Source organism: Leptospira kobayashii (assembly GCF_003114835.2).
In the GTDB taxonomy this organism is placed as follows: domain Bacteria; phylum Spirochaetota; class Leptospiria; order Leptospirales; family Leptospiraceae; genus Leptospira_A; species Leptospira_A kobayashii.
This window is the reverse complement of sequence record NZ_AP025028.1, coordinates 3,807,512-3,922,854: the sequence shown is the minus strand read 5'-3', so window position 1 is coordinate 3,922,854 and position 115,343 is coordinate 3,807,512. Positions and strand designations below refer to the sequence as shown.

The window sequence follows — 115,343 nt, the reverse complement described above, 5'->3', positions numbered from 1 at the left end:
CCGGTTGATCAAAACAAGGAAACATTTTGTTCGCGTGGAATGCTTCGAATTGAGAATAGATATAAGTTTCCTTGTCATCCGGATCAACAAACTTGTGTAATCCGTTTCCGGTTCTGGAATAAGGAGTTTCAAATTCGATTGAAACGACGTTTTCGCCTAAAACGATTTCATCCGCTGGAAGAAAAAAGAAACCTTCCTTTTTCAAAATGGAATCCGTAACCGATTTCGAATTTAAAACTACATTTATCAGCTTACCCGAAAAATAATCGACTCTCAGATTTTCTTTCTCTTTGGCTATAAAACGGATCTCTACATTCCCGGTAAAAGTATCCTGTTTGGGTAGATTGATATTCAGTTTATAAGAAACACTTTCAACGATCTCGGATCTTAATTGAGCATCTCTTTGCGTTAGATGGTATAAATCCGATTGACTTGAGCATGAGATCGCCAAAAGGACAAAACTAGATCCAATTAATTTAAGTAACGTACTGAATTTCATGATTCCATTCCTTTTTCTTACGGTTGAAAATTTCGATATAAAATAGCCCAATCCGGATCTTTTCTTTTTTTCCAATCCGGTTCTGAAAAGTATTTTCCACCAATTGACTTCAAAATCAATTCCATATACTCTTCTCCTGGATCAAAGTCTTTTGCATTTAGGAAAATGGAACCGCCCCATTTTTTCTTAGCTTGGGTGTGGCTAAAGATGCCTGAAAAAGAAGCAATATCTTCGTTGGTAATCGGGATTTTGTATTTTTTACAAAGTTCCGTCACAAGTAATTTTATCTTTTCCAACTGATCCGGCTGAGCAAGAAGTTCCGCCGTATCCAAAGCGACGATTTCGATTTGAATGCAGTTGTCATTGGTTCCCGTCGCAGCTGCGGCGCGGTCTTCCAAAACATCCACCAACTGGTAAGCTTTTCCGTCTTTATCCACCATAATTGATGCGGTTAGATTTCGATTTTCCAAAGTTTTTAAGGACCGGAAATAATCGGGGATCGCAGTATAATGCAAAACGATGCAAGTAGGATTGATTTTTCCCCTGTGCGTATAACGAACTCTATATGATTCCAATGGAAAACCGGACTCGTCTTTTTCCAAACTGGGAATGGCGGTCTTTGTCGCCTTCGTAATTCCCCTTCCGTTGGTAGGATGAAAGGATTCCTGTAGCTTTTGTTTGCTTTCTTTTTTCAAAGACCAACCGGACTCGAAACGATCCACCCAATTGTCTTCCTCGAAGAATTGGCCACCCAGATTTTTGAGAATGGTTTGCATCGCCAATTCCCCGCCACATGCGGAAAAATCTACAAAACCTCCGAATCTCCTCTTTGTTTGGTTATGCGAAAAGATCCCTTTTTTGGTGATTACATCCTGGTTCGTTTTAGGAATATCCAATTCTTCAGAAAGAGTATCGATTACCGAACTAAGTTTTGTTAGTTGAATTTGGTTGGCCAAAAGAGATTCTTGTGTACCTTCATAGGCGATATGAATGCTTTCCTTGTCGATTCCGGGTGCAGCGGTGAAAATTTTGGTTAGGAAGAAAGGATCAGCATAAACTTTTCCCGACTTATCAACTAACAGATGAATCATGAACCCGTTTTCAATGGAAAGTTTGAGGTAATCCGATGGGTTCTTTCTGTCCGTGGAATGCAGAATGAGTGCGGTCACATCATTCGGAGTTCTGGGAGTGAATTCTATTTTTTCCAGAACCTTTTCCTGGGGGACGATCGTGGAAAAAGGCAAGAGATCCCTTTGAAATGATTCGGGAATCGATCTTTTGTTTCGAAAAACCGCGCATGCTTCAAAGAAAATAAGGAAAATGAGTGATATTTTTAAGAAATTATGCCATACTACTCGGAAAAATAAAGAACTTCGGGGGAAAGACTTGGAACCCTTTACACTTTCTAGGAATCGTTTTTTTAAATTTACGCTCAAATGTTTTGCCTTAACCGCAGTTTCTTTAAAAGGGATCAATTGTGGAGCGGGACTTCCCTTACCCTCTTTACGCGGAATCTCAGAGGAAGAATATCACAATTTCCGGTCTTTGCAAGAGGTCTTCCTGCAGGACTGTCCCATTGCCAATTTTGATTTAGGTCTTGCCTTAGACAATTACGTTTATGGTCATCCTTATCCGATTGATACCGAAAGCGTTATACAACTGTTAGCTAGCGTTCCTTCTTCCGTACTTGCCGCAATTTTTTTGGATTTTTCCTTCACTCCGTTGGTGAAACTTCCTCCGAAAGAAAGACTCGAACGTCTGATTGCTTGGAAAACATCCTCTCTGGGACTGAAACGAGGCGTTTATCTGATTCTCAGACAGACTTCCTTTTTTCTATTAAGCTCTGATAAAGAGTATCAAAAATTTGTCGGCTATCTCTAGTAAGGCGGTTTAATTATAATGGGCATTCCTTTACATAACGAAAAAATCATTACACCAAAAAAACATGCACAAATCATCAAAGACAATCAGATCAAAAACGGAAAGTGGAGTTTAACTGCAGACGTAGTAGTGATCGGTTCCGGGGCAGGTGGAGCAGTCGCAGCAGCGGAACTTGCCAAGAGCGGTTGGAAAGTGGTACTGATCGAAGAAGGTGGTTACTTCACACCGGCACAATTCAATTCGGATGAATTTCTTTCTCAATCTAGACTTTATCGGGACGCTGGATTCATCATCGCGGAAGAACAAACCATCTCTATTTTGCAAGGACGTTCCATCGGGGGATCTACTACAGTCAATTGGCAGACCTCCCTTTATCCTCCCGAGTATGTTACAAGCGAATGGGAAAATCGTTTCGGTTGGAAAGGTTATTCCAGAGAAGATATGGATCCATACATCAATGAAGTTCACACCCGGCTTGGTGTACATGATGTTCCGGACAATCTGATCAATGCGAATAATAACGTATTACGGGTAGGGGGAAAAAAATTAGGCCTCAAACCTCTCGTTCTTAAAAACAATAATAACGGATGTATCGGTTTGGGCAGATGTGGACTGGGATGTCCGATTAACGCAAAACAGTCGGCTTTTCTCACTTGGATTCCCGATGCTATAGAACACGGCGCTACGGTAGTTTCCAATATGAGAGCCGTAAAAATCAAAGACGGATCGGTCAAGACCGTGATTGCCGAATTTACAGTCGATCCTTATCAAAAGTCGCCTTCGGAAATCATTGAGTCTATGGAAATCAAAGCTCCGGTTGTGATTGTAAGTGCCGGTGCCATTGAAGGTCCCGCTTTATTGCAGAGAAGCGGAATCGGAAACGATTGGGTGGGCCGGAATTTAAAAGTCCATCCTACTTCCACTATTTTCGGAAAATTCAATTCCGATATCAAAATGTTCCAGGGTCCTCCGCAATCCATTGTGATCAAAGACGGTCACAACCAAAACGGAACAGGTTACGGATATTGGTTGGAAGCGGCACCTTACCGACCGACTCTTGCTTCTTCCCTTGTGCCATTTTACGGAAAACAACAATTCGATGTGATGAAGGATTATAACAAGTACAATGCGGGAATCGTTCTGGTTCGGGATGGAGCCGATGGAGAAGCGAACGCGAAAGTAGAATGGAGTTTCGGGCGTAGAAAGGTTTATTTTGAACTAACACCTACGGACGGGCAGAATATGTTACGCGGTCTGAAATCGCTTGCGGAAATCACCGCTGCAGCCGGTGCAACGGAACTTGTTTTTCCTTTCACACGATTTACAGAGCCAGTTAAAGTTGATTCCAAAACCAATTTCGATTGGGTATTGAAAGAAAGTATCCGATCGGGGGATTTGAGCGTGGGTTCGGCTCATCCACATGGTTCCATTCAGTCGGCAAAGGAAGAAACCTTGGGCGCCGTAGATTTAAATTTGGAAATTTATGGTCATAAAAACATCTTTGTCATGGATGCTTCCGTATATCCCACAGGTCTTTCGGTGAATCCGCAGATCACTACAATGAGTATTGTATTGCGAGCCTCTCGCAATTTGGCGAAGCAAAAAGAAGAAAGAACAAAGGTCTAATTTTTTTAAAAATTCCCTTTCATTCCCATGAGTTTCATACATACTGGACTTGTGGGAAAATTTATTTCCTTAATTCTAAGTCTATCCTTCGCCTTTGGTATTCTTGCTAGTGAAGACGCCGTTCTGAAAGAAGCAAAACAGGCGTTCTCCAGAAAAGCATATTCGGAAGCGATCAAAAAGTTTTCAAAATATTCCGACCTCCATCCTTCGGAAGGGGTTGGAAATATGTACATGGGTTATATATATGAATATAAAAAAGATTATCCCAAGTCGATTCAGAACTTTAGAAAAGCCGCCGAACTCAATTTAGATAAAGACCAAAGAAAAACAGTTCTGCTCAAGTTGGCTTTATTCTTCAATTATCATCAGGATTGGAACCTTGCAGCTACTTACTCTTCCCGTTACTTGAAATATGATTCCAAAAACGAAGAGATGCAAAAAATTTACAACCGTGCTGTCGGCAACCGGGGCAATCCAGGTTCAAACACAAGTTATGTGCATGTCATCAAGCCGCAAGAAACCAAAAAAGATGATAAAGTAAAAGACGACCGCCAGGATAAAAAGGACAATTCCAAACAACAGTCTCAAAATTCTTTGGAAGATGGTTCCGAAGCTCAAAAATCGAGCGCCGATTTGGAAAAATCGGTCGCAGCCAATCCTAACAACGAAGAGTTGCGTTGGGAATACTCTCTGGCTTTATTTGATGAAAAAAAATACGATCTGGCCGAAGAAAATATAAAAATACTTTTAGAAAAAGATCCTTCCCGCACCCGCTATCATTATAAAATGGGGATCGTAAAACTTCGTAAAGACGATCCTAAAGCCGCAATCGAATCTTTCGAAAAAGCGAGAAAAAACCCTTTCTCAAAAGAAACCAATGTATTTTTCTATTATGTTTATTTGAACGAAGGACTTGCTTATCAAAAACTAAATCAATTGGAGCAGGCTGAGGAATCTTACAAAGCAGCCTTCAAACAGGTTCAGAAAGATCCTCCTTTGCTTGGTTTGGCAAGATTGAATCATCAAAAATCGGAATGGGTTGCTTGCAGCGAACATGCTGATAATGCGGTTGCCATTGCGGGACAAACGGAATCTCATATGTTCCGTTTTGTCTGTTTGGGAGAACTGGGAAAGTCCGGTTCAAAATTTCAAAATAGTTTTGATAAATACCATCAGTTTTTAGAATCCAATTTTCCTGACCCGAAAAAATCACCTGACAAGTATAAGGTTGGATTCCTCAGATTGGCGCGTCATTTGACGACTTTGGGAAAAGAGGCCAATGCGGAAAAATATTTTGCGTCTTTGGAAAATGAAGCGGATGTAAATACGACAAGAGAGTATTTGTTTTACCGCGGCAAAAACTTGTTTTACTTGGGGAAGTCGGATGATGCGATCCCTCTTTTACAAAAAGTTCCGAGTTCTTCCGCCGCCTACTTTTTGTTAGCTAGAATCTATGCCAAGAAAGGTGATTTGAATTCCACAAAATCGAATCTGAAACTTGCGGGTGGATTGAAAGATGAGTATTGGTCAATGGCGAATACGGAAGCTGATTTTGCCGAATTTCGAAAAGATCCTAAATTCGTTCAATTTATAAATAGAAAAGGTTCGGATGATGTGGCTCCGAAAGAGCCACCTGCGGGAAATTCGAAATCTACTCCTCTTCCTTCTGTTCCTTTGCAGTCGAAGAACCCTTAAATAAGTCGGATCTTAATTTTCTAAATGTATCAATCGAAATCTGGCCCGGAGCCTTCGGCGTACCGAGCGTAATATAAGTATAAGACGATTTGAAATAATCACCAAACACGCGTGATAAGATTCCCGTTTCACCCATACAAATTCCTATCATAGTATTTGTTTTGGAAAGAATTTTGATATCATTCATAAATTCTGCGGTTTCTTCAATGTCTTCCGGAGTGATTGCAAATTTAAAAACGGGATTTTTCTTTTTTACCGGCTTTGCATTTTGAATGAAATCTCTCATTTCTTTTGCATAGATTGATTTTTTAAAGGAATGATAAGAATATATAATTCTGAAATTGAGTTGATCATAGTTTCGGAAGATAGTATCATCCCGGTTAAGCTCGATATCCAGATAGTTCGAATTATCATTAAAATCTTTCAGGATACCTTCCACATCTTCAGGAAATAATTTCACATAAGATTTCACGCTACTGTCTTCGGCACGTCGGTATGTAAAAAGGGCTGGTAAGCCGAGAGACTTGATCTTTTTTTTCATCTCTTTCTGGATATAATTTCTGGAAAACAAATCCAAACGAATTTCAAGTACATCAATATCTTTTGTGTCTTTCTTTTGAAGATGGCGAATATCATCTTCTCCAAGAGTGGCAACGATCTTAAACGATTCTGGCATTTTTATAATCCTTTTTGCAATAAGTCATGTAGAGAAACCATACCTACGAATTTTTTATCTTTTGTAACTACGGGAGCAACGGATATGGGGCGTTCCCTATTTTCCATTTTTGTCAAAACATCATAAGCTTTTTCTTCCGGTGAAAAGTAAGAAGGAGAAACATTCATCATTTCCTTGGCTGTAACACCTTCGGTCAATTTTTTATTGGTAAGTGCTTTTCTGATATCAAAGTCGGTGATCAGGCCGAGTAAGATCCCTTCGGAGTCGACTACACCTGTTGCACCCAGACCTTTACGAGTGATCTCTTTCAGGATTTCATCCAATCCTGCATGTTCGGTAACGAATGCGTTTTTATCGTCTTTGCGCATAACGTCCGATATATGTAGTGAAAGTCTTTTTCCCAATCTTCCGGCAGGATGGTATAGTGCAAAATCGTCGGCTTGAAAGTTTTTCAATTCCATCAGTGCCATTGCTATTGCATCACCTAGCATAAGTGCAATGGTAGTCGAAGAAGTAGGGGCTAGTTCCAGCGGACAGGCTTCCCGTAAAATAGGGGTAAGGATCAGAATATCGGAAAGTTCCGCGAGTTTGGATTTGGGATTTGCCGTAATGCCTACTACTTTTGCACCTAGGTTTTTCAAAGTGGGTAAAATATAATTTAATTCTTCCGACTCACCGCTTTTTCCAATGGCGAGAACCACGTCGCCTTTTCCTACAACGCCCGAATCTCCGTGAGCCGCATCAGTCGGATGTAAGAATATGGCAGCTGTTCCGGTGGAAGACATTGTGTGGGAAATTTTTTGTGCAATATCTCCCGATTTACCCACGCCGGTAACTACAACTTTTCCTTTGCTATTTAAAATCAGCTCTACGCATTCGGAAATGCGTTCGTCCAGGTTGTCTCTAAAATGTTGGATGGAGGCAATCTCATCGTCGAGCGCACGTTCTACGATCTTCAATATATTTTTCAATGTTCCGTTTCCTCCCATGAAATTTTGTCAATACTCATCTCTGCAATGATTGCTTGGTCTATGCTCGGAAACCGAAGGATCAGAGTGACATCATTTTTTCTTTTTATGATTTCCATCTTTCTGCCGGCAAAAGGTCCTTCCGTAATTTTTACTATTTTGCCAGGCTGAAGCGCTTCGTTTTTTATTACTTCGGTCTGTGCACCGTAATTTTCCACAAGATCTTTTAATTTTTCCATCTCTTCTTCTTCCAATACGGCAGGGACTCCTTTGGCAAAAACGAAATGGTGGGCACCAGGGAGTTGGAGGACGGTTACTTTATCTTTCCAAAAAATGATATTTACAAAAATATAAGATTTGAGTCGGGGAGTTTCGATGATTTTGAATCGATCACTCCATTTTTTCCTTTCTTTGATCAGAGGAAGGTAGTGATCTATTTTGTATTTTTTAAATAAACGAGATAGGCTTTTTTCCGCACGGGGGTTTGTGTATAAGGCAAACCATTGTTTTTGAGTATTGAGGGGATCATTCTCTTGCATGGATGCGAAACCGAATTGGAAGAGTAATTTCTTTCCCCTTTGAAAAATTGAATTTCCAACCTTGGATTTGGTTGCGAAATTGTTGGTCGAAGACGCTATAGCGACACGGAACCAGCACACCCACCTTCTCAACTGACCCATTTTCTGCAACAGTTACTCGGAAACTACAATCATCTTCCAGGCGTTGCTCCAAAGCAAGGGCAGGATAACTGAGAGAATTTCGAAACCTGTTTACTTCTTCTTCGGGGTCGATCGTTCCTTCCAAATCCGCATTTGATTGATTTTGACTGGAAAGAGAACCGCTCCCTGCGGAATAAGGGCTGGGAACCAAGAGTCGAATCGTATTACCTTTAGTTAGGTGGATTTCTTCCGTATCCTTGTTTTGCCAAAACTTTCCGAAAAGAACGATAAAAAGAATTCCATGTAATACGGCGGAAAGAATCCAGAAATATAGGAAGCTTTTGGTTCTAAAGAATACGGTTTGGTCAGCTGACATAAGTCCCGAAAATTGATCCACTTGTAGAGGAAAAACTTTATGGATAGATTGCAAACCTGATTTTAAATGACAGCATATGCCTTCCACTTGGGGAAAGATTTTTAAAGTATCCACTTATGGAGAATCTCACGGTGTTTCCGTCGGAGTTGTTGTAGAGGGAGTGCCTGCCGGTCTTCCTTTTCCGGAAGAAGAGATTCAAAAAGATTTAACACGCAGAAGACCGGGTCAAAACGACCTTACGACTCCTCGTGATGAAGAAGACAGAGTTGTCGTGGAATCCGGGGTTTTTCAGGGAAAAACGACAGGAAGCCCGATTCTCTTAAAAGTTAATAATAAAAATACAATCGGTAGTGATTACGATGAAATGGCTCATGTCTTTCGACCGTCTCACGCGGATTATACGTATTCCGAAAAATACGGCCATCGTGCCCATGTAGGCGGAGGAAGGTCTTCCGTTCGGGAAACCATCGGACGGGTTGCAGCGGCCGGACTTGCGAGGGTGATCCTGGAACGCGAACTTGGAATTCAAACGGTAGCTTGGGTGGATTCCGTTGGAGAAATCGACTCGCTGATTTCAGAATCGGAATATCCGGTTTCGCGCGATTTCGTTGATCAATTTCCAACCCGGTGTCCTAAAAAAACAACCAATGACGAGATGGAAGCTCTGATCCGTAAATTGAGAGACGAAGGGGATTCCGTCGGTGGAACAGTTAAGGCGATTGTTAGAAATCTTCCCCCCGGTCTCGGTGATCCCGTTTATGATAAGTTAGATGCCGATTTGGCAAAAGCCTTATTGTCCATATCCGCTTGCAAAGGTTTTGAAGTCGGATCCGGGTTCGGAGGAACCCGCCAAACCGGAAGCATTCATAATGATGAATTTTATATAGAAGAAAAAACCGGTAAGGTCAAAACCAGAACCAATAATTCCGGAGGTATCCAAGGTGGTATTTCCAACGGAATGGATCTTGTTATACGGGCAGCTTTCAAGCCTACTTCTACAATTAAAAAAGAACAGAAAACTGTTGACGATAAAAACAAAGAGACTATCTTAAAAGCGAAGGGCAGACACGACCCTTGCGTACTTCCCCGAGCCATACCGATTGTTGAAGCCGTCATTAATTTAGTGTTAGTGGATGCTTATTTTTATCAGCGAGCATTGCAACCTAAGTGGTTTTTAAAATATGCAAATTTAGATTCTATCCCAAATCAGTAAGGAAATCATGAAAAAGGTTTATAAAGTTCTACTTGCCGAAGACGATGATAGTTCCGCAAAATTACTCATTCATACCTTGGAAAGATACAATTTCCAAGTGGTCCATGTAACAGATGGCATGGCGGGACTTACCAAGATCCGCAGCCAGACATTCGATTTGGTGATCAGCGATATTATGATGCCTTATTTGGACGGGTTATCTTTTGTTGAAAAGGGAAAAGATTATTTAAAAACCACTCCTGTGATTATGCTTACCTCCGTTGGGGAAAAAGATCAAATTGTTCGTGCGGCACAAAGTAGAGTGAGTGCCTATCTTCTAAAACCTGTCACAACCGGGTCTCTTATGGAAAAAATTCAATCCGTTCTGATGCTTGGACCGGAGATGATCATAGACAAAAAGACGATTCCTTTCATGATCAAGATCTCCGAATTATCCATATCGGAAATTCTGATCGAGCTGACCGGAGTTCCTTCCAGAAAAGCAAATGATGAAATTTATGAAAAATTCCATCATTATCTGGCAGGCAGAAGTAGTTTTACTAATTTGAGAATCAATATCAATACGGACTTTTTTTATGAAACCTCAGCTCTGCAAGTTTTGGATGATCTGATCGGAAAAATAGTAAAAAGCACAAACATTCGAACCAATTCCGTGTTCATCGATTCGGATTATTTTGCGGAAACGGTAATCGATCTGGCAAAATACTCCTACTTACATGCAACCAACATTATTTCCAAATGAAGGTTTGACAGAATAACAAAGCTCCGTTCTAATATAGAAGGGGGCTCATTCTTTGGTAAAAATAAAGATCGATGGCGTCGAATTTGAAGTCGACGAAAAGAAAAACCTAATTGATGCCGCAAAAGAAGTCGGCGTAGATATCCCTTATTTTTGTTATCATCCCGCTCTATCCGTCGTTGGTATGTGCCGTATGTGTTTGATTGAGATTGAAGGTGTTCCTCGTCTCCAAGCCGCTTGTAATACTCCCGTAAAAGAAAATATGGGAATCATCACGAAGTCGGATCGTGTGAAAGAAGCTCGCGCCGGCACCATGGAATTTCTTCTCGCAAATCACCCGTTAGACTGTCCTGTCTGCGATAAAGCGGGAGAATGTCGTTTGCAAGACAATGCGTTCGGTTCCGGCCAAGGCCATTCCCGTTTTGAATTTCAAAAACGAAATGTTCCTCAGGAAGAGATCGGAAGTAATCTCATCATCAATCACAATCGTTGCATCGTTTGTTACAGATGCGTTCGTTTTGAAGAAGAAAAAGTCGGAGAATCCAACCTCGGTTTGTTTGAAAGAGGAAATGATTCTTTGATAGGTCTTGCCAATAACGAGCCGATCAATCACAACTTTCAAGGTGCACTTGCCGATATTTGTCCCGTAGGCGCACTACTCAATAATAAGACTTTATTCAAATCCAGAGTATGGTGGTACAAATCCCATTCTTCCGTATGCCACGGATGTTCCACCGGTTGTAATGTAACAACGAATGTACGAGACAATAAAATGTATCGTTATATGGTGAAGGAAAATCATGAAAAAAACATGTTCTTTCTTTGCGATAAAGGTCGTTTTGATTTGGATTGGATGAATGAAAACAGATTGTTTTCCTATATGGAAAACGGAACTCCATCCACTTCTATCAATGTGATTCCAAAAATTGCAAATGCACTGCGTTCTACTAACGGGGTTGCAGTGATCGGTGGAGCCCATGAATCCAACGAAAATCTTGCTCGTATTAAATCCGCTCTCACCGAACTTTCAAAGGAATTGAGTAAACCGATTCAATTTGAAGTGAGAGTAACGGAACCTCAGTACAAAGAAACCGAACAAGTTGACTTTTTGTTAACCAAAGATTATCATCCGAATACAAGAGGGGCTTTGGATTTGGAAATTTCCACTCCTCAAGGTCTTACCGGAATCGTTTCCGATATTTTATCCGGTGCCATTGACTTGGTATTCGTTTTGAAAGAAGAAATACCTTCGTCTATTTTAGGTAAGGCGACGATCGTTCAACTGGATACGAATATCACTTCCTCCGCAAAGGCGGCAAACTTCGCCGCTCCGATCAAACTTTTTGCGGACGAAGCGGGAAGTTTCACAAATAAAAATGGTTTGAAACAGGATTTCGAAAAATCCATGGAAGCTCCGAAAGGGCTTCCGTCTTCAGCGGAATTTTTCGAGAAAGTTTTATCTGAAATTCGTAAGAAAGAGGAGGCACTCCTTGGCAACCGTTAATGTAGTCAATGTAGCAAAACGCCACCAATTCTCTTGGTATGAGCAGTTTTATTTTTGGTCGATCGGAAAAGGTCTGTGGATCACTCTCAAACATTTCGTGAAAGTGGCTTTCTTTAACAGACAAAAGACGATCGAATATCCTGAGAAAAAAAGACAATATTCATCGCGTTTTCGGGGAATGCATTCCATGAAACGGGATGAACAGGGTCGGGAAAGATGTACTGCTTGTTTTTGCTGTATGTGGATCTGTCCTGCCAATGCAATCCTGATCCAGGCCGCTGAAGTTCCCGCCGACAGACAACATCTTCATCCGGAAGACAAATACGCGCAAAAGTTTGAAATCAATCTATTGCGTTGCATCTTCTGCGGGTTATGTGAAGAGGCTTGTCCTAAAGGTGCGATTTACCTGGACGGAACAGGTGAGATGGCTGCTGACAACCGTGAAGATCTCATTTTAACCAAAGAGAGAATGATGGAAAAAGCAGGCGGTCCTATTCTCGGTCAGAGAAATTAATCGTTTCGAAAATAAAATCAGTGTCGGGAAAAAGTAAAATATCCAAAGAGAAAATTTATTTTTTCCTGATCCTTTTCTCCATATTCAATTTCACTCATCTTCTTTTTAACCAACATCTTTTTGCGGAAGGGACAACGATTGTAGAAGATGAGGAAGACGAAAAACGTCTTATGGAGAATCACGCGGTAGAAAAACTTCGATTCGGATTGGCCAACCACATTCATTATTACAAAATCAAAAAAACAAAAAATACCGTCGTAGAACAACGGTCAGGTCGTAAGCGATTGTATGATCATAATTTGTTATTACGCGCTCTTTTTCGTGACAAGCTGATTCATAAAAAATACGGATCCCTCGGTTCTTTGTTCGAAGGTGCTACGTTTATTGATTTCGGAAGTGCAATTCTTTATGAGGAAGGCGCAGTTACTGTTCGTGATTTGTATGAAGACACATTACTCCAAGACCACCTGAGTAAAATCGTTGCGACCGACATCAATGATACCGAATACGATCATACCCGTTATATAGAAATTCATATCAAAGAAAGAGAGCCGTTTCCTTTTGCGTTCAATGAAATTCCCGTTTTGATCGATGACCCGGAATACATTCGTATCCTGACAAAAATCTATGCGAAGAGCGAATTCTCTCCGATCATCTTCCGTTCTACCAATTCCGGTCCCGATCTTTTTTATACGGTTGAGGAAATGAAGGATCATTTCTTATCCATACTGACTGCAAATCCGAACAGAAACATTCTCTACTTCTTCAATCGTTTCATCTTCTTCCGATCAGCTTGCGCCACTCAATTCCAGTTGATCGGAACCATTGATGAAAGGATCGGAGTGAATCATAGTTTCAGCGCCTGGCGTTATGTAGATTGGAACAAACGAAGTTTGGAAGAAGCATTTCGTCCCAATCTAAGATACATTCGCCTTGTGGACGAATCGAGACTTTCGGTGGCGGATCGTTTGGATGCTTCCTTTCTGAACCAAAGCTGTTTTCTATCCAAAACTTTGCGTTTTTACGGGAACAAAATTAAGAAATCTATTACAAAATCATGATTTTTTGTATTCAATACAACCGAACTCTGTACGTTTTTACTAAGTCCATCCCAGAGAGAGGTTAACCAATGGGTAACGCCTATATTATCGATGCAGTCAGAACTCCTAGAGGAAAAGGGAAAAAAAGGGGAACTTTAGCCAGTGTCCACCCCCAAGAACTTTCTGCTGCTACTTTGAAAGCCATTCAAGAACGAAATGGTATTGATCCTAAAACTGTTGAAGAAGTCGTAATGGGATGTGTGTCCCAAGTAGCCGATCAGGCAGCATGTATTGCTCGTTATGCGGTAATGGCCGCACATTGGCCGAAAGAAGTTCCAGGTTATACTGTAAACCGTTTCTGCGGATCAGGATTGCAAGCTGTGAATAACATTGCGAACCACGTTGCTTCCGGAGCAATGGAGCTCGGTGTTGGCGGTGGTGTTGAATCCATGAGCCGTGTAAAAATGGGCGATGATATGATTGGCCGTGATTTTAATGTGGGCAATGATAAAATTGCACAACACTATAATTTGGTTCCGCAAGGAATTTCCGCTGATTTGATCGCTACGAAATATGATATTTCCAGAGAAGAAGCGGATCGTTTTGCCGAATCTTCCCAAATCAAAGCTCATAATGCGATTCAAAACGGATATTTTAAAAAATCAATCGTTCCGATCAAATTAGATGATGGAACTATTGTTACTGAAGAAGAAAATCCTCGTATTGAATCAAACTATGCATTCCTTTCCGGTCTCGGTCCGGTTTTCAAAACTATCGGTGAACAAGAATTAGATGCAATTGCACTTCGTTCTTATCCTGAAATCAAAAAGATCAATCATATTCACACTCTTGGAAACTCATCCGGAATCGTGGATGGAGCTGCTTCTCTTTTGATCGCAAATGATGACGGATTGAAAAAATACGGTTTGAAACCAAGAGCAAAAATTCTTGCTACTGTTTCCACCGGTGAAGACCCTACGATCATGTTAACAGGTCCTGTTTCTGCTTCTCAAAAAGCGTTGAAGATGGCGGGACTTTCCGTAAAAGACATCGACCTTTGGGAAATCAATGAAGCATTCGCTTCTGTAGTTCTTTACGCTAAAAAAACATTGGGAATTGATGAAGCAAAGATCAATGTAAACGGCGGAGCGATGGCACTTGGTCATCCACTCGGAGCAACCGGAGCAATCCTTGCAGGAACTGTTCTGGATGAACTTGAAAGAAGAGATCTTAGATACGGATTAATTACTCTTTGTATCGGTGGCGGTATGGGAATCGCTACAATCATAGAAAGATTAAAAAATTAATTACTATCTATCCAGGTTAGTCATTCGCTAACCTGGATTTTAGCTCTCTTTAAAATCAATGGATCAATCATGACAATAGCTTCCGGACTAGAAGGAATTCAGTGCAAAGACTGTGGATTTAGGGTAATCGAATTATCCATTTCCTGCCCAAGTTGCGGTAGTGATCGCATTGAACCTGTTCTTCTAAAAGAAACCGGCACTATTTATACATTCACAATTGTTCATATTGGGTTCGGTCATATGGCGGAACGCGCTCCTTATGTTTTGGCAATTATCAAAACGGATGATGATTTAAAACTCACAACCATTCTGGAAGATCTTTCCGATTTTGATTCCGTGGCGATCGGCAAAAAGGTAAGATACAAAAGAACCGATGAAAAAATCGGCCCTATCTTTCAACTGGCTTAAGGCTTGCGAAAGTCGAATCACAAGCAAAGTTCATCGTAAATATAATTACAACTTTTCCTATTAATAGTATTTTTTATAAGCTCTTTGACTGGTTTGCATCCGAATTATAAATTCCGAGTAAAACCTCACTTTTTTTCTTCCGGTGAAATGAAATTCCGATATTCTTGTTATATAGAATAAGTGAATTTATCAATAAATTTACTCGTTTCCCGCTATGACTCCGACCTTAGTATTGTACAAGCGATTATGTCGTTTTAGTAAGAGATTTATTTTTACATCTTCTTTGTTCTGTTTGGCGACTTGTGCTCCGAGTTTGGATCAATCCACTTTGGATATGGTTTCACAGTTGCAGTTTTTACAATGCTCTGTGGGTCAAACTTCAGCTTGTAGAACCAAAACAAACCTATCCGTTGTTTCCATTGAACCTCAAGATAAAGCAGTTCAGGTTAGCACGAATGTATCCATTCGAATCAGTTTTAGCGAAAAGATTTTATCGGAATCCATCACCGTACAGTCTTCTTCGGGAGCTTGCAATCAATCCATTCAAATAGGGGATTCCGGTTTTGAGAATTGTATAGGATTGAGTCTAGTATCTAACACGGATCAGACGATTATTGTTAAACCGATTGTTGCTTTGGATATGAACCGGATTTACAAAGTCAAAGTAAAAAACACGATCCTTTCCGGCAGTGGTTCAAGGCTGGCTGCAGATTATTTACAGGAAACCGGTTTTAAAACAGCAACGACATCGGCCGGAGACTCGACACCTCCTACAATCGGAGGTGTATTGAGTTTTTCGGGAGTTACTGCAACCGGTGTGACAGTAGACTGGCCGGCTTCCGCTGATGATTCCACGGCAACTGCAAACTTGGAATATAAATTGGTAAAAGACGACACATCTGTTTCCAATATAAATACGATTTCACTCGCAAATTCCAAATCGGGTTCCGATTTGATTTTGAATTGGACGACAAATGTACTGAGTCAATCAGTCACATCTCTTTCCGCTTCAACAAGTTATCATTTTACGGTTTTAGTAAGGGATTCTTCCGGAAATATTTCCCAGTATACACCTGCCACACAGACGACTTCAGCTTTACCTGATACGACTGCACCGACTACAGGCACTGCTATTTCTTTCAATTCAGTACTACCGATGAAACTCACCGTGCAATGGGGTGTAGGAACCGATGCGGTAACACCTGCAAGTGGGTTGGAATATAAATTGGTAAAGGACAACTCTTCCGCTTCTAATATCAATACGATTGCATTGGCAAATGCCAAATCGGGAGCGGATTTACTGATGAATTGGTCTGCAAATGTCCTCTCAAAGACTGTAACCGGCCTCACTGCTTCGACCGCATATTATTTTGCCGTCTTGGTTCGGGATGCGGCAGGCAATATGAGTTTATATTCTCCTACTTCGCAAGTAACAGCGGTTCCGGATGTTACACCTCCTTTGTTTTCGGGAGTAACGGCTGTTACTGACGGCGGCTCGGGAAGTTTAACGGTGTCATGGGCTCAAGGGACTGATTTGGTTTCCGCTCAAGCAGATTTGGTGTATGAAATTTGTTATTCTACGGCCCCCGGTGTATGTACCGGAGGTTTTACTGCCAATGGGGGTACAACTTCCGCCGGAGTTTCCGGATGGATCATCAGCGGCTTGGTTGATGGAACCTATTACGTTGTGGTCCGTTGCAAAGATGAATCAGGAAACATTAGCACCGGTTTAGTGGAAATGTCTGGAGCTGCTTCCGGTTGTCCCGGCCCCACTCCTTGTTCTTAAGTGCAAACAATCTTATCATTTATCAATTTCCGAAAATTATCGCTTCGTTGGGAAATAGATGCAAGAACCCATCGTCTAAATCCTGTTTTAAGTAAGCAGGTCTTGGAGCCGTGCTAAATAATATATTTTTCAAATTCCATTTTCTAGGATAAGAAACTTCTGCATCTTGGTTGCTGAAGTTGAGAAAAATATAGGTTTCTTCCTTTCCTTCTTTTCGCTTATAGAAAAGAACATTCTTATCTTTACTCAAATGGATTTTTAAATTTCCCTTTCGAAGTGATTTGCGTTCTTTTCTGATGGATATGAGTTTTTTATAAGTGTAAAACAAAGAAGATTTATCTTCTTTCTGAACTTCCACATTCACTTCACTGGATTTTGCATAGATAGGCAACCAAGGTTTGCCAGTGGTGAATCCCGATTTTTCCGAACTGTCCCAAGCCATAGGAATTCTTTCCGGATCTCTTCCCGGATGGAAAGGCCAATACTTTTTACCGACAGGATCTTGGATTTCCTTCCTTGAAACCTTTTGTCTCTCCATTCCGATTTCCTCCCCATAATAGAGAAAGGGAGTTCCTCGAAGAGTTAACATCATAACAGCGGCAATTCTAGCTCTTGGAATGGTTTCTTTTCCTTTCATATAACGGGTGATATGTCTTGGAAAATCGTGATTGGAAAGGGTGTAATTGGGCCAGTTGTCCTCGCCTAAGGCGGATTCGAAATCTTTTACAATCTGAAAGAATTTTTCCGCCTTCCAAGGGCTGAAAAGAAACATAAAATTAAATGCAAGGTGGAGTTCATCGTTACGTCCGCAATAGGTGGCAGGCAGTGTCACGTTTCCGGGGAAATCCTGCATGACTTCGCCGACAGACATTCTCTCCGGCTCGTAAGAATCCAGAAGTTTACGAAGACGTCGTAAGATACCGTGCATTTCGGGACGGTCCCTATCATAAGTATGAACCTGTTTGTCATAAGGACGAGGTCCTTTCATGAAATAAGAAATATTGTCTCTTAGAAATTCATCTTTTACGTATAAGTTAACAACATCTAGGCGGAAACCGTCCACTCCCATCTCCAACCAAAAACGAATCATTTTGAAAATAGCTTCTTCTACTTCGGGATTTCTCCAATTGAGATCGGGTTGCTCTTTTAAAAAGGAATGGTAATAGTATTCTCCCGTTCTTTTGTCAAATTCCCATCCAAGCCCTCCGAAGGTGCCTAACCAGTTATTGGGAGGTTTGCCATGCACAGGCTCTTTCCAAATGTACCAATCCCTCTTAGGACTGTTTTTGGAAGATCTTGATTCTATGAACCATGGATGTAAATGAGAAGTGTGATTTACCACTAGATCCATTATGATTTTGATATCCCGCTTATGTGCTTCCTTCAATAGTCGCCTAAAGATTGTTAAATCTCCAAAATCGGGATCAATCTGTTCATAATCGGATATATCGTAACCAAAGTCCGCCATAGGCGAAGGATAAACCGGTGATAACCAAATGGCATCTATTCCGAGAGAATCCTTTGTACCTGCAAGATAGTCCAATCTGTCGATGATTCCTTGCAAATCTCCGATCCCATCTCCGTTTGAATCCTGGAAACTTCTGGGATAAATTTGATAAATTACTGCTTCTTTCCACCAAACCATAGTTAAAAACTAATTTCGAATATACCCTGATTCTGTTTCATCCTGGCAACTTCTAAAATTTTCTCCTTTAATGAAAATAAGATTTCGGAATCTTCCAATTTTTGACCTGTTCTTGTCTGAATATAAAACGAATCATAAGCGAAGTCCGCACTGGTAGAGATACGAACGAATATTACATCCAAATCAAAATCCAAAAGTGTTTTTAAGATTCGATACACAAGACCGATCGAATCGGGAACTCTGATTTCCAAAACGGAATATGAATCGGATTGGTCGTTGGAAAATTTTACCAACTCTTCCACCATTCCATCAGGGATTTTGGGAGGAGATGACCATATATGTTCTGTTAAAGATTCTTCTTCTATATTGATTTTGCCGGAAACACAGTCGGCTATCATATTTTCTATATTCTGAATTTGTTCGGGAGCGATCGCACCGCTTCCGAATTGATCGGTAATTTGAGATTGAATGATGATGATGTCATTGTCCGCGCGAAACAGTCTCATTCCCACCAGGTTCAAGCCGAGAGATGAAATCGTTCCGCTCACAAAGAGTAACAACTGTCTGTTTACTTCGCTGAATATGGTAACAGTAATAAATGCCGGTTCCGATTCTGAAATAAACCGGAAAGGGATTTGCATATTTTTCCATTCCACTATATTTATAAAATGTTGGAATACCCGGCGGGGTGTATTGTAATTCAGATAAGATGAAGGTTTGATCTCCGTTGCAAAATTTACGATTTTGGCAGCGACTTCCGGATCCAGTCCTTCTTTCTCCTGAAGGTAAATTTCCAAGGTTTGTTCTATTCTTTCATTCGAATCAATCAGGTTTGTTGCTTTTTCCAAAACTTTCAAACTCGCACTGAATAGAAAAAATAAAATTTCTTTCTTCCAATTTGTCAAAACGCCTTTGCCGACGGATTTTGTATCAATAATGGTTAAAACATATAACAATCGTAATGTGTTTGTATCCGTAAACATCTGCGAAAAACTCTGAATCAATTTAGGATCGTAAATATCCCTTTTGGAAGAGAGATCGGACATGATGATATGTTCTGCCACTAAAAACCTAAGTAGTTCGGTATCTTCTTCACTGAATCGAAACCGTTCCGCAATGATCAAAGCAAGTTCCGCTCCGTATTGACAATGGTCTCCTTCTTTGACCTTACCCGCATCATGGATCAGAATGGCAAGGACGAGAATATCGATTTTTTGACAATCATTGAAGACAGCTTGTACTTGCGGATCCTCCCAGACTCCTTCTTCCAGCTTGTCAAGTTCCCGGAGTATAAGTAACGTATGTTCATCGACAGTGTATTCGTGGTGATAACTGAAAAGAGGAAAATTGGAGCAAGCTCCGAACTCAGGGATCAATTTTCCGAGTATATTGCACTCATGCATAAGAGTGAGAAGATGGCCAACTCGTTTTCGGTTTCTAACAAATTGTAAAAAAGTATCGATCACCGTACCGGTGTTTTTGAAATCATCGTCGATAAAATGAGAAGCAAATCGCAAGTCATTTAAAATGATGCGGGAAGGTTCGATTTCCTTCAATTGGCATTCCAGAAAAAAATGCATGATATCATCATAGAAAGTATCTGGGTTGGAAAAATGACGGGTGTAATGATCCAAACTGGGTGAAGTTTTCTTTTCCAGATACATTCCCAAATAGAAATATACGTCTTTTTGGTGTTTGTACAATACACTCATGAACTTTTCGATGGAACTTAGTTCTGTTTTCGAGCCAAAACCCAAAAACTCCGCCACTTCCGATTGATAATTCAAATCCAATCTGTCGTTTTTTCTACCGGATAATATATGTAATGCGGTTCTGGATCGTAAAAGAAAATCATAAGCTGTTACTATCGGAAGGGTATCTCCGTTCAGGAAATAATCGAACACCCCACCTTCTCTCTGTGAAGCCGATGTATATGTTTTTTCGATCCAATACATCAATTGGATATCCCGAAGACCGAGTGAATCGTTTTTCAAATTCGGTTCGGAAAGTAGAAGAGGATTGTAGGAATTGATGATCCTTTCCTTTAGAAAATCCAACTTCCATTCGTTATATTCTTTGATTCTGTCTTTGGGAAGTTTGTCTAAAAATTGATTTTTGTAATCTTGATAAAGAGCTTTTGAACCGATCAAAAACCGTGAATCCAAAATGGCATGATAGGATTGGATATTGTCCATTGATAGAAAGGATTCTTTGATCGTTCTGCAAGCATGCCCTACCTCTCTTTCGTTGTTATAAAGATAGGTATTGATTCTTGAGATAATTTCCGTTAAATCCTGTTTGCTTAACTTTCCATCATGAAGATAGAGTAGGTCAATATCCGAATAAGGTGCCAATTCCATTCTGCCGTATCCTCCGATGGGAACCAAGGCAAGATGTTTCATAATTGGTATTTCCTGATCTATGGTTTGATACAGACTGATCAGTGATGAGTCGACCAGATAACTCAATTGGCGTGTGAAAAGTCTACCCGAACCGATTGTTTTGGCTTTTGGGAAAGTTCTTAGAAGTTTTGCCTTGAGTTCTAGTTTCATGGAATAAAATCTTGGTAAGAAATATATATATAGGACAGATTAAACATGAAAGCCTGGATTAAAATAACATTTCGTTTGATTCTCTGTCATTTATTCTCTTATCTTTTGGTTTCTGTTTCCTATTATAACCTGGTTATGAAAAACTATTACCAAGGTGAAAACCCCGTATTCGCCACCTTTCTAGTTACGGAAAAAAATCCAACCGAATGGGCGATAGCTATGACTTGGCTTTTTCCATTCCAGATACTGCATGCATTGATTTTTGTTTCTTTTCTGATTCTTATTTGGGATTGGTTTGCGACCCAAAGTTTTGCCAAAAGGTTTCTTTCCGTATTTTGGTTGAAAGGACTCATCGGAGGGATTGCAAGCATAGGACCCACTCCCGGAAATTTGGAAGGATTTCTTTTCTTTTTACCGTCTGTTACCACCTCCATTCATTTGTTGGTTGCTTTTGAAGTATTATTACAATCTGCCGTGACCTCATTTCTTTTCGTTTTTTTGACTAAAAATTTTAAAGCTGACTCCCCATGAAACCTATCATCTTCCATCGACTTTTCTTTTCCAAATTTTTTGCAATCATTGCCACATTTTTCATCTTTAGCATGTTAGGTGCCCAGTCTTGGGAAAATCAAATCTGGCTACCGAAGAATTATAAATCCGAAAGAATATCCAGTTATGATCGTTCTGGCGGAAACGATGACTTTATCGTCATTCCTAAAAATTCAAAAGTGACGATCGCGAATATCTCCGGTGCAGGCGTTATCAAACATATTTGGTTTACCTTGGCTTCCAAAGATCCTATGATCCGCAGAAACGCGATTCTGAGAATCTATTGGGATAAAAACCTGCATCCTTCCGTAGAGGTTCCGTTAGGTGATTTTTTCGGACAAGGTTGGGGGGAGGAATATATTTTAAACTCCCTTCCTCTTGTTGCCGCTCCCAAAAAAGGCAAAGCACTGAATTCTTTTATTCCCATGCCGTTTTCTTCCGAGGCCAGAATAGAAATAGAAAATCAGTCTGACTTAGAGATACCCAGTTTTTATTTTTATATAGATTACGAATCCATGAAATCGGAGCCGGCCTCAAAGCTAAGGTTTCATGCATGGTGGAACAAATCAGTCACCGAGCCTGCAACGGATTCAGGCAAAGAAAATGAATGGTCTTTGTTAGGCGAAACAGAAAAAGCTCCTTTGCATACGAAGAATAATTACACAATTCTCAAAACCAAAGGAAAAGGTCATTTTATCGGTCTTAATCTTTATGTGGACTCTCCAACACCTATGTGGTATGGAGAAGGAGACGATGCCATTCAGATTGACGGAGAGGTCTGGCCGCCAAGATTGCACGGAACCGGAACGGAAGATCTGTTTAATACCGCTTGGTGTCCCAAAGAGGTTTTTATGCATCCGTATTTCGGATACCCTCGCATTTCGGACGGCACTGGTTGGCTTGGGCGAACGCATCTTTATCGGTTTTGGATCGAGTCTCCGCTCGCTTTTGAAAGAAATTTCCAATTTACAATTGAACACGGACACGCAAATTCCTTGACCTTGGATCTGGTCAGTGTAGCTTATTGGTATCAAGAAATAATTAACGAGCCGATGCCGGTTTTGCCGAAAAAGGAGTTACGACAAAACCAACCTGAAATTAATTTTCGTCATATTCATAAGTGGCGGGACTCGTTTAGAAGTGAAAAGGGAAAAGGATTAATCTGGGGTCATGAGTGAATTTTTAGTAGCGGATATTTCGCAAAAAATCGTAGAACATTCAATCGATGCTATCATAGTATTGGATTCGGATAACAAAATCAATCTTGTAAATCCCGCCTTAGAAGAGTTAAGCGGATTTCATTTTGACGAGTTGAAGGATAAATCTTTGGATTATTTATTTCCCAAAGAAGTCGATCCCGAAAAAAATAAAACAGCACAAATTACAAATTATATCACAAGCGAAGACGATCATTATGTGACTGGTCACTTACGTGAATTGGAACTCAATACCAAATTAGGTGTTACTATTCCGGTGGAAATCAGGGCTTTTGAGATCAGCCCAGCTTCCGACGGAACAAAACTTTTTGCGACTTTCATTCGGGATATCCGGGATCGAAAGAGATTGGAAGACCAAAGAACTCTTCTGATCAATAGTTTGAAACGACTGGCTTATATGGATGAGCTGACACTTTTACCTAACAGACGTTCATTTTATGATTCCGTTCAAAAAACAATCGCAACGGTAAAACGCAGAAGTCGAGATTCCGTCCTGGCGGTTATGGATATCGATCTTTTTAAAACCATTAATGATACTTACGGTCACGACATAGGGGATATGGTCTTGAAAGCGATCTCCAAAATTTTTACCGATTGCCTCCGCGAAGAAGATACGATCGGAAGAATAGGTGGAGAAGAATTCGGTTGTATTCTCCCGGATACGGATGTTGAATGCGCTACGTTGGTTTTGGATCGGCTCAGAGAATCCGTAAAAGCACATAGATTTTTTATATTTGATAATTTCTATCTGAACGTCACAATTAGCATAGGTTATACGAAAGTCCATTCCAACCAACAGGCGGAAGAAATCATCAAATTTGCGGACATCGCACTATATCAGGCAAAAAATTCAGGAAGAGATAGAATTCAAGTTTATCCCGTATAAGCTTGAATTCACCTTTCCTTTAACTGACCGGTTGCAAGGACTTGTTCTTCGTTTGTGATCCTACAAGCAATAACAAAGAGATGATTACGATCCCGGAAGCGACCACTCCGAGAGTTTGATAGCCCCCTAAATGTATGACCCTTCCTCCCACTAATGCGCCCAACGATGTGCCTATATAGATGGAAGCGGAATGAAGTGCCAACAGAACGGGAGCTCTTTTGGAATCAAGCGCAGTTAATCTTGCTTGTTGTGCTACCTGAGAAGACCAACCGAAGACACTCCAGATAAAAATCAAAATTCCAATGGCATATAAAGGCATTTGAATCAGACTTAAGATGGGCAAAATCACAACCTGGGTTGTGCAAACAATCACAAGTGTGGGAACCGCACCGATCCGATCCGTTAAAAACCCGCCTAACTTGTTTCCGAAAATCGCTCCGAATCCGAAGATCAAAAGTATGCTTGTTACTCCTATTTTTTGAATTCCGTATCTTATTTCCAAAAAAGGCGTGAGATAAGTATAAAAGGTGAAAATTCCTCCCATAAACAAAACGATAAAAAATACGGCGATCATAAGTCTGGGGCTCAGGATGACTTCTTTCAAAGTGGAAAGCGAATTGGGCACGGCAACAATTCCACGTTGTATTGATTTATAAAGTATCATCAAACAAACGGATGCAAGTATGGCAACCACTCCGAATGTAAAACGCCAGCCGAAGGCATAACCGATCCAAGCACCTGCAGGAATTCCAAATGCCTGTGCCATAGTCAAACCACCAAACACCGTGGCAAGTGCTCGTCCTCTATGTTCCGGGCTTACGGAAGCGGCACCGACTGCCGAAGCAACGGGAGTCACGACTCCGCTTCCAATTGCCATAAGAACACGAGCTACTAACAAAACCGAGAAATCGGGAGAAAAAATTGCCAATACCGAACCAAGTATAAGCAAACTTAAACCGGCAAACAATACATGGGCACGATCCTTACTACCTGTGATGGCAACTAGCAAGGGAGAGGAGATGGCGTATGTGATTGCATAAATCGTCATCAACCAACCTGCGTCTGAAGGAGTGATTTGGAAAGCACTCGCAACCGGGCTTAATACTCCAATGACGACAAACGCTCCCAAACCGACCGCAAAATTGGCAAGGGCGAGTAATAAATGCAATCTACGAACGGATGTTTCGAATTGGTTCAAGACGGATTCCTCTCTTTTTATTGACTTCTTTACCCATACTGACTATCATTATGAAAGTTACAAGGGGGATTTTATGGTCAATGGCAAAATAGCGGAAGAAGGGTTGTATTTGGAAGATTTGTCTTTAGGTAGAAAATTATTAAGCGAGTCTTACGTTGTTTCGGAAGAAGAGATCAAGGAATTTGCGGGCAAATACGATCCTCAGGATTTTCATTTGGACGATTCTTTGGCGAAAGATTCCTTATTCGGAGGACTTGCTGCCAGTGGATGGCATACCGCTTCTATCACAATGCGTTTGTTAGTTGGAAATGGAAAACTAATCAAAGGCGGAATTGTAGGAATGGGCGGAGAGATCAGTTGGCCGCGTCCCACACGTCCGGGAGATACGTTACAAGTAGAAAGCGAAGTGATAGAAATCATTCCTTCCGGTGCCCGTTCCGATCAGGGAATTGTAAAACTTCGAAGTAAAACCAGAAATCAAAACGGGAAAGTGGTTCAGTTGTTTATCGCAAAACTATACGTTCCCAGAAGACCCGCTTAATTTTCTTTTTGCTTTTTTGGATTTTCTATCATTTGCAAAATTGATTCGGGCGATCGTATTCTGATTTGCCACAGGTCCCGGCACGAATTTAGAACTAATCCTTGTTAGTGGTTTTTTTGTGTGTTTGTCTACAAGAATGGGGTCAATGACTGCTTCCGAATCCGAATCTACCAGAATGACTGCCTTACCTTCGGGAGCCAAGTATTGATTGCCCCAGGCAAGCAAAGCTATGAGCACGGGCCGGAAGTCTTTGCCTTTTTTCGTAAGAATGTATTCATAACGGGGAGGATTGGATTGGTATTGTTTTCGTTCCAATAACCCGGAGTCTACCAAAGATGTAAGCCGTCTGGTTAACATATTCGGTGCGATTTCCAAACTCTTTTCAAATTCGTCGAACCGGGTGAGCCCATGCATTGCATCTCTTAAAATCAAAATGCTCCACCATTCACCTACCAATTCCAAACTGCGGGCTACAGGGCATTGCATATTCCCAAAACTTTTACGCTTCATAACTCAGTTATAATAAAATAACTATCATAATACAAGTAACTATTTGGGTGTTACCTTTCCGTTTTCAAAAAGAAACTAATTTCTTTTTGAAATTTGTTCGCGGATAGAATAACACCCGGTTTTAGTGAGGTTTTATTTTAAATTTCAATTCGAGTTTTCAATTACGATCGCAATTCCTTGTCCTCCTCCGATGCAAAGAGAAGCAACTCCGTATTTTAAATTTTTCCTTCTCAATTCGTAAGCAAGAGTCAAAGTAACTCTGGTTCCGCTGGCACCGAGGGGATGACCTATTGCAACCGCTCCACCGTTTACATTCGTTTTGTTTTTATCCAAGCCCAATTCCTTCATGATTGCCAAAGCTTGTACGCTATAGGCTTCATTGATTTCGAAAAGGTCGATGTCTTTCTGCGAAAGCCCCGCTTGTTTTAAAGCTTTTGGAATCGCATAGATCGGACCCAATCCCATCATTTTCGGATCACAACCGACTACCGCATAACCTAGAATCTTCGCCAAAGGCTTTAAATTGGAAACTTTTGCATAAGAATCGGAAGCCAAAATCACCGATCCCGCACCGTCATTGATTCCCGACGCATTTCCAGCGGTAACGGTTCCGTTCTCTGTGAAAGCAGGGCGAAGGGATTTCAATTGGCCTACACAAGATTCGCCTCGGATGTGTTCATCGTGAGAAAACAATTCCGCTTTTTTGGATTTTAAAGTAACAGGAATGATTTCTTCTCCAAGGATTCCATTATTCTTTGCGGCTTCCGCACGGACTTGGGAAATACCGGCCCATTCATCTTGTTCTTCTCGGGAAATTTTATAATGGGAAGAGATGTTTTCGGCAGTCATGCCCATGGGGGATTGATACAGACTATCAATCAAACTGTGTGCCAGATAATCTTCCAAAACACTATCTCCGTATTTGCCTCCCCATCTTGCATTCTTTGCAACCATAGGAGCATTGCTCATGGATTCGGTTCCTCCGGCTAAGATCAGAGAACTTTCTCCTGTGCTAATTTTCCTTGCGCCGGATATAATCGCTTCCAATCCCGATCCACACAATCGATTGACCACCAATGCGGAAGAACTTTCCGCCAAACCGGCATTCAGCGCAACATGTCTGGCTAGATATGCGGAATTGGAATAATCTTGGATCACATTTCCATAAACGGATTCTTCGATTTCTTTTGCATCCACACCGGAACGTTTGATCGCTTCTTTTGCGGAAATGAGAGCGAGTTCCGCAGATGTGAAATCTTTCAAAGCTCCTCCGAATTTGCCAAAAGGAGTCCGAGCTCCTTCAACGATTACTACCATATTGTCTCCTTTATAGTGTATATACACTATTTAACGAAATTTTTTTATTTTTCACTTTGTTTAATTCTCGATCATTTCTTTTTTCATCAGGTAATTGGTAAGTTCTACTTCACCGATCCTGACAATATTGGGTGAAACAACCTTATATCCTAATGTTTCAAATAAAGGTTTGGCAGTTTTGCTTACATGAGACTTTATTGATTTTCCACCTAATGATTGGACATGATCTGTCAAAGTATTGAGTAATAATTTTCCGATACCTTTGCCCTGACTTTTGTGATGAACAAATAAAAGATCCACATAATCGTCATCCTTTAGAGAAGCAAATCCGACCAGATCGTTTCCTTTATAGCAAAGTATGAAATATTGTTCCGATATTCTTCGAAGCCATAAATCTTTGGAATCGGATCTGTTTGCCCAAGCTGATAATTGTTCGGAATTATAATCGTTTCTACTGATGGCCAAAACCGTTTCTCGAAACAAAGTTATGATCTGTTCCAGGTCTTCTTTTTCGGCAAATCGTATTTCCATTGATGTCTTATTCCGGCACAGCCTTTCTGATTTCATGTAATAGTCGTAAGCCGGTATTTAATTTTTCTTTTCCCAATTCCTTTTCCATATGGGCTTGTGCCTTCTTCCAAAGGTCGATGGTTTCTTCCAGTTTTTTCTCTCCCTTTTTTGAAAGAGAAACAGAGCGTACGTTACCTGATTCCGCTTTTTCAATTTGAACTAGGCCGTCTCTGCGCAAAATTTCGAGGCTTCGTTGCAAAGTGGTCCGGTCAATGTCGGTAATTCTGTTTAAGTCGGTGATGCTGCATTCCATCTGATGGGCAATACTCAGAAGTATTGTAAACTGAGTGATTCTGATCCCGCTCGGTTTGAGGAGTAGGTCATAGTAAGAAGTAATGAGCCGGGTGGTTTTTCGTAAGTTGAAGTTGAGACAAACCCGGCCCATCGCTTCCAAATCGTGTTTTGAGAAATTCATCTGAATCCCCTTTGGATCAAGCGTGTATATACACTTTCCTTCGTCCAGTATGTTTTTATAGATGAAAACGGAAAATTTTCAAAGAAATAGCACTGAATGGGGGAGACTGCTCCATTTTTTTAGTACTTGCTTGACCAAAAACATAGGTTTCCATAAACTTTTAGTATATTTTAGCACTCTAATGAACAGAGTGCTAAAAAAGAGATAGAAACAAAGTATGGATCTTTCACCAAGACATAGAGTCATTTTGAAAGCCCTCGTTGAGGAGTTTGTTTCGGACAATCGGGCCGTTGGTTCGAAAACCCTTTCCGAAAAATATGACATTGGCCTTTCACCCGCTACCATCAGGTCCTCTCTTGCAGAGTTGGAAGATATGGGTTTCGTGGTGGCACGTCATACTTCCGGGGGACGAGTTCCTACGGAACGAGGATACAGGTTCTATGTAGATAGCCTCGTAACTCTTTTTGAGCTTACGATTAAGGAAAAACAAAGAATCCAGGAAGAGTATCTTAAGATGCAATTCCGTTTGGATCAAGTGTTGATAGCTACTTCCAAGGTACTGGCGTCGCTTTCGCAAAGTGCGAGTGTCGTGCTTGGTCCGGAAGGTTCGCTTGATACTTTGAAACATATAGAACTTATCCATGTAAATGGAAACGAAGTTCTTATGATTCTTGTTATGCGGTCAGGTACCGTATTGAACAGAAATATTTTTTTCGATCATCATATTTCGCAGGAAACTCTTTATCAGATTTCCCGTTATATGAATGATAATGTGAAAGGTTTTGATGTTCACGAAGTCCAGAACAATCTCATTCCCCAGATGATGATGAGAAAAGACGGACCGGAAGATTTTGTGCAATTGGCACCTTCCATTGCCCGTGCGATGGGTACCGAAAGTATGGTTGGAGACAATCTCTATATAGACGGATTGAAAAATCTATATGAGAACTTCAAAGACGAGGAAGATCATTTGGAAAATATTCTTCATCTATTTGATGAAAAACATTTTTTACGGAATTTTTTCACGGAACATGTCCCGATGGATGGAGTTTATACCATCATCGGTCAGGAAGGAGATACGAAGTTAGGTGGTGTGACAATCATCACGACGAATTATCGTATGGGTGAAAAAAGAATCGGTTCTATGGGAATCATAGGACCGCAGAGGATGAATTATAACAAGACTTTACCACTCTTGGAATTCACATCCAAATTAGTTTCTGAAATGATTACAAAATTAAGTCGTTAAATTAGGAGGAGAAATGGCAGAAACCAATGAAACATTAGAACAGGAAGGTTTCCAACCGGAAACAAACGGACAGGCCGTCTCCGATGAAGCGAAAGCCGAATTGAATGAGGATACACAATCCACTCAAGGAAATGTTGCGGATTTGGAATTGGAAAAGGCAAAAAAAGAGATCGATACTTTGAAAGATTCCTGGCTCAGAGAAAGAGCGGAATTTCAAAACTACAAACGCAGAACTGCAAACGATCTTTTGAATGCCCGCAAAGATTCGATTAAGAAATTTGCGGAAAGTTTTCTCGGAGCATTGGACAATCTGGAACGAGTAACAAACGTTACCAATCCAACGCCTGAAGTAAAAGCATTTGTTGACGGAATTCTTATGGTTCAAAAGGAATTTATTTCCGTTTTGGATCGGGAAGGAATCAAAAGACTGGATCCAAAAGGAACTCCTTTCGATCCGATGTTTATGGAAGCAATAGTATCTGAAGAGAGTGCGGAGTATACGGAAGAAATCGTGATAGAAACCTATCAAATGGGTTATTATCAGGAAGATGGGGAGTCAAAACAATCCATCCGTCCCGCAAGAGTGAAAGTGGGAAAACCACAAAGTTAATATTAATAGGAAATAAGGAGAGAAGACCATGTCCAAAGAAAAAATCATAGGAATCGATTTAGGAACAACTAACTCATGTGTTGCTGTAATGGAGGGTGGAGATCCTGTTGTGATCCAAAACTCCGAAGGTGCGAGAACGACTCCTTCCATCGTTGCATATACGGCAAAGGGTGAAACCATTGTTGGTCAATTTGCGAAGAACCAGTCCATTACGAATGCAGCGAATACAATTCGTTCTGCGAAAAGATTTATCGGTCGCAGATTCAATGAGACCGGTGATGAAGCAAAGATGGTATCTTACAAAATCATCCGTGCCGGAAACGACGGAGTGAAATTCGAAACTGTATCAGGCGAATTCACACCACAGGAAATTTCAGCACGTATTCTTCAAAAGATGAAGAAAACTGCAGAAGACTTTCTAGGTCATGAAGTAAAGAAGGCGGTTGTAACCGTTCCGGCTTATTTCAATGACGAACAAAGACAAGCTACGAAAGATGCGGGTCGTATTGCAGGATTGGAAGTGGAAAGGATCATCAACGAACCAACCGCTGCCGCACTTGCTTACGGTTTCGATAAGAAAAAAACCAACGCAAAGATCGCAGTGTATGACTTAGGTGGTGGAACTTTCGACGTATCTATCCTCGAGCTTGGGGACGGAGTCTTTGAAGTAAAATCCACAAACGGTGATACTCACTTGGGTGGGGACGACTTTGATAACGTAGTAATGCAGTGGTTGATTGACGAGTTCAAAAAACAAACTGGCATCGATATTTCAGGTGATAAAAATACCGTTCAACGTTTGAAAGAAGCGGCTGAAAAAGCTAAGATTGAACTTTCCGGAACAACTTCCACTCAGATCAATCTTCCGTTTATCACTGCGGATGCGTCCGGTCCGAAACATTTGGATATGACTCTCACCAAAGCAAAGTTTGACGATATTACAAAAGCGCTTGTTGAAAAAACTCGTAATCCTTGTTTGAACGCTCTTCGTGATGCGGGGCTCAGTGCCAGCGAAATTGATGAAGTGATCCTGGTCGGTGGTTCTACACGAATCCCTGCGGTTCAAGCATTGGTAAAAGAGATTTTCGGAAAAGATCCGAACAAATCAGTAAATCCTGATGAGGTAGTTGCGGTAGGTGCAGCGATCCAAGGTGGAGTTCTTGCAGGAGATGTAACGGATGTTCTTCTACTTGATGTGACTCCGCTTTCCCTAGGTATCGAAACTCTCGGTGGGGTAATGACTAAGCTCATCGAAAGAAATACTACCATTCCTACGAGAAAATCTCAAGTATTCTCCACTGCGGCAGACAGCCAAACAACTGTTTCTGTTCACGTATTGCAAGGAGAAAGGGAGATGGCGAGTTACAACCGCACACTCGGTAGATTCGACCTGGTAGGTATCCCTTCTGCTCCGAGAGGAGTTCCTCAAATCGAAGTTACATTTGATATTGATGCGAACGGTATCGTTCATGTTTCTGCGAAGGATTTGGGAACGGGCAAAGAACAAAAGATTCGTATTGAATCTTCTTCCGGATTATCCGAAGAAGAAATCAAAAAGATGGTAAAAGATGCGGAAGCTCATGCGGAAGAAGACAAAAAAGCAAGAGAATCTGCGGATACCAAAAACGAACTTGAGTCTATTGTTTACCAACTGGAAAAAACAGTAACAGAATCCGCTGACAAATTGGATGAGTCCGAAAAACAACGTGCAACCGATGAAGTGAAGCGCGGACGTGAAGCAATGGAATCCGGAGATCTCGAACGTATGAAAGCGGCTCGTGACTCTATCCAACAAATTGCAATGCAAATCGGCCAAAAGATCTATTCACAAGGTGCGGAAGCGGGAGCTGGGCCGAATGCAGGCGGAGCTGAACAACCGGAGTCAAATAACGGTAGTTCTGCGGGTGGAGAAAAGGTAGTGGATGCCGATTACACGGTAGTGGACGACGATAAAAAATAAATAGAGCGAAGTAGAGATATGAGCGACCGTAGTTACTACGAAGTATTAGGCGTAGCGAAAGGTGCTTCTGATGATGAGATCAAGAGCGCCTATCGCAAATTAGCCATAAAATATCACCCTGACAAAAACAAAGGTGATAAAGAAGCTGAAGAAAAATTCAAAGAAGCTACGGAAGCCTACGAAGTGTTACGTGAGCCGCAGAAACGTGCGGCTTACGATCAATATGGAAAAGCAGGTGTAGGTGCCGGAGGACCGGGATTCGGTCAAGGTGCTTACACCGATTTTTCCGACATCTTTGGAGACTTCGGTGATATATTCAGCGAATTTTTCGGCGGTGCCGGTGGGGCCCGCGGAGGTTCCAGAAGATCAGGACCGCAAAGAGGTTCCGATCTTCGTTATAACTTGGAAGTGAGTTTAGAAGACGCGGCTCTCGGCAAAGAATATAAAATTGAAATTCCAAGACTTGAAACTTGCGTAGATTGCAGCGGAAGCGGAGCTACGAAAGGATCTTCTCCTACGGTTTGCCCTGATTGCAGTGGAGCCGGTCAAGTTCGAAGAACGCAAGGTTTTTTCAGCGTAACAACCACTTGCCCTCGTTGCAAAGGAAAAGGAAAAATTATTTCCAATCCTTGTAAAACTTGCAAGGGCGAAGGCCTAACAGAGAAAAGACGAACCATTCATATTAAAATCCCTGCTGGAGTTGAATCCGGTAGTAGATTGAAGGTTTCGGGAGAAGGAGAATCCGGCCCTAACGGCGGACCTCATGGTGACTTGTATGTGGTCACTCATATAAAAAAACATCCTGTTTTTGAAAGACAAGGAAACGACTTAATCGTACAAAAATCCATTTCTCTCTCCTTAGCTTGCTTAGGCGGAGAAATCGAAGTGCCTTCCATCGACGGAAAAACCATCCAATTGAAAATTCCGGAAGGAACCGAAAGCGGTCAGGTTTTCCGACTCAAAGGGCATGGAGTACCTTACTTGGGTTCCTATGGAAAAGGGGACCAACATGTGATCATTCGAGTGGAAATTCCTAAAAAATTAACCAAAAAACAAAAGGAACTTCTGGAAGAATTTGCACGTGAATCCGGGGAAAAGGTAGGCAGTGGTGGAAAATCTAAGTTGTTTTTCCAGTAAGACATTGGAGAACTGAGATCATCTATGGATAAAAAAGTCCGCTTAGGAGTCATTGGTACGGGTCATATGGGCCAGTACCACGTCAATGTTGCTAAAATGTTATCTGATGCCGAATTGATCGGTATCTTTGACGCAAGTACGGAAAGAGCAACTCAAATCGCAGAAAAACACAAAACGAAAGCTTTTGCAAGCGAAGCGGATTTGTTTAAAGAAGTGGATGCCGTGGTAATCGCGGCCCCGACTTTTTTACATCACAAGATCGCCAAACAGGCATTAACCGAAAAGATACATGTTTTAGTTGAAAAACCGATTTCTCAAACTGTGGAAGAAGCCAAAGAATTGGTTGAACTTGCCAATGCAAACAAACTGATTTTGCAAGTAGGTCATGTGGAAAGATTCAATGGTGCCGTTTTGGAGCTTGGTAAAATCGCAGAACACCCTTTGATGATTGAATCACGAAGGATTGCTCCGTTCAATACCAGAATCTCCGATGTGGGAGTCGTTCTGGATATGATGATCCATGATATCGATATCGTTTTAAACTTAGTCAAATCGGATGTGGTGGATGTAAAAGCAGTCGGTTCTTCCATCGTTTCGAAACATGAGGATGTTGCCAGCGTTGTACTTCGTTTTGCAAACGGTTGCGTTGCCAGTTTGAATGCGTCCCGCGCTTCCCAAGCAAAAATCAGAACCTTGAATATTTCACAAAAAGATTCTTATCTGTTTTTGGATTTTACAAACCAGGAAATCGAAATTCATCGCCAAGCCAGTTCCACAACACAATTGGGAAAAGGGGAAATCCGTTATAAACAAGAGTCCATCGTAGAAAAGATTTTTGTTCACAAAGACAATCCTTTGAAACAAGAACATGAACATTTCATTGCTTGTATCCAAGGAAATGCGGAACCAATGGTAAAAGGCGAATCGGACATTCGTACTTTGGAAGTTGCTTATCGTATCCTTCAACAGATCGGAGAGAAAAAGTAATGCTTGAAGTTCCAGGTTCTACCCGCGGAAAAATTCTAATTTCTAATTCCAGTGTCATTCAAGATTATTTTCATAAATCCATCATCTTAATGGTGGATCATGATAAAGACGGAGCTTTCGGACTCACTTTAAATAAACCGACAAATCAAACGATGGAATCGTTAATTAAAAATCTTCCTGATACGGAACATTCCAATAAACGAATTTATAGCGGTGGGCCAGTGGACAATATGTTCGTAACAATTGTTCATAATCAAAAAAATTCAAATGATCCCGGTGTGGAAATCATTCCCGGAATTTATATGGCTCGAAGTTTCGATACAATGGTTGAAATTTTACAATCCAAAACTACAAACTTTCGTGTGTTTCAGGGATATGCAGGTTGGGCTGCAGGCCAATTGGAAAATGAATTCGAAAAACTTTCTTGGGTGGTGAATGAAATTACCGAAGAACAGATTTTTCGGGAAGATGAGTCGGAAGAAATCTGGAAAGATGCCTTGAGAAGTAAGGGTGGAATCTATAAATATTTTGTTGAACATACGAAGGATCCTCTCTTAAATTAGTATTCGTTTCCAAGAATATAACAATATGAAATTAGAATCTAAAAAGGTCGTGATCACCGGTGCTTCTTCCGGAATAGGCAAAGAGATTCTATCTCTTCTTTTGACGGAGGGCGCTTTGGTGGTTGTGGGAGATTTGAATCCCGAAACCATTCCTGATCATCCTAATCTCCGCAAATTCAAAATCGATGTAAGTAAAACCGCTGATATAGACAGACTCTTGGAAGAATCCATTGAGATTTTGGATAAAGTCGACGTATTCATTGCAAATGCAGGCTTTGCTTACTACGAAAAAATCCAAAAAGAAGATTGGAGTCGTATCAAAAATATTTTTTCAGTCAATGTATTTGCCCCTATTTATACGATTCAAAAACTAATCAACTTACAACCAAAAGGTGTTCATATCATCGTGACCGCTTCCGGTATGGCGCATTTGCCTTTGCCAGGCTATGCACTTTACTCAGCGACAAAATCGGCAGTTCATTCCTTTGCAGAAGCATTTCGCTATGAAATGAACAAAAATTTTAAACTCACGGTTGTTTATCCGATCGCAACAAAGACTAAGTTTTTCGAACAAGCCGGAAATTCGGTTCCTGTCCCCTGGCCGGCGCAAGAACCGTCGTATGTTGCGAAAAAAATCGTAAAAGCCATCTTACGACCGAGGAAAACCGTTCATCCTTCCTTTCGATTCAAATGTTTATTGGTATTAAATCGTTTTTTTCCGTTTTTATTTCCCATTTACCGCCTTTGGCAGAATATTCTCTTCCAAAAATGGCAAAAAAGAAAAGAATCTTAAACTTCAACTTCGCATTTAAAATCAAAAACAGGCAAACTGCTTAAAGGATAGGCAGCGAACGGCTCTAAACCCAACCAGTGCTTCTTTATTAAGCATGATTTTTTCCGGAAATCGTAGTGATTATGTCTAGTAGCGCTTTTCTTCTTATCTCAGCGAAATGTGTAGATTGGTACGGAAATTGCTTTTAAAATAAGCAAAAGGAAGTATGCGCCATGTTTATCGCAGACTATGACACAAAGAACGGATATGACGAGATGTTTTCCCACGAAGGAAGCGCTCGTAAGAGTTATCATTTTTTAAAAAGTAAAATGGAAAGTTTGGGCGGGATCGAACTGATCAAACGAAGTTCTTCCGCAGAAAAAGCCTTATTATCTTTGGGAATCACCTTTACCTTGTATGGTGACGGAGAACAACAGGAACGAATCATGCCTTTCGACGTGATTCCCCGCATCGTTCCCAATGAAGAATGGGAAAAAATGGAAAAGGGATTGAAGCAGAGAATCCTAGCTCTCAATCTTTTTCTCCAGGATATTTATAACGAACAAAAAATAGTAAAAGATGGAATCATTCCCCGGGAAATCATCGAGTCGAGTACAGGATATTTAAAAGAGTGCATCGGTTTAAAGCCACCGCAAGGGATTTGGATTCATATCACCGGAACAGATTTGGTTCGGGACGGAGAAGGAACCTTTCACGTATTAGAAGACAATTTACGATGCCCGTCCGGTGTTTCTTATGTCTTGGAAAACCGCGAAGTGATGAAACGCACCTTTCCCGAGTTATTCGATAAATTAAACATACGACAAGTTTATGATTACCCTTATCGCCTCCGTTCCACTTTGGAAAACCTTACTTATGAAAGCAATCCTGTGATCGCTGTTTGGACTCCTGGAGTTTATAACTCGGCTTATTACGAGCATTCCTTTCTCGCACAAAAGATGGGAGTCTATCTTGTGGAAGGTTCCGACCTGCTTGTTGAAAACGATATAGTTTATATGAAAACGACTAAGGGTCTTAAAAAAATAGATGTGATCTATCGCAGAATCGATGATACATTTATGGATCCTGATACTTTTAGAGCGGATTCTTTGTTAGGTGTAAAAGGAATTTTCCAAGCATTTAAAAAAGGGAACGTTGCCTTGGCAAATGCACCCGGAACCGGAATCGCCGATGATAAAGTAATCTATTCTTTTGTTCCCCAAATCATTAAATACTACTTAGGTGAAGAGGCGATTATTCCGAACGTGCCTACATATCTTTGTTCCATTGAAAAAGATCTTAAGTATGTTTTGGAAAATATTCACAATCTGGTAGTGAAACCGGCAAACGGAGCTGGAGGTTACGGAATGATCATCGGACCCAAAGCTTCCAAACAAGAACAGGAAGATTTTAAAAAATTGATTTTAGAAGACGCAAGAAATTATATCGCTCAACCGGTTTTGAATTTATCGACAGTCCCTACGTTGATTGCGGATAAAATCGAAGCAAGACATGTGGATCTTCGACCGTTCATTTTGTTCGGCAAGGAAGTTTACGTAATGCCCGGCGGACTCACTCGTGTAGCTCTCAGAAAAGGTTCTTTGGTTGTGAATTCTTCCCAGGGAGGTGGTTCAAAAGATACCTGGGTTCTAGGATAAGAGGAGGCTAGCCAATATGTTAAGTCGCGTAGCCGAATCCGTATTCTGGATGAATCGTTATATAGAGAGAGCGGAAAACTATGCTCGATTTATAGATGTAAATCATCAACTGTCACTTGATTTGAATGAGGATTTTCCCAATCAGTGGATGCCTTTGGTTTATACTACCGGTGATGCGGAGGTGTTCGAAAAAAAATACGAATCACCGACACCAGCAAGCGTCATTCAGTTTATGACTTTTGACGATGAGAATCCAAGTTCCATTTACAACTGCGTGCAAAGAGCGCGCGAGAACGCAAGAAGCATTCGTGAAAATATTTCCACTCCGATGTGGGAAGTTTTGAATGAATTCTATTTATTCATCAAAGACTATCGCAAACAGTATTTGGAAAATCCCGAGAGCAGGGGAGAAGGACTTTCTTTGGGACTTTCCGAATTTTTAAGTTATGTGAGAAAAAGTTGCCAAACTTTTTACGGAACTTCGGATTCCACGATTTCCCATGATGAAGTTTGGAGTTTTTCTCTGCTGGGGAGATTTTTGGAAAGGGCGGATAAGACGACCAGGATTTTGGATATGAAGTATTTCATATTACTTCCTTCCATTCAGGATGTAGGTTCCACCTTAGATCTGTTACAGTGGATGTCATTACTCAAATCCACGTCCGCACATGAAATGTACAATCGTAAGTACAAAAAAGTGCATCCTATTGAAATTGCCGAATTTTTGATTTTAGATCCTGCATTTCCAAGATCCATAGTGTTCTGTTTGCATGAGATAGAAGAGAGTTTGGAAAAGGTTTCCGGAAACAAGGAAGGATTGCCCCGTAACTTGGCACAAGATGCGGTGACTACTTATTTGAACCGATTGAGATCGGAAAATGTACATTCCATTTTTGATAAAGGGTTACATGAGTATTTGGATGATATCCAAATCGAATTGAATCGTATCGGAGCGAAAATCTTAGAGAGATTTTTCAAAAGCTAAAAACCATGAGCATAAGAGTCGCATTAACACATATCACAACGTATAAGTATGACAAACGGATCGAATTATCCCCGCATGTGATTCGTTTAAGACCTGCACCGCATACGAAAAACAACATCGTTTCGTATTCATTGAATATCCTACCGGAAGAAAAATTTCTGAACTGGCAACAAGATCCGTTTGGAAATTACCTCGCAAGACTTGTGTTCAACGAAAAAACGAATATTTTCCAGGTAGCAGTGGATTTGGTCGTGGATATGAAGGTGATCAATCCTTTCGATTTTTTCGTAGAAGCGAAAGCTGAAAAAGTACCTTTCGAATACGACAGGATTTTGAAAAAGGAATTGGCCCCTTATTTAAAGCCGAAAAAACCTACAAAACTTTTAGCAGATTATTTAAAAACAATCGATAGAACGCCTCGCAGAACCATTGATTTTTTGGTTGGGTTAAATCAGAAAATTTATACTGACATCGGTTATATTATCAGGATGGAGCCAGGTGTGCAGGCTCCCGAAATCACTTTGAAAAAAAGAATGGGTTCTTGCAGAGACAGTTCCTATTTGTTAGTTCAAATTTTGCGTAACCTTGGTTTGGCGGCAAGATTCGTGTCCGGTTATCTGATTCAATTGAAGGCGGATGTGAAATCTTTGGACGGGCCGTCGGGTGCCGAACAGGATTTTACGGATTTGCATGCCTGGGCGGAAGTGTATTTGCCCGGGGCAGGTTGGGTGGGACTTGATCCCACATCCGGACTTTTTACAGGTGAAGGACATATTCCTCTTGCTGCGACTCCGGAACCGGAATCGGCAGGTCCTATCTCGGGTGCCGCCGAACGGGCGAAAACGGAATTTTCCTTTCATATGGGCGTGGAAAGGATCAAAGAAACTCCTCGAGTGACGCTTCCATATGCGGAAGAAGATTGGAAACGGATTCAAAACTTAGGCGAGTCGATTGACAAAAGAATTAAAAAGAATGATATCCGTTTGACGATAGGCGGTGAACCTACCTTTGTTTCTACGGAAAACAAAGATGCTCCCGAATGGAATTTCGATGCATTGGGTTTTGAAAAATATTCCCGTTCCGAACAATTGATGAAACGTCTGAAGAATCATTATGCAAAAGGCGGAGTGGTTCAGTACGGACAAGGAAAATGGTATCCCGGAGAACCGCTTCCCCGTTGGGCGATGATCGCTTATTGGAGACTGGACGGAGAAAAAATCTGGGAATCGGAACATTTGCTTGCTGACGACCGTTATGTGGGGTCCAGCACAGCCGACGATGCGCGTAGATTCGCAAGCGTACTTGCTGAAAATTTAAGACTTTCTCAGGATACGATTCATCCGGGTTATGAGGACAATTTATATTATCTTTGGCAAGAAGGCAATTTACCGGATGCCGAAGAAGATCTATTAAAAGACTTGGATCAGTACAATAAACTGGAGCGCCAGAGAATTCTTTCCGTGTTAGAAAAAGGAATCAACCGGGAAGTCGGCTATATGATTCCTTTGGAATACAATGCGTTCAATCGCAATTGGTTTAGCCAAAAATGGAATTTTAAAAGAAAAAAATTATATCTGATTCCGGGAGATTCTCCTATGGGATACAGACTTCCGCTCAATTCTTTGACTGGTTCGAAAGTATATCCTTATCAGGAAGATCCCGCATTCATCAGACCTCCTCTTCCCAAAAGAAAAGATCTCGAACAAATCCGGGCTGCGAAAGCACTGGAAGCTTCGTATAATATACCGTATACGGATTATACCAGAACTGCGATTTGCATCGAACCTAGGAATGGAAATCTTCGTGTTTTCCTACCGCCTGTATCCACATTGGAAGGTTGGTTGGATCTGATCTTACAAATTGAAAAGACTGCGGAAATGACGGATTTACCGATCGTGTTGGAAGGATACGAAGCTCCCGTAGATTCAAGACTTAATCGTTTTAAAATCACTCCCGATCCCGGTGTAATCGAAGTCAATTTGCATCCGTCTTATAATTTCGGTGAGATTGTAGAGAAAACAAAAACTCTCTATGAGGAAGCGGAACAAATTAAACTGACTGCCGAAAAATTCATGTTAGACGGAAGGCATTCCGGTACAGGCGGAGGAAATCATATCACTGTCGGAGGAGCTACCGTTCAAGACAGCCCCTTTCTACGCAAACCGAGTCTATTAAGAAGTATGATCGCCTTTTGGCAAAACCATCCTGGCTTGTCTTACTTATTTTCAGGCCTTTTTATCGGTCCTACTTCTCAGTCCCCAAGGATTGACGAAGCGCGTAACGATAGTTTGCATGAATTGAAAATCGCATTCCAACAAGTTGATTCGAGTCGGTTTACTCCTCCTTGGTTGATCGATAGATTGTTCAGAAATATTTTAGTCGATCTCACGGGAAATACACATAGAACCGAAATTTCCATCGATAAACTTTTTGATCCCGGATCTTATACGGGAAGGCTCGGACTTGTGGAAATGAGAGCGTTTGAAATGCCTCCACATTATCAAATGAGTGTCGTTCAGCAAGCATTTGTAATGGCGATTTTATGCAAGTTTTGGGAATCGCCTTACTATGGTCAGCCGATCAATTGGGGAACGGAACTCCATGACAGATTTATGCTGCCTTACTTTGTTTATAAGGATTTTAAAGAAGTCATCCGTAGTTTGCAAAATTCGGGATTTGCATTTATAGAAAAAGATTTTGATCCTTTCTTCGAATTCAGATTTCCTCAGTACGGAGTTTCTTTTCTGGATGGGATGCAGATCGAATTGCGAATGGCACTGGAGCCTTGGAACGTTCTGGGAGAAGAGAATACTTCGCAAGGAACTTCCAGGGGAGTGGATTCTGCGGTCGAAAGGTTACAAGTAAAAGTGACCGGTTTTCATACGGATCGTTATGTAATGAGCTGTAATGGCTTTGAGGTGCCTCTACAACCTACGGGAACTACGGGAGAGTACGTGGCCGGTGTTCGATTTAAAGCTTGGGCAACGGTGTTCACTTTACATCCACATTTACCTGCACAACAATCACTTGTGTTTGACATATATGACAAATGGAATGATAGATCTTTAGGGGGATGCACATACCATGTTTCCCATCCGGGTGGATTGTCTTATGGAAATTTTCCGGTGAATGGGTATGAGGCAGAATCCAGAAGGATATCCAGATTTTGGACTCATGGTCATAAAGTCGGTAAATCCCTTCCTCCGATTCGATTGGAGAATAAGGCTTTCCCTTCTACTTTGGATTTAAGATTGGTATAACTAGTATTCATAGATGATGACTCAGGATCCGTACGTACTCACAAATAACTATCGTCCATTACCAGGCGTCTACGACGAGTTAATGGATGAAGACGGTAATGTTCGTAAGAAATATAAGTTCATCGTTAAGTCTTTTCAAGAACTTGGTCCCGGAGAACTGATCAATCGTAGAAGGGATGCCGATCGCATTTTGCGGGAGAACGGAGTCACTTACAATACGTATCAGTCGAATTCTCCGGAAGCAAAGGAAAGACCTTGGAATTTGGATCTATTTCCTTTGGTAATGGAAAGCGATGAATGGCGTTTATTGGAACGTGGCTTAAACCAAAGAGCGGATTTACTCGATAGTTTTTTGCGTGATATCTATTCCAAAAGACGGGTGTTATTCGAAAAGAAAATTCCCGCTGAAATTTTAATGAACTCTTCCTCTTTCCTTCGTGCTTGCGACGGAATGTACGAATCCAATCATTTTTTAGCGAAAAATCCGGCACTTTTGTTTTTTGTATGCGATATGATCCGAGGTGCCGACGGAAATTTTTATGTATTGAACGATCGTGTGCAGGCACCGTCTGGCTCCGGTTATTCGCTTGAAAATCGAATCGTATTGTCCCGTATTTTTCCAAGTATGTACAGAGATGCAATGGTGCATCGCGTGGCTGTATATTTTCGTTCTCTTCGCAAATCACTCAACCAACTAGCAGGTGTTTCTGGGAGAGAGCCGGTTGTAGTTTTATTAACTCCCGGTCCGGGCAACGAAACTTATTTCGAACATGCTTATTTATCTGGTTATTTGGGTTACACTTTGGTCCAAGGGGAAGATTTAACCGTTAGAAAAAACAAAGTATATATGAAAACCGTGGAAGGACTGCAACAAGTGGATCTGATCTTACGGAGAGTGGACGACTTGTTTATGGATCCACTCGAATTGAAAGGAGATTCCCTTTTGGGAGTTCCGGGACTTTTGGAATCGATTCGTTCCGGAAACGTAAAAATCGCCAATCCGATCGGATCTTCCTTTTTGGAAAATAGAGCATTACTTCCTTTTTATAATGATCTTTGTAAGTTTTATCTGGGAGAAGATTTGATTTTGCCTATGGCACCGACCTATTGGTTGGGAAATAAACAACATGAATCCTTGGTTATGCAGTCTCCCGAAAAGTACGTTTTCAAAACCGTTTCCAGAGACGATGAAGAAGAGCCGGTTACTTTTCTGGAACTCAGCGGAGAGAGAAAAGATAATTTTTTAACAAAATTAAAACATACTCCTAAACGTTTTATCGCTCAGGAAATGATAGCTTCTGCGACGGTTCCCGTTCTTTCAGAAAACGGATTTCGCCCAGGCCGGGCGATTATGCGAACATTTGTTACATCTTCAGGTAATGGGTATCAGACGATGGCAGGCGGTCTGGTTCGGGTATCCCAATCTCTGGATGATTTTTTTGTAACCAGCCAAAGAGGAGCTTGGAGCAAGGATTTATGGGTGCTTGCTTCCGAGATGCAAAAAGAAGAAACCCTTCTTGTTCCCAAATCGGACCAGGTTTCCATTTCCAGAAAAAGTTCGGGAGTTCCCAGTCGTGTGGCAGACAGTTTGTTCTGGCTCGCACGTTATATGGAACGTTCTGAAAACCAGGCCCGCATTTTCAGAGAAGCGACTTTTAAAGTGCTTCAGATCGAAGAGAATTATGAAAAAGAAGCGATATTCAATGTTTTGCGTCTTGTAACACATGTTACAAATTCGTTCCCAGGATTCTTGGGTGATGATGCTGAAGATCTGTTTGTACAACCGTTCGGAGAATTGCAAAAACTAGCTTCGGACAAATCGATTGTGGGTGGTCTCGCGTTCAATATTAAAAGTCTGGTTCAGGCATCGAAGTCGGTAAGGGATCGGCTTTCCGAGGACATGAAGAAAAACATGCTCAACTTGGAAGATAATTTGGCACAACAGATCCAAACATACGATTCTCTGATTGATTTTCTTCATAAAGTGATTCTCAATCTATCGTCTCTTACCGGTCTTTCTTTTGAAAATATGAGTCGTGAAGCCGGTTGGTATTTCCTTGAACTCGGCCGCAGATTGGAAAGATCGGTCAATCTGATCATTACGTTGCAAGGAATGATCCGTTGGGAAGGTTATGATAACAAATCTTCCTTTGAAAATCTACTGAGCATTAATGATATTCGTATTACATACAATAGGCGATATCGTGGTAGAATCGACCAGGAATCCGTTTTGGACATCCTACTCTTTGATACTACAAATCCAAGGTCTCTCGCTTATCAATTGGAGCAGATCAATCTTTGTTTGAAATATCTTCCCGGAAAAGAAGAAAAACAAACTTATTCCGAAGACAGAGCGGCGTTACAGCTTTATACTGAGTTCAAAATGAAAGACATATCCATTCTGTTCGGATCTGCGGAACCACTTACCAATATCACGGTTTGGTTGGAAGAATTGCATAAACATTTGAGACATCTTTCCGATGCGATTACTGTACGTTACTTTAGTTATGCGGAAGAACAGACCCGAATCGGAGACGGAAATGGCTGATTATCGGGTGATTCACAAAACCAAATATGTCTATGATGATTTCGTGTCCTACTGCCATAACATGGCGCATATGTATCCTTTGACTTCCAGACATCAGGATTGCTTTCGCACTCATGTGACTGTGAACCCGAAACCGATCGTATCTTCCTTTCGAAGGGATTATTTCGGAAACCAGGTCTTTTTATTTTCCGTCGAAGATCCTCATAAAGCTTTGGAAGTGACTGTCGAATCGACTATTCGCACACATGCTTCAATGGGATACGATCATTCCAGATCCACCGCTTGGGAATTGATCTCTAACATGATAAACGAATCGGGTTTGGAACAGGATATTTCCGCGCTGGAATATTTACATCCCTCTCCTTATATTAAAATTAAACCGGAGTTTGGCGAATACGGGAGACAATTTTTTACACCAGGTAAGCCGGTTTTTTTAGGTGCACTTGAAATGTCCGAAAGTATATTTAAAAATTTCAAATATGACGTCAAAGCGACTACTATCAATACTCCACCCGAACAAGTATTAGCTGAGAGAAAGGGGGTCTGCCAAGATTTCAGTCATCTTGCTATCTCCAGTTTGAGATCTTTGGGAATTCCTGCCAGATATGTGAGCGGGTATTTGGAAACCCAGCCTCCTCCGGGAGTTCCGAAATTGCAAGGATCGGATGCAACTCATGCTTGGATATCCGTTTATTGTCCCGATATGGGATGGCAGGATTTTGATCCTACGAACGGCAAATTAATCACCGAAGAATACATCATCACTGCAATCGGTCGTGACTATTCCGACGTATCCCCGTTGAAGGGGATTTTATTCGGAGGCGGTAAACATAAGTTAGTTGTAGAAGTTGATGTTTTGCGGGAAGCGATTCTTGAAAAATAATTTCGGCTTTCGATTAAATTTTATTCCATTCTTCTTCTTTGAATCCGACTAGAACCGTTTTATCCGAAATAACAAAAGGTCTTTTGATCAAATTTCCGTTTTTGGAAAGTGCTTTCAACGCTTCTTCTTCGGAAATTTTAGTAAGTTTTTCTTTCCAATTTCCTTCTCTATAATCTTTTCCGGAAACATTGAATAATTTGCGAATGTCACCAACGACTTGTTTTGCTTTCTTTAATTCCGCAATACTGGGTGGAGTTTCCCGAATCGGTAAGGATTCGTAAGCGATTCCTTGTTTTTTTAGGAACCCGAGTGCCTTGCGGCAGGTGCTGCAGCCGGAATATTCATAAACTTTTAGATTTGAATTTTTCATAAAACCTATTTTCTTACTTACTGGATTCTCTGCATCTGATTCTTAGAACTATGCTCATTGAAGAAAACATTCTTCTCTCCGGTTTTACCACGATGCAGTTGGGTGGAAGTGCAAAGTACTTCACTCGCATCTCCTCTAGGGAAGTTTTGTTGGAAGCATTAGAATTTGCTAAATCCAAAGGTTTTCCGTATTTTATACTTGGCGGCGGCTCGAATACGATTGTTTCGGATTCCGGCTTTTCGGGATTAGTGATCAAAATCGAATCCTCAAAGATAGAGATCCTTTCCGAAGATTCCGATTCCGGGCTTGTCACTATTTCCGTGGAAGCGGGTGTGGTCTGGGATGAATTTGTAAAATTTTCCATAACACACGGCTTTTCGGGAATCGAATGTTTATCAGGGATTCCCGGAACTGTCGGAGCGACTCCCATCCAAAATGTAGGTGCTTACGGACAAGAAGTCGCGGAAACGATTCTTTCTTTGACTGCGATTCATCCGAACGGAGAAATAAAAACATTCACCAAAGAGGAATGCGGATTCTCCTATCGGAATAGCAGATTCAAATCGGGAGATCTTAAGGAATGGATTATCATTTCCGTAACATTTCAACTTTCTACAAAGAGTCCGATTCAAATTAAATATGCAGAATTGCAAAAAGCATGGGAGACCAAACTTTCTATTCTTTCCGGCCAACCGAAGACCAGAATTTACGAGTTACAAGAGTTACGCGAAACAGTTCTTTCTCTCAGAAGAAAAAAATCAATGGTCATCGATCCGAATGATCCTGATTCCGTATCTGCAGGCTCTTTTTTTACAAATCCTATTTTAAATTCTTCTCAATTGCAAAATTTTTTAGAGAGATTGCAAAGATTGGGTTTAAACTTCCCTTCCTTGTTTTTGGAACCTGTAGGCAGAACGAAAATTTCTGCAGCTTGGCTTATTGAAAATGCAGGCTTTCAAAAAGGTTATACTGTGGATGGGATCGGTATTTCCAAAGCCCACTCTCTTGCCTTGGTCAACAGAGGAGGAAATACGAATCAACTTTTGTCTTTGATGAATCGAATCGTTTTGGAAGTGGAATCAAAATTCGGGATTCATTTGGAAAGAGAACCTATCTTGCTTGAGTGACCGAATGTTTCTTCCCAAGTTTTGTGGGAGCGAATCAATTCCAGAGCTTCTCCGATTCTTCTTTTTCCTATGTCGGTGTGATTCCATACATTCAGCCCGGAAGGATGCGGTAGTGCTATCCAATCAAAGGTAACACCGAACCATTCCTTTTTTTGGATTGTTCCCACTATGTCTTCCAATTTGAATTTTTCGGTGCCGACGAGTTCTGCGATTGCCAATTTCCCGATGGGCAAAATCAGTTTCGGTTTATGAAATTGAATTTCAAATTCGAGCCATGGTCTGCAATTTTCTATTTCGGATTTGGATGGTTTTCTATCTCCTGATTTTGCTTTGCCGGGGAAACACCGACAAACAGCTGCCATGTTGACTTTTTTGCGATAAACTTCTTCCTCTACACCGATACGGGAAAACCATTGAAATAGAGTTTTTCCTGCGGTGTAAGCGAAAGGTCTTCCCAATCTTTCTTCGTGGATTCCGGGTGCCTGGCCTATGCTAATGATTTTTGTTTTAGGAATGCACCCGTGGACAGGTTTTCCCTGCATATCAGGACATTTGCGGCAGTCTAAAAGAGTGTGAATGTGTTCGTTTAGGGTTAACATTCTCTAAAAAAGATTTGGTGTTTACGGAGACTAGACACAGAGTGTTTTCGAAGAAGGTCTTATGACTACAAAAAAAAACCGAATTCTAATTCTTTCTCTGATCGGACTCGCTTTCCTTTTAGTGACCGCAGTTATATCTGCTTTTGTGATCGATGAAATCAAAGGAGGAGCGGTTGGAGACGGTCAAAACAAATTCGAACTGATCATTGATGCGGGAGAACCTTCTTCTGCCGTAGTTAAAGAGCTTTCCCAATCGGGGATGATCAAATCTTCCGTCTATTTTAATTATCTAATCAAATTTACCCGCGCAGGAAACAAAATCAAACAAGGCGTTTACGAGATCAACGATGGAATGAGTTCCCGAAAGATATTGGATGTAATCATTTCAGGAAAGGTAAAACTCATTACATTTACCGTTCCGGAAGGGTATAACAACCGTCAGATTGGAGATTTGCTTGTTTCTAAAAAACTGACAAAGTCCAGAGAAGAATTTCTCGTTGCGGCGTCTAACCAGGCTTTATTGGATAAACATAAAATCCCCGCAAAGACGACGGAAGGATATTTGTTTCCGGAAACATATTCCGTGCCGATCAATTTTCCGCCGGATCGGATCGCGGATATGATGATCAAAAGGTTTTTCAAAAAATTGGAGACGATTCCCGAAGCAAAAGGAATCAATTCCGCCGCATTACACGCAAAAGTTGTTCTTGCTTCCATTGTGGAAAGGGAAGCGGTTCGTAAAGAAGAAAGACCGATGATGGCTGGCGTATTCCTCACTCGGATTGAAAAAAATATCAATCTTGAATCTTGTGCTACCATTCAGTATTTATTCGATAAACCGAAAAAAAGACTTTTTGAATCCGATTTAAAAATCATTTCTCCGTATAACACCTACATAAACGGGGGCTGGCCTCCCGGACCTATTTCCAATCCCGGGCTTCCCGCATTGATTGCCGCATTCAAGCCGGAAAAATCCGACAAATTGTTTTTTCTTTTGAAACCGGACGGGTCTCATTATTTTTCCGCTACTTTCAAAGAACATTTGGAAGCCAAAAAGAAATACATAGACGCTCTTTACCAATAATGAATGAAGACATCATCAACCTCAATGTGGTCATCGGCTCCGTATCACAAGAGTTAATTGATGTTCAGAAATCCTTAGACCGCTATCGCGAAAAACAAGCCCGCAAAGAAGTCATTGACGACGAAGCCGCCATGTTCGTTCAAAAAGCAGAGCTTGTAATTGAAAAAGCGGAACGGGGCGAGCTTGTCCTCACAGAAGACCAAAAAAGAAGAATCAAAAGTAATTTGATCAAGATCTTGAAAAAGATCAACTGACCCCAAAATCATCTAACAAAAGTTTGGCGCCCTCCCTTCGGGACCGGGCTGCTACGGGCTCGCGGATTCCCGCTCGGTCGCTTCCCGCGACCATGCCCTCCACATCCCTGGTCGAAAGGCATCGAAAAATAGAATATGATATAATATTTATTAGCTTATTGAGGCAAAAAGGCGAACTTATTTCAAGAAAAAATCCTGGAAAGGGTGTTTCGCTTTACAAAGGGAAGGTGATGTAGTATAGGAAGCCATTGGGTGGCGGGTGGTTAACCCCACCCAATCTCGATAGGGCGGGGATGGTATACCTTCGATTCCTGTCTCATCCACCAGAGCAAAATTTCATTCTGAAACTGCGTCCTAAAATTTAGAATATTACAAATTTTTTACAATCTAATCCCACTTACTCCCTAAAAAATTCATTTAAACAGATTTTTTTTCCCTTTTTTCTTCAATAAAAGGAATATTACAGTAATAGCCGTTATAGAAATGGACAAACATCCATTTGGAAATTGTAACTCCTATGCGAAGTCAATCCCTGTTTCGGTTACTCCTTAGAAAACAAAACCTGATTAGGCGAGAGAGAGGGTGCGCTCTTAGCCTGATTTTGGTTTTGTTTTTCTATAACTGCGGACCGCTTGCTCCGGAGGATTGGGCTCCGAGCATGTCTTTGGTCTTGTTGGGGTTAGGTGGAACACTATATAACCGTATGACTTCTAAATCCCAAAACAAATTTTCCTCACTATATCAAAACACGAAGCAAAAGCTCACCTGTTGTGATAAGCATACCGCGGACACAGGTATCAAAACTCCCCTCTTTTTACGAAACCTTCACCCACCTGTCATGTTTCTGTAACAGAAAAGATGCATATTGGAATACGAGCCAGGGGGAAATACATTCGTTTTCCCAGACGGGAATACCCGCTGGTTTATAAATTCGATTTATTCGAAAGAGGATTAACATGAATCAATTATGGAAAAAAGGAGCGGTGTTGGCTGCAATCAGTTTGTTTGCTTTCAGTGCTACCAATTGTAAGCCAAAATCAAAAGACGACAATCTTGGATTGTTGCTTGCCGCTTTATACTTAAGCCAAGGATACGAAGCAACTGTTACTTTGACTGCAACTCTTGCTGATTCCAGTGGAATTGCAACCAGAGACGGTAAAGTAACGATTGCAAACGGTTCTACAAACACGCTGACAGACGGGCAAGGAACTGTTTCCGATTTTACTGCTTGTCAAACTGCTGCAGCACTAACTGTGGGGAGCCCTGGAACGGGACTTGACGGAGAATTTGTTCTCAACTTCAAAGTCAACCAATCCAACGGAAACTTTACATTAACCGCTGTTGGATCTTCTGGAGCGGACAATTCAACAAACAGCTGTGATACAATTGCTGCTTTAGATGCTTCCACTTTCACACAAGCGATTGGAACTGCATCCATGGACGTAAACATCAATTCAGGTGATCTTACAAATAAAGACCAAGTAAAAATCACTGCAAGTGGTTTCCAAATCACTGTTAAGTCGGTATCTGTAGTGATCAAAGGTCAATACAACCTGGTTTCTCCTACTGTTGGGGAAAACATCTGTGACGGTAAAAACATTTCCGGATCCCCTGAAGTGATCAGCGGAGATATTACTACTACCAAAACGGTCTCCAACTCTGCAATTCTAAGTGGAACTGTAACCATTAAAAGTGGTGGAAAACTAGTAGTATCTCCCGGTGCTACTATCTTTGGTAACCGTGGATCTTCTTTATTCATCCAAGACAACGGAACTTTGGATGCACAAGGAACAGCTGCTAACCCGATTTGTTTCACATCTTCTCAAAATCCCGGATCCAGATATCCGAGTGACTGGGGTGGTATCGTAATCATCGGTAATGGAGTTGGAACTAGAAGTGCGGTAACGGAAGGAACAACTCCTCAATCTTACCCTAGAACTACAAATTCAACAGTTACTTTGAAATATGTAATCGTAGAATTCGCTGGAAACGAGGTGGCACCTGGAGATGAGTTGAACGGTATTTCTTCCTATACTGTAACCAACAGTTCCAACTACAGCTACGTGCAAGTGCACCGTGGATTGGACGACTCGTTCGAATGGTGGGGTGGTACCGTTACTGGCGACCACTTACTATCCACCGGTGGATTGGATGACGACTTTGATATGGATGAAGGGTTCAACGGAACACTCAATACTTTCATCGGTATTAAATATCCTACCACTTGCGGTGGTTCTCCTTCCACTGATCCTCACGGTATGGAAATGGACGGTTCTCATAACGCAGGTGTTCAACCGGTATCTGCAGGTGGAACTTATTCCAACCCGACTGTATCAAATTTCACACTCGTTGGAGCGGAAGTTGCTAACGGATATGGCCAAAGATACAGAGAAGGTATGACTGGAACATTCACAAACGGTTTAGTTTATGGTTTTGCGAAAGGTAACTTTCAGTGTAACGACAACGCTGGAACACCTACTACTGGTTCTACAAACCCTACGGCTAGTTCACTTGTGGGAGAAGTTATGACGGGCGCAAAAGCAAATGCCATAGGTGGTCAGTGCACAAGCTTGAATACTAACCAAGCAAGCACGCTAACAGCAACTCCGGTAACTTCCCTTGGAAACATTACTGCAACTGATTGTGGATTTTCGGCGACTAAGCCTGATTTCACAACTAGATCGGGTCTTGCGAACAACGGTGGTGGTGCATCCGGAAACAAATGGTGGGATTCTTGGACGGTTTACCGCGCAAGATAATCTAAATTCAATTTAAAACTGGATTACAAAGACCCTAGCGTAACAACTAGGGTCTTCTTATTTACTCTTATGAAAAAAATACTACAATCAATCATTCTACTACTTACTGTGATCGGATGCGAATCCAAACAAGACTGGCGTGCCGATTTGGAAAAAGTAAACCGGCAGGAAGAACTCCGTATGGCGGACTCAAAGGCAAAAATTCGTGCCCATATTAAGGATTCCTATACGATCCAAAACGGATTTTCTACAAAAGAGGAAGCGCTGCTTGCTTTTTTAAAGGAAGCACAAGCTTCCTATAAAACGGATTATATTTCTTTATTTACTCCTTTCGAACAGGAAACCGTTGTATTTCCAAATACATTGGGTTACGGGACTTCTTTGGATGTCACTCCCCTGGAGGATTACAAAAAACTAATTCAAAACAGACAGGATCTTGGAATCCAACGTTTAAGAGAAAGCATCAAAGGAAATCGGCTCACTATTAAAAAAATCGTCTGGGAAAAACCTAGGACTTACAACAAAATTACAGGTTATAAGCCGGGTTCTTTGGAAGTTTTAGCGGATGGAAAGTCGATTAACACCGATCAGGTTAAAATGATCTTTGAAGTGGGAGGAAAATACAAAGTAGGTGTGGTAGCTCCTTAGTTTATATTACATTTCCGTTACAATAAATTAAACAAACTGTAATGTTTCTCTCTTCCTTTACATTTACTCGAAACACATTCACTAAATCTTTGTAACAAATAAAAAGCAAGATAGTCGATATGAAAAATGTTATTCTTACAATCATCATAATTCTTCTTTTTCCGATTACTCTGTTCGCGCAAGCGGCAGGGAATTTGAGAGGAACCATCATTGATTCCGAAAATGGGGAAGCGGTATTCGGGGCTACCATTGTGGTTCGCTCCGAAAAGAAATTTGCGAAAACTGATTTTGACGGTAAATACGATCTTTCCCTTCCCGCGGGAAGTTACGAAGTCGAGTACCAAATGTACGGTTACGCTCCTCAAAAGCGCACCATCAATATAGTAGCAGGCAAGACTCAATCTATGAATGTTACTTTCGGTTCACAAACTCTCGAAACCGTAGAAGTAAAAGACCGAGCTATCAATAATACGGAAGCCTCAATGCTTGCCTTGCAAAGAAAGTCCGCGAGCGTATCGGACGGAATTTCACAAGAAGCGATCAAAAAATCCCCGGACTCCTCTGCGGGAGATGTGGTTCGCCGTGTAACAGGTATTACTTTGATTGGTGGAAAATACGTATTCGTTCGTGGTTTGGGGGAACGTTATTCCAACACTCTATTGAATGATTCGATCATTCCATCCACAGAACCGGACAAAAGAGTGGTTCCACTTGATATTTTTCCGGCAGGTCTTATCAAAAACATCCGTGTCATCAAAACTTTCGTTCCGGAAGACATTGGTGAATTTTCCGGTGGTTTGGTAAAAATCGAAACCCAAGAATACCCTGACCAGTTTCAAATGAGTCTTTCTCTCGGTGTGGCGCGTAACATGAACACTACGGGAAAAGAATTCAAAACTTTTAACGGTGGGGATTTTTTCGGACGTCCCAACCCGGATATGCAAATGCCGAAGTTGATCAGTGGTATGCCAAATGAGGTTCCTTACGAGCCCGGAAACCGGTTCGGAGGTTTGCCTACAACCCTAACAAACATCACTCCTGTATTTTTTAACGGTCAATGGACTCCCAAAACGGAACCGGGTCCTTATGACAAAAACTTCAGCTTTTCCGTAGGAAATTCATTTAAGACAACCGAATCGGGACAACGATTGGGGGTTTTGCTTGGTGTGACTAGAAGCGAAGAGTATCGTTTCCGGGAAGAAAAATCAAGAAGATACATCCCTGCCAATCCTGTAAACACGCAAGTCAAAGACGCCACTTATTTGAATAAGCTTCAAGAACAAGATGCCGCTATTTATAATACGGAAACAAATTTAGGTGCCAACGTAAACTTAGCTTACGAATTTACAAAAGGTCAATCCATCCATTTAAAAAACCTTTATACTATTAATTCGGATACGAATGTAAGACAGTCCAGTGGTGTGAACTACATTGATAACTTTCAATTCTTAGCAGATACAAATACGTTCACATCCAGATCCCTTATGAACACCACTCTCGGTGGTGACCATGCGCTGCAATTCGGAAGTATGGCGAGACCTCATAAATTGGATTGGAACTTATCTTTTTCAGAAGCGACTAGGGATGAGCCAAACCTAACACAACAAGTTTGGAGAAGAGCGGATCCTCCTTCTTCTGTAACACAACCTTATTTACGATTGGGAAACAACCCGGATGGATCCAGATTTTTCTCCGTATCCAAAGACCAAGTCAAACAAATCAATGTGAAGTATGAAATTCCATTCGAACAATGGAATGGTCTGAAATCGGCCCTCAAAGTCGGTGGTCTTGCGATGGATCGTTACAAAGACTTCCGTTTTAGAGAGTTCGGTGTGAAGTACAACTCTGCCATCGGTAATACTGCGGCTGATTATTGGCCAGCTCCGGGGGAATTGACTTACAATGCTTCCGAGTTTTTGGTCACAAGAGACAATCCTTCCGGAAAGAAAACTTTCTCCGAAAGGCAAATTGAACCGAACGCATACGATGCAATGCAAAAATTGCAAGCTTCCTTTGCACAGGTGGATTTACCTTTGATGCCTAAATTAAGGTTCATCGGCGGAGTTCGTTTTGAAGACAGTTATCAAAAAGTAAAAACCTTCCGACTGAGAGATAGTTCCAGTATCACTAATCTAAGTTATGGTTGCGGTGATATCAATAGCGAAGATGTAAGAGTTGCTCTGGTAAATAATAACATTTGCAGACAAGACAATAACGGGGTAGGGGAAATCAGAACCAAAGACAAACTGCCTTCCTTGAACTTTGTATATGAAGTTCATAAAGATATGAACCTTCGTTTGGGTTACACTCAGACCATCACTCGTCCCGACTTAAGAGAGTTATCTCCCTTCGGATTCACTCCTTATTTCGGTGCGGATCGTATTTTTGGTAATCCCAACTTGAATCGTACTTATATTCACAACTATGATGTTCGTTGGGAATACTATCTGACTCAATTGGATTACATTGGAGTCGGTGCATTCTTTAAACAAATGTCCGATCCGATTGAAATGATAGGTCGCCCCGTAGCAGGTTCCATTTCCGCTCAGTTCACTTATACAAATGCGCAACAGGGACAGATCAGAGGGATTGAATTTGATTATAGAAAGGAATTTTGGGATCGTTTCCGATTTGAAACCAACTTCTTTTTTATCAAATCTAGGGTAGATGTTTTATCTTGGAATACTTACGCCGCCGGTAAAGCCGGACTTCTGGATTCAAACAACTTGGCATTTGCTTATGATCCAACGAATTTATCCCGTGCTCTCCAAGGCCAATCTGATTTCGTTTATAACTTAAAATTCGATTGGTTCATCACTTCGAAGAAAAACCAAACCATCGGAGTTTATTATAACTTTTTTGGAAATCGTATCTATGCAGTGGGTGCCAACGGAACACCGGATGCTATCGAAAGAGGAGTCGGTTTAACAGATATAGTTTATTCCTATAAACATGATGATCGATTGGATCTGAAAGTAGCTGCGAAGAACATTATGGATACCCGATTTAGAGTTTTCCAAAGATCGGAGCTAACAGGACAAGACGAATTGTTCCTCTCTTACAGACTGGGTGTAACGTTCAGCGTCGGAGCAACATACAAGTTCAACTAAAATAAACTTCAAACCAAGAGAACGCCCCTCTTGGTTTGATTTCACTATTTCCGAATAGAATTATATTCGTTCGTTTATTTTCCTTGTTCGGTATTCACAATAATCGGCAAGCCATCTTTTCCGCTAGGAACCAAAATCAATTTGTTATTAGGATTGTCCAAAGCTTTCCATTGAATGTATTTCGGAGTTAAAGACTCGCCGATCGCTTTTTGCGCTTTTGACTGCGCTTCCGCTTCAATTAAAATCGCCTTTGCTCTTCCTTCTGCAGTGATGGCTTGGATCTCTGCATCTCTTTTTGCAATATTGATTTCGAACTTCATTTGTTCCTGTTCTTGCTGTTTGGTGAGTTTTGTTTCGATTGCTTTTAGAATAGAAGGGCTGTATTCCACGTCGTCGATAATTACATCATCTATATCGACATGTTTGTCCTTCAGTTTTTCCTGTAGGGACTTTTTGATTTGGATGGAAACATTCGGTGTTTCTTTGGAAATGGAAACCATGTTATACGCTGATAGAATATTTCTAATCGCGGTTCTGAACTGAGGTTTTACCACCTTATCGTAGTAATCCGTTCCGATTTCCATTTGTAATTCATAAAGTTCCAGTTCTTTGGCACGGATGATTAATTCCGCAGTAACGTTAATCGTTAGGTCATCCCTTGTTAAAACTTCCACTTTTTCCTGGTAGGATCTCCATTGGATGGAGTAAATGTAAACACTGTTCCAAGGAAGATAAAACTGAACTCTGGATTCCAAAGGTTTTTTTCCAAGCCCGTTCGCATAAGGTCTCCACATCAACCCTACTTCTCCGGGATCTATAATCGTAATACAACTCGTCTGAATTAGGATCAGAGACATAGCTACTAGTTTAAAAAATTGTCGACACAACATATATTTTTACCTATCCTAAAGGAATGAGACTTTCTTTGATTTTGGACAACCTAATTTCTATTTCACGCGTTTTATTATTCTCATTTTTACTCTTGGGACAACAAAATTGTATGGAAGATGAAAATGTGAAACGACCTGGTCCAAGCCTAGAGGCTCGTTTTTTTCATGCGGTTCATGACAGCAATGAAGAACGGATAGAGGCTTGTTTGAAAGAAGGAATCAGTATAGATAAAAAAGATTCTTTGGGAAATTCCGCAATCATACTTGCCGCAGACAAAGAAGACAGATCTCTCGTTCAATTTTTAATTGGAAAGGGAGCAAATGTGAATGTAAGAAATATTGCCGGAGAGACTGCGGTCTTTCGCTCCGTTTTCCGGGGAAATTTGGAAATTCTAAAACTATTGGTTGCTGCCGGTGCGGAGCATAAAATCAAAAATGTTGAGGGACTGAGTGCAACGGATTTGGCGGAAGATAGAGGTGAGGAAAAGATTCTACTTTACTTGAAAAAGCTTTAATTGTAAAAATTGATCATTCTAGCAAGAAATTTCTTTCAGGAATGATCATGAAAAAACTCTCCTTACTTTTCTTTGTTTTATCCTTATCCACTAGTTCTCTGTTAGCTGATTCTATCACTGATTCTTACCAACTCGAGGCCAAAAGAGATTACACCAAAGCTTTGGATCTTTTGGAAAATCTTAGCAAAGAAAATCCCGGAGATTATTTTTTACAGCTACGAACCGGTTGGATTGCTCTTTTGAAAGGAGATTATACAAAATCCAGTTCTTATTATCAAAAAGCAACGTTGATCGAACCGAATGCGATTGAACCTAGATTGGGTAGTATTCGTGCCAATCTCGCTCTTGGCCAACACAAACAAGTCGAGGTGATCTGCAAAACAGTTCTTAAACAGGATAGTAAAAACTATTTTGCCCGCAGTACACTTGCTTATTCTTATTATGTGATGGCGAATTTCAAAGAAGCGGAGAAATATTACGAATCTATTGTTGATGATTATCCCGCAGATACGGAGATGTTGATCGGTCTCGGTTGGTCCCATTTAAAACAAGGGAAAAAAGGAAAAGCGAAAGAAGTATTCGGTTTTCTTACAAAAATCATTCCAAACGAGGAGAGAGTGAGTTCCGGCGCATACTATGCGAACAATTAAGATCTTTGTTTTATTTCTATTCATAATCGGTTGTAGTGAAACGAATTTAGACTCAAACAGGATTCGATTGGGCGTCCCTCCTCACTCGGGATTTTCCCCCGTTTTTATAGCATCGGAAAAAGGGTTCTTTGAAAAACAGAAGTTAGACGTTGAATTGGTGATTAGCGATAATCCTGCAGATCTTTATTTGGAAAAAAAAATAGATGCCATCTGCTCCGGTTTAACTGAATCCATTTTATTTTTTTCCGAAGGCCACCCCACACAAATCATCTATCGTTTCAATTATTCCCTTTCCAACGATTTGATCGTATCTTCGCCAAAGATTAAAACAATCCCGGAGCTTCGGGGCAAAAAAATTGCATTCAACGGAGTGAATACTTCTTCGCATATCTTCGTTATGCAGTTGTTAAATAAGAATGGAATTCGAGAAGGAGAATACTCTTCTTCGAATCTTCCTTTTCCAAAAGTTTGGGAAGAATTACAGAAAGGGAACATACAGGCAGGTCATATCCGGGGGATGGATATGACCGAAATCAAAAAACAAGGATTTAATATCATCGCTAGATCTGCAGATGTTCCGGATTTGCTTTCCGATACTTTGAGTGTTGATAGCAAATTCTTGAAGAATCATCCTTCTTCCATTCGAAAACTCGTCTCTGCCATTTCGGAAGCAAGGGAATTTTATTATAAGAACAATGAAGAAAGTTTATCCATACTTTCCCAACGAATTTCCAAATCGGAAACTGAAATTTCGGAAGAGTTGAAGTCCGTTCGATTTTTAACATTAAAAGAAAACAGCCAATCTTTATTAAATCCTGATTCGGAAACTGCACAAACTTTTTATCCGGGGGGAGGAGGTTCCGGTTTCGCACAAGGTCAAACCGGTTCCATGATGAATTTTGCTTCCATGGAAAAAAGAGGAGCACTTTTCATCGCAGGTGAATCAATCATTGAATTCCTAAGAGAACGCGGACAATTGTACCGCATACCGGATCTCAAAAATATTTTTGATGATCGTTTCGTTCAAGATAGAGAATCCAAATGAAACTTTCTCATAAATTATTTTTAGTATATCTGCTTTTTACTTTGGCAATCCTTCTTCCCATCGGGATTTTCATTTATTTTTCCGCTATCGGTTTGGTGGAAAAACAAATTCAATCCTCTTTAAATGAGAAAGCCAAACATATGTTAGATAAAATGGACCGTGTTTTGTTCGAACGTTATTCTGACATGCAAACGATTGTTTCAGATCCTGTGTTTACTAAAAAAAATTCTAATACTTCCGAAATTACACAAAAACTTATCTCTTACCGTAACCAACGTAAAGTTTATATTTCTCTGTCTTTTTACGACAAAAATTGCATTCGAAAAGCGGATACGATAGGATTTTCCATTGGAGAAAAATGTTCAGACTCACTATGGACCAAGGAAGTTTTTTCAGACAACAAAATCAGCATTGCAAGTGATATACATTACTCAGAAGAGCTTGGCAAAAAAGTAATCGTATTTGCCGCGCCGATTTTGAATGAAGCCGGCGCCTTACAAGGAGCAGTTGCCGCTTATATTTCCATCGGAAGATTGCACCAAATCATCAGTAACGATTTGGAAGAGGAAGAAAATCTATTCATTGATTTGGTTGATCATGACTCCCGTTCTATTTATTCCAATCATACGACTTCTCTGGAAAAGGCGGATTCCAAAAGAAAGGAAGAGAATATTTTAAGAGAGGATAAGGATACGATTTTTGCCATCGCTGACGAAGAAGGATTTTTGGATTTTACCGGAAATAGATGGTCTCTTTTTTTGCAGTATCCGAAAGAAAAAGCATTCGAGCCGATCCGACTCATTCGCAACCAAGGTTTGCAAATAGGTTTTTTGATTATAACGATTTCCCTTTTTCTGATTTATTATATTTCAAAGAAATCGATCAAACCCCTTATGGTTTTAAAAAATGCCGCTTTCCGCTTGGGGCAAGGTGATTTGCAATCGAGAGTTTCTGTTTCATCTAAAGATGAAATCGGAGAATTGTCCCAATCGTTTAACAGAATGGCAGATGATCTAAGTCGTAGTCTGGAAGAATTGGAAAAACAAAATCTGGAATTGGAAAAATTGGATAAATTAAAAGATGAATTTCTTTCCAATACTTCTCATGAATTGAGGACTCCTTTGAATGGAATCATCGGGATTGCAGAGTCCATGATGGATGGTGCCTCAGGGGATTTGCCCATCCAAGTGAAGTCAAATCTGAGAATGATCACTTCCAGCGGGAAACGATTGGCAAGTTTGGTAAATGATATCTTGGATTTTTCCAAACTCAAAAACGGAGAACTCATTCTTCAGAAAAAAGCAGTCGATTTGAAATCTTTGGCAGAGATGGTTTTATTGTTAACTTCTCATCTTTCTACAAATAAACAGATTACATTATCAAATGAGATTCCTGATGATATTCCTCCTGTCTTTGGTGATGAAAACAGACTCCAGCAGATTTTATTGAATTTGATCGGAAATGCCGTAAAATTTACCAATCAAGGACATATCAGTATTTCGGTCTTATCACAAATCAAAAATCAAATAACGGTTGTTATATCTGATACCGGGATTGGAATCCCGGAAGACAAATTCGAATCCATATTTCAATCCTTTGAACAGGTAGATGCATCCATTTCCAGAGAGTATGGTGGCACGGGACTCGGCTTAAGTATCACCAAACAATTGATAGAGTTACAGGGAGGAAAGATATGGCTTTCTTCCGAATTGGGGAAAGGAAGTCAGTTTTATTTTACGATTCCTATTTCCAATCTTCCTGTGGAAGAAGGTCTAATGCCGCCTCTTGCCCGTTTTCAGGAAACTCCTGTTTCCGGTGATAATATAAAAAACATTCACTACGCATCTACCAAAGACCGGATCAATATATTGATTGTTGATGATGAACCGGTCAATTTGCAAGTTTTGGAAAATTATCTTAATCTTGCTCATTACGGAGTTTTAAAGGCAAACAACGGAGAGGAAGCTTTGAAAATCCTGGAACAGGAAGAAGTAAATCTGATTCTTTTGGATATAATGATGCCTAAGTTATCCGGCTATGATGTCTGCAAGACTGTTCGGTTGACCCATACAAGCGGTAGTCTTCCTATCATTATGTTAACCGCAAAAAATTTGGTAAACGATCTCGTTTACGGATTCGAATGCGGAGCCAACGATTATATTGCAAAACCGTTTCAGAAAGAAGAACTTCTTACACGTATCCGAACTCATATTCAGATTTCCACCTTAAACAAGTCATACGGTAGATTTGTTCCTCATGATTACCTTCAATTTCTTTCCAAGGAAAGTATTATCGATGTAAATCTGGGTGACAATGTTGCAACGGAGATGTCGGTGATTTTTTCCGATATACGATCCTTTGCCACATTATCAGAAGGAATGACTCCTCAGGAAAATTTCAATTTTATCAACGCATATTTCAAACGTATTTCTCCCAAAGTGAGGGAATACGGAGGAATCATTGTAAAATACGTCGGCGATGCAATCATGTCCGTTTATAAAAATGAAACGGAACGGGCAATTGATTCGGTGATCTCTCAATTGAAGGAGTTGGAAATATATAACCAGTCAAGAATTCAAAAGGGATATTTACCGATTAAGACGGGTTATGGGATACATACAGGTTTTATGATGCTGGGGATGATCGGAGAATCCCATCGAATGCAGGGAGACGCATTTTCGGATCATGTGAACCTCGCATCCCGTTTGGAAGGACTTACCAAACATTACGGTGTGAATGTGATTTTGAGCGCGGATATTGTGGCAAAGTTCAAAGATAGTTCCCGCTATTCAATACGTTATTTGGATCGCGTGCGGGTCAAAGGTCGAAAGCAAGCGATTGAAATTTACGAATTGATGGATGCCGATGAACAGATATTACGTGATAAAAAAATGAATCTGCGCGATGATTTCAAAAAGGCGATTAACTTCTATATGGCGGGAGACATGAATTCCGCAATCAGAATTTTTCAATCTTTGAACGAGCAGATTCCGGAAGACAAAGTTTTCCAGGTTTATTTGGAACGTTCCAAAGAATTTTCCGTTTTTGGAATCCCCGAGGATTGGGATGGAGTTTATGATATGAAGAGCAAATGAGTTTGTTTTTAATGCAAACTCATCTCCAAAATCGTCATAATTTCCTTTTCTATTTTATCAAAACTTTCCAAACTCTGATTGGCTTTTTCTTCCGGAGCCCTTTCTTTTTTATTCATCTCCGTGATCGCATCCACTTGCAGATCTAAAAACAATTCATTGATGGCTAAAGTCCTTTCCGCAAGTTTCTCGGCGATCGACAATGCGATTTCGGGGGAATGATGTAAAAAACCTTCCACTTTATCCAATTTGATTTCAATCAACCTTGCATCCGTTTTTGCAATGACAGTGGCGTTGGAAGGTTTGTTTCGCAAGATAGCGACATCGCCTAAATAATAACCTTCTTCGTTTTCTACAGCGATCGTTTTTCCGTTCTTAACAATATCTAAAGTTCCGTTCACTAAAATATACAAAGCCGTTGGAAAATGATTTTGAGTCAGTATCTGTGTGCCAGCTTTGCATTCGATCATGTAAGGTTTTAGAAGATCCAAATTCAATACTACGGAAGTAGGTTGAGCCGGCTTGTTTTTTTGATGTTCTTGAAAACGTTTTACAAGTTCGGGCCGGTAAGATTTGTCCAGTAAGTAAGAGAAGGTGGAATTTAATTCGGCCAATCGATCGGCCATTTTACGAGCCAAAGCAATCGCCATACCAGGGCTATGCGAAAAAAGTCTGACTACATTGGAAGACTCGATTTCTATTACGACTACGTCGGTTTCCGTTCTGGTAGTGGCGCTCGCAGGAGTTTTGAGTAAGATACCGATCTCCCCGATATAGTCTCCTCGTTTTTTGATCTCGGAAACCTTTACATTATGGCGAAAAACACTGAGTCGACCGCTTAACAGTACATATAACGAAGTGGATTCCTGCCCTTGGACGATTAAATCCAAACCGCCACGACATGTTCTTTGAAGGGATTGTAATTTACCCCAATCTGTTTGATCGTTCATTATCTCTTCCTATAAATGATTTCATATGATTGCTAAGCTTATCTAAAATATCCAAGAGAGACTCAATCTAACACTATCAGATACGGGCTTCTCATTTCGAGAGTCAAGCCAATAATCGCGGTTGTATTGCAGTTGAAGACTTATACCATTATACTTCATTCCGATAAAACCGTAACCACCATTCAACATATCCATTCCGGTATACACCCAAGTTTCACCCATCATAGGTGTCCTGGCAGTGCCGACTCTTCCTCCGATTCCGGTAAAAAAATATCTGCCTTTATAACCGAACTCCTGTTGGAAAAATCCGTACCCTTTCGATTCTCTCGTTGTCTGGTAAGTCGTAGACAAAGGATTTAAAGACAGATAAACCGTTTCATAATATTTAACAGACATTTGTTGCCCAGTGGCGATGGAGTTGGAATAAAATCCGTCGAAGAAAGGTATATAAAAGGCCAAACTTGCTTGCCCACCTTTACTTGTAGGATGGGAAATTCCCGTTCCTGAAAAGGAAATCGTATAATAATCAGTATAACTGATACCTGCCTGGGTAGAAGTTCCTCCGTCCAGGTAAGAAGTATTGGATTGCAATACATGAGTGGAGGCGAACGTATGAAAATGTTCAGACAATTTGTAAGTGATTCCTCCGGAATATTTTTGAGTTTGATAATCCTTTGCGCTTAACAATTGATCCAGATAATACAGATTGATCGGAAGCGTCAGATAATTTCGAATTGTGGATTGAGGAAGAGACGTTCTATATTGATTGTAACTGATCAGACTGAGCGGGTCGAATAAATAATTCTGAACGCCTGAAGAAGAATTCAAATTCTGAGTTTGTTCCGCGGAAGCGCCGATTCGAAAATTCCAATCATCATTAGGACTATAAGCTATATTGATTCCTCCCTTTTGTCCGCTTCCTAAAAAATCAGAACCTTTGAATTGAAATCCGGTTGCTTCCGGTGTAATCGCTATATAAGGTGTTAAGTGGGTGTTCGCAATGGAATATTGGATTCCCGGATGGTTTGGCAATAGTTTATCGGCTTCTTTGAAAAGAGAAACCGACTCTGGCAGGTTTCCCAAATAATATTCGCAGAGTCCTTTTTTCCAAAGAGAATAACCGTCTTTTCCGTGTTCTTTGTGCAATGAATTATAATGATTATAAGCTTCGGAATATTCCTGCAAAGCATAGTATGCCTCTGCGATTCTAAGTATAGCATAATAATTATTTGGTGAATCTTTCAGGATTTGTTCTCCGGCCTCGATGCTTTCCTTGTATTTTCCTCCTGCGAGAAATGCCCACTGGATTCCCGATAAGGAATCCAAATTGGGTTGAATTTTATAAGATGTTCGGTAATCTGCGAGAGCAAAGTCATAATACCCTAACATCATATTCGCATAACCTTTGTACATCCAAGCAACCGAATCATTTGGATTTCGTTTGATTAAACTATCCAAAACATAAACAGATTTTTGATATTCCGATCTTTCCATCAATTGAATTGCTTCTGTGATCGCTTCTGCAAATAATGAAGGCGAGAAAATAATTTCTATCATCAAAAGAACAAAGACTAATTGTTTTTTAAAATCCATTCATTACCCTCCTGGCCTTTGATTCGAATTGTTCCCGGTGCGTTCGAGCCGGGTATCAGTTCCAATTCGTATAAAGCTGCATTCGATCTTCCGGTGATCAATGTATTCAGAATCACTTGAGAATCCTTAACGATCAATTTGCCGGACCAAGTATGTCCGAATGTGTCGCTGAAAGGATTTACCAAATCTTTGATTACTCGAATCAAAGGGTGTGAAAAATGTTTATAAGAAATTCGATCTTCCCAGTGGCTTTGATTTCGAATGAACGGAACCCGGTATGTGGATAGATAAAAGAAAAAAAGTCCGGTATTTTTTTTGCCTATATAATCCAAACAAGTGAATGAATCGACGGATGTAAAAAAATACAGTCTATTGTTGTTATCATCTTCCAGATAACGGTTTCCCAATAGATCCAAGTGAACTTTCCAATTTTCAAAAATAGATTTTCGGTGATTATTTGTTAGTTGAACTGAAATCGATCCCCCTGGAGGAAATGTGAAAAAATTTCTGAGATTGAAATCCGTCAGAAGATTGCCGATTGTTTCTCCTTCTTTGGGAATCGAATTGAACCGGATTTTCGGTTCGGGATCCGTTTCTTCCTGATAATGAGTGAACGAGATGGGTACGGTAACGCTTCCGATTTCAGGATTGGTTTGAAAATGCAAATGGATATGAGGTTCGGAACTTCTACCTGAATTTCCTGCAAGACCAATCTTTGCACCGGCGGAAACGATATCACCTTCCTTCACGGAAATGGAGTTGTTCTGCAAATGGGAAATCTGTGAGTAGAGAAAGTTTGAATGTTCTATCAGAACCAAGTTTCCCCAGTTGTTTTTTGTATCGACCGTGCCCGGAGAATTGTCTTCCAAATGATGAATCACTTTTACAACTCTTCCTGCCGCGGGAGCGAGAACCGTCAGTCCGAACGTATAATAGTCATTAAGTGAAGATCCGTTTCCTTTTTTCGTATTTCCATTCTGGTCTACAGCCATAAAATCGAGACTTTCTTTCCAGGAGTCTTTATGAGTAAACTTTCCATCATAACCTTGTGTGACTTTCCATCTTCCGGTAAAAGGAAGCCTGATGAGTAGCCCGCTTGATCCGAAACGTTTTCTTCTGGTTTTGTAATAATCCAAATTCTTTTCCGGGGAACCGGGGTGAAAGTCTACGATTACGAATTTTTCATTTCTCAACAATCGGGAAACATAAACGAACAATAATGTAACGGTTGTAAAAGGAAGTGCAAAAACAGGTATATTGAACTGGATGAGAAATATTTTTGTAAAAGAAGCAATCAGCACACTTACCAATGCCGCAAGTCCTCCCAATACAAAAGTGGAAGGATTCGGTATCAGAAAATATCCGCCAACGGCGATGGATGTTAGTATATAATTGAAGCCGATATTTCCGAGGGAAAGATCATTCGCATTTCCACCTAACGCTGTATGAAAGAGCAATCCTATCCCAAATCCGATTATTGATAAGATGAAAGAAATCCTACTGGAAATTAATAGTATGATTGCGATGGAAAGGCCGGACCAGGGACTGGATTGGAAAAAAATCCCTCCTAGACTTTTCAAATAATACAATACATAAAAAGGAAGCTCGGGAAAGAATTTGTCGTAAGGAAAAAGATAGGTCTGTTTTTCGTTCAAGTTTTTATAATCGTAAAATGCCAGATATAGAATGATACTTACGATTACAAACGGAATGGATAAAACGGGAAGTCCGTAAAAATAAGAAAGAATGTATTCCAAGGCAAGGGTGACGAAAACCAAAAGCACAATTGCCGCAAACAGCAATAATATCAAATTTATATCTATCGAGTGATACAGACTTACGGACAAACCGACAAGCAGTCCGTTGAATCCGTACAAACCTTTTTTGATTCTCTCCTGATAAACACCGAGTAACAATGCAATGGCGTTGGAAAATAAAATCCCCAAAAGCCCGGTGATGGCGGCATCCGGATGGAAGAGAGTGGAAAAGAATATGGCAAGACCGATATAAGGACTACCGCTGAATAAAACGGTAGAGTAGGCACTCAAAGTGGAAGTAAAAAAAGTACGGATCAAATTCACGACTCTACTTCCATTGCATTGATATCATCGGTTGTTTCTCTTCGCCGCATTTGTTTGATCTGCCCATTGGTTTGAATGAGCACTACGGCCGGTCTCATTTCTATAAATTGCATCCATTGGGTTACATTATAAGCTCCGACAGGATGGATGAGTAGACTTTCTCCCCGCGCCATATTGGGAAGTATGCAAGTCTCTCTTACTATATCGATATTCATACATAGAGGTCCGTATAAGATCACCTCTTCAAAATCTTTCGAATAATCTTTGATAGGTGAAATATTCAAATCGTACCAAGTGGAAGTATAAAGTAAATTGACTCCTGCATCCAGAATCAAAGCTCTTCTTCCCGTAGGTAGGGTTTTTGTTCCGACTACTGTGCTTGCCAAAAATCCCGACTCATCCACCAAGGCGCGACCGGATTCCAAGAATAAGGAAGGTGGTTCTTCCGGAGAAAACGCATCGTAGAGAGCGGAACAAATTGCTTCCGCATATTGATCGAAAGAAGGAAGTAGAGATGCCCCGGATTGATATATATTTTTCAATTTGTTAGCCGAAACGAACCCACCTCCCAAATCTATGTACTGCATGGGTTGCCTGAGATCGTCTCTTAGTACTTTATAAAATTTCGAAATTTGAAGAGCAGCTTTTTTATATGCAGACGGTTCCAGCATGAAAGTTCCTATATGGGAATGAACTCCCGTTAGGTTCAATTTTCCTCCGCTTTCCGCAATTTTTGTCGCCGCTTCCAATGCGTGACCAGATTCCAAATTGAATCCGAATCGACTCCAGGTAGGATAACTTCCCGTATCCATGGAGATGCGAATGGATACATCCACTTTGCGGCCCAATTCATCTGCGATTTTCATCAAGTCTTTGATTTCATCCAAATGATCCGCATGGATTCTTGCTCCTTCTGAGACCGCGAGTTTCAAAGCTTCATACGGTTTGTAAGGCCCATTGAAGATGATTCTATTTCCGGGAATCCCATTCTTTCTCGCTTTTTCGTATTCGAAAGCGGAAACTGTTTCCGCCCAAAAACCTTCTTTATGAAAAACCTTGCAGATATCATTCAGATAATTGGTCTTATATGACCAAGTGGGCTGGAACATGGGATACCTGGATTCGAATGCTTGTTTATAAGCGGCGATTTTTTTCCGGATCGTAGTTTCCGAAAAAATAAACAAAGGGGAGCCATATTTGTTCAATAAGTCTTCCACAAGGATTCCATCAATGGAAGAAACCGTTTCAGGAGGATGAAAGCCTGCAAATTTATTTGCTGCGCCTAAATGTTGTTTTTTGATGGAAGGACGCAGGTAAACTTTTTTACTCATAAGAACTTTCCTTTTTAGGATCGACTAACTGACCGTATACTGTTAAAGCTTCAATTTGTTTCATGGGAATGATTTCATCCCAACTGTGCCGGACAAATACCTTACCGACTTCATAGGAAGAGAAAGAAGGGATCGATTTTCCCAAAGCCATTTTTACCAAAGCATCCGGTAGATTTTGCCCGGAGGCTGTAGCGAGGTATACCCAAGCGGGAAAGCGGGGATTGATTTCGAGAAGATACATTTTTCCCGTTTTGGATTCTATAATGAATTCCAACTCACATCCTCCGTGCCAATTGATGAACTTTAGGATGGAAGTGGAAATTTTTTTGACTTCTTCATTTCCGATCGTAACTCCCGCCCAAGCTTTTCCCTTATCCGTTAGGAAAAGTTTTTTCATCACCACTCCGCCAACCAGCTCACCCTTGTTAGCTAAAGCACAAATGTTGCATTCTTCTCCCGAGATATATTTTTGAACAATGACAGGCACTCCCCATTTTGCAGAAATGGAATAAAAATAACCGGCAGCTTCTTCGTAATTACGTGCATAGAAAGCTTCATAAAAAATTCCTTTCATAAACAAAGGAAATCCGATCTCATCGGTTGCCTGTCTGAGGGAGGCTATGTCTTGGATGGTTCTTGTTTCGGGAAGCAGTACTTCGGTATCTTTTAAGGATTCGCTGAGATAGGTTTTATCTCTGGTATGTAATTCCTTTTTTCCGGGCAGTACCATTTTGATTCCCATTTGATCTAACTCATGTTCAATGGCGATATAATTATCAAGTTCCGAATCGAGAGTGGGTATGATGACGTCCATTTGATAATCAGAATGGATTTTTTTGATCCGATCCAAAAGAACTCCAGGTCCTGCGTTGGGGTAGGGAAACAAAAATGAATTTTCCAAAAAATCGGTCATAAAATTTCCGGGTTCCAAAGTTCCATAGGCAAAACCGATGAGTCTAGGATGGAGATCGGATTCTTTCAGAGAGCGAAGCACGGGAACCCCGGGGCCGGGACTGTCTACGGCATTCATCCCGCTTACGGCGATGAGAGGACGTTTCATTGATACAGTCCGAGTTCCTTTAGGTGAATCATGGTATCGGAATAGTCTCTTTCCAATTCCTCGGCCCCGACTTCATATTCTTCCAACAGGAACCGGATGATTTCCTCTTTAGATTTTTCCTGAATGAGGCATCGAACAATTGTTAAAGCAGTTTCATTGAAAATAAACGTATTTCCTGTTGTGGGGTCGAAAACAAATCCGTTATCACTCAATGCTAAGTTTTTCAGTGAACCGATGCTCATTCCTTTTTCCTGTCGTATCGAAGATACCAACGGTGCTAAATTGAATCAAAGTCCAAAAGATGACAGTCAATTTTTTGCAAAAACAATGTTCCTTGCTTCCCGACGGTCCGAAATTCGCAGTAAAGCGGCACGAGCCGATAGGCTCGGACGAATTGAATCCGAATTGACAAACTTTCCCAAATGCCTTAATCTTTTCACTCTGATGTCTTCCCTAATTTTCACATTGATCTTCTTTTATATTTTGGGACTTGTTCTGGTTCACCGGATTGTGACCAGAGGTAAACTATGATACTCGGTCACTATGCTACGGCATTATTACCTTATAGCAGATACAAACGATTCCCCTTTTGGGTTCTTTTGGTAGCTGCAAATGTTCCGGAATTTCTTTGGTTGGCACTTGCAATGGCCGGAGTGGAGGCGACATCTCCTTCTTCTTTGTTGGATGCTACTTTCCAAAGCCTGAAAGTTCAAATGACCTACAGCCATAATCTTATCCCTGCGATTTTACAAGGATTAGTTTTCGGCGGGTTGATTTTCGCCGTTTTTCGCAATAAGGGATTTGCTTTGTGGTGCGGTTTTCTAGTCGTATTGCATGTATTATGCGATCTTTTAGTCGGTTTCGAACACCAGATTTTGTATCCGAATTCACCGGTCATCTCCTTGAATTCTTATCTGTATTTTCCTCATTTGGCGATTCTATTTGAATTTTTATTCAGTCTGGCTTGTATTTTCTATTATTTTCATACGGAAAAAAAATCCGGCAATCCGGTTTCCAAAAGGAAAGCAATTCTGTTGATTTCCGTGTTCTCTATTGGGATTCTGATGTGGTTGCCTTCCGCTACCATTCCTCTGAAAGATTTGATTCAATTGATCACCTCCTAGAGTTCAATTTGTACGATTGTGCACCTTTTCTAGGGACATAATTTTACAAAATGAGAAAAAAACAGAAAATAAAAATACGGTAAAGCCTCGAAAAAAAACGTATACATTATAAATAAAGCCTTCGGATGAAAGTTTTCTTTCATCCGTATCCGTGCTAAGATGATTCAGTAAATAAATTATTGAATCGGCTCATTTCCATTCGATCAAAGGTATACGATATTCATGAAAACAAAATTAAGATTTTATTATTTCATTTCTTATTTCCTATTCGGCTTTGTTATCCTATTCGGAAACGGTTTGTTATTTCATAACTTACTTCCCCCCAGCGAACAATCAATAGCTCTTCCTATGAGCCTGTCTTTTGCTTTTATGACTTTGGCTTGTATGGTCTTCGCTTATTATTCGGGCGGTTCCCTTTCCAATACATTCGCAACGATTGAAAATGCATTTCGGGAAGCGAGTAAAGGTAATTTACAAATTCATATTCCTTACAAACCGAAAGAATTGCTCGCAGAGTTTTACGAAAACTTTCACAGAATGCTGAAAGGCCAAAGCGAATTGATCCAACATTTGAGAAATTCCGTTACCCATTTGGCGGATGATTCCGAAAAAATGAAAAGAGTCGTAATTGAGTTTGCAACCAATCTCCAATCTCAATCTGCTGCCACAGAACAAGTGTCAGCTTCCATGGAGGAAATTTCTGGAGCCGCAACTTCTATCTCCAGCTTTTCCGGAGAAAATTCAACCAGTATGGCCAATCTGGTAGATGAAGTGGAAAAACTTTCGGAAGCTATGGACAAAACCGGCACGAATGTGGAAGGTACGCTTTCTTCCTTCAAACAAATTACGGAAAAAGCCCAGGCGGGAAAAAGTTCTCTTCAAGAGATGAATGCGGCTATGGACAATTTGTCCAATAGCTCCAAAGAAATTACCAAGATGGTAAAGACCATTGCGGAAGTGAGTGAGCAGATCAATATGCTTGCGTTAAATGCTGCAATCGAAGCGGCAAGGGCGGGAGATTCCGGAAGGGGATTCGCTGTCGTTGCGGAAGCCGTTTCCAAGTTAGCGGAAAGAACAGCGAGCTCCGTAAAAGGTGTCAACGAACTGGTGAAAAAGAATCAAAACGATATGGTGCTCGGTATGGAAAGGATTGAAAAAACAACGGGACAGATTCAGGAAATCATCGGAACCATCGACAAAGTTTCCCATCAAATGGAAGAAGTTCACCAAGCTTCCAATGCACAAAGGGAATTGAGGCAAGCAGTTTTAAAAGAAGCCGGTTTTGTCCGCAAACGTTCGGATGAAATCAAATTTGCCGTTTCAGAACATAATGCCGCTACGAATGAAGTTGTAACATCTGTTAGTTCTATTTCCCGGTTATCGTTCAATAACTCGGAAAGTAGCGATTTACTCACGGCAAGTATTTCGGGTATTTCCAATACGGCCAATCAATTGAGATCCATGGTGGAACTTTTCAAAACTCTTAGTACGACAAATACTTCCGCCAAATCAACGATTGGAAGCGAAAGAGACAGCGCTACGCATCATCTCGAATTCCGTTCCAATATAGGTAGTCTGTATTATGTGAAAGATAAAAATCTTTTAGAGGTTGTTTGGACTCCGGATTTCACGGAAGAGGGTTACAAAGAAATTTTATTAAAAGGTCTTGATGTCATCAAAAAATACGACATTACCAAATGGATGGCGGACACAAGAAAAATGGGCGTTGTCAGTACCGGTGCGCAAGACTGGGTGAATGAAGTGTGGTTTCCGCAAGCAATCGGTTGTTCTTTGCGTAAGATTGCCATTGTCATACCTGATTCCGCTTTGGCGGCCATGTCCATTGATGATAGTACTCTTAAGACCGGCAATGTTGAGCTCAAAACACTACCTTCCGTTGAAACCGCGATGGAGTGGTTGTTGAAATCCTAAACGCTCGATGCTTCACGCTCGTTTTCTCGGGACATCCTGTCCCGAAGAAAACGCTCCGGCATCCCTGCCTCCGCCGCCGCGAGAAGCATCTCGCTTGCTTTTAAGAGTAGAATATTAGGATTTTTTTAGTAGAGATGATAGCGGATGTTAGGCGCCTCGGATTTGTTAGACGATAAGGACTTAACGAATCGCCGACCGAGCTCTTCCGCGACTCCGCCTTTCGGCTTCGGTCCTTCGGACGACGACCATTCGGTCGTCCCGCTTCGATCTCTGGCGCAAGGGTGGTTTCGTAGGAAATAGTAAGGCAAAAAGGCGAACTTTTTTCGATAAATTTCAGGAAAATGCACAGAAGATTTGCCAATTCGATTCGAATGTGTTAGTTGGAACTCATTGGGTGGCGGGTGGTTCACCCCTCCCTAATCAGGGCGGGGATATACAAATCAATCCTTAAAAGCCTCACCAAATTCTTACCTCTTCTTCGTTTCCAAATAAGAAATCAATTCTTCACCCATAGCAATCAGAATGGATCGTTGTCCCGATAGATTTTTTGCAATCAAAGCGCCTTCTAATGAAGTTAAGATAAATATCACAAGTGTCTCCGTGTTCACCGTTTCTTTTAAGCTTCCTTCTTTTTTTGCCTCTTCGGCGATTTTAGTTAATTTTTGAATCCAATTATTGTAAGCGGTTAACGCTTTCTTTTTTAAGACCGGATTACCGTCATCGTTTTCCACCGCTGTGTTGAAAACTGGACACCCACCACCTAATAATGATTTTGTTGTAGTGAATATTTTTATAAAAGTTTCAAGCTTAGAATATGACGTTTCACATTCTTCCAAGACTTCCATTTGAATTTTGGAATTGTATCTGATAGCATAATCAAAAGCTTCGCAAGCAAGTTCCTCTTTGCTTGCGAAATGACGATAGATCCCACCTTTTTCAAGTCCGGTCGCTTCCATCAAATCCGATAGAGAGGCATTATGATAACCTTGGCGGTTGAAAATAGGTGCTGATTTCTCAATGATCAACTGTTTTGTAATTTCTCCTTTTTTCATTTTTCCCCCTTCCTTCCATACTAAGTCCGATTTTCACTTTCTCATCACATTTTTTACTCGGCGTAAAATTTGTCTTTACAAAAAAGACCGATCGGTCTCAAAAGGAACTAGGAAGTTTGCAGTAGCGTAAAAACTTCCGGGAGGAATCATGAGATTCAAAGATAAGGTTATTTTAATCACAGGCGGAAATAGCGGAATCGGTCTTTCCACGGCAAAACGATTGGCTTCCGAAGGGGCGAAAGTGGCGATCACGGGAAGAGACAAGGATGCCTTGGATAAAGCTGTGAAGGAACTAGGTTCGAACAGCTTAGGAATTGTCGCAGATGTAACTAAATTGGAAGACTTGGATCGGATGTACATTACCATCAAAGAAAAATACGGTAAATTGGACGGGATTTTTGCAAATGCCGGAACTGCCGCATTCATACCTATCTCGGATATCACGGAAGAATCTTACGACCAATTGATGAATACGAATGTCAAAGGAGTATACTTTACTTTGCAGAAAGCGATTCCTTATCTACTACCTGGTTCCGCCATCGTGCTGAATGCATCCGTAGTCGCGAGTAAAGGAAATGCGGGGACAAGTGTGTATGCAGCTACCAAAGCCGCGGTGAGATCAATGGCCCGCACATTTTCCGGCGAACTTTCCCAAAAGAATATTCGTGTAAATGTTGTTAGCCCTGGCCCGATCGAGACTCCTCTCTGGAAAAGAGGAATGACCCCGGTTCCGGATGAAGCACTTGCACGAATTGCGCAAGGAGTTCCGATCAAAAGATTCGGAACTGAAGAGGAAATCGCGGCCTCGGTAGCGTTTCTTCTTTCGGAAGATTCTACTTATATATACGGAGTAGAATTGAATGTCGACGGGGGAACCAGTCAGATATAGTTTCTTCTTTTCATATAGCAATTATTAGGTGGTATGTCATGTTGCGTTTATTGGTTAAATTACCGATTCTTCTTAGTTTCCTATTTGCATTCTCGATTTATTCCGAAGAAAAGCAAAGCCCGAGTCCGATTTCAGGATCGAATCCGGTCGTCGATTCCGGTTCCGTAAAACAAGAGGAAAAGAAACCTGAGTTTATTTTTAGCCAAGCATTAGCAAATGATGTTTTCATTTTCGGAAACAGCCTTTATGGAGAAAGACTAAGTAGAAGGAATAATGAAGAGTATCAGACCGTATCAAACGGTCTGATACTCGGGACCTTTGTAAATTTTCTAACACCAATCACCGGACTGAAGGTAAACCTTGTAGTAGCAAATCCTTTGACAGGAAGGAGCAATACGGATAATGACTTTTTCTACCAATCGAGTCCTGGAGGAAAAGACGAAACCGATAAGGTGGTTCGATCCGTTCAAGGGAACCAAGTTGCTTACGATTTAAATCAAATCAGGCCTAGGAAAGAAAACAATGGATTGAGAGATTATTTTATAGGCCAGATCGGTTATGAATGGAACACTTCAATCGGCCAGTTCTCCACCGGTTTTTTTATCATAAATAGCAACAATTATCCAACTAACACAAGTGCAATGAATTATACATTCGGTTGGAAACCGAACTTTTTAACCGTTTTGAAACCGGAACTGATTTCCAATTATAGAATTTCATCCGAGACAAACGGACTGAATCAGGGAAACAGCCATCATAGACTCGGTTTTAGCCATGAATTTGATCTATCGAAAGATTGGAAACTGACTCCAGGAATTCAAACCGGATTTCAGTATTTTAATAATAATACCGATCGCAGAACAGGTGTAACAGACATTACCACAAAGGTACAGGTGAATTATAGTTTCGTAAATTTCAGTATCAGCGATGTTTACAGGCCTTCTCTCTTCCTGTTTGATAACGATCGTACTTATCCTAAACCTTCAGGAGTATCATCCGACCAAAATCCGGAAGATGGCAAAGTCGCAGACCCCTCCAAGATTCACGGGACAACGAACCAGCTTGCAGCAGCCACGATTCAATCGTTATCTTTGGATCCGATTACGAAAGATAGTCTTATCAATTCCTATCAGCAACAACATCTTCCGAAACACCATATCATATTTAATTTAGGTTATATGGCAAAATTTTAAAAAACCGGAGATTTCTTTGTTCAATCATTGACAATTAGGTTTTGCCTGATTGTCAAAAAATTTCTTAGGCTAATCAGTTCAAATTTCCAATTGAAAATTTTAGCCCTTATAAATTATTAAAATTACGGGCCTTTATTCGATTCATACGAATGAAAACATAATTTACTCCCGTATGATAAGTAAGCTGGCGAACTCATGCAAAAAGCAAAAAATTTGAATTTAAAGATCGTTGGAAACGGAAAAGAAACTCTTTTACTGGGGAATGGATTCGGAACCGATCAATCGGCTTGGGATAAAATTCTTCCTAGTTTGACTACTGATTATAAAGTGATTTTATTCGATCTGGTCGGCTCGGGAAAGACCGATCCGAAATTATACAGTCCGATTCGTTATTCCAGTTTATTTGCTTACGCGGAGGATTTAATCGAATTGATTTCTGAAACACAATCCGGTCCGATAACTTATGTTTCTCATTCCGTCAGCGGAATGATCGGTTTGCTTGCTTCCAATCGTCGTCCTGAACTTTTTAAGAAATTAGTTTTTATCGGTGCCTCACCTCGTTATTTGAATGATAAAGATTACATCGGTGGTTTCACTCAAGAAGCTTTGAATCAATTATATGCAGCTATGGAAACCAACTTCTTCGGTTGGACTGCCGGATTTGCCCCGATCGTAATGGAAAATAAAAACAATCCGGATCTTGCCCATTCTTTCGAATCCACTTTAAGGGAGATTCGTCCGGATATCGCATTGTCCGTGGCGAAAACTATTTTTCAATCCGATCACAGACAGGATTTGCCTCATTGCAAACATGAAGTTCTGATCATTCAATCCGCTTCCGATATTGCTGTGCCTGTAGAAGTGGGAAAATATTTAGAAAAAAATCTATCTAACGGAAGATATGTTCAAATTCAATCGGAAGGACATTTCCCTCATATCAGTGCTCCGGAGCTTGTAATAAAAGCTATGGAAGGATTCATTTAAACAATGTTAACTTCTTCACTTGAAGAAGTTGTTTTGAAGTTTTATATCGATTCTTCAAAACTATTTTCTTCTTCCGATTCAAACAAAAAGGCCGATTTTTTTCAACTTTGTCTCCGGATTTTAAAAGCCGATTATGCTCTTTTATTTGAATCTTTGGACGAACATTCGGTTCAATTGGTGGAATCGTTTCCTGAAACCGTACTACAGCAAAAATTTACAAATCCTTCGTTATTAAAGAAAGCTTTCGATGATGAAGGTTCTTCCGTGGGATACTTTCCTTTGGAAAAGGATTCGTTTGTCACTTTAAACTTCGATGCATTACAGGAACTTTCGGTTATTTCCGCCTTCGGAGTTTCTTCTTCCAACGAAACCTCTTCCGAAAGAAAAAATGTCGTCTTATTCTGTTATACGAAAAAAGATTTGGTTTCGAAAGAGCTGTCTCAAATTGCCAAGTTGATTACTCCTAGAGTCGTTGAAATTTTAAAGAATGATCAGAGAGAAATTTCTTTTGCTTCGACTAGCTCCCGTTTGCAATCCATTCTAAAGACAATTCCGCAGGCGATTGTTTTTGTCGATACAGAGACGGATATCTCTTGGATCAACGAAAATGCTGCAAAACTATTTTCTTTGAGCCCCGGAGCACATCCATCTTATAATATATCAGAGGCTATGCGGAATATTCTCACAACCACTTCCAATCTTCCCGAGATAAAATCCGAAATGGCCATAGGTCTTTCCGATCCTAATAATGAAGGATTTACTTCGTATTGGATTCTGCATATGCCGGAAAAAAAAGTTTATCAGGTACAGTCGCAAATCATACGCGGTAGGAAATCTCCGGGACGATTATGGTTATTTGACGATGTTACCGCAGTTCACGCTCATAGAGAGACCTTAACATTATTAAATTCAGCTCTTCGTGAAAAAAGCGAATCAGTACAAAAAGAAAATTTAGCCAAAACCGTATTTGTCTCCAAGCTCAGTCATGAAATTCGTACTCCCCTAACGGGAATTATTGGGTTAACCGAATTATTATTATCTCAAGAACATAAGACTGAAATTGCGGAATCGTTGGAATTGATTCACAAGAGCGGACTAAATCTGTTAAAAACCATAAATCATTTTCTAGATTTCTCGAAATTGGAAATGAGCAAAATGGATTTGGAATCATTGCCTTTTTCACTACCCGATTTGTTGAGAGATTTGCGAAAACTTCTCGATACGGAAGCTAAAAAAAATAACAACCGCATTCTTTTGGACATCCAGAAAGATTTCCCGAATTCGATTTTAGGTGACAGTTTGCGAACAGGACAAATATTTACAAACTTGATTGGAAACGCCCTAAAATTTACCAAAGATGGAACAATTACTATTCGCATTAGGTGTGTTAACCTGGACCTTTCCAATATTCGAATTCATGCACAGGTTTTAGACAATGGCATCGGGATTTCCAGTTCCAAAATTGATTCTATTTTCGAGCCGTTTGTTCAAACCGATGTTTCCACCACTCGAAATTTCGGTGGCACGGGTTTGGGTTTATCCGTGACCAAAAATCTGGTTTCACTTTTTGGCGGCTCTATCGAAGTTAAATCCGAGGTTGGTTCCGGAACGGAATTTTCGTTTTATTGGGATACTGAAATCGCTGAAGAAGATTTGGCGAAAAAAGAGATCTTGGATAATCCTCAAAATGATTCCAAAGATTATTCCGACTTATCTGTGCTAGTTGTGGAAGACAACCTGGTGAATCAACAATTGATTTCCAGGATCCTTGGAAAATACAAGATCACTCCTTTCATCGTTGATAACGGAGAAGAAGCGGTCGAATTGTCTTACCATAACAAATATGATTTGATTTTTATGGACATCAACTTACCGGGAATAGACGGCTTTGCGACCGCGGAAATCTTACGAGGAACTACGAACGGTAATTTTGCTAAAATTTACGGATTAACGGCAAATGTTGCTTCGGAACTTTCGAAAAAATCTTCCTTCCGTTTTATGGATGGATTACTTTCCAAACCATACGACATCAAACAGATAGGGGAGATGTTGGCAAATTTACTTAAAGAAAGAAAGTCTTAACAACATTTTATCTATTTTTCAATCTTTGTTTTTTCAAAGCACCATTTGATTTGTCATAAAAGAATTTATTCTTTGTTATGTGGGCGAGTCCCCGACATATACTATTAAAAATTCATTCGAACGGTTGCATTCGGGGTCGGGCTGCTCCGGGCTCCGCTAACGCTGCGGTCGTGACCGACCAAGCCCTCCGCATCCCTCTCGCGGTTTGGTTTGTTCGCACTCAGTCGCCTGGCCATCGATTTTTTATTCTTTTCTTTCCGACCAAATTCTCTTACTTAAAAAAACAGTCTAAAAGGGAAATACAAATTGGAAGTCATTTTTTGAAACAGATCGCATTCCCTTTAATATTCCTTTTTACACTAATTCAATTTCATTGTCGCGCCTTTGGTAAAGATCCTTACGGTGTTCATTTGGATAGGATAAAAACTTCTCCTCAATTTGACCGGGAACGAGAACAATTCGTAAACCGTAGGCCTGATGTTTTAGAGAAAATGAGAGAAAACCAAAGTTACTTTTCTCTTGTATTCAAATTTTTATTTGGTGGTGATAAAAACAGAAGGCCGGACTTGAGATTACCGGAAGAAAAACCTGACTTTGCAGAGTTCCTTAAGCCGGATGAAAGCATTAAGTTTATTTGGTTCGGACATTCCACCTTTCTTGTGAACATAGAAGGGCAAATTTTATTTTTTGATCCGGTGTTCTCCGGATCGGCAGCTCCATTTAGTTTTATGGTAAAACGATTTCAAGATGCAGTAGTTAAATTGGAAGAGCTGCCCCCTATTGATTATATCATAATTTCGCATGACCATTACGACCATCTCGATATGCCTACGATCGAATTTTTCAAAAGTAAAAATACGAAATTTATCACTCCTTTAGGAGTCACTTCTCATTTGAAAGAATGGGGCATTACGGAAGATCGCCTAACTGAACTTGATTGGTGGGAGAATTTAAATGTTGGTAAAATAAAGATTGTTTGTACTCCCGCACAACATTTTTCAGGAAGAAGCGGTATGAATGGCAATCATACTTTATGGTCTTCTTGGACAGTGATCGGAGAAAAAGAAAGATTCTATTTTAGCGGAGACTCGGGTTACGATGTGCACTTCAAAAATATCGGCGAAAAGTTCGGACCGTTTGATTTAACGTTCATTGAAAATGGACAATATAATCCGATGTGGGAAGCAGTTCACGTTCTGCCTGAACAAACTGCCAAGGCACATTTGGATCTAAAAGGGAAAAGGCTTGTCCCGGTGCATTGGGCAATGTTTGATCTTGCTTTGCATAGTTGGTATGAGCCAGCCGAAAGTTTAGAAAAGGAAGCGAAAAAACATCAGATCGATTTGTTAACTCCCAAATTTGGCCAGCTTGTCAAACTAAGAGAGCCAAACGCTTGGGAACGGTGGTGGAAACAATTCATTGGGAATGAGTGAAACAAAAACGTTACACACTTCCTGCTCTTGCTCACGTAACTTCCTGTTACGATTCGCAAGCTTCGGCCGTCCTTGGCCTCGCCACCGCAGGAAGTGCTTCACTTGGTTTTGAGATTGTTGCTTCGGCCCTACCGCCTGTCGGCTCTAGCAAGCCTCACGTGTTCTCACCCTTCGGGAAACTTTCGTTAGATTATGATGGAATTTCGTTGGTTGGAAAAAGACTTTTGCGGGCGAAGGGGCTCGCCCTCTCCGCTACTCGCCATCGTGGCTCGTTGCGCTCCGAGGCGTGGTTTGCTCGCACTCAGCCATCCTGGCTTCGTGTCAAAAAACCTTCGCTCCTATTGTCGCTTGGTTTTTTGGGTCGCAATCCACCCTCTCGTTCGTTGAACGAGCCGTCGCTTCGGCTTGGCCGCCTGTCGGCTCTAGCAAGCCTCACGTGTTCTCACCCTTCGCAGAGTTTTCGTTAGATTATGATGGAATTTCGTTGATTAGAAAAAGACTTTTGCGGGCGAAGGGGCTCGCCCTCTCCGCTACTCGCCATCGTGGCTCGTTGCGCTCCGAGGCGTGGTTTGCTCGCACTCAGCCATCCTGGCTTCGTGTCAAAAAACCTTCGCTCCTATTGTCGCTTGGTTTTTTGGCTCACAAACCCGTTCGATCCCCTTCGGAAAACTTTCGTTAGATTATGATGGAATTTCGTTGATTAGAAAAAGACTTTTGCGGGCGAAGGGGCTCGAACCCTCGCCAGAAGCTTGGAAGGCTGCTGTGCTACCGTTACACCACACCCGCAATGGTAAATACATAGTTTTTCAGGAAACTTTGTGGTCAATGATTTTTGGTTCCCGATTTGCAGGGCTTTAAAGAATGGGGGTATGAGCTTTCCCGAAGATCTCCAAAACTACCGCCAATTTTACCGTAAAATCAAAACCTTCCAAGATATCGGTTCGGTTTTGCACTGGGACTCGGAAGTGATGATGCCTCCCCAAGGCAGGGAGTACAGAGCGAAACAAATCTCCGAGATTTCTCAATTGACCCATGAGTGGACTGTGGGCGCCGAATTCAAAGAATTGATCCGGAAAGCGATGGCAACCGTGCCGAGTTTGCCTGTGGAAACCCGCCCTCTTTGGGAGAGAGAGTTTTCCGTTTTGGAAGAGGAAAGACAGAAAGCGGAAAAGATTCCTGCGGAATTTGTTGCCGAGTTCTCCGAAACAACTAACCTGGCTCATGCGATTTGGGCTGATGCAAAAAAGAATAATAAATTTTCCGATTTCGAAACGATTTTAGGCAAGATCGTCGAATTATCCTTGAAGCAAGCGGATTATCTTGGTTATGCGAATGAACCGTACGATGCCCTTTTGGATTCCTATGAAAAAGGGGCAAAGGCAACGGAAATAGATTCCTTATTTCAGGATTTAAAAAAAGAACTGGTTCCGATTGTGGAGACCGCCCCTCATTATCCCGATCCTTTTTCCAAAAAGATATCAAAAGAAAATCAGGAAAAACTTTGCAAACGTCTTTCTCCTTTGCTCGGGCTTTCCACGGACATTTCGCGTTTGGATGTGAGTCATCACCCTTTTTCTACTAGCCTCGGAACATTTGATAAAAGGATTACTACTCGTTATTCGGAAACGGATCCGCTTTCTTCCATCTTCGGCGTGTTACATGAAACAGGTCATTCCTTATATGAAGCCGGCCTTTCTGAAATCGAAGATGGCCCGAATCCTCTCACCGATTTCTTAAGTTTGGGAATTCATGAATCTCAAAGCCGTCTTTGGGAAAATCAAGTCGGGCGTTCCTTGCCATTTTGGAAATTTTTGTATCCTATACTTTTATCCGACTTCCAACTGACCGAATCGGAATTGCCTTTTGAGGCACTTTATCGCTCGATCAATTCCACCCAAAAAAGCAAAATCAGAGTGGAAGCGGACCAGGTCACTTACAATCTGCATATCATTTTGCGTTTTGAAATTGAGAGAGAATTGATCAATGGTAAAATCAAAGTGAAAGATCTTCCCGAAATATGGAATTCCAAAGTAAAAGACTATCTTGGTTTAAAAATTGAAAATGATGCGGAAGGCGTTTTACAGGATATTCATTGGTCCATGGGAGCGTTCGGTTATTTCCCCACTTATACTTTGGGAAATATTTTCTCTTCGCAATTTTTTGCGGCATTTGAAAAAACAAATCCTGGTTATGCGAATCATTTTAGTGAAAACGGAGATTATTCCTCTTTGCTCAATTGGTTGCGCCAAAATGTCCATCATCAGGGAAAAAAATTGGAAGTGAAAGAATTGGTTGCAAAAGCCACAGGGGAAGCACCCAGTTCCAAATATCTGATTCAATATTTAAAAAACAAAGTTTTGGAAGTCCAAAACATTTAAGGAAAAATCCATGTCAGGCTCAGAACAAATTTTAGAAAAGATCGAACAGTTGTCCTATTTTGATAACCTTGCTTTGTATTATCTTTGCAACGAAACTCCTCCCCAAACTTTGGCGCTTGCTTTTCTTGAAATGGATAAAAAGATCTGCGGCTCCATGCTCGGAGTATTGGAAGTGAAGCGGAGAAAATACGTTCATGAGCTGATGGCGATCCAACAAAATGTTCCTTTGGAAGATAAAAAAGCCGCCATCGACGGATTACTTCTGATCGCCGATGGTTTGATTTCCAGAGATCTGATTCGAAAAAAAGGTCAGTTTTTCTTTGGTGATAAAAAAGATTGATTGATCCCAACGCCTAACAGAATCCAACCGATCATAAATAAAATTCCTCCGAGCGGAGTAACAGCGCCTAAAATTTTAAGTCCTGTGATTGCATAAACATAGAGACTGCCGGAAAAAAAAAGGATTCCGGTCGCAAACAACCAGAAGGAAACGGCTATCGATTTGGAGACAGTTTCCGGTTTTACCGAATACAAAGTCGTAATCACCAAACAAACGATTAAATGGTAAAAATGATATCGGCTGCCCGTTTCAAATACAGGTAATCTTTCTCCGATGGTTTCTTTGAGACCGTGAGCTCCAAAGGCACCGATTGCCACTGCTAGAAAGCCCAAGATAGTGGTAGTAATAACATAGATTCGAATTGATTGATTCTTGACAGGATTCATAAAACACCTTTCTTTTTTCATATGAACCAAGATTCCTCAGGAAATAAAACAAAATTTGTTCGAGTATGGCGTCAATTGGACGTTGAAGAAGTGAAGAAACAACTTTTGTACATAGATGATCTTTATGGAACTTGCGGAAGTTGTAAAAAACTGGGATTAAATTATCTCAAAGATAAAAAATGCCCTGATTGCGGATCTGTCTTTAAATACTTAGCCACCAAACTCACGCAACCTGCCGAGGTAGGAAAAATACTCAGCAGGATTCAAAAAGAAGGATTGGATTTGACTTTAATTGAACGCGCAGATTTTGAAAGATCCAGCGCACAGGATGCCGCGAGGGACTTGTTCAAATCCTAAAATCGGAACGTCCAGGAATACTGAGCCGTTTTATTATGTGCGGAAGTATCTTCCCAGGCATCAAAGGCTCGTATCCCTCTTGTAATGGCAAGCGCGGCGAATATTCCGATGGAGTCGGGACTATTCCAAACATTCCCCGGCCCTTTCTCATTCATCATATTTTCCCAAATATTCTTTTTTGGGAGTTTTCCTTGCGCATAATAATAGGCACCACCAACTAACACCAAATCCGCTAAAAAATAAATAGCGGAGCTGAGTAAAGTATCCCTGGAAGAATAAAGAGGGGACTTCCAGGAATTATAACCGACGGATGCTATGGGAGAAATCAAGTTTAACCCTTGTGAGACGATATGATACTTTTTGGACAATGCTACAGCGTCTTCTTTAGGAGGATTTCTTAGCAATTCCTGTTCGAAGATTTGTTTCCACATTCTCTCCTGACCGACTTTGGTAGATTCTATTCTTAATACCGAATCAGGAGAATTTTTGCCGACTTTGCCTATATAAATGTCAAAATCATAAGGATTTTTCCAGGTATGTTTGTACCGGTAAACAAATCCCTTTGTTTTATCATCGCTATAATAATTCGGATCCAATTGATTCAAAAGAGCAACGAGTCTTAGATTCAAATCGTCAGGTGAACCCGAAATTTCCACGGTTTCAGCGGCTTCTAATGAAAAAAAGAGACTCGAATGAATAAAAGCAATCAGAAGAAAGCGATATATCTTTGTTAGGTTCACGGAGTCATACCATCCACACCGAAATAAGCAATCAATAATCCGAGGGTATTGTACGTCGCATGACAAGCCATAGATACCCATAGATTTTTTGTTTTCAAATATAAATAACCGAAATACATCCCCACAAACGCAATCAGAAAAGGAACTGCGACTGTCGTTCCCGGACCGTAATGCAGCCATCCGAAAATGATTGAAATGATCATCAATCCTTCCTGAGCAAGTCCTTTGTCCATAAAGGACTTTAATAAAAACCCACGAAAAAATAATTCTTCCACGATACCGGTTATGATTCCTACGGTATAAACCGCCCAAGCTAGAAGATAACTGTTACCATTTAATTCTTTGAATAATTTCTGAGGAAAAACGCCGGGATTTGCATCGACTCCCAAAGCCTGAAATATGATTCCGATGATCATCACCGATAAAAAAACAATGAACCCGTTAGAAACACCTGTTAGTATCATCTTAAACGAAAGATCTTCTTGCAAATTGGTGATTTCGATTTTGAGGATTTTTACCAGAACCAGATAACCGAGACCGACAAAGGAAACAAACCAAATGACCGATTGAAAAAAAAGAAGGTATTGTTTCTTTTTCAACATGATGTCGTAAAAGGATTCGAAGGATTTCTGGGGGTTGTCTTTGAATTCGGTTTTGAAATCTTCTTCGATTGTTTTGATGGATTCGGTAAGTTTTCCTACTGTTTCCATAAAACCTATCTTTTGATCGGCTTGATCCTCCAAAATCGGTTCTAACAATTCCTCAGGGATGCGGTCATTGAGAACTACGGAGTAAACGAACTGATGGTAAAATAGGGAAAATAGCAAATTGCAAACAAAAATAAGACCCAGAGAATATGTGGTCAGGCGAAAAATTTCAAAAAAACGACTCTGCATCTGCTTCCCAGATTCGGTTTTGAGGGATTATCGTCATCGTTTTTTTCTAATCAGCCGATCTTCTCCTTAGAAGTGATGGAGTGTAAGACTTGAGAAGGTTTCCAAAATTTGTTTTTCCTTTGGCTTTTTTATCTGTAATCAACCTTTTTGCCACACCCATTACACTTGCAAATTTGGATTATTCGAATCCTCGTCTCAAAGACCTTCGCACTCAGGTGAAGGAAAACTTACGATTGTCCCGTTCTCCCGTTTCGGATGACAAACTCATACCTCTTAAATACTTCCAATACAAAGTTAAAAAAGATGATTCCTTTTTCAAGATCATGGCTCGTACCGGAATGGATTTGGAAACATTATCTTCTGCAAACGAATTAAGCTCTCCGCATGATTTGGCGGAAGGAATGATTCTGGAAATTCCGAATATGCGAGGAGTTTTTCATCCCGAAGATTCAGCTAATACGGATCAGGCGAAATCGGAGATATCGAAAAAATACAATATCGCATCGGACAAACTTCAATTTGACGAATCCCGGGGGAAATGGTTTATTCCCGGTGTCATGATGGGTAAAAGGGAAAAATCGTTTTTTTACGGATTCGGATTTCTATCTCCTTTGGAAGGAGCACTTCTCACATCCGGTTACGGAAAAAGAAACGATCCTTTTACAAAAAAACAGACTTTCCACGGAGGAGTCGATCTTGCCGCAGAACAAGGGTCAGATGTTCTCGCTTCTCAGGATGGGATCGTGAATTTTCGCGGGGAAAACGGCGGATACGGCAACTTGATAATTGTCAAACATGAGATGGGTTATGAAACCCGGTACGGACATTTGAGCAAGTATCATGTAAAACACGGTGACAAAGTCCGTAAAGGCCAAAAGATCGGGGAAGTGGGCATGACAGGTAGAGCGACCGGTCCACATTTGCATTTCGAAGTGAGAAGAAATTCCAAACGACAAAAACCGGTTTTCCAAACTCATATTTAAAATTAAGTTTTACTTTCTAAGTTTCATAAGCTAAATCTGTGATTCAATGGACTTTCAAATACCTGAATCCGTAGAATCGCTCCGCAAACAAATGCGTGAATTTGTTGAATCCGAAATCATTCCCCTGGAAAAACATTATGATTATGAAACCGGGCGAATGCCGGAAAACATTAATCAACAAGCCCGCGCTAAAGTAAAAGCCGCAGGCTTTTGGACTCCGCATCTTTCCAAAAAAGAAGGCGGCCTGGGATTGGATCAATTGGGAACTTGTATCATATTCAGTGAATTGGGTCGTTCGCCAATCGCTCCTTACATATTCAATTGCGATGCACCTGACGAAGGTAATATGCACCTTCTTGCTCTGGCCGCAACGGACAAACAAAAAGAATTGATTTTACATCCTCTTTGCGAGGGAACTTTACGAACAGGCTTTGCTATGACGGAACCTTCTCCCGGTGCAGGTTCCGACCCGACCAGTTTGCAAACCAACGCGGAGAAGGTCGGTGATAAATTCATATTAAACGGTCGAAAGTGGTATTGCACCGGCGCTAACGGAGCAAAATACATCATAGTAATGGCAAAGGTAAACGGGAGTTTCCGCAAAACCACGATGTTTCTTGTTCCTACAACTGCCAAAGGTTATACGATGGTAAGGGAGATCGGACTCATGGGTTCTCACGGACCGGGTGGACATTGCGAACTTAATTTTGAAAACGTGGAAGTTCCGGAAGATATGGTACTCGGTCGGGTGGGAGAAGGATTTAGACTCTCTCAGGAAAGACTCGGTCCCGCTCGCTTAACACATTGTATGCGTTGGACGGGCCTTGCGCGCAGAGCCCTTTCCATTGCACGCGAGTATGCAAAAGAGAGGGAGGTATTCAGTTCCAAGATTGCGGAACATCAGGGTATCCAATGGCTTTTTGCTGAATGTGCCACTGAAATTGAAATGGGATTTTTATTAACACTAAAGGCCGGTTGGCTTTTGCAAACAGGTCAGGATGCACGTCAGGAAATTTCCATGGCAAAATGGAAAGTGAGCGAATCTCTTTGCAAGACTGTGGATACTGCGATTCAAATTTGCGGAGGAAAAGGTTATTCCAGAGATCTTCCGTTGGAATTGTTTTATAGAGATGCAAGAGCTGCAAGGATTGCAGACGGCCCGTCGGAAGTTCATAAAATGGTAATCGGACGAAATTATGTTTCCGGGAAATGGGATGCATAAATGGAAATCGCAGAACTAAAACCGGCATTAGAATCCCATCTAACAAGCATTTGGAAAAATTCCGTTCAAATCCAGGATATCGTTCATTTGAGCGGAGGGGCATGTCAGGATAATTTCGCAATACGGTTATCAGTCGATGATTCTTCCCAAAGTAAGGAAAAAAACGTAGTACTCCGAACCGATAAGGGAGGATCTCTTTTGTCCTCTCTTTCCAAAAAAGACGAGTATAAAGTTGCAGGTCTTGCTTATGCTGCGGGTGTCAAAACACCGGAACCGATTTATTTGGAAGAGAATGCAAATATCATCGGCGCCCCTTTTTTCCTGATGGAAAAAATTTCGGGAAAGGCAACTGGCAGATATATCATCAAAGATGCGGAACTAAACGAATACAGAAAGACAAGAATGGTAACCGACTTAAGTGAAAATCTTGCCCGTTTGCATTCCGTAATCCCCGAGTCTGTAAAAGACGAAGAACTCAAACAAAAATTAAAAGTCACTACCAGGGAAACTTACGTTCAAACTTCCATCGATGATTTACGCAGGTCTTTGGACGAACTCCCCGAGTCTCATCCTGCGATTGAAATCTCTCTCAATTGGTTGGAAAAAAATAAACCGGATGTGGATGCGATCGTTCTGGTTCACGGAGATTATCGAACCGGAAATTTTATGATCACCAAAGAAGGTTTGCAAGGGATTCTGGATTATGAATTTGCTCATTGGGGAGACAGGCACGAAGATGTTGCCTGGCTTTGTATGCGGGATTGGAGATTCGGCAAGTTGAATAAGGAAGTAGGCGGATTTGGAGATCGGGCTGATTTTTATAATGCTTATTCCGATTATAATAAAGTTCCTATCTTAGCAACTAAGGTCCGTTATTGGGAAATTATGGGCAATCTGCGTTGGGCGATCGGATCGGCCCAACAAGCGGAACGTCACCTTTCCGGAAAAGACAAAGGAATCGAACTTGCTGCCATCGGAAGAAGAACCGCAGAAATGGAATGGGAAGCGATACGACTGATAGAAGAGGCTGAAAATGCAATATAGACCCGAAGCCAAAGAATTATTATCCACCATTCAGGATTTGCTGATCAAAGAAATTTTACCGAAAATCGAAGCAGATGAGCTTTTATCGTACAAGACACTTGTTAGTTGGAATATGTTGGGAGTCATCATACGGGAATCGGAGAAGGAAGATGAGCAAAGTCAGGAAGAATTTCAGTCTTTGTTAAAACTTAGCTCGATTCTAAAGGATATAAATCTTACTACTGATCAATTCAAGGCGCTTCCTCGTAAGGAAAAACTCAGCCGATTGAAAGATTGGAATTCTCTTCTCGCCAAACAATTGCGAGAAACAAAAAATGCGGAAGTAGGATCGGAGATTTGGAACCAAATCAAATTGGGCCTTAAAAACAATCTCTCCGTTTCCAATCCGAGGTTCAACGTATAGATGGGATTGATTTATCTTGTTCGGCATGGTCAAGCCGATAGATTGGGAAAAGACTACGATACTCTTACTGACTTAGGTAAAACCCAAGCCAGATTGTTGGGACGCTATTTTATCCAGCAAAGAATCGAATTTGATTCTGTTTTTACGGGAAGCTTGCAAAGGCAAAAACAAACCGCATCGGGGATTTTGGAATCCTTTCAAAATGAAAAGTTCTGTATTCCCGATTCGATTGAAAATGAAAATTGGAATGAATTCGATCCCCGCTTATGGCTTTCTCTTGCGGCAAAAATCAGAAACAAGGATTCCGATTTTGCAAAATTGTATGAAGATTACAAAACCGCTTGGGAAAACGGAGATACTAAAACCAGAGATTTTTTCCAGGAACTCATTCAACGAGTGTTAGATGACTGGGTGAATGAAATTTGGGACCCGGTTGAACCGTATAGTTTCAGCGAATACGTGAACAGAATTGCATTAGGATTCGAATCCATCCCAAAAGATGTAAAAAGCAGTTTAGTCGTTTCTTCCAGTACTCCTGTCGCCATTGCAATGGGGCTTGCTTGCGGAATGGAAAAAAGAAAGTTTCCCGTTTTTATGAAATCGATTTTAAATTCATCGTTGAGCATTTTCAAAAAAGAAGGAAATCATTTAGAGCCTGTTAGCTGGAATTCCGTACCTCATTTGTATGAAAATCCGGAATTGCATACGATTATCTGATCCGCAATCCGGTTTTGATTACTTTCACTTAAGGGGCAAAAGAATTTAAAAATTTCAATCTTGCTTTTGCTTTTTGCCCCCAAGCGTTCCGGGGATAATTTTTATATAAATGTTCCAATGCCAATCTTTCTTCTTCCACTGTTTTGGACTGCCTGATCGTGATCACAGGCTCATCTTGAAATTTGAAAGTAACCCTTACATGAAAGGTTCCGAGAAATACGACTGTCCCCGGTTCCAAATTCAATCGGGATGATTCGATTTCTTTTTTGTCAAAATCAATATCTATTTTGGAAGGTTGTTTGGTGGAACCGTAAGGAAAATCGGATGCACCGCGATTCAGAAGATGAACCGCGTCATAAATTTCATACTGACCTTCTTTTAGGTTTTGAAAGTAGTAATAATGTTCCGAGTTTTCGGAATATTCGTAAACGAAATCCCCTTTCCGTAGGGTTACCTTTTGGAAACGGGGATCGATTAATTCATCTAACAAGAGTTCGTCTTTTTGCAACGTCATCTGAACGATAATCAATGAACTTTGCGCGTTTCTGGGTCCGAAAGTGGAACATTCGGGAAATAACAGAAAGAGTACAAAAAGTATAAGTCCTTTCTTCAGTAAAAAATCGATTCCTTTTTGAATCTTAATTGTCATTTCCTGTGTCCTATCATTCTATTCGTAAACTATCCCATAGGATATTGAATTTTTTTCGAAAGAACATTGAGTTCATTCAATACATCATCGGATAAAGTCAGATCAGCGGCTTTCAACGATTCTTCCAATTGAGCCACGGTATTGGCGCCGATTATCGTGGAAGCTACGAAATCGTGTTGTTTGCTCCATGCGACTGATAACGCAGTCGCAGTGATTCCCGCTCTTTCTGCAATGACTAGAATTTCGGCTGTCGAAGCGAGAGTCGCATCATTCAAAAACCTGTTTGCCATTTTTTTCTGACGATCTCCCTCTTTGGTATAACGGATAAACCTGGATCCTTCCGGAGGTAATTCCACATTGTATTTGCCCGTCAAAACTCCACCTGCTAACGGAGAATAGGGGAGCAAGGAAACTCCTTCTTTACGGCATACTTGTGCCAATTCGTCTTCAAATCGTCTGTTTAAAATACTGAAATTGTTTTGAATCGATTCGTAACGAATCAGATTGTATTTGTCGGAAGTCCAGAGACTCTTCATGAGTCCGAAAGAAGTCTCGTTGGAACAGCCCGCATAACGAATCTTACCTTCTTCTTTCAGTTCCGTCAATGCTTCCATAGTTTCATCATAAGGCATGTCCGGATCAGGCCAATGAGTTTGGTAAAGATCTATTGTTTCGATCCCCATACGGGTCAAAGATCCCTCGATGGCACGTCGGATATGATATTTATCCAAGGATGTTTTCCCTTCTCTCACGGGGGGATTGAACCAGCCGTGTCCGGGACCCGCAACTTTGGTCGCGATGAGAATTCCATCTCTTGGTTTTGTTTTTAACCACTTGCCGAATATCTCTTCCGTACGGTGGACCCAGGATTTTTGGGGGGGAACAGGATATAATTCCGCGGTATCGTAAAAATCAATTCCTGCATCATAAGCTCTATCTAAAATACGAAATGCTTCCGATTCATCGCATGAGGAACCGAATGTCATGGTTCCCATACAGATTTCGGACACGACCAAACCTGTTCTACCTAAACGTCTTTTTTTCATGAAATAGAATTACCTTTTGATGGAAAATGTTCTGAATTGATTTTTGGCGTCCGCCCAATCGATAGCATGGTCCGTAACTTTTGCTTTTGTAGGGCCTCTTTGCATGGCACGGTAAAGATCTTCTATAAAAAGTTTATCACCTTCTACTACTGCTTCCACTTCTCCATTGGGAAGATTTTGAGTATAACCTTTGAGTCGCATTTCTTGCGCTTTTTGCATAATATAATAACGAAATCCTACACCTTGCACCGTTCCCCTAACAACGATTCGTGCTCTTTTCTCTTCTGATTTTCCCAAACGGTTTTGCTCCTAGCTTTGTTATCTAAATTATGTTATTTTTTTAAGTCTGCAATGTAATTTTGAACGAGTGTAAAGAAAAATGGGACAAACTTTTCATAGGCAGGCTTTTTAAAATCCACGACTAGTTTGGGAATTTCCAATAAATCCATATATTTTATAGAAATAAATTCCCTTTCGAAATGGTCTAAAGTACAGTCCTCTATCGGATGATCCCAATAGTATAAAATCCATTTTTGGGTTTGCCCTTTGAATTTTTGCAACTCTGCGTGGAGATTGAGGAAGTTGGGAAAATCGTAGTCGAGCCAATCTTTGTACTCCCCTACATAGGTAGCATCCTTTACGCCGATTTCTTCATAGAGTTCTCGTTCGGCGGCAGCCAGGTAATCTTCTCCCTCATCAATCCCTCCCTGGGGAAATTGCCAGGATCCGGGAAATTCAACTCTTTCTCCGACGATCGCTCGGCCTTGTGCATTAAAAACAACTATACCTACATTTTTTCTGTAAGGTTTGTCCGTCATATAGAGTAGGATTCAGCCCAAAGAGAAAATCGCAAGAAATTCATTAATTTTTTGTTTATTACGAAAGCAACGCTTTCAATCTTGGGCTTAGGAGATCTTAAGAATGAAGATCATTTTGGTTCGGCATGGCGAAGCGGAAGATCCTGCTTCAGCAAAATCGGATCAGTCTCGTACCTTGACGGAAAAAGGGGTAAGAGACATTCATAAAATCGGTAGGTTCATCAACAACTCATCTTTAAACGTGAGTCAAGTCTACTATAGTCCCTATACCCGCACCCGCTTAACAGCCGAAATCCTTTCGGAAGAAATCAATTTCAAAGGATCACCGGTTCAGGCAAACGAACTTGCTGCCGGAGTCGGTTGTTCTCACATCCTTCCCAATCTATTAAAACTTACCAATTCCGATACTGTCTTGTTAGTTGGACATAATCCGGATATTACTTATTTTGCAGCACAGCTTTTGGGAAATACTTGTCTGACGGACAATCTAGTATTTCAACCGGGTTCGACGGTAGCGATCAATGTAGCTCGTGAAAAATTCGCACATGGACAAATCATCTGGGCAATGTCGCCTGACATTTTGGATGACTGATATTACTTGTTTTTAGTTATTTTTGTACTGACATAGTTATCCGTAGAGCTTGTGCTAGGGCAGCCAGATATACATATATAAATACTTGGACCAGTGCTTGAAACTAAGTATTGAACCAACCGATAGGTTTTTGCCTCAGTAATTGTAATTTCAAAACTTTTACCTGTAGCTACCGTCCCTGAAGGAATAAAAGTATCTATGATTTTTGAATTTACAGAAGAAGATTCGGCTTCCTGGATGCATGTCGATGGATTATCACATGTTCTCAATATGGCGTTTAACCTTTTGCTTGTCCCTGGCTTATAATAAGAATCAAGAGTATAAGTCCCGGTTTCTGGAAAGTATAAAAATACAAATGTATTTCCTTCTGTATAAGTTTGTTTGTAACAAAGATTTACGGGCGGATTGATCACCAAATCTTTTGATGAAACTGTTACATTCGTACACGGTATTTGATTTGCAGCATTGATAAGACTCAATCCTAAGAGCAGATTTTCGTCGTTTTTGTTTTCATTCTTTCTTGGTTTAAGTTTATCGCAATTGAACAATAACAGACAGACAATATTTAACAAGAGTAAGTTTTTTTTCATAAGAATACTGGGCAATGTTTGAGACCCGATTGCTTCAGTCAACAATAAATCAGTTAACTCCTGCTAGATTTTTTGACCGAGGTCTTTGATTGGATTTCTTTCTAAATACAACCATAAACCCTTGACCGGCGCCTTCGTTTTGTTTTTTTGACTAAGAAACACGGGGTGTAGCGCAGCGGTAGCGCACTTGTCTGGGGGGCAAGGGGTCGCCGGTTCAAATCCGGTCACTCCGATTGTTTTTCTTTCCCCAAAAACAAAAAAACCAGCAGACTTTCGCCTGCTGGAATAAATTCAGGATGGTGAGAACGGTTTAATTTTAAGAAGAGGGCTTTTGTTTTTTCGCTTCTCTTTCTTTGTTGAAGTAATTTACGACATTGTCTTTGAACTCGTCTATACGAACGATTCCCCAAGCAACGCCCATTTTTACTTTCAGAGCTCCATCGCTTGTATCTTTTTCACCTTGCTCAGACAGTTTTTTGAAGTTGGTTTCGAACTGACTTCTTTTGTCGTTCAGATCAACTACGAGCTTTTCCCAAACTTCTTTAGAAGTTTTGACAGCTCCGATACTAGCGTTTACGATTCCATGTATTTTGTTTTCCACATTGCTCATAGGAGTTTGCTCCCTTATATGATTCCATTATTTTGCACTGCACAAAAAGGGCAAGTGAAATATTAATTTCTAGTGAAAATACCGCAATCTGCTAAACTTAAGTACATGTTCCGATTTCATTTTGTTTTTGTAGCAATTTTTATTAGTTTTGCACTTTCTTGCAGTGCTCAGGTGCAAAAAAAGCCAATCGAAGGCTGTTTCCGAATCGCAGGGGTTCCGGGTCCCGAGGATATAGAACTAGTCTCTGTTAATGGAAAACCTAACATTGTCATATCGAGTCATAACAGGCGTAATATGGAGTCGCTCGGCGGACTCTTTCTCTTTGATCCGACTGGTGTTTCTAAAGAGGCCACCGTTACCCTTGTCAAAACAAACTATCCGGAAAACTTCAGGCCACATGGTTTTAGTTATGCGAAGGTAAAAGGAAAAGATACTTTGGCGGTGATTTCTCATACCCTAAGAGAAGTAAGTCCTCATACGGTAGAAATTTTCGAACACGATGGAAAAACCTGGGTTCATAAAAAAACTCTGGAAGATGAAAGCCTGACCAGCCCGAATGATTTGTTTCTTACTGAATCGGGAGAGATCTTTGTTTCCAACGATCATGGCAGTCCGGGCAAAACGAGACAGTTCTGGGATCTTTTGATTCGAAACGGTAGAGCCGATATCGCTTATTATGACGGTAATAAATTCCATCACTTAGATAAACCAGTGTTATTGGGTAATGGGATTCTGATTCGAAAGGAAGATGGTATTGAAAAATTATACAGATCCGTATTTTGGGAACAGGCTTTATTTGTGTATGAAATTCAAAGAAACCAAAACGGATTTCCGGATTTAAAGTATTTGAAAAAGATTTCTATCGGAAGCGGTCCTGATAATATCATTCAGGATGAAAAAGGAGACTTATGGGTAGCAGGCCATATTTCCACTTGGCGTTTCTTAAAGCATGCATCCGATAAAGAAAATATTTCTCCTTCCCAAATCTTTCGCATAGATGGAAAAACAAATGAAGTATCCGAAGTGTATGCAAACGAAGGAGAAGAAATTTCCGCGAGTAGTACGGGTCTTCCTTTTAAGAGTAAACTATATATCTCTCAGGTCTTTGAGGATTTTATTTTAAGCTGTCCGAAACCGTGAAGTAAGGATTTTCCTACAAATGCTACGGCTATGGCGTCCCAAGAGTCGTCATGGCCTTTCAGGTCGTGGAATCCTAAGATCATTTTGATTGCAGCGCGGACTTCTTTTTTGTTCGCATTTCCGTTGGCGGAGATTCCTTTTTTTACCTGAGTGGCAGTAGGTTGAACTACGGGAATATTATTTTCACCTAAGCTAAGTAAGATGACCCCTCTGGATTCGGAAACCCTCATACCCGTGGTCACATTGGTTACGAAAAAAAGTTCTTCTACGGAACCGAATTCCGGTTTGAATTCGTTTATAATTTGATCCAGTTCCGTTTTGATTTGAATCAGATTGTCGGGCGAGGGGGTTTTGGGAACAACTTCGATTGTTCCATAGGCCAATAGGTTCGGTTTGGAACGGTTGGAATCCGGGAAGTCCAGGACGGCGTAACCCACGCGATGAGACCCTGGATCGACTCCGATGATTCTAATTCCTTTTGTTTCCACTAGATCTAGTTATGTCACTCTAGCCCATCCGTCAACCTGCATTGTCAAAAAATGCAAATGACAGGGTACTTTCCCTCTATATATTGGAATAAAACCATCCCGCAGGTATGAAACTAGCATGACCGCAACGGCAGTGAAACTCGAAAAATCCCAAGCTGAAAAGGCCCTTCAAGCCCAAGCATCCCTCTTAAAAGAACTAACGCAACGTCTGGCGAAAAAAAATTCCGACAACGGAAAAGTTTCCGTCAGTAAAATGGACGAAACCCAACATGTGTTCTACCAACTCGCTTGGATGACGGCACAACAACGTGTGGCTGAGAACTTTATCGTCTATGCATGGGACTCATCCAAAGGAACAGGGGAGTTGGAACAAAAGATGGCTCTTTCCTTTGTCGGAGAAACCATCACGAACATTCGTTCCGAATTATCTGCAAGACCCGCAGAATATCAACTTACCTACCAAGAAATTTTTTCCAAACTATATACGGATGAAATCAACGCATACGTGGAAGCGGCTGCAAAGATTGACAACTATACTGAGATCGTGGACAAGATCGTAGACCTCGGACATTTCGGTGCTTACGGACTTTCCGAAGATCATGAAAATTTCAGACAAATCTTCAAAGACTTTGCGGAAAACGTAGTTGTCCCTCGCGCGGAACATGTTCACCGCCATGATGATTTGATCCCGGAAGAGATCATCAACGGATTGAAAGACATGGGCTGTTTCGGTCTTTGTATTCCTGAAAAATTCGGAGGGATTCAACCGGATGATCGTCCTGACAACATATCTATGTTAGTTGTAACAGAAGAACTTTCCCGTGGATCTCTCGGTGCTGCAGGATCACTTATCACCCGACCTGAAATTATGTCTAAGGCGCTCCTCAAAGGAGGAACCCAAGAACAAAAAGACAAATGGCTTCCTCTACTTGCATCCGGTGAACGTATGGCAGGGATTATGGTAACTGAGCCGAATTACGGTTCCGATGTTGCCGGTATCTCCGTAACTGCAAAAGAAGTAGCAGGCGGATTTGTAATCAACGGTGTAAAAACCTGGTGTACATTCGCAGGTTATGCAAATTTGCTTCTGATTCTTTGCAGAACGGAATCCGACCCAAGCCTCAAACACAAAGGTCTTTCCATCCTACTTGCTGAAAAACCGAGTTTCCTTGGGCATGAGTTCAATTATAAACAAGAAGGCGGAGGAGTCATCCAAGGAAAAGCAATCGGAACGATTGGATACCGTGGAATGCACTCTTACGAAGTATCTTTTGAAGACTACTTTGTTCCGAAAGAAAATCTTTTGGGCGGAGAAGCGGGACGTGGAAAAGGTTTTTACTTCCAAATGGAAGGATTTGCCGGTGGACGTATCCAAACTGCTGCTCGTGCGAACGGCGTGATGCAAGCTTCTTTGGAAGCTGCTCTTCGTTATGCGCAAGAAAGAAAAGTATTTTCGAAGCCGATTTACGATTATACTCTTACTAAATTCAAAATCGCAAAGATGGCGATGATCGTTCAGGCAACAAGACAGTATACAAACTATGTAGCTACACTTTTGGACAATCACAAAGGTCAAATGGAAGCTACTCTTGTGAAATTGTATGCGTCTAAGATTGCCGAGTGGGTTGCCCGCGAAGCGATGCAAATTCACGGCGGTATGGGATATGCGGAAGAATATCCTGTGTCTCGATACTTTGTAGATGCTCGCGTATTCTCCATTTTTGAAGGTGCGGAAGAAGTGATGGCACTGAGAGTAGTTGCTAAAGATTTACTCGACCAAGCACTTTCCGCTTAATTCAAAAAGCCGGTTAGAAGAGAAAACCTCACGAGAAGACCAAATCTTGTGAGGTTTTTTTATGCCTAAATCCCGGTGCAAGTCAATGTCCGGGTTTCCGTTTTTGATTTGCGTATTTCGACGAGAACGTTAAGCTCTTTATCATACGAAGTTTGGGATTCAATTCCCTTATGAATGAGCTTAAAGCTTTTATCGAATGAGTTTATTGAAGTACAATCGGATCCCCGAACCTGAGTTGATGGAAGGTAAAGAACAAGTTCTCGCTTATTCGGAAGCGGACTTTGCCCTCCCTCATTCTATGATCATCCAAGCTCTTAAGAATCAACTGAATCCCAGATTCCATCCTGATCTCATTTTGGATTTGGGGGCAGGCTCGGGAGATATGACCTACCGATTGTTTGAGACATTTCCAACTAGCAAGATTTATGCGGTGGATGGTTCGGAAGAGATGTTGACCTCGAACCGGAATTATTTTCAAAAGAAAAACTCTAATGCGAATATTGTCTGGGAAAATTATAAAATCCAGGATTGGATTCCTGAATCGGGTTTTGATCTTATCTTTTCGAATTCTTTATTGCATCACCTGACGGATCCTTACGATTTTTGGGCCGCCATCCAAAGATCCACTTATGAAGAGAGTTTTATCTTTATTGCGGATCTACTTCGCCCGGATTCGTTTGAAGAAGTAGATCATCTAACGCAAAAATATGCAAAGGAAGAAAAACAGATTTTAAAAGAAGATTTTTATAATAGTTTATGCGCTGCTTACACGTTAGAAGAACTACAAACAATGTTGTCCAAGCTTAGATTGAATGGAAAACTTCATTTGGAAGTGATCAGTGACCGCCATTGGATTTGTTATTCCCGATTGAGTTCTTAGGTTCAGGTAGGGATAAATCGGGCAAAAAGGCGAACTTATTGTTAAAATTTTTCTGAAAGTTTCATCATCGCTTTACAAGAACAAGGTGGCGTGATAGAAGGAATGCATTGGGTGGCGGGTCTAGTTCCCCACCCTGAATCGGGCGGGGAGTACAATATATCCCTTTCCCAGTGTTTCCCTCTACTGGCTTTCCTTCAATACTTTGTCCAATTCTGCAAATGATTCCACGTAAGGGATTTTCTCCCGGTCAAAAACCGTTCGTTCTTTTTCGCCATGAGCTATTCCCAAAAATTGCAACCCCCAACCTGTTGATGAATGGTGGTCACTGATGGAATCACCAACATATAAAATTTCTTCTTTCCGTATGGAGAATGTCTCCAATTTGAAAGTCATTGGATCGAAAACTTTCGGATTCGGTTTATGAACATTTGTATCTTCCGCAGTTTGAACGCTGACAAAGAGATTTAAATCGAATGACATAAGTTCCAGTTCTTTGAAAACTCTTTTATAGCTGGAGGAACTTAAGATACCAAGCCGGTATTGTTTTTGAAATTGATGGATATACTCTTTCGCACCGGGGTAAGAAATATTATCATCCAGGTCACAGTAACCATTATAAGTTTTCCAAAGAAAATCCAAATCCTGAGAATGGTTTCCAAAAATCTTCAGAAGAAAATCATTTCCCGGAATCCCCCAAGCGGAATCAAGTTCTTCATGTGAAAGTTTGAAATCAAAAACTTCATTTGCAATCGTTTGCAATGTTCTATATCTGATCTGTCTTGTTTGCGCAATCGTATCATCATAATCAAATACAATTGCTTTTATCGGTTTTAAATTTATCATGTAATATCGTCTAACAACCAGTCATCGATGGTTTCGGGAATCGGTTCTTTGCAGTATGAACAATGGGCCGCATCCAATTCAGGATAAGGCGCACCGCAATTTTTACAAGAAGATTCTCCGAATCCGAGTTTGGCATCTCTCTTTGTATTTAAAACCAGTTTCATAACATTGCGTTTGTGTTCCGGGATTGCATTATAACTTCTTGCGGCACTCCATCTGAAGTGGCAACTTGCCCGAAACGAGTTGCCTTCTTTGTATAAATTTTGCATCTCTGCAGAGCCGATCACCGGGATATAGAACACTTCTTTTTGTTTTGTTTTTTTGAGAATGGCGGGATTTGCGATTTCCCGTTTTAAAATACTTTCGTCTCCCAAAGACTTTGCATAAATCCACTTCCAAAGTAGTGCAGAAGCTCTATCTTCCAATAATTGAACTGACGTGGGACAATCCGGATATTTTCCGGCAAAGGATTTATCATTTACAAAACGATTCGGATCCCATTCCACTTCCTGGGTGATTTCGGATAAAACCCAATCATACTCTCCCGAGTTGAATATGTTCCCACAATACTGACATTTGGTGGTGATGTGGCTGGTATTCGTATCACTTCCACAGGAAGGACATTGGTTGTGAACAAGATCTTTTTCGATTTGGGTTATAGCGGAAGTTTTTCTGGAAAAAGAATAAACTTCACGATAATTACCTTTATTTGCATTTTTAAATTCTCTTTCAATGTCCGAATTACTCATGGAAATAGGAACGGTAATATCCTTGGCAGAGCAACTCATCATCATATGAACGGTTTGGTAATCGGCGAAGGAATCAAATCCTATAATCGTTTGATGATGGATCGTAAAATCCTTCATTAGATTTTGATTCATATCTACTTCTTTTAAAAGTTTCAATTGAATTTGAAATCTTTGAAATACACCTGCGGAAATGAAATGTCTTACAGGCTCCATATTCCCGGCTGACCAAGACTCAATAATTTTTTCACCGATAAACTTGGATTTGGCGAAAAAATCAGCTTCGTTGAAATCCGGATCTCCTGCTCGGATTCGGCTTACTGTAATTCCTTTCGCTTGCAAAATTTGAAATTTTTTCTTTGCGATGCTTATAAATATGTAAGTAAGTAAAAATGGTGAAGTTAATAATAAAGTGGAGAAAACCAAATAACCGATATTGCTTCCGCTTCCGGGAGCTAGAAGAAAGAACCGTAATGCTGAAAAATAAACTAGGAAAGGATTGGTATGGAATGCATCACTCTCCGTTTCAATTTGAATCAAAGGCAAATAACCTTCGGGAAAGGTCGCTTTCCAATTTACAGTAAACCGGTTTTTGTTTTTTTCAATTTCAGCAGGCAATTCCATAATTCCGATGGGAGCGGAAAAAGAATTCAAATGAGTCAGTAACAATTTTACATTCGTCTTTTCTTCTGTTTCTTCAGGAAGAACGATTTCCAAAGAGAAAGAATCGAGTTTGACTGCGGAATAGTTACTCAAATGGAAAGGGGAAAACCGGATGATTTCTTTTTTTCCATCGGAAGATCGCATGTTTTCACCTAATTTAAAAAAGGCGACGTTGCTGACTTTTAAGTTCCTACTTTGATTGTCCGCTTCGGATTTGTCGGATAGTAACTGTCCGCTGAATAGATGCCAGAAAGATGTTTTCAGATCTCCTTCCACTCCGAAAACCAGTTGGTAATCGGGGAAAAATCGGGAAACAAAAGACCCTTCCCCGGCTGAACCGAGATAATGAGTCATCGTGTCGAATTCCAAATGAGGGGTCTCCCATTCTAGGGAAGATTTTTGGAATACTTTGATTTGGCCTTCATGTCGGTTGATTCCGTTTTTTTGGATATAAGTGGTTTGTTTGACCGTATAAAAATCTTTTTCAGCGTTAGGATTGCGGCCTTCATTCGCTAAACCTATGTTAGGCAATGTTTCCGGAAATGCGGTCAATACCAAGGCTGTACAATCGGGCCGAAGGGAAGAAAAATCGACGGAAACTTTGTTTTCCGTTTTTATGAGCGGAACTGGCCTCGTAATATAACCGGAGAAAGTGGCATCGTAATATTTTTCTTTTAATTGAAAGGATTTCCAATGGATATCCGGATCCCAGGAAATTTCAAGTCCAGAGCCATTGATTTGTGACGAGTTATGATTAATCTCCCAATAAACAACTGATAGGTTGCCTATGGAATCCATTCCTTTTTCTAATTCATAAGTAAATTCCAAAGGCGTTGCGGTTTTATTGATTTCTTCAGGCCAGCTTATATCCAACTGCCAATCCAAGGCGGAAAGTTGATAAGTTTCGGGTATTACCGAGGATTTGATGATCTTCCAATTGGAAAGTACCGGGAATTTTTTTCTGACAATTCCTACTTTTGCAGTATTAGGAAGAACAGTCATTGTTTCCCTTACAGTCGCTCCGCCGTCCGCTTTGAAATGAATATAAATTTTGTGATTTTCCGATCGAAAATATGCTGTCGGTTCCGGGGTAAATGTATATGAATTACCTGACGCATAACTAGAACTAGATGATGAAGATCGGGTCGAAGAAGTATAACTGGAACGGTAGGAGGATGAATGACTGGAACCGGAACTAAAAGAAGATCTTGAAGAGGAAGAAGATCGGTAAGAGCCCCCCATCCCCGGACGGGATTCCAAATGAACAATGGAGAGCAGAAAGAAAATAATTACAAAAGCGGAAAAGGTCGGTTCAAGAAATGTATTTTTTTTCAACCTGGTGTTTGTCCATAAGTGAAATTTGCAATTCCAGTGCGAGTTCGTCTAAAAATTCACGTTCTTCCTGATTGATGGTTCCGTCGGAGGCAACGATACAAACCGCATCTTCAAAAAAATTAAGAGCATACTGGTCGTTATCGATTACTGCCTTTGTTACCGTTTTCATCGGAAGAGGTTCGTCAAAGGTTTTGGAAAGAATTTGTAAAACTTCCTTACGTTTGTCTTTGTATTCGCTGAGAAGACAATTCGGTTCGAATAAAACGTTCACCATTTCCGAAACCAACTCACTTTCGCCAGATTTGAGTTTACCATCCACATGGCAGGCATAAGACCAGAGGCTAAGCAAAATTTTTGCATACTCAATATGCAGGTCTCCCTCAAAATCTCCCGAATGATTTAAGGATTCCGGGTGGGAATTCTTATGTTCCTTTACTCTTTTCAGATTTTGCAAAATTTTCTTAGGCATCGCAACCGATGATCCTAATTTCGATTTTATTCCCTTCAACTTCATTTTTTGAAAGTTTTCTTAAAATTTACCAAAAATTGGCTGAATTGCTTCTTTCTTTCAGGAGAGTGGAACTTATCTTATGGGCAAAAAAATCCTTGTTACTAGCGCACTTCCTTACGCAAACGGCTCCATCCATCTGGGTCATGTTTTGGAAGCAATACAAACCGATATCTGGGTTCGTTTTCAAAAGTTAGTTGGAAATGAATGTTATTTCTTCTGTGCCGACGACACTCATGGCACTCCTATTATGATCGCAGCAAAAAAAATGGGAAAAACTCCCGAAGAATTGATCGGAGAAGTACAAAAAGAACATTATAAGGATCTGACTTCCTTTTACGTAGAGTATGACAATTATTATACGACTAATTCTGAGGAAAATAAAACCTATTCGGAATCCATTTACCGAACTCTCAAGAAAAACGGGCATATCGCTGTCAGAAACATAGAACAATCATTTTGCGAACATGATAATATGTTTCTTCCAGATAGATTTATCAAGGGAACTTGTCCTAAGTGCGGTGCCAAAGATCAGTATGGCGATTCCTGTGAAGTTTGCGGTACAAGTTATTCTCCCAAGGACCTAAAAGATTCCCATTGTGCTTTGTGTGGAACTACCCCCGTACTGAAAGAATCCAAACATTTGTTTTTTAAACTCCAGGACTTTCAGGATAAATTGAAAACATGGATGGAAACCGGAAACCGTTTGCAAGAAGGCGCTCAGAAAAAATTGCAGGAATGGTTCGGTTCCGGCCTTCAGGAATGGGATATCAGTCGGGACGGCCCTTACTTCGGTTTTGCGATCCCGGAAGAAGAGAATAAATTTTTCTATGTTTGGTTGGATGCGCCTATCGGTTACATGGCATCGTCTTTGAATTATTTTAAAAGCGAACAGAAGTTTAACGAGTTTTGGAAAGACGGTAAAGGAGAAATCGTCCACTTTATAGGAAAGGACATTCTTTATTTCCATGGGCTTTTTTGGCCTGCGATGCTCATGGGTTCGGGTTTTCAAACACCGGAACAATTAAACGTTCACGGGTTTTTGACTGTCAATGGTGAAAAAATGTCCAAATCCAGAGGAACATTTATCAATGCATCGACTTTCATCCGTTATTTGGATCCCGAACATTTCCGTTTTTATATGGCATGTCGTTTAGGAAACGGAATGGAAGATGTGGATATTTCCTTTGATGATTTCGTTTCCCGGGTGAATTCGGATTTGATCGGCAATTTGGTGAATTTGGTTTCCAGGGTTTCCACTTCCATTTTGGATAAATTGGATCGCAAATTGGGATCTCTTACAACGGAAGGAAAATCTTTATTGGAAGAATTACTCGCAAAAGAGGATGAAATCAAAGACGCATATCAAAATCGCAATTATTCAAAGGTGATGAGAGAGATCACTTCCCTTGGAGACAAGGTGAATAAATATGTAAATGATTATGCTCCTTGGAATTTGATAAAAACGGATGCGGAAAAAGCCCGTGAAGTGGTGACCGTATCGAGCAATTGTGCTAAGATATTGTTCACATATTTAGCGCCTGTTACACCAATGATCAGCGAAGAAGTTCGAAAACTTTATAACTTGGATAAACTGGATTTTGCAAGTATTGGAAAGCCTTTGGAAAATATTACACTCGCTCCCTATGCGATGTTATCCAAGAGAGTGGAAGAAAAAAACATCCAGGCAATGATCCAGGATACGAAGGAAGCTTATGAAAAAGCACAAAAGGAAACCAAATTGGAAATAGTGAAAACGGAACCTGCAAATGAAGTTACCGATTCGGGTACGATTACCATTGATGAACTAACAAAAGTCGAATTGCGTGTGGGACTTATTCGTGAAGCAAATCATGTGGAAGGTGCCGATAAACTTCTAAACGTCAAAGTGGATCTCGGGGAGAAAGGAATTAAAAATGTATTTGCAGGTATCAAATCTTCTTATACACCGGAAGACCTGATCGGAAAGAAGGTAGTAGTGGTTGCCAATTTGAAACCGAGACAAATGAAGTTCGGACTTTCCGAAGCTATGCTACTCGCTTCCGGAAAAGATAAAACCTTATCACTTTTTGTTCCGGATAGAAATGCGGAACCGGGAGATCTTCTTAAGTAAAGAAGACGGATCAAATCAATCATGGCAACGCAAGCGGAACAAATTTTAAAAGAAAAAGAGATCCAAGGTATCGTTTTCAGTCTTTATGGAAAGGTATTCGTTTCTTTTTTGGTCTTGATTGTAACCTTTTTCGTTGCCCAGACATTGTACGAAGTTCTTATGATCAGCCTGGTCAATCTTGGCTTAATGTTTGTTATGGCAATTATGATCCGACTGATAAAGAAAAACAAGGCAGTTTTTTATATCGGGTTGTTTTGTATTTCCATCGATTTGATCATTATCACGTTATTGCCTTTTGTTTGGTACAATTCCGTGGGAGGCGAGTCCGTCCCCAGGACTTATTTGATCAAAACATACACCCATTATATCATCGCGGGCACATTGATACTAAATGCATTTACGATTCAACCCATTTATCCTTTGTTATATTCATTAGGAGTTGTATTGAGTCAGGCTTGGATTTTATTATATGCTAAAGCCGATCCAAGATTTTTAAGTACGGAAAGTTTTAAAGAAGCGCTTCTCGGAAGTGCCGCCCATGTAAATAACTATATTATGAATATGGGAGTCATCGGCATTTTGGGATTCTTTCTGGCATATTTGACATTTCGTATCAGAAAAACAGTGTTAGTTGCCGCTTCCAACGAAGTAAAGTCGAGTCAACTTTCCCGTTATTTTTCCCCTAATGTTATCAATGAAATAGATACTGCGGAGGAAAGTTTTTTCCAACCTGGCGGAAAAGAGATGAATGTGGCTGTTATGTTTTGCGATATTGCCGGATTCACTCAGATGTCGGAGCAACTCGGTCCTGAGAAAACAATGTCTTTCTTATCGGAATATCACTCTCAAATGATGGGAGCGATTTTCGAACATAGAGGAACATTGGATAAGTTCATTGGTGATGGAATGCTTGTCACTTTCGGAACTCCAAAACCATCTCCGGAGGATGCTAAGAATGCAATTCTTGCGGGGCTTGCCATGCAGAAAAAAGTAACGGATTGGAATGAAAAACGTATTACTATAAACGAAAAACCGATTTCCATTCGAATTGGAATCCATCACGGTGCAGTCATCGTAGGAAATGTCGGAATTTCCACAAGACTCGAATACACTGTGATAGGCGATGCTGTAAATGTTGCCAGTAGAATAGAATCAATGGGAAAGGAAGTGAAAAAATCCTTTTTAATTTCCAAAGATCTTTTTGATGAAGTGAAAGATATCAGTTCTATTCCTGCCAAATTCAAATCTTTGGGAAGTTTCGCTCTTCGGGGCAAAGCAAAAACTACTGAAATTTTATCTGTGGAAATTTGAATGATCTCTCCTCCTAAAAATGCAAACATAGTTCTATTGGAAAAAAATAGATCGGAATCTTTTTCCTATCATTTGGAAATTTCCGACTATGATAATACGATCCTTTGGTTGAACCGACATAAAGCCGATCCCGATTATCAATTGTATGTCGATTGTGACGATGATTGTTTTTTGGCAACGACGGATCTTTCTATAACTAAGGATGAATATGTTTCCATTTGGAAAGAAGGAAAAGTGTTGGTTTCCGATTCGGAACTCGGCCGATTATTAACACTTGCCCCTGAACTTTTCCCTTTTCTTGCAGTGGATGAATCCGGACAAGAACTGATGTTAGCTTGGGGAAAAAGAACCTCGTTAGAACAGGCTTTGCAGACGGGAATAGGAACTTATTTCAGCAGGTCCCGCAACAAACCTTGGGTCAAAGGTGAAGAATCCGGTCATTTGCAAAATCTGAAAGAGATTTATATTTCTGAGAATCCTTATTATATCATGTATCGCACGAACCAGAAAGGTGCTGCCTGTCATACAGGATATTACTCCTGTTTTTTTCGGCAGATAGAACAGGATGATCAAGTCAAACTAGTATATAATAACAAGGTTGGAGAGTGATTTATGAATAAATACATTATAGTTTTCATATTGGTGGCAGTGGTTGTTTTATTATTTTATAAAATCAGAAGTTCCTTTGCAACCGATTCGAATAAAGTCAAACAAAAGATAACCGAAGGAGCTCTCGTTGTAGATGTGCGCACTCCTCAGGAATTTCAAATCACTCATTTTCCCGGTGCAGTCAATATTCCCGTCGATCAGGTGGAAATGCGGCTGACCGAGTTTGGAGCTAGGGACAGATCGATAGTCGTTTATTGCGCGTCAGGTGGTCGAAGTGCCAGCGCCAAATCCGTTTTGGAATCCATGGGATTCAAAGATGTGATCAACGCCGGCGGACTATCGAATATGCCAAAATACTAACTGATTTTTTTTCTCTTCATGTACATTTGCAGTCCTGTGACTGCTTCCTTACGAATTTTGTTTTGAAGGGAAGGGAGCCAGCCCAGAAAGATTCCCGGAGTTCCCAATGCCATCCCTGCCCATTTCCAAAGACTGAAACTGTCTTTATGAGTTTTGATCTTTCCGTCCTGAAAGGTAAACTCCGCATGGATTTTGTTATAAACCATTCTACCTGTTTTACTAAAGCTGTAGTCGGCTTCCCAATCGGCTGATCCTTTCTGGTCGTCGGCTTTTACATTTTGAAAGCGGACTGTAAGATTTTGACCGCGCTCTACGAGCATAAGCCACATGGCTCCCACTTCTTTTCCTTTTAGGTTTTTAAAAACAGGATCGGAAAATTCCGCATCCGTGTGATAGGATGTTGCCATCGTGTTTCCGTCTTTGGATTGGAAAGCAGTATAAAATTTTTGAATTAACTCTTCGTTTGGGTGCATATAGGGAACAAATCTTCTTGCCTAAACGGAGAATCTGCAAGAAGAAAATGATATGAATCGAACTTTAAAATTTTCCATTGCACTTTCTTTGATTTTGCTCTTGCTTGTAGGACTTTTTTTAGGGATTGGATTCTTTCAGAATCCGAAGTTCGAAGGAACTAAATCGGAAGCGATAGGCGCATCCAAAGAAGAAATTTGGAAATACATCACCGATATAAACGATCTTCCCAATCGTAGAAAAGAAGTTTTGAAAGTGGAGGTTCTCGAAAAAGACGATACTACCATTCCCAAGCTTTGGAAAGAACATACGGATATGGGCGGCTATATGACATTTGAAAGAGGAGAAACCATTCCCAACAAAAAGATAGAAATCATTTTGGCCGATTCCTCCTTTAAAATGAGAGGATCTTGGACATATGAAATCAGCGAGGCAAATGGTTATAGTAAATTATCCATTACGGAAAGATCGGAAATAAACAGTCCTGTTGTAAGAGGCGCTTACTTCCTGGCAGGAAGAGACAGCACGCTCAAACAGGAGTTGGAAATGGTGAGAAACCACTTCCAATCCGGAAAGTAAACTTAAGGCAGTTTCGTAATCCAATCATTGATTCCCTCTGTCATTTTTCTGACAGTTTCGGGATGAAAGATGATACCGAGATGGCCTTGGTCGTATTTGGTAATCACTTTGTTTTCCGAAGGTAGTTTGACAAGATCTGCCAAAGAGTCTTCGGGAACAATCTGATCCACAGTACCAACCACACTGTAAATAGGTAGATTGAAATTTTTGATAAAATTTTCAGTATAGTTGATCTTACCGTCTTGAGACAAAAAGCTTCGGTGATTGGAAATTTGACTTTGGAAAAATTGCATGATTACGGAAACGGATTCTTCGCAGAATACATCCTCCATTAGAAAATACCATTCCGGAGGAGTGATTTCTTTGTAACCGACGAAGTCTTTGATTGTAAGAACCTTTGTTCCCAAATCATAACTAAACGTCCGTAAGCTGGAATGCAGGTTCAATAAGAATTTGAAAAACTTTTTCAAATCTATAGTTTGAATCGTAGCCTGCATGGAAAAGGAAGCCATACTCAATATCATGTCGCTGATCATTTGGTGAGGCATAAGACCGAATCCCTTTTTGATCGTATCCAATCCGATAAAATTCGATTTCAAACTGATATAATTCGGCGATGTGATGGAAACGACTCCGGCAAGATGTTCTTCTGGACGCGGTAAGTTGAATTCTTCCTTTAGCTCTTTGATGATATCGTAAGAAGATGCATAAAAACGAGGAATCATTCCCCCCATACTATGTCCTACGACAACAGTTCTTTCACTCGGATAATGCCAACGAATCCATCGTAGTACTTCCGGAAAATCATCCTGGATGTAATTGTCTACGGTCCATCCTTCCTTTTTTCCGTGTTTGGGCATGGTTTGTCTGGAACGGCCGCGCATATCCATAAGGAAAACCCGGTATCCATATTTTAACGCCAGTTCTTTGGCGAGTTTATCAAGTACGGAACGACGGCAAAAGAATCCCGGAATGAGAAGTAAATTTTTTCCAGTACTATTCAGTTTTTCCGGTATAAGGCTTTTTAACGAAACCGCATAACCTTCGGTAGTTGGAATAATGAAGGAAGCATCCATTCTATATTCCATATTGTACTGATGGGATTTGAATATGATGGAAGTAACTGGTTCTTTCTGATCTTTCGTAGTTGTATAGAATAAGTTTCTGGAATTGGAAACAGTATCCGCTTTTTCAATATTTTTCTGAGCAATGTAAGGATCGCTGCCTGTTTCCATTTCTTTTGCAGTGACAAAACCGATTACATCAAAGAGGGAATAAAGTTGCAACATAAGAGGACGGATCTCATCCTCTCTCAGCGGATCTTTTGTAATTCCCCAAAGAATCCCGATCGGATTTTCGTTAACGAATAACGTCAGTCCTACGGCATAGTTCATTGTATCGGAAAGAAGTACTTTCTTTTCAGGATGAATTTCTGCTTCTTTCAGATTTATGATATGGATTTCGGGTCGAAGTCCTTTATTAAAATCGATGATCGCTTTTTGGACGAAACGTGCGGACTCGTTTCGTGGATCGCTTAACGGGATAGGTCTGGATTTTTTAATGTATTCGTCGAAACCGGGGATTCTTCTTCTCTCTGCGATCTCTTTTAGTTTGAAGTGAGTAGCAGTAGAAACGATTTTCATCTGGTCATTATCAATGACTTCGAAGATGGAAAAGCTAAAAACCGGTTCATCGTCAAAATGAATCAGGGACACCATTTTATTGGTAAAAGACTGCCAGATATTTTCGATAAATTGAAAGGTAGGTTTGGGTACAGGAAAGATGTAAATCTTTTCCGGATTCACCATTAGGCTTTTGCTTGAGCCTCTTGCTGAATTCTTTATTAACCGGTCATCCCAGTAAGGTGTTTCTTCGATCGCCATCAGTATCCTTCTATTTGTATAAATACTTATTACCTATTTTCGACTTTTCAGATGCATGAGAACTAAAAAATAAAGCAAATATGCAACAATCTGACTTTGAGCCGATTTCACGGATTTCCGTACCTTCCCTAGACGCTATTTTGGGGAAACCCTTTCCTGTTTTAGATGATGGCTTTGTTAGACTTGTCGATTATATGGGATCTGACGAGGCGATTGTGCAAGCGGCACGCACTTCGTACGGAAAAGGAACAAAAAAAGTTAGCGAAGACCGCGGATTGATTCGCTATCTCATGAGACACAGACATAGCACTCCGTTCGAAATGTGCGAAGTGAAATTTCACATCCGGGTTCCTATGGATACATGGAGACAGTGGATTCGCCATAGAATGGCAAATGTCAACGAATACTCTACGCGTTACTCCGTAGCAATTGATTCCGCCCAAACCACTGATCCGGGCAGGTGGAGAGTCCAATCCGTAGGAAATAGACAAGGAAGTGACGGATATTTGGATTTGGATAAAGGAAACCACCTAACAGAGAAAGAAAAAGAACTTCAATCTTTGGCAAATTCTGTTTATCAGGAAAGATTGGATTTGGGAGTTGCTCGCGAGCAAGCCCGTAAAGATCTGCCACTTTCCACTTATACGGAAGCTTATTGGAAAATAGACCTACATAATTTATTGCATTTCCTCGCCCTTCGAATGGATGATCATGCTCAACTTGAAATCCGTCTTTTTGCCAAGACGATCGGAGAAGAAATCGTCAGCAAATGGGTACCTAATGCTTGGGAAGCATTTTTGGATTATCGCGTTCGTTCTCTTTCTTTAACACAATATGATAAAGATATAATAGCTGCCATCAATCGTTCGGGAAAGGAAGAAGCAAAAAAACTAGCCATCCAATTTGGGCTATTAGATGAATCCGGGACAACTTCCAAAAAGAGTAGGGAACGTGATGAATTGGAATTAAAATTATCGGATTTGGGCTTTGCCATTCCTTGGTAAATAATTTCTAAACCGGGATTTGTTTTTTTCCCTAGGAAAAATATTTCTTGTAAGACTTAGGGGAAATCCTATAGTTTTGGTCATGCGCCACTTAACTATACAAACATTATTACTACTGACCTTCACCTTTTCGATTCATGCAGGCGAATTTGCCGTAGCGGGTTATGTAAAGGGAAAGGTCAGTGTCCTATCCGCCGATGACACTGCCAAGCTTTGGAAAACATTCAAAGTCAATGATGTTCTAAAACCCGGAGATACCATCCAAACGGGAAATGGTTCCAAAGTGGATCTCGTTTTCAAAGAAACTGAATTCAGGATTCAACCTAATTCCAGTTTTACTTTGAAAGAATGGAATCCCAAACAACAGATTTCCAAAGGTTATTTGGAAAAAGGTGCCGCTTGGTTTAAGGTAAAAGATTTCAAAAAAGGTTTTGAAGTTGTAAGTCCGACTACCACAGCGGGTGTTCGTGGAACTGCCTTCGGAGTCTATTACGAGGAAAAAGATAAAAAAACTCTTACTTGCGTTTGTGAAGGAAAAGTGGATGTAAACGGAAAAGTTTTTTCACAAGGAACAAGCGGTACTGTTACACTCGGATCCGATCAAATAGAATCCAATGATTACAAAGACTTGATTGCAAAATCGGAAAAAAAGGGATTTCCCGGTGGAGCAACTGTACAATTCGAAAAGAAATTGAAAGAGTCTCCTTTGTTGACGAGTTGTTTGTCTTGCCATAAACCTACCGGTTGGGAAGCTAAAGGAATCATCCCGGATCAAAAATACAGCAACTAGTGCGTAGAAAATTTTTCTTATTAGCTTTATTCAGTGCCTCTTCTTTATTTGCGGAAGAAATAGTAACCACAAAAAAAGAAGAGCCTGATGCTTACTTCGGCTTAAAGTTAGGGGCTATCGTCACACCTACTTTCGGTTATAGGGTAAGAGATGCAGCATCCGGTGTTTCGGATAACACACAATCGGAAAAAACCGGATTCTCCATGCCTTGGACTCTTGTTTCCATTTCGAAAGAATGGGATGATAAGGGAATCAAGGTTGAATTTTGGGGAGAAGTAATTCGAAGCAACGTTCTCTCTAATGATACCAATGCCACAACAGGCGGTAATAAATCCAATCCTCAGATGTTCGCCATTCGCAGGGCCAATGTTCAAAAAAAATGGGAATTGGGAAATACGAAACACACTCTTATTTTCGGAATGCAAGAGCTTCCTCATATGCACTCTGTTTGGGGAGGATACTATGATTGGCGTTATATGGAAAGATCTCCTCTTGAGACTCTTGCATTTTCTCCCGATCCTGTAGATCTAGGACTTTCTTATATTGCTCAATGGAAATCTCTAACAGCCCATTTGGCTGTTGTGAATGGGGAAGGATACAGAAGTATACAAAATGCCACAGGAAGTGGTTATGATTCCATTCTTCGTTTGAGTTGGGAACAAAGGTTCCTGGATGATTTTAAGGGAGGTTTGCATTTCCTAGGTAGGCGCGCCAACTCCTTCGGTTATGCAGGGAATGAGTGTTTTGAAGGAAAATCAAAATGCATTCCGAACGATAATGATCCGAATACGGCACTTCGTGGCGACGTTCGACTTTCCCAGGAAGATTCTTATGCAGTGGAGTCTAATTTCATATGGAGAGAATATGTAAATATGGGACTCGGCGGGATGGCTAAAAAGAAATTCGGCGGTCAATACAGCAACGCACTGATACCTACTGAATTTCCCAAACAGGTGCAGGAGAAATACGGCCGTGGCGGTTATGTTTGGTTCGGTTTGGGAAATGGTATGTTTCGAATCGTATTTCGCGGAGAAGTGGCGACTGGCGGTGCAGCGCAAGGACTTCGAACAACGGAAACGAATTCCCAGGAGCCATGGGTTCGGGTTTCCAATACGGGGAATTTGCAGTCTCCTACTTATTCCGATAAATCTTATTATATTTCCAAACAAGTCTATTTAGAATATTTTTGGTCCGAATCGGCAAGGCTTGGTATTGGATACCAGGAACTTCGATCCTATGATACTTCGGGTTCACCTAATAAATGGTATATTGATAATTTGTCCAACGAACGAACCTCTTCCGAATACAAAGAACAATTTACCAAGCCTTCACTCGCGCAAATTTCAGAATACGGAAGATTGGATCGCAATATTTTAGTCAAAGCATCTCTTCAATTTTAATTTTATGATTTCAGAACTACAACTATATATAGAATCACAATTAGCCGGCAATGGCTTTCATCCCACGATTTTCCTTTTGTTGGCGTTAGGCGGATTTCTTGCCAGTTTGCTACCTTGTGTTTATCCTTTGTATCCGATCACTGCAGGGATTCTTGGCAACCGACAAGGACAAAACAAATGGATTCATCCGTTATTGTATTATTTTGGTCTTGCATTCGTTTATTTATTATTTGGTGTAGTGGCGGGGTTTACCGGCGGGCTTTTCAATCAGTTTTTACGATACCCTGAAACCAATCTGGTATTAGCTTATTTGTTATTCATTTTAGGACTTTCTTCCATTGAATTCGTTCAGCTTCCTTTTTTCGGAAAGAATGCAGTATCTACACAAAATTCCAGTTATACGGGTAGTTTTCTTTTGGGAATGGGTGCCGGTTTGTTATCTTCTCCTTGTGTCGGTCCTGTGGTTGTAGCAGTTCTTTTGCAGATTGTAACCGCAAGCAAAGGTTCTTTGGAAATTTTGACTTTGGTAGAGACTTCGCTCAAGATGTTTGCATTCGGCTTAGGTGTGGGACTTCCTTTTCTAGCCATAGGAGTTTTCGGACTTCCCCTTCCTAAGTCGGGTAAGTGGATGCGTTATGTACAATGGGCACTCGCTATAGTGATTTTTTACTTTTCATATACCTATCTTTTGAAGGCAGGTGCCGGATTCGGATGGAGTGAAACAAATACGCTTCAAGTTTTTATTTTATGGGTTTTGCTTTTAACTACCGCTTTCTTTGTGCAAAATTCTTCGGATTATCTACCGATTCGAATGAAATCTGCATTGGCACTTTCTAGTTTAATTATAGTTAGTATTTCGTTATTTGCGGTTGTTTCAAAATCGAAAGAGTGGAGTGGAAATCCGCCGACGAACGAATCATCCTGGGAAGATCATGAAAATCTAAGATGGTATCGTGAAGAAAAAACAGTCCATGATCTTTCGCGGGAGAAAAAACTACCTATTTTTGTGGATTTTTATGCGGATTGGTGTACCAACTGCAAAGAGTTCCAAAAACTCGCTCTTTCCAATCTTCCTTTAAATCAGGTTTTAAAAAATAAAGCGATCTTATGGAAAGTATACGATACGGATCCAATTTTTGAAACATTTGCAAACGATCCTAGATTTACGGAGCTAAAGATAGGTTTACCTTTCTTTTTGGTTCTGGATGAAAACGGAGAGGTCCTATTCAAAACCACCGACTATCTGGACACCAAAGGAATGATTGGCGCGATTGAAGGGAAAAGGTAAGAGACATAAGTTTTCAGCGTGAATCTTGAAAGCCCCCGCCCTGTTAGGGTTGGGGGGTGAGGTTCGTGGGCTGCAGCCACCCGCCTAACATAGATCCTTCTTTCTGTCGAACCTAAGTCTGATTCTTGAAATTTTTCTTCCGATAAGTTCCTCTTTTTGCCTCGGCAATCCACCTAGCCTTTCGGTTTTTCGTAACTTAAAATCGGATCTAAGGGAGAAAACAACTTTAGAAATCGGGCGAATTTCAAAATGTTTCCTTTTTTATATTCGAATTTGGGAAGAGTTGTAACCGGGTTTTTAATCCGGGTTAATATTTCCTTCCAGTCTTGGGAATCCAAATGGACAATCACTTCGGAATCATCGTGGAGTATTGGGATCACTTCAGCGACTCCCCTTCTTAAGTGAATCGTAAAACTTTCGTTAGTATCAGTGAATACGAAACCCACTTTTTCGTCTAATTCCAAACTTGCGATCGGATCCAGGTTCGTTACAAAGCTGGAAAATATTACCGATACAGGATATCTTTTCAATAATTGAGGACTGGGTTTAACTTGTAATTTTGCTACAAAGTTGTCTCTCAATTCCAAGGCTTCTGTAAAGTAGTAATGGCGAGAATTTGCATTTTCCTCTTTTTTACCCAATGCTTCCAATGAGCGGATTCTCAAATCCTTTGCTTCGGAATTTTTCGGATCAATGCGTAATAAATGACCAGTTAAAGTTAAAGAAGCTTGAAAGTCTTCATTTTGAAATTTGGTTTTCGCATAACTCAAAAGATTTTCTTTTCCACCGGCCAACTCAGACAATAATTTTGCCGTTTGATCCCTACTCAAAGGATGCAAATCATTAGAGTCTCCGCTAAACCAGCCTAGATTGCCGTTGAAAAGAGATCTGACTGACCAAGCAACCTTTCCATAAATTTCCTGAAGATAGGGAGATTTTGATAAATGGGAAGGTAGTTTAACATAGTCTACCAAATCGTCCGGATTCAATCCTCCGTTGATTCCTCTTAAGGATTGGTCATGAACAAACTGGACGGCATCTCGATAATCAGTAACCACTTGGGCAATTTCTTCTGTACCTGAAAGTGGTTTGCCGTGACTTGGAATCAAATGTTCGGGCCGTATGGAACGGATTATATCCAAAGATTTATACCAATTCTTTAAACTGCGAAACCAAGTTCCCCGGATCGTATATAAATTAGGGAACGCCTTATAAAAGTTATCTCCCGACATAAGTACTTTCTTTTCCGGTAGATAAATATATATTTGATCGTCTGTTTCTCCGGGCGCATGAATCAACTTCAAACGGACTCCTGAGACTTTTATTTCAAGACTATCTCTGAAGGTTTTTGTAGGAGGAACAAAATCCAACTTGGTTTCGGAATTATATCCTTGGTATGGTCCGATTCCTACGTTTACCAAATCATTGTCTTTCAAATAATTACCGAACATCCTGGCACTTCTTGTTCCGATGATAGGTGTTGTTTCACTCGCAAGTTTTTGAACTGTAGGTAATAAACTTTCGTGCGCGTAAACTTCGGGATTGGATCCTTCAGCAAAAGATTGAGAGCCGAAAATATGATCAGGATGACTATGAGTATATATAATCGCTTTGATCGGAAGATTGGAGATCTTTCTAAATTCATCGAATACTTCTTTGCCGGATTTTAGATCATCCATCGTATCGATGATGATCAAGCCATCATCTCCCACAATTAGTATGGAATTAGCTATACCGAAACCTACTGCGGAATAAACTCCCGGTGCGACGTTATAGATTTTTTTCTCAAATTCTTTATTGAAATTTTCCAATTTATGATCGGAAGCGATGGTTGTAGGTTTTTGTCTTACCAGATTGCATTGCGATAAGTTAAAAGTGAGAATAACAAGCGTAAGTAAAAGGGCAATATCAGTCGCATACAATCTATTGCACTTTTTGTATAATTTATAAATGTGTTTCTGCATGTTCTCCAATTTTACGATAGCATCCGAATGAAGTTGAGTAATCGTAAATCCTCATGGCCATTTAAGTGAATCCAATCAACTTAAATCAACGATTAAATTTACCATAACGTATTAAATTTATGTTATAACGGAGTTATCTCTAAGTTCACTTGAGGCATTCCAAAGAGATTCTATAGCCGGAAAAGGGTTATTTTGGGAAAGTCAGGCCAAATCTCTAAAAGTTATTTTTCTAATAAATCTCAGTATATTGTTAATATATTCAATATAGTGTCCAATCCTCTGTAATAACGAATATATTCTCTGGTAGGTTTTGTAGGTTTCAAAAGCTTAGTCCTTATCTTATAGTTCGGGACTTTCTCGCATGAAATATTTAATTTACTTTTTGCTATCTTTAACTTTAGTTACATTTTCAATTTTTTCACAAGATGTTCCAAAGGAAAATAAGGAGAAGCTGGCTACTCTATCCAACGATAACCCTTCCGGAAATGATACTAAACCGTCGGAACAAGAAAGATGGAGACTCGTTTTATATGCGGGGTATGGCGGGGCAAACATTCAGAACAATCCGAACATTCCTTTTGTTTATAGGGATCCGAATTCAGGACTGATCAATAATACCGGTGTGGGGAGAAGAACAGGTCTTACGAATACG

The 115,343-nt window shown here is 40.6% G+C and carries 105 protein-coding genes and 2 tRNA genes (2 of these 107 running past the window's edge); 67 read left to right on the top strand and 40 right to left on the bottom strand.

The window, feature by feature from the left end; genetic code table 11:
- A protein-coding gene (gene pepN / locus DI077_RS17935) for an aminopeptidase N (RefSeq protein WP_109022166.1) crosses the window boundary here: on the bottom strand, positions 1–499 show its 5' end (the start). 2,162 nt of this gene lie to the left of the window's left edge; only the first 499 of its 2,661 coding nucleotides appear in the window; the start codon lies at positions 497–499; the stop codon falls past the left edge of the window.
- A 17-nt stretch (positions 500–516) separates the two neighbouring features.
- Entirely contained in the window at positions 517–1,743 is a 1,227-nt protein-coding gene (locus tag DI077_RS17930) for a peptidoglycan recognition protein family protein (protein WP_242935275.1), read from the bottom strand.
- Between the two features lie 142 nt (positions 1,744–1,885).
- Here DI077_RS17930 and DI077_RS17925 point away from each other — a divergent pair, with 142 nt between their 5' ends.
- The 3 genes from DI077_RS17925 to DI077_RS17915 are packed head-to-tail and all read left to right on the top strand — an operon-like array spanning position 1,886 to position 5,701.
- Positions 1,886–2,380, top strand: a complete 495-nt coding sequence (locus DI077_RS17925; protein WP_174705656.1) for a hypothetical protein — start codon at positions 1,886–1,888, stop codon at positions 2,378–2,380.
- A gap of 15 nt (positions 2,381–2,395) precedes the next feature.
- Entirely contained in the window at positions 2,396–4,006 is a 1,611-nt protein-coding gene (locus tag DI077_RS17920; RefSeq protein ID WP_174705665.1) for a GMC family oxidoreductase N-terminal domain-containing protein, read from the top strand.
- A 27-nt stretch (positions 4,007–4,033) separates the two neighbouring features.
- The gene (locus tag DI077_RS17915) at positions 4,034–5,701 is read left to right on the top strand and encodes a tetratricopeptide repeat protein (protein WP_109021636.1); all 1,668 of its coding nucleotides are present in this window, start codon (positions 4,034–4,036) and stop codon (positions 5,699–5,701) included.
- Here DI077_RS17915 and DI077_RS17910 read toward each other — a convergent pair.
- Genes DI077_RS17910 through DI077_RS17895 form a run of 4 tightly spaced genes read right to left on the bottom strand, consistent with a single transcriptional unit; the run spans position 5,658 to position 8,380 of the window.
- Positions 5,658–6,377: a type I 3-dehydroquinate dehydratase gene (locus DI077_RS17910; RefSeq protein WP_109021635.1), complete on the bottom strand. Its 720-nt coding sequence runs from the start codon at positions 6,375–6,377 to the stop codon at positions 5,658–5,660. The two genes, DI077_RS17915 and DI077_RS17910, sit on opposite strands and share 44 nt — an antisense overlap.
- A gap of 2 nt (positions 6,378–6,379) precedes the next feature.
- Positions 6,380–7,348 (bottom strand): KpsF/GutQ family sugar-phosphate isomerase, encoded by a 969-nt coding sequence (locus tag DI077_RS17905; RefSeq protein WP_167837206.1) that lies wholly within the window; start codon positions 7,346–7,348, stop codon positions 6,380–6,382.
- Positions 7,345–7,884, bottom strand: coding sequence for a UpxY family transcription antiterminator (locus tag DI077_RS17900; protein WP_109021633.1), 540 nt, complete (start codon positions 7,882–7,884; stop codon positions 7,345–7,347). The genes DI077_RS17905 and DI077_RS17900 overlap by 4 nt, the downstream gene beginning before the upstream one ends.
- Complete coding sequence (locus DI077_RS17895; protein ID WP_135354922.1) at positions 7,871–8,380, bottom strand: LIC_10042 family TonB-like protein; 510 nt, start codon at positions 8,378–8,380, stop codon at positions 7,871–7,873. Before DI077_RS17895 ends, DI077_RS17900 begins: the two co-directional genes overlap by 14 nt.
- A 76-nt stretch (positions 8,381–8,456) precedes the next feature.
- On the opposite strand from DI077_RS17895, the gene aroC reads away from it, so the two are divergent.
- From aroC to DI077_RS17855, 8 genes are all read left to right on the top strand, one after another.
- On the top strand, positions 8,457–9,593 hold the full coding sequence (gene aroC, locus DI077_RS17890) for a chorismate synthase (protein ID WP_109021631.1): 1,137 nt from the start codon (positions 8,457–8,459) through the stop codon (positions 9,591–9,593).
- 7 nt (positions 9,594–9,600) lie between these two features.
- Positions 9,601–10,335 (top strand): response regulator transcription factor, encoded by a 735-nt coding sequence (locus DI077_RS17885; RefSeq protein WP_109021630.1) that lies wholly within the window; start codon positions 9,601–9,603, stop codon positions 10,333–10,335.
- A 52-nt stretch (positions 10,336–10,387) separates the two neighbouring features.
- The gene (locus DI077_RS17880; protein WP_109021629.1) at positions 10,388–11,836 is read left to right on the top strand and encodes an NADH-quinone oxidoreductase subunit G; all 1,449 of its coding nucleotides are present in this window, start codon (positions 10,388–10,390) and stop codon (positions 11,834–11,836) included.
- A complete protein-coding gene (locus DI077_RS17875; RefSeq protein WP_109021628.1) occupies positions 11,823–12,350 on the top strand; it encodes a NuoI/complex I 23 kDa subunit family protein in 528 nt (175 codons plus the stop codon). The genes DI077_RS17880 and DI077_RS17875 overlap by 14 nt, the downstream gene beginning before the upstream one ends.
- A gap of 20 nt (positions 12,351–12,370) precedes the next feature.
- The gene (locus tag DI077_RS17870; RefSeq protein WP_242935274.1) at positions 12,371–13,411 is read left to right on the top strand and encodes a hypothetical protein; all 1,041 of its coding nucleotides are present in this window, start codon (positions 12,371–12,373) and stop codon (positions 13,409–13,411) included.
- 68 nt (positions 13,412–13,479) lie between these two features.
- The gene (locus DI077_RS17865) at positions 13,480–14,697 is read left to right on the top strand and encodes an acetyl-CoA C-acetyltransferase (protein ID WP_109021627.1); all 1,218 of its coding nucleotides are present in this window, start codon (positions 13,480–13,482) and stop codon (positions 14,695–14,697) included.
- 69 nt (positions 14,698–14,766) lie between these two features.
- Positions 14,767–15,105, top strand: coding sequence for a Zn-ribbon domain-containing OB-fold protein (locus DI077_RS17860; RefSeq protein ID WP_109021626.1), 339 nt, complete (start codon positions 14,767–14,769; stop codon positions 15,103–15,105).
- A 292-nt stretch (positions 15,106–15,397) separates the two neighbouring features.
- Positions 15,398–16,891, top strand: a complete 1,494-nt coding sequence (locus DI077_RS17855; protein WP_242935273.1) for an Ig-like domain-containing protein — start codon at positions 15,398–15,400, stop codon at positions 16,889–16,891.
- A 22-nt stretch (positions 16,892–16,913) separates the two neighbouring features.
- Here DI077_RS17855 and DI077_RS17850 read toward each other — a convergent pair whose 3' ends face one another.
- Entirely contained in the window at positions 16,914–18,536 is a 1,623-nt protein-coding gene (locus DI077_RS17850; protein ID WP_109021624.1) for an alpha-glucosidase, read from the bottom strand.
- Positions 18,537–18,538: 2 nt separating this feature from the next.
- The gene (locus DI077_RS17845) at positions 18,539–21,088 is read right to left on the bottom strand and encodes a [protein-PII] uridylyltransferase family protein (RefSeq protein ID WP_109021623.1); all 2,550 of its coding nucleotides are present in this window, start codon (positions 21,086–21,088) and stop codon (positions 18,539–18,541) included.
- A 45-nt stretch (positions 21,089–21,133) separates the two neighbouring features.
- On the opposite strand from DI077_RS17845, the gene DI077_RS17840 reads away from it, so the two are divergent.
- The 3 genes from DI077_RS17840 to DI077_RS17830 are packed head-to-tail and all read left to right on the top strand — an operon-like array spanning position 21,134 to position 23,740.
- The gene (locus DI077_RS17840) at positions 21,134–21,619 is read left to right on the top strand and encodes a hypothetical protein (protein WP_109021622.1); all 486 of its coding nucleotides are present in this window, start codon (positions 21,134–21,136) and stop codon (positions 21,617–21,619) included.
- Positions 21,616–22,815: a glycoside hydrolase family 172 protein gene (locus tag DI077_RS17835; protein WP_109021621.1), complete on the top strand. Its 1,200-nt coding sequence runs from the start codon at positions 21,616–21,618 to the stop codon at positions 22,813–22,815. Before DI077_RS17840 ends, DI077_RS17835 begins: the two co-directional genes overlap by 4 nt.
- Positions 22,808–23,740, top strand: coding sequence for a sensor domain-containing diguanylate cyclase (locus tag DI077_RS17830; protein ID WP_109021620.1), 933 nt, complete (start codon positions 22,808–22,810; stop codon positions 23,738–23,740). Before DI077_RS17835 ends, DI077_RS17830 begins: the two co-directional genes overlap by 8 nt.
- A gap of 19 nt (positions 23,741–23,759) precedes the next feature.
- Here the strand turns inward: DI077_RS17830 and DI077_RS17825 are convergent, their stop codons facing one another.
- The gene (locus DI077_RS17825; RefSeq protein WP_167837204.1) at positions 23,760–24,938 is read right to left on the bottom strand and encodes an MFS transporter; all 1,179 of its coding nucleotides are present in this window, start codon (positions 24,936–24,938) and stop codon (positions 23,760–23,762) included.
- A 73-nt stretch (positions 24,939–25,011) separates the two neighbouring features.
- On the opposite strand from DI077_RS17825, the gene DI077_RS17820 reads away from it, so the two are divergent.
- Entirely contained in the window at positions 25,012–25,479 is a 468-nt protein-coding gene (locus DI077_RS17820; protein ID WP_109021618.1) for a MaoC family dehydratase, read from the top strand.
- On the opposite strand, the gene DI077_RS17815 is transcribed toward DI077_RS17820, so the two are convergent.
- The 4 genes from DI077_RS17815 to DI077_RS17800 form a co-directional block, all read right to left on the bottom strand.
- Complete coding sequence (locus DI077_RS17815; RefSeq protein ID WP_109021617.1) at positions 25,453–25,989, bottom strand: winged helix-turn-helix transcriptional regulator; 537 nt, start codon at positions 25,987–25,989, stop codon at positions 25,453–25,455. The two genes, DI077_RS17820 and DI077_RS17815, sit on opposite strands and share 27 nt — an antisense overlap.
- A 144-nt stretch (positions 25,990–26,133) precedes the next feature.
- A complete protein-coding gene (locus tag DI077_RS17810; RefSeq protein ID WP_109021616.1) occupies positions 26,134–27,306 on the bottom strand; it encodes a thiolase family protein in 1,173 nt (390 codons plus the stop codon).
- A 60-nt stretch (positions 27,307–27,366) separates the two neighbouring features.
- On the bottom strand, positions 27,367–27,837 hold the full coding sequence (locus tag DI077_RS17805; RefSeq protein ID WP_167837203.1) for a GNAT family N-acetyltransferase: 471 nt from the start codon (positions 27,835–27,837) through the stop codon (positions 27,367–27,369).
- Between the two features lie 7 nt (positions 27,838–27,844).
- Positions 27,845–28,291, bottom strand: coding sequence for a MarR family winged helix-turn-helix transcriptional regulator (locus DI077_RS17800; RefSeq protein WP_109021614.1), 447 nt, complete (start codon positions 28,289–28,291; stop codon positions 27,845–27,847).
- Positions 28,292–28,508: 217 nt separating this feature from the next.
- On the opposite strand from DI077_RS17800, the gene hrcA reads away from it, so the two are divergent.
- The 12 genes from hrcA (at position 28,509) to DI077_RS17740 (ending at position 44,903) form a co-directional block, all read left to right on the top strand.
- Positions 28,509–29,540 carry a heat-inducible transcriptional repressor HrcA gene (gene hrcA / locus DI077_RS17795; RefSeq protein WP_109021613.1) on the top strand — a complete coding sequence of 344 codons (1,032 nt, stop codon included), beginning with the start codon at positions 28,509–28,511 and terminating at the stop codon, positions 29,538–29,540.
- 13 nt (positions 29,541–29,553) lie between these two features.
- The gene (gene grpE / locus DI077_RS17790) at positions 29,554–30,150 is read left to right on the top strand and encodes a nucleotide exchange factor GrpE (protein ID WP_109021612.1); all 597 of its coding nucleotides are present in this window, start codon (positions 29,554–29,556) and stop codon (positions 30,148–30,150) included.
- A gap of 28 nt (positions 30,151–30,178) precedes the next feature.
- The gene (gene dnaK / locus DI077_RS17785) at positions 30,179–32,110 is read left to right on the top strand and encodes a molecular chaperone DnaK (protein ID WP_109021611.1); all 1,932 of its coding nucleotides are present in this window, start codon (positions 30,179–30,181) and stop codon (positions 32,108–32,110) included.
- Positions 32,111–32,128: 18 nt separating this feature from the next.
- A complete protein-coding gene (gene dnaJ, locus DI077_RS17780) occupies positions 32,129–33,247 on the top strand; it encodes a molecular chaperone DnaJ (RefSeq protein WP_109021610.1) in 1,119 nt (372 codons plus the stop codon).
- Between the two features lie 24 nt (positions 33,248–33,271).
- The gene (locus DI077_RS17775; protein WP_109021609.1) at positions 33,272–34,234 is read left to right on the top strand and encodes a Gfo/Idh/MocA family protein; all 963 of its coding nucleotides are present in this window, start codon (positions 33,272–33,274) and stop codon (positions 34,232–34,234) included.
- Entirely contained in the window at positions 34,234–34,797 is a 564-nt protein-coding gene (locus DI077_RS17770; RefSeq protein ID WP_109021608.1) for a YqgE/AlgH family protein, read from the top strand. The genes DI077_RS17775 and DI077_RS17770 overlap by 1 nt, the downstream gene beginning before the upstream one ends.
- A 25-nt stretch (positions 34,798–34,822) precedes the next feature.
- Positions 34,823–35,590: an SDR family NAD(P)-dependent oxidoreductase gene (locus DI077_RS17765; protein WP_109021607.1), complete on the top strand. Its 768-nt coding sequence runs from the start codon at positions 34,823–34,825 to the stop codon at positions 35,588–35,590.
- Positions 35,591–35,802: 212 nt separating this feature from the next.
- Entirely contained in the window at positions 35,803–37,227 is a 1,425-nt protein-coding gene (locus tag DI077_RS17760; RefSeq protein ID WP_109021606.1) for a circularly permuted type 2 ATP-grasp protein, read from the top strand.
- Between the two features lie 16 nt (positions 37,228–37,243).
- Positions 37,244–38,212 (top strand): alpha-E domain-containing protein, encoded by a 969-nt coding sequence (locus DI077_RS17755; RefSeq protein ID WP_109021605.1) that lies wholly within the window; start codon positions 37,244–37,246, stop codon positions 38,210–38,212.
- A 5-nt stretch (positions 38,213–38,217) separates the two neighbouring features.
- Complete coding sequence (locus DI077_RS17750) at positions 38,218–41,472, top strand: transglutaminase family protein (protein ID WP_109021604.1); 3,255 nt, start codon at positions 38,218–38,220, stop codon at positions 41,470–41,472.
- A 13-nt stretch (positions 41,473–41,485) separates the two neighbouring features.
- Positions 41,486–44,020, top strand: coding sequence for a circularly permuted type 2 ATP-grasp protein (locus tag DI077_RS17745; RefSeq protein WP_109021603.1), 2,535 nt, complete (start codon positions 41,486–41,488; stop codon positions 44,018–44,020).
- Positions 44,013–44,903 carry a transglutaminase family protein gene (locus DI077_RS17740; protein WP_109021602.1) on the top strand — a complete coding sequence of 297 codons (891 nt, stop codon included), beginning with the start codon at positions 44,013–44,015 and terminating at the stop codon, positions 44,901–44,903. Before DI077_RS17745 ends, DI077_RS17740 begins: the two co-directional genes overlap by 8 nt.
- Positions 44,904–44,916: 13 nt before the next feature.
- Here DI077_RS17740 and DI077_RS17735 read toward each other — a convergent pair whose 3' ends face one another.
- Complete coding sequence (locus tag DI077_RS17735; protein WP_109021601.1) at positions 44,917–45,273, bottom strand: Spx/MgsR family RNA polymerase-binding regulatory protein; 357 nt, start codon at positions 45,271–45,273, stop codon at positions 44,917–44,919.
- Between the two features lie 50 nt (positions 45,274–45,323).
- Here DI077_RS17735 and DI077_RS17730 point away from each other — a divergent pair, with 50 nt between their 5' ends.
- Positions 45,324–46,400, top strand: a complete 1,077-nt coding sequence (locus tag DI077_RS17730) for a UDP-N-acetylmuramate dehydrogenase (protein ID WP_109021600.1) — start codon at positions 45,324–45,326, stop codon at positions 46,398–46,400.
- Here the strand turns inward: DI077_RS17730 and DI077_RS17725 are convergent.
- Positions 46,367–46,999: a uracil-DNA glycosylase family protein gene (locus tag DI077_RS17725; RefSeq protein WP_109021599.1), complete on the bottom strand. Its 633-nt coding sequence runs from the start codon at positions 46,997–46,999 to the stop codon at positions 46,367–46,369. The two genes, DI077_RS17730 and DI077_RS17725, sit on opposite strands and share 34 nt — an antisense overlap.
- 61 nt (positions 47,000–47,060) lie before the next feature.
- Here DI077_RS17725 and mltG point away from each other — a divergent pair, with 61 nt between their 5' ends.
- The 5 genes from mltG (at position 47,061) to DI077_RS17700 (ending at position 54,854) form a co-directional block, all read left to right on the top strand.
- On the top strand, positions 47,061–48,083 hold the full coding sequence (mltG, locus tag DI077_RS17720) for an endolytic transglycosylase MltG (RefSeq protein WP_109021598.1): 1,023 nt from the start codon (positions 47,061–47,063) through the stop codon (positions 48,081–48,083).
- The gene (locus DI077_RS17715; RefSeq protein WP_109021597.1) at positions 48,083–48,337 is read left to right on the top strand and encodes a hypothetical protein; all 255 of its coding nucleotides are present in this window, start codon (positions 48,083–48,085) and stop codon (positions 48,335–48,337) included. Before mltG ends, DI077_RS17715 begins: the two co-directional genes overlap by 1 nt.
- Before the next feature lie 956 nt (positions 48,338–49,293).
- On the top strand, positions 49,294–51,096 hold the full coding sequence (locus tag DI077_RS17710; protein ID WP_109021596.1) for a hypothetical protein: 1,803 nt from the start codon (positions 49,294–49,296) through the stop codon (positions 51,094–51,096).
- A 69-nt stretch (positions 51,097–51,165) separates the two neighbouring features.
- Entirely contained in the window at positions 51,166–51,744 is a 579-nt protein-coding gene (locus DI077_RS17705; protein ID WP_135354921.1) for a hypothetical protein, read from the top strand.
- Between the two features lie 119 nt (positions 51,745–51,863).
- Positions 51,864–54,854: a TonB-dependent receptor gene (locus DI077_RS17700; RefSeq protein ID WP_109021594.1), complete on the top strand. Its 2,991-nt coding sequence runs from the start codon at positions 51,864–51,866 to the stop codon at positions 54,852–54,854.
- A 74-nt stretch (positions 54,855–54,928) separates the two neighbouring features.
- On the opposite strand, the gene DI077_RS17695 is transcribed toward DI077_RS17700, so the two are convergent.
- Complete coding sequence (locus tag DI077_RS17695) at positions 54,929–55,711, bottom strand: prohibitin family protein (RefSeq protein WP_109021593.1); 783 nt, start codon at positions 55,709–55,711, stop codon at positions 54,929–54,931.
- Positions 55,712–55,767: 56 nt separating this feature from the next.
- On the opposite strand from DI077_RS17695, the gene DI077_RS17690 reads away from it, so the two are divergent.
- The 4 genes from DI077_RS17690 to DI077_RS17675 are packed head-to-tail and all read left to right on the top strand — an operon-like array spanning position 55,768 to position 61,049.
- Positions 55,768–56,259: an ankyrin repeat domain-containing protein gene (locus DI077_RS17690; RefSeq protein ID WP_242935272.1), complete on the top strand. Its 492-nt coding sequence runs from the start codon at positions 55,768–55,770 to the stop codon at positions 56,257–56,259.
- Between the two features lie 47 nt (positions 56,260–56,306).
- Positions 56,307–56,909 carry a tetratricopeptide repeat protein gene (locus DI077_RS17685; protein ID WP_167837201.1) on the top strand — a complete coding sequence of 201 codons (603 nt, stop codon included), beginning with the start codon at positions 56,307–56,309 and terminating at the stop codon, positions 56,907–56,909.
- Positions 56,896–57,954, top strand: a complete 1,059-nt coding sequence (locus DI077_RS17680; RefSeq protein ID WP_109021591.1) for an ABC transporter substrate-binding protein — start codon at positions 56,896–56,898, stop codon at positions 57,952–57,954. The genes DI077_RS17685 and DI077_RS17680 overlap by 14 nt, the downstream gene beginning before the upstream one ends.
- Positions 57,951–61,049 carry an ATP-binding protein gene (locus DI077_RS17675; protein WP_109021590.1) on the top strand — a complete coding sequence of 1,033 codons (3,099 nt, stop codon included), beginning with the start codon at positions 57,951–57,953 and terminating at the stop codon, positions 61,047–61,049. Before DI077_RS17680 ends, DI077_RS17675 begins: the two co-directional genes overlap by 4 nt.
- 8 nt (positions 61,050–61,057) lie before the next feature.
- Here the strand turns inward: DI077_RS17675 and DI077_RS17670 are convergent, their stop codons facing one another.
- Genes DI077_RS17670 through DI077_RS17645 form a run of 6 tightly spaced genes read right to left on the bottom strand, consistent with a single transcriptional unit; the run spans position 61,058 to position 68,303 of the window.
- Positions 61,058–61,996 (bottom strand): Crp/Fnr family transcriptional regulator, encoded by a 939-nt coding sequence (locus tag DI077_RS17670; protein ID WP_109021589.1) that lies wholly within the window; start codon positions 61,994–61,996, stop codon positions 61,058–61,060.
- A gap of 42 nt (positions 61,997–62,038) precedes the next feature.
- Positions 62,039–63,589, bottom strand: a complete 1,551-nt coding sequence (locus DI077_RS17665) for a tetratricopeptide repeat protein (protein ID WP_109021588.1) — start codon at positions 63,587–63,589, stop codon at positions 62,039–62,041.
- The gene (locus DI077_RS17660) at positions 63,568–65,670 is read right to left on the bottom strand and encodes an urea transporter (protein ID WP_109021587.1); all 2,103 of its coding nucleotides are present in this window, start codon (positions 65,668–65,670) and stop codon (positions 63,568–63,570) included. Before DI077_RS17660 ends, DI077_RS17665 begins: the two co-directional genes overlap by 22 nt.
- Positions 65,667–67,001, bottom strand: coding sequence for an alanine racemase (locus DI077_RS17655; RefSeq protein WP_109021586.1), 1,335 nt, complete (start codon positions 66,999–67,001; stop codon positions 65,667–65,669). The genes DI077_RS17660 and DI077_RS17655 overlap by 4 nt, the downstream gene beginning before the upstream one ends.
- Positions 66,994–68,061 carry an ATP-grasp domain-containing protein gene (locus DI077_RS17650; protein ID WP_109021585.1) on the bottom strand — a complete coding sequence of 356 codons (1,068 nt, stop codon included), beginning with the start codon at positions 68,059–68,061 and terminating at the stop codon, positions 66,994–66,996. Before DI077_RS17650 ends, DI077_RS17655 begins: the two co-directional genes overlap by 8 nt.
- Positions 68,058–68,303, bottom strand: a complete 246-nt coding sequence (locus DI077_RS17645; RefSeq protein ID WP_217351568.1) for a PqqD family protein — start codon at positions 68,301–68,303, stop codon at positions 68,058–68,060. Before DI077_RS17645 ends, DI077_RS17650 begins: the two co-directional genes overlap by 4 nt.
- 285 nt (positions 68,304–68,588) lie before the next feature.
- Between DI077_RS17645 and DI077_RS17640 the strand changes: the two genes are divergently transcribed.
- Both DI077_RS17640 and DI077_RS17635 read left to right on the top strand, forming a co-directional pair.
- Complete coding sequence (locus DI077_RS17640) at positions 68,589–69,185, top strand: hypothetical protein (RefSeq protein ID WP_109021583.1); 597 nt, start codon at positions 68,589–68,591, stop codon at positions 69,183–69,185.
- A 222-nt stretch (positions 69,186–69,407) separates the two neighbouring features.
- Positions 69,408–71,117 (top strand): methyl-accepting chemotaxis protein, encoded by a 1,710-nt coding sequence (locus tag DI077_RS17635; protein WP_109021582.1) that lies wholly within the window; start codon positions 69,408–69,410, stop codon positions 71,115–71,117.
- Between the two features lie 467 nt (positions 71,118–71,584).
- Here DI077_RS17635 and DI077_RS17630 read toward each other — a convergent pair whose 3' ends face one another.
- Positions 71,585–72,169 carry a TetR/AcrR family transcriptional regulator gene (locus tag DI077_RS17630; protein WP_109021581.1) on the bottom strand — a complete coding sequence of 195 codons (585 nt, stop codon included), beginning with the start codon at positions 72,167–72,169 and terminating at the stop codon, positions 71,585–71,587.
- 148 nt (positions 72,170–72,317) lie between these two features.
- Here DI077_RS17630 and DI077_RS17625 point away from each other — a divergent pair, with 148 nt between their 5' ends.
- The 5 genes from DI077_RS17625 to DI077_RS17605 all read left to right on the top strand — a co-directional run bounded on the left by DI077_RS17625 (position 72,318) and on the right by DI077_RS17605 (position 78,750).
- On the top strand, positions 72,318–73,058 hold the full coding sequence (locus DI077_RS17625; protein WP_109021580.1) for an SDR family oxidoreductase: 741 nt from the start codon (positions 72,318–72,320) through the stop codon (positions 73,056–73,058).
- 38 nt (positions 73,059–73,096) lie between these two features.
- Positions 73,097–74,251: a hypothetical protein gene (locus DI077_RS17620; RefSeq protein ID WP_109021579.1), complete on the top strand. Its 1,155-nt coding sequence runs from the start codon at positions 73,097–73,099 to the stop codon at positions 74,249–74,251.
- A 195-nt stretch (positions 74,252–74,446) separates the two neighbouring features.
- Positions 74,447–75,235, top strand: a complete 789-nt coding sequence (locus DI077_RS17615) for an alpha/beta fold hydrolase (RefSeq protein ID WP_109021578.1) — start codon at positions 74,447–74,449, stop codon at positions 75,233–75,235.
- A gap of 3 nt (positions 75,236–75,238) precedes the next feature.
- Positions 75,239–77,317 carry an ATP-binding protein gene (locus tag DI077_RS17610; protein ID WP_109021577.1) on the top strand — a complete coding sequence of 693 codons (2,079 nt, stop codon included), beginning with the start codon at positions 75,239–75,241 and terminating at the stop codon, positions 77,315–77,317.
- 320 nt (positions 77,318–77,637) lie between these two features.
- On the top strand, positions 77,638–78,750 hold the full coding sequence (locus DI077_RS17605) for an MBL fold metallo-hydrolase (protein ID WP_109022161.1): 1,113 nt from the start codon (positions 77,638–77,640) through the stop codon (positions 78,748–78,750).
- A 715-nt stretch (positions 78,751–79,465) separates the two neighbouring features.
- On the opposite strand, the gene DI077_RS17600 is transcribed toward DI077_RS17605, so the two are convergent.
- Positions 79,466–79,536 (bottom strand) — tRNA-Gly (locus DI077_RS17600).
- Positions 79,537–79,619: 83 nt separating this feature from the next.
- Between DI077_RS17600 and DI077_RS17595 the strand changes: the two genes are divergently transcribed.
- Both DI077_RS17595 and DI077_RS17590 read left to right on the top strand, forming a co-directional pair.
- Positions 79,620–81,128 carry a carboxypeptidase M32 gene (locus DI077_RS17595; protein WP_109021576.1) on the top strand — a complete coding sequence of 503 codons (1,509 nt, stop codon included), beginning with the start codon at positions 79,620–79,622 and terminating at the stop codon, positions 81,126–81,128.
- A gap of 10 nt (positions 81,129–81,138) precedes the next feature.
- Positions 81,139–81,468 carry a hypothetical protein gene (locus tag DI077_RS17590; RefSeq protein WP_109021575.1) on the top strand — a complete coding sequence of 110 codons (330 nt, stop codon included), beginning with the start codon at positions 81,139–81,141 and terminating at the stop codon, positions 81,466–81,468.
- Here DI077_RS17590 and DI077_RS17585 read toward each other — a convergent pair.
- On the bottom strand, positions 81,438–81,854 hold the full coding sequence (locus DI077_RS17585) for a DUF423 domain-containing protein (protein ID WP_109022160.1): 417 nt from the start codon (positions 81,852–81,854) through the stop codon (positions 81,438–81,440). The genes DI077_RS17590 and DI077_RS17585 overlap by 31 nt on opposite strands.
- Positions 81,855–81,875: 21 nt before the next feature.
- Here DI077_RS17585 and DI077_RS17580 point away from each other — a divergent pair, with 21 nt between their 5' ends.
- Positions 81,876–82,211, top strand: coding sequence for a hypothetical protein (locus DI077_RS17580; protein WP_109021574.1), 336 nt, complete (start codon positions 81,876–81,878; stop codon positions 82,209–82,211).
- On the opposite strand, the gene DI077_RS17575 is transcribed toward DI077_RS17580, so the two are convergent.
- Positions 82,208–82,951, bottom strand: coding sequence for a hypothetical protein (locus tag DI077_RS17575; protein ID WP_109021573.1), 744 nt, complete (start codon positions 82,949–82,951; stop codon positions 82,208–82,210). The genes DI077_RS17580 and DI077_RS17575 overlap by 4 nt on opposite strands.
- A complete protein-coding gene (locus DI077_RS17570) occupies positions 82,948–83,847 on the bottom strand; it encodes a CPBP family intramembrane glutamic endopeptidase (protein WP_109021572.1) in 900 nt (299 codons plus the stop codon). The genes DI077_RS17575 and DI077_RS17570 overlap by 4 nt, the downstream gene beginning before the upstream one ends.
- An 89-nt stretch (positions 83,848–83,936) precedes the next feature.
- Between DI077_RS17570 and DI077_RS17565 the strand changes: the two genes are divergently transcribed.
- Genes DI077_RS17565 through DI077_RS17545 form a run of 5 tightly spaced genes read left to right on the top strand, consistent with a single transcriptional unit; the run spans position 83,937 to position 88,216 of the window.
- Positions 83,937–84,830: a LysM peptidoglycan-binding domain-containing M23 family metallopeptidase gene (locus DI077_RS17565; protein WP_109021571.1), complete on the top strand. Its 894-nt coding sequence runs from the start codon at positions 83,937–83,939 to the stop codon at positions 84,828–84,830.
- 46 nt (positions 84,831–84,876) lie between these two features.
- A complete protein-coding gene (locus tag DI077_RS17560) occupies positions 84,877–86,052 on the top strand; it encodes an acyl-CoA dehydrogenase family protein (RefSeq protein WP_109021570.1) in 1,176 nt (391 codons plus the stop codon).
- Entirely contained in the window at positions 86,053–87,096 is a 1,044-nt protein-coding gene (locus DI077_RS17555) for a phosphotransferase family protein (RefSeq protein ID WP_109021569.1), read from the top strand. It abuts the gene before it with no gap.
- Positions 87,086–87,499, top strand: a complete 414-nt coding sequence (locus DI077_RS17550; RefSeq protein WP_109021568.1) for a DUF6285 domain-containing protein — start codon at positions 87,086–87,088, stop codon at positions 87,497–87,499. The genes DI077_RS17555 and DI077_RS17550 overlap by 11 nt, the downstream gene beginning before the upstream one ends.
- The gene (locus DI077_RS17545) at positions 87,500–88,216 is read left to right on the top strand and encodes a histidine phosphatase family protein (protein ID WP_109021567.1); all 717 of its coding nucleotides are present in this window, start codon (positions 87,500–87,502) and stop codon (positions 88,214–88,216) included.
- 28 nt (positions 88,217–88,244) lie between these two features.
- On the opposite strand, the gene DI077_RS17540 is transcribed toward DI077_RS17545, so the two are convergent.
- From DI077_RS17540 to DI077_RS17525, 4 genes are read right to left on the bottom strand one after another with little or no spacing between them, the layout of a single operon-like run.
- Positions 88,245–88,865: a hypothetical protein gene (locus DI077_RS17540; RefSeq protein ID WP_242935271.1), complete on the bottom strand. Its 621-nt coding sequence runs from the start codon at positions 88,863–88,865 to the stop codon at positions 88,245–88,247.
- 29 nt (positions 88,866–88,894) lie between these two features.
- Positions 88,895–89,911: an aldo/keto reductase gene (locus DI077_RS17535; RefSeq protein WP_109021566.1), complete on the bottom strand. Its 1,017-nt coding sequence runs from the start codon at positions 89,909–89,911 to the stop codon at positions 88,895–88,897.
- A gap of 9 nt (positions 89,912–89,920) precedes the next feature.
- Complete coding sequence (locus DI077_RS17530; protein ID WP_109021565.1) at positions 89,921–90,208, bottom strand: acylphosphatase; 288 nt, start codon at positions 90,206–90,208, stop codon at positions 89,921–89,923.
- Between the two features lie 35 nt (positions 90,209–90,243).
- The gene (locus tag DI077_RS17525) at positions 90,244–90,729 is read right to left on the bottom strand and encodes an RNA pyrophosphohydrolase (protein ID WP_109021564.1); all 486 of its coding nucleotides are present in this window, start codon (positions 90,727–90,729) and stop codon (positions 90,244–90,246) included.
- Between the two features lie 103 nt (positions 90,730–90,832).
- Here DI077_RS17525 and sixA point away from each other — a divergent pair, with 103 nt between their 5' ends.
- Positions 90,833–91,321, top strand: coding sequence for a phosphohistidine phosphatase SixA (gene sixA / locus DI077_RS17520; RefSeq protein WP_109021563.1), 489 nt, complete (start codon positions 90,833–90,835; stop codon positions 91,319–91,321).
- 2 nt (positions 91,322–91,323) lie between these two features.
- On the opposite strand, the gene DI077_RS17515 is transcribed toward sixA, so the two are convergent.
- A complete protein-coding gene (locus tag DI077_RS17515) occupies positions 91,324–91,953 on the bottom strand; it encodes a hypothetical protein (RefSeq protein ID WP_135354920.1) in 630 nt (209 codons plus the stop codon).
- Positions 91,954–92,072: 119 nt separating this feature from the next.
- Here DI077_RS17515 and DI077_RS17510 point away from each other — a divergent pair.
- Positions 92,073–92,144, top strand: a tRNA-Pro gene (locus tag DI077_RS17510).
- Between the two features lie 83 nt (positions 92,145–92,227).
- Here DI077_RS17510 and DI077_RS17505 read toward each other — a convergent pair.
- A complete protein-coding gene (locus DI077_RS17505; protein ID WP_109021561.1) occupies positions 92,228–92,521 on the bottom strand; it encodes an LIMLP_16025 family protein in 294 nt (97 codons plus the stop codon).
- 105 nt (positions 92,522–92,626) lie between these two features.
- On the opposite strand from DI077_RS17505, the gene DI077_RS17500 reads away from it, so the two are divergent.
- Complete coding sequence (locus tag DI077_RS17500) at positions 92,627–93,661, top strand: arylesterase (protein WP_109021560.1); 1,035 nt, start codon at positions 92,627–92,629, stop codon at positions 93,659–93,661.
- Here DI077_RS17500 and DI077_RS17495 read toward each other — a convergent pair.
- Positions 93,619–94,134 (bottom strand): crossover junction endodeoxyribonuclease RuvC, encoded by a 516-nt coding sequence (locus tag DI077_RS17495; protein ID WP_109022159.1) that lies wholly within the window; start codon positions 94,132–94,134, stop codon positions 93,619–93,621. The genes DI077_RS17500 and DI077_RS17495 overlap by 43 nt on opposite strands.
- Before the next feature lie 133 nt (positions 94,135–94,267).
- Between DI077_RS17495 and DI077_RS17490 the strand changes: the two genes are divergently transcribed.
- Together DI077_RS17490 and DI077_RS17485 are read left to right on the top strand one after the other, a co-directional pair.
- Entirely contained in the window at positions 94,268–95,944 is a 1,677-nt protein-coding gene (locus DI077_RS17490; protein WP_109021559.1) for an acyl-CoA dehydrogenase family protein, read from the top strand.
- A 196-nt stretch (positions 95,945–96,140) separates the two neighbouring features.
- Entirely contained in the window at positions 96,141–96,824 is a 684-nt protein-coding gene (locus tag DI077_RS17485; RefSeq protein WP_109021558.1) for a class I SAM-dependent methyltransferase, read from the top strand.
- A gap of 180 nt (positions 96,825–97,004) precedes the next feature.
- On the opposite strand, the gene DI077_RS17480 is transcribed toward DI077_RS17485, so the two are convergent.
- Genes DI077_RS17480 through DI077_RS17470 form a run of 3 tightly spaced genes read right to left on the bottom strand, consistent with a single transcriptional unit; the run spans position 97,005 to position 100,880 of the window.
- Positions 97,005–97,667 (bottom strand): HAD family hydrolase, encoded by a 663-nt coding sequence (locus tag DI077_RS17480; protein ID WP_109021557.1) that lies wholly within the window; start codon positions 97,665–97,667, stop codon positions 97,005–97,007.
- Positions 97,664–100,411, bottom strand: a complete 2,748-nt coding sequence (locus tag DI077_RS17475) for a Tim44 domain-containing protein (RefSeq protein ID WP_174705655.1) — start codon at positions 100,409–100,411, stop codon at positions 97,664–97,666. The genes DI077_RS17480 and DI077_RS17475 overlap by 4 nt, the downstream gene beginning before the upstream one ends.
- Positions 100,389–100,880, bottom strand: coding sequence for a tellurite resistance TerB family protein (locus DI077_RS17470; RefSeq protein WP_242935270.1), 492 nt, complete (start codon positions 100,878–100,880; stop codon positions 100,389–100,391). Before DI077_RS17470 ends, DI077_RS17475 begins: the two co-directional genes overlap by 23 nt.
- A 121-nt stretch (positions 100,881–101,001) precedes the next feature.
- On the opposite strand from DI077_RS17470, the gene metG reads away from it, so the two are divergent.
- Genes metG through DI077_RS17450 form a run of 4 tightly spaced genes read left to right on the top strand, consistent with a single transcriptional unit; the run spans position 101,002 to position 105,312 of the window.
- A complete protein-coding gene (metG, locus tag DI077_RS17465; RefSeq protein ID WP_109021555.1) occupies positions 101,002–103,032 on the top strand; it encodes a methionine--tRNA ligase in 2,031 nt (676 codons plus the stop codon).
- A gap of 21 nt (positions 103,033–103,053) precedes the next feature.
- A complete protein-coding gene (locus DI077_RS17460) occupies positions 103,054–104,343 on the top strand; it encodes an adenylate/guanylate cyclase domain-containing protein (protein WP_109021554.1) in 1,290 nt (429 codons plus the stop codon).
- On the top strand, positions 104,344–104,952 hold the full coding sequence (locus DI077_RS17455; RefSeq protein WP_109021553.1) for a phosphoribosyl-AMP cyclohydrolase: 609 nt from the start codon (positions 104,344–104,346) through the stop codon (positions 104,950–104,952).
- 3 nt (positions 104,953–104,955) lie between these two features.
- Positions 104,956–105,312, top strand: a complete 357-nt coding sequence (locus tag DI077_RS17450; protein ID WP_109021552.1) for a rhodanese-like domain-containing protein — start codon at positions 104,956–104,958, stop codon at positions 105,310–105,312.
- On the opposite strand, the gene DI077_RS17445 is transcribed toward DI077_RS17450, so the two are convergent.
- On the bottom strand, positions 105,309–105,785 hold the full coding sequence (locus tag DI077_RS17445) for a nuclear transport factor 2 family protein (protein WP_109021551.1): 477 nt from the start codon (positions 105,783–105,785) through the stop codon (positions 105,309–105,311). The genes DI077_RS17450 and DI077_RS17445 overlap by 4 nt on opposite strands.
- A gap of 52 nt (positions 105,786–105,837) precedes the next feature.
- Between DI077_RS17445 and DI077_RS17440 the strand changes: the two genes are divergently transcribed.
- A complete protein-coding gene (locus DI077_RS17440; RefSeq protein ID WP_109021550.1) occupies positions 105,838–106,362 on the top strand; it encodes an SRPBCC family protein in 525 nt (174 codons plus the stop codon).
- A 2-nt stretch (positions 106,363–106,364) separates the two neighbouring features.
- Here the strand turns inward: DI077_RS17440 and DI077_RS17435 are convergent, their stop codons facing one another.
- Positions 106,365–108,245: an alpha/beta fold hydrolase gene (locus tag DI077_RS17435; RefSeq protein WP_109021549.1), complete on the bottom strand. Its 1,881-nt coding sequence runs from the start codon at positions 108,243–108,245 to the stop codon at positions 106,365–106,367.
- A gap of 80 nt (positions 108,246–108,325) precedes the next feature.
- Here DI077_RS17435 and thyX point away from each other — a divergent pair, with 80 nt between their 5' ends.
- The 4 genes from thyX (at position 108,326) to DI077_RS17415 (ending at position 112,727) form a co-directional block, all read left to right on the top strand.
- Complete coding sequence (gene thyX / locus DI077_RS17430) at positions 108,326–109,249, top strand: FAD-dependent thymidylate synthase (RefSeq protein ID WP_109021548.1); 924 nt, start codon at positions 108,326–108,328, stop codon at positions 109,247–109,249.
- A gap of 82 nt (positions 109,250–109,331) precedes the next feature.
- Positions 109,332–110,039, top strand: a complete 708-nt coding sequence (locus tag DI077_RS17425; protein ID WP_109021547.1) for a FecR family protein — start codon at positions 109,332–109,334, stop codon at positions 110,037–110,039.
- On the top strand, positions 110,039–111,439 hold the full coding sequence (locus DI077_RS17420; RefSeq protein ID WP_109021546.1) for a hypothetical protein: 1,401 nt from the start codon (positions 110,039–110,041) through the stop codon (positions 111,437–111,439). The genes DI077_RS17425 and DI077_RS17420 overlap by 1 nt, the downstream gene beginning before the upstream one ends.
- A 4-nt stretch (positions 111,440–111,443) precedes the next feature.
- Positions 111,444–112,727 (top strand): protein-disulfide reductase DsbD family protein, encoded by a 1,284-nt coding sequence (locus DI077_RS17415; RefSeq protein ID WP_109021545.1) that lies wholly within the window; start codon positions 111,444–111,446, stop codon positions 112,725–112,727.
- Between the two features lie 173 nt (positions 112,728–112,900).
- Here DI077_RS17415 and DI077_RS17410 read toward each other — a convergent pair whose 3' ends face one another.
- Positions 112,901–114,691, bottom strand: a complete 1,791-nt coding sequence (locus tag DI077_RS17410) for an alkyl sulfatase dimerization domain-containing protein (protein WP_109021544.1) — start codon at positions 114,689–114,691, stop codon at positions 112,901–112,903.
- Positions 114,692–115,052: 361 nt separating this feature from the next.
- Between DI077_RS17410 and DI077_RS17405 the strand changes: the two genes are divergently transcribed.
- Positions 115,053–115,343: the 5' end (the start) of a hypothetical protein gene (locus tag DI077_RS17405; protein ID WP_109021543.1), read on the top strand. The gene runs 816 nt beyond the window's last position; the window shows 291 of its 1,107 coding nt (coding positions 1–291); the start codon lies at positions 115,053–115,055; the stop codon falls past the right edge of the window.

Excerpts from the sequence above, each read along its gene's own strand:
- DI077_RS17915 (WP_109021636.1), top strand. The coding sequence starts at position 4,034 with ATGAGTTTCATACATACTGGACTTGTGGGAAAATTTATTTCCTTAATT.
- DI077_RS17910 (WP_109021635.1), bottom strand. The coding sequence starts at position 6,377 with ATGCCAGAATCGTTTAAGATCGTTGCCACTCTTGGAGAAGATGATATT.
- DI077_RS17900 (WP_109021633.1), bottom strand. The coding sequence starts at position 7,884 with ATGCAAGAGAATGATCCCCTCAATACTCAAAAACAATGGTTTGCCTTA.
- DI077_RS17895 (WP_135354922.1), bottom strand. The coding sequence starts at position 8,380 with ATGTCAGCTGACCAAACCGTATTCTTTAGAACCAAAAGCTTCCTATAT.
- aroC (WP_109021631.1), top strand. The coding sequence starts at position 8,457 with ATGCCTTCCACTTGGGGAAAGATTTTTAAAGTATCCACTTATGGAGAA.
- DI077_RS17885 (WP_109021630.1), top strand. The coding sequence starts at position 9,601 with ATGAAAAAGGTTTATAAAGTTCTACTTGCCGAAGACGATGATAGTTCC.
- DI077_RS17865 (WP_109021627.1), top strand. The coding sequence starts at position 13,480 with ATGGGTAACGCCTATATTATCGATGCAGTCAGAACTCCTAGAGGAAAA.
- DI077_RS17860 (WP_109021626.1), top strand. The coding sequence starts at position 14,767 with ATGACAATAGCTTCCGGACTAGAAGGAATTCAGTGCAAAGACTGTGGA.
- DI077_RS17850 (WP_109021624.1), bottom strand. The coding sequence starts at position 18,536 with ATGGTTTGGTGGAAAGAAGCAGTAATTTATCAAATTTATCCCAGAAGT.
- DI077_RS17845 (WP_109021623.1), bottom strand. The coding sequence starts at position 21,088 with ATGAAACTAGAACTCAAGGCAAAACTTCTAAGAACTTTCCCAAAAGCC.
- DI077_RS17840 (WP_109021622.1), top strand. The coding sequence starts at position 21,134 with ATGAAAGCCTGGATTAAAATAACATTTCGTTTGATTCTCTGTCATTTA.
- DI077_RS17835 (WP_109021621.1), top strand. The coding sequence starts at position 21,616 with ATGAAACCTATCATCTTCCATCGACTTTTCTTTTCCAAATTTTTTGCA.
- DI077_RS17830 (WP_109021620.1), top strand. The coding sequence starts at position 22,808 with ATGAGTGAATTTTTAGTAGCGGATATTTCGCAAAAAATCGTAGAACAT.
- DI077_RS17820 (WP_109021618.1), top strand. The coding sequence starts at position 25,012 with ATGGTCAATGGCAAAATAGCGGAAGAAGGGTTGTATTTGGAAGATTTG.
- DI077_RS17815 (WP_109021617.1), bottom strand. The coding sequence starts at position 25,989 with ATGAAGCGTAAAAGTTTTGGGAATATGCAATGCCCTGTAGCCCGCAGT.
- DI077_RS17810 (WP_109021616.1), bottom strand. The coding sequence starts at position 27,306 with ATGGTAGTAATCGTTGAAGGAGCTCGGACTCCTTTTGGCAAATTCGGA.
- DI077_RS17805 (WP_167837203.1), bottom strand. The coding sequence starts at position 27,837 with ATGGAAATACGATTTGCCGAAAAAGAAGACCTGGAACAGATCATAACT.
- DI077_RS17800 (WP_109021614.1), bottom strand. The coding sequence starts at position 28,291 with ATGAATTTCTCAAAACACGATTTGGAAGCGATGGGCCGGGTTTGTCTC.
- hrcA (WP_109021613.1), top strand. The coding sequence starts at position 28,509 with ATGGATCTTTCACCAAGACATAGAGTCATTTTGAAAGCCCTCGTTGAG.
- grpE (WP_109021612.1), top strand. The coding sequence starts at position 29,554 with ATGGCAGAAACCAATGAAACATTAGAACAGGAAGGTTTCCAACCGGAA.
- dnaK (WP_109021611.1), top strand. The coding sequence starts at position 30,179 with ATGTCCAAAGAAAAAATCATAGGAATCGATTTAGGAACAACTAACTCA.
- dnaJ (WP_109021610.1), top strand. The coding sequence starts at position 32,129 with ATGAGCGACCGTAGTTACTACGAAGTATTAGGCGTAGCGAAAGGTGCT.
- DI077_RS17775 (WP_109021609.1), top strand. The coding sequence starts at position 33,272 with ATGGATAAAAAAGTCCGCTTAGGAGTCATTGGTACGGGTCATATGGGC.
- DI077_RS17770 (WP_109021608.1), top strand. The coding sequence starts at position 34,234 with ATGCTTGAAGTTCCAGGTTCTACCCGCGGAAAAATTCTAATTTCTAAT.
- DI077_RS17765 (WP_109021607.1), top strand. The coding sequence starts at position 34,823 with ATGAAATTAGAATCTAAAAAGGTCGTGATCACCGGTGCTTCTTCCGGA.
- DI077_RS17760 (WP_109021606.1), top strand. The coding sequence starts at position 35,803 with ATGTTTATCGCAGACTATGACACAAAGAACGGATATGACGAGATGTTT.
- DI077_RS17755 (WP_109021605.1), top strand. The coding sequence starts at position 37,244 with ATGTTAAGTCGCGTAGCCGAATCCGTATTCTGGATGAATCGTTATATA.
- DI077_RS17750 (WP_109021604.1), top strand. The coding sequence starts at position 38,218 with ATGAGCATAAGAGTCGCATTAACACATATCACAACGTATAAGTATGAC.
- DI077_RS17745 (WP_109021603.1), top strand. The coding sequence starts at position 41,486 with ATGATGACTCAGGATCCGTACGTACTCACAAATAACTATCGTCCATTA.
- DI077_RS17740 (WP_109021602.1), top strand. The coding sequence starts at position 44,013 with ATGGCTGATTATCGGGTGATTCACAAAACCAAATATGTCTATGATGAT.
- DI077_RS17735 (WP_109021601.1), bottom strand. The coding sequence starts at position 45,273 with ATGAAAAATTCAAATCTAAAAGTTTATGAATATTCCGGCTGCAGCACC.
- DI077_RS17730 (WP_109021600.1), top strand. The coding sequence starts at position 45,324 with ATGCTCATTGAAGAAAACATTCTTCTCTCCGGTTTTACCACGATGCAG.
- DI077_RS17725 (WP_109021599.1), bottom strand. The coding sequence starts at position 46,999 with ATGTTAACCCTAAACGAACACATTCACACTCTTTTAGACTGCCGCAAA.
- mltG (WP_109021598.1), top strand. The coding sequence starts at position 47,061 with ATGACTACAAAAAAAAACCGAATTCTAATTCTTTCTCTGATCGGACTC.
- DI077_RS17715 (WP_109021597.1), top strand. The coding sequence starts at position 48,083 with ATGAATGAAGACATCATCAACCTCAATGTGGTCATCGGCTCCGTATCA.
- DI077_RS17710 (WP_109021596.1), top strand. The coding sequence starts at position 49,294 with ATGAATCAATTATGGAAAAAAGGAGCGGTGTTGGCTGCAATCAGTTTG.
- DI077_RS17705 (WP_135354921.1), top strand. The coding sequence starts at position 51,166 with ATGAAAAAAATACTACAATCAATCATTCTACTACTTACTGTGATCGGA.
- DI077_RS17700 (WP_109021594.1), top strand. The coding sequence starts at position 51,864 with ATGAAAAATGTTATTCTTACAATCATCATAATTCTTCTTTTTCCGATT.
- DI077_RS17695 (WP_109021593.1), bottom strand. The coding sequence starts at position 55,711 with ATGTCTCTGATCCTAATTCAGACGAGTTGTATTACGATTATAGATCCC.
- DI077_RS17690 (WP_242935272.1), top strand. The coding sequence starts at position 55,768 with ATGAGACTTTCTTTGATTTTGGACAACCTAATTTCTATTTCACGCGTT.
- DI077_RS17685 (WP_167837201.1), top strand. The coding sequence starts at position 56,307 with ATGAAAAAACTCTCCTTACTTTTCTTTGTTTTATCCTTATCCACTAGT.
- DI077_RS17680 (WP_109021591.1), top strand. The coding sequence starts at position 56,896 with ATGCGAACAATTAAGATCTTTGTTTTATTTCTATTCATAATCGGTTGT.
- DI077_RS17675 (WP_109021590.1), top strand. The coding sequence starts at position 57,951 with ATGAAACTTTCTCATAAATTATTTTTAGTATATCTGCTTTTTACTTTG.
- DI077_RS17670 (WP_109021589.1), bottom strand. The coding sequence starts at position 61,996 with ATGAACGATCAAACAGATTGGGGTAAATTACAATCCCTTCAAAGAACA.
- DI077_RS17665 (WP_109021588.1), bottom strand. The coding sequence starts at position 63,589 with ATGGATTTTAAAAAACAATTAGTCTTTGTTCTTTTGATGATAGAAATT.
- DI077_RS17655 (WP_109021586.1), bottom strand. The coding sequence starts at position 67,001 with ATGAGTAAAAAAGTTTACCTGCGTCCTTCCATCAAAAAACAACATTTA.
- DI077_RS17650 (WP_109021585.1), bottom strand. The coding sequence starts at position 68,061 with ATGAAACGTCCTCTCATCGCCGTAAGCGGGATGAATGCCGTAGACAGT.
- DI077_RS17645 (WP_217351568.1), bottom strand. The coding sequence starts at position 68,303 with ATGAGCATCGGTTCACTGAAAAACTTAGCATTGAGTGATAACGGATTT.
- DI077_RS17640 (WP_109021583.1), top strand. The coding sequence starts at position 68,589 with ATGATACTCGGTCACTATGCTACGGCATTATTACCTTATAGCAGATAC.
- DI077_RS17635 (WP_109021582.1), top strand. The coding sequence starts at position 69,408 with ATGAAAACAAAATTAAGATTTTATTATTTCATTTCTTATTTCCTATTC.
- DI077_RS17630 (WP_109021581.1), bottom strand. The coding sequence starts at position 72,169 with ATGAAAAAAGGAGAAATTACAAAACAGTTGATCATTGAGAAATCAGCA.
- DI077_RS17625 (WP_109021580.1), top strand. The coding sequence starts at position 72,318 with ATGAGATTCAAAGATAAGGTTATTTTAATCACAGGCGGAAATAGCGGA.
- DI077_RS17620 (WP_109021579.1), top strand. The coding sequence starts at position 73,097 with ATGTTGCGTTTATTGGTTAAATTACCGATTCTTCTTAGTTTCCTATTT.
- DI077_RS17615 (WP_109021578.1), top strand. The coding sequence starts at position 74,447 with ATGCAAAAAGCAAAAAATTTGAATTTAAAGATCGTTGGAAACGGAAAA.
- DI077_RS17610 (WP_109021577.1), top strand. The coding sequence starts at position 75,239 with ATGTTAACTTCTTCACTTGAAGAAGTTGTTTTGAAGTTTTATATCGAT.
- DI077_RS17595 (WP_109021576.1), top strand. The coding sequence starts at position 79,620 with ATGAGCTTTCCCGAAGATCTCCAAAACTACCGCCAATTTTACCGTAAA.
- DI077_RS17590 (WP_109021575.1), top strand. The coding sequence starts at position 81,139 with ATGTCAGGCTCAGAACAAATTTTAGAAAAGATCGAACAGTTGTCCTAT.
- DI077_RS17585 (WP_109022160.1), bottom strand. The coding sequence starts at position 81,854 with ATGAATCCTGTCAAGAATCAATCAATTCGAATCTATGTTATTACTACC.
- DI077_RS17580 (WP_109021574.1), top strand. The coding sequence starts at position 81,876 with ATGAACCAAGATTCCTCAGGAAATAAAACAAAATTTGTTCGAGTATGG.
- DI077_RS17570 (WP_109021572.1), bottom strand. The coding sequence starts at position 83,847 with ATGCAGAGTCGTTTTTTTGAAATTTTTCGCCTGACCACATATTCTCTG.
- DI077_RS17560 (WP_109021570.1), top strand. The coding sequence starts at position 84,877 with ATGGACTTTCAAATACCTGAATCCGTAGAATCGCTCCGCAAACAAATG.
- DI077_RS17555 (WP_109021569.1), top strand. The coding sequence starts at position 86,053 with ATGGAAATCGCAGAACTAAAACCGGCATTAGAATCCCATCTAACAAGC.
- DI077_RS17550 (WP_109021568.1), top strand. The coding sequence starts at position 87,086 with ATGCAATATAGACCCGAAGCCAAAGAATTATTATCCACCATTCAGGAT.
- DI077_RS17545 (WP_109021567.1), top strand. The coding sequence starts at position 87,500 with ATGGGATTGATTTATCTTGTTCGGCATGGTCAAGCCGATAGATTGGGA.
- DI077_RS17540 (WP_242935271.1), bottom strand. The coding sequence starts at position 88,865 with ATGACAATTAAGATTCAAAAAGGAATCGATTTTTTACTGAAGAAAGGA.
- DI077_RS17535 (WP_109021566.1), bottom strand. The coding sequence starts at position 89,911 with ATGAAAAAAAGACGTTTAGGTAGAACAGGTTTGGTCGTGTCCGAAATC.
- DI077_RS17525 (WP_109021564.1), bottom strand. The coding sequence starts at position 90,729 with ATGACGGACAAACCTTACAGAAAAAATGTAGGTATAGTTGTTTTTAAT.
- sixA (WP_109021563.1), top strand. The coding sequence starts at position 90,833 with ATGAAGATCATTTTGGTTCGGCATGGCGAAGCGGAAGATCCTGCTTCA.
- DI077_RS17505 (WP_109021561.1), bottom strand. The coding sequence starts at position 92,521 with ATGAGCAATGTGGAAAACAAAATACATGGAATCGTAAACGCTAGTATC.
- DI077_RS17500 (WP_109021560.1), top strand. The coding sequence starts at position 92,627 with ATGTTCCGATTTCATTTTGTTTTTGTAGCAATTTTTATTAGTTTTGCA.
- DI077_RS17490 (WP_109021559.1), top strand. The coding sequence starts at position 94,268 with ATGACCGCAACGGCAGTGAAACTCGAAAAATCCCAAGCTGAAAAGGCC.
- DI077_RS17485 (WP_109021558.1), top strand. The coding sequence starts at position 96,141 with ATGAGTTTATTGAAGTACAATCGGATCCCCGAACCTGAGTTGATGGAA.
- DI077_RS17480 (WP_109021557.1), bottom strand. The coding sequence starts at position 97,667 with ATGATAAATTTAAAACCGATAAAAGCAATTGTATTTGATTATGATGAT.
- DI077_RS17470 (WP_242935270.1), bottom strand. The coding sequence starts at position 100,880 with ATGCCTAAGAAAATTTTGCAAAATCTGAAAAGAGTAAAGGAACATAAG.
- metG (WP_109021555.1), top strand. The coding sequence starts at position 101,002 with ATGGGCAAAAAAATCCTTGTTACTAGCGCACTTCCTTACGCAAACGGC.
- DI077_RS17460 (WP_109021554.1), top strand. The coding sequence starts at position 103,054 with ATGGCAACGCAAGCGGAACAAATTTTAAAAGAAAAAGAGATCCAAGGT.
- DI077_RS17455 (WP_109021553.1), top strand. The coding sequence starts at position 104,344 with ATGATCTCTCCTCCTAAAAATGCAAACATAGTTCTATTGGAAAAAAAT.
- DI077_RS17450 (WP_109021552.1), top strand. The coding sequence starts at position 104,956 with ATGAATAAATACATTATAGTTTTCATATTGGTGGCAGTGGTTGTTTTA.
- DI077_RS17445 (WP_109021551.1), bottom strand. The coding sequence starts at position 105,785 with ATGCACCCAAACGAAGAGTTAATTCAAAAATTTTATACTGCTTTCCAA.
- DI077_RS17440 (WP_109021550.1), top strand. The coding sequence starts at position 105,838 with ATGAATCGAACTTTAAAATTTTCCATTGCACTTTCTTTGATTTTGCTC.
- DI077_RS17435 (WP_109021549.1), bottom strand. The coding sequence starts at position 108,245 with ATGGCGATCGAAGAAACACCTTACTGGGATGACCGGTTAATAAAGAAT.
- thyX (WP_109021548.1), top strand. The coding sequence starts at position 108,326 with ATGCAACAATCTGACTTTGAGCCGATTTCACGGATTTCCGTACCTTCC.
- DI077_RS17425 (WP_109021547.1), top strand. The coding sequence starts at position 109,332 with ATGCGCCACTTAACTATACAAACATTATTACTACTGACCTTCACCTTT.
- DI077_RS17415 (WP_109021545.1), top strand. The coding sequence starts at position 111,444 with ATGATTTCAGAACTACAACTATATATAGAATCACAATTAGCCGGCAAT.
- DI077_RS17410 (WP_109021544.1), bottom strand. The coding sequence starts at position 114,691 with ATGCAGAAACACATTTATAAATTATACAAAAAGTGCAATAGATTGTAT.